This is a genomic window from Legionella longbeachae, from assembly GCF_004283175.1.
Taxonomy (GTDB): domain Bacteria; phylum Pseudomonadota; class Gammaproteobacteria; order Legionellales; family Legionellaceae; genus Legionella; species Legionella longbeachae.
This window is the reverse complement of the sequence record NZ_RXNW01000013.1, coordinates 1-115343: the sequence shown is the minus strand read 5'-3', so window position 1 is coordinate 115343 and position 115343 is coordinate 1. Positions and strand designations below refer to the sequence as shown.

Sequence of the window (115343 nt, the reverse complement as noted above, 5' to 3'; positions counted from 1 at the left end):
GATTTTAATTAAGAAAATATCACTTTGTTAAATTAACAGCTATCTTAATCATCTAATCCTGAAAAATTAGTTTTTAAAGGGTTAGCTCATATCTATAAGATTATTATTTTGATAAAGTTTTCATGATCATCATAATTAATTAAGGATAATATGATGTATGTTTTAAACAAATTGGGTGTTTACTTTGTAGGACTTGTTTATTCTTTTATTTTATTTTTACGCTTTATGGGGCATTTATATTGCAGTCTTATTAATATGCTGATGGGGCGATTACGCCTCTCGTTGCTTAATATTGTGAGGACAATATATTATGCAGGTGTCAAGCTTGTAATTCCTTTTATGTTCATCAGTACTTTCTTAGGTATTTCAATGGTGATGAAAGTTAATAGCATCCTTACTCCCTATAATTTGCAACGTGATGGGCGGCTCATCGCGCAGAATATTTTAACCCATGATTTAGTGCCTTTTATCATTGGAGTATTGTTATGCATACAATGTGCATTAAACTTCATTAATGTGAAAGTAAATGAAGAGGATCTTAATGTACCTCAACAAGTTGTTGTTAACCATATATTGCCAGTACTCATTGGTATTAATATAGCCGGCGGGCTGTTGTATGCTTATGCTATTGCTGCATTTTTTATAAGTATTTATGTTACGTACCAATATTTTTTGTACACGAATCTCTATGTTCCTATGATACGTATACTCACTGCAATAACGCTTTATGACGTGGTCTACTCAATTTTAAAAACCACCCTTTATTGTACCATTGTTAGCTTGACAATAGGGTATTACTATTATGACATGGCTGTTCGAAACCTTTCATTAAGATTAACTGTATCACGGATGATGACGAGAGGCTTTTTATGGCTTACTCTTACAGGGCTTTGTTTGAATTATTTGGAATAGGATGGTTATGCATCAAGAACGATATTATACATTCGTGGGAATTTTTGTTGTAGGTGCACTGTGCTTGATGTTTTTTGCCGCCAGATTTTTATACAAGGAATACTTATTAGCGCGTCATGATACTTATGTCATGTTTTTTCAAGGTTCATTAACAGGTTTAAAAGTTACTTCAAAAGTGACTTACCGTGGGGTTAAAATTGGGGAAGTAAAGCGTATTGAAATTGCAGAAAATAAAGATAAAACGGAAGTTGAAATACCAGTTTACGTTGATTTTTATGTTGCAAGAACCTTTGAAGCTAAATATCATCCCGTTGATATTTTAATAAAAAAAGGGTACGCAGCTACAGTAACCCAGACTAACTTTTTGACTGGAGATGCCGAGATTGCCCTAATTCCATCTACAAAATCTACAGAAACATTTCCTGCTAAAAAAGGTTTTTATAATCAATATCCAATTTTTCCAACGATAGAAAATAAAAAATCAACGTCTTTTTCTGATGCATTAACTTCAGTTAAAATAACGCTAAATACTATTAATAATTTGCTACAATCTAAAGAAGTTGCGCAAATACTTAAGCATACCAGAGCTATGGCCGAGAGTATTGAAAAGTTAGCCAATAATCTTGATCAAAATACGGTACCGGTTATTGCTTATTTTACTCAAGCTTTATCACAATTTTCAAAAGCAGCGAATTCATTTGAAAATTTAACTGATTATTTATCGCGTCACCCCGAATCTTTAATACGGGGTAAATCGTGAAAAATTAAATAGCAATTATGGCAGTATGATTTGTTACCTCATTATGAGGAAATATCATGACTTATCATGAAAAGATCGCACAGTTTTAGCAATATCTTGTGTCAAATGTGTCAGGTTATTGTTCATACTGGAAATAAGATTTTCTATTGTGATGTTGGAAACTTTTAATCGATAATAAATGTCTTTTTTCTTAACAATATTATTTTCGTGATAAAGGATGAATTCAGCGCGCAATATGCTATTACCTTGCATATCGATAGAAAATTGCTCAATGTCAATTTGTAATTGATAGTTTGGTTTGAATTTAGCATTCCAGGGTGAGGTTTCGACAATGGCGCCGGGTAATAAGCTGGCTAAATTGGTTGAAATGACGCTTTTTATGTTTTTATCAAGGGTTCCAGCCCATTGATGGTACTCTTCTAACTCGACCCGGTTGGGCGAATAGGAGATCATGACTTGAGGTTTTTCAAGGTATGCGGGAATGGTAATGTCATCAATGCCCAAATATAAGTTATTATAGTGAGTTATCTGTTTATTTGGCAAAGAGATAGGATTTAATAGATAATACTGCGGTTCCTTGCTCCGAGTACAAGCAACTAAAATAAAGCCTAATACGATGAGACTTATTTTTTTTATCATTGCATATTCCTTGTAATAACAACTTTAGCTATTGTGCTCAATTATCCTAAACCTGGTTGTTGTATTTCTTAATAGGTTCGACTGTTAAATTTAGGATTATATAGATAAACTGTAGGTAAACAAATTCAAAATATATTTCGATAACCCATTTGCTTAGAAGAATGCGAAATAAACTAGATTAGTCTTCTCCAGGAGTTTCATCCTACTCAATGTCCTATTTATAGCATGTTTAATCACTGTACCTATTAAGTTGAAAAATTTTGACTCGATTATAGGTTTTCAACGGAAGATTTCCGCTTAATGCCAATGCATTTTTCATAACGAGATCAAGTATTATCTTTCGCAAATTTGATAAATTACTAGGGTTATCTTCTTTTATTGTCAAGTTAGGCCCTGGCTAATTGACTGTTCCTCTCCATAAGTAAGATAATATCTGCAATAAAGTTCGTGGTAATTGGTTCAGTCAATGTGGCACGATTTTCCTGACGGGATGTGACTTCAATAGCTTACTCGCGAGTTTTGTAATCCATACTCACTTTTAATGTAGGGACACAATATGAAAAAATGCTACTTCATGAATAAGATATTCTTTGTGTTATGGGCTTTTCTCTCTATATCCATAGCGATGGCTGCTACTGCAAGTCCTTTATGGACATTTGAGCCCATAACTGACACTAATTTAACCATCATTGGAAACAGTAAACAAATAGTAAAATATACAGTCACCAACCACTCAAAAAGAACTCATACTTTGATAATGACTCCCATACCAGGCATAAGTCAAATAACAAGCACTGGATATTGTGCCAATGTTTTTACACTAGGCTATAAGCAATCTTGCATTTTAGGTTTGTATGTTGATGGAATGAAGTTGAAAGGTAATATTGTGAGCGGACCACAAGTATGTCAACGAAATAATTCCCATCAATGTTATCAACCAAGTGCGGAAAACTCTCTTAATATAAAAAACATCCAGTCATTATGTGATACGAATTTATGTACAGAGAAACTTTCAGTATTTAGTGGAGAGAAATCAACTTTTGATAATTACTTTACTATCGTCAATGGTTATCATGTTGGGACACAAGAATATCAAGAATACTTGCCCCAAAATGTTGCTTTTATTCCAAAAAACATGGAATCTCCAGCTTACATTAAATTATCAGCGATCCCTTCCGCTGATTTTCCATGCATAGGAAGAGGTTATGTAGATCCAAACAATCGGGCTATAGTATCTACAGGAACATGCACATACACATCAGGAGCTTTTTATTCATATCGTAAAGGTTTTTATGTTAATAAGGACTCTCAAGGAAAAACTATTCATCATGGTGGTATAGAGATTAGACTAAGAATTGATAAAGATGATCCTAATCTAACAATGGACCAGCTTTATCAAAAAGGAGCATGGCCTGCCGTATGGATGATGTCACCTTATATAGATGATACATTTCGCTTTAATTCAGAACCATTTATACCAAAAAATCTTTGGCCATCTGCTATGGAAATTGATATTTTGGAACTAATCAACGGCGGATGGACTGCAACCACCCCTATTATTGGATCAATACATTATGGTTATTTAGCAAATGAAACAGCAACCTCATGGAATTATATTAATAATATAGGTGATTATGACAGACAAATAGTGCCTCTATATCCAGTCGCAGATTCATCTAACTGGCATAACTATGGGTTCACGTGGGAGAGAAAAGAAGGGACCTCAGTTACTAGTTATATTCTCAGTTGGTACTATGATGGCATCAAATACACGTCTCTAACTATAACTCGTAAGAAAAGCGAGACAACAGGTAACATGATTTTTAGTGCAGAAAGAGAAGTTAATGGAGAGCAGCAACTAATATGGTGTACAAGCTCTAGCCCAAGATGTTGTACCGTGGAGTCAAACAGATGCAATCTAGCTTTAAATGTACCTATGCCTTTGACAGAGGCGGAAGTTATGTTCGACTCTTTAACAAATGGGTTTAACAATGGTTATTATTTGAACGTTAATCTTGCTGCAGGTGGCGAAGGGATAGGTGTGTATGACCCAAGTATACCTGGTTTTCCTCCCCCTAGTTTTGGACGGGCAAATATGCAAATTAGCCATATCAATCGTTTTGTAATTGGGTATTGATTATAACGCAAAAGGCTAAGGTTTGGATTAATCTGTAGGCAACTACTAACGATTGATCCGAATTATCTACTGGGACTTCAATTTAATGGAATTTCGCGGGCATCATTTTAGGGTTTAATTAAATTGTAGTTGCTTAGATGAGTTTAATTCTTCTTTTACTGCGCTGTTAAAGAGAGCGGGCATTTGTTCATGGATTTGTTCGATCAGCGCTTCATCTGTTTTTTCATTGTTTTCAAATAATATTATTTCATGGGAAGGTTTCTCAAAAAATTTATCCATCTCCTTGGCATATTGTGGGCTTACTTTACTTTCTTTATTTTGAAATCGACTGTTGATAAAATTTTCTCGTAGTCTTGGTGGGGCATCAATCATTACAAATTTAAGCTCGGGTATAGCATTTAATAATTTAAGTCGGTTTTTATCGAGATACATGGCTTGCGAAATAACAAAACTCTGTGTCGGAGTTTTTTCCTTTTGTGTCTTGATAATATCAATCAAGACATTGACAAATTCATCAATCATTTCTGAAGTCATTTGCTCATCTTCAATTAAACAGTCTAGCATCCTTGGTGTAATGTGTTTATCGCCATCGATATGGAGGATGTTTAGCTGTTCGAGTAGCCTTCCTATGTAACTTTTTCCTGATCCAGTTTTACCAAATAAAAAATAGATGGTCATTGTTTGCAACCGAGTAATAAACATTTTAGCGAGTAACATACATTAAAATAATAAAAATGTGTATTTTATTTTTATTGACCAATCGTTGACTCAGCTATCGTCAGCATTAAGAGTACTGAAAATGAGCGTTTCTCAAAATAATTAGTTGCTTTAATATAAATTAAGTAAATTGATTTTAGGTGACCAATGCCCCCGAAGAAATCGTACAAGTCAACATTATTACTCGATCTTGATGAAACAACATTTATTGCACTGGACGAGCTTGAATTTAAGAAGCATGGGAATACTTATGAGAGTATAAAGATGCTAAAGCGGATCCATTCTCGCCATACGCTTTCAAATTATATTGTAAATAGTGGTTATTATTTTTTTGTTATAAATCCTGATAAGCTCAAAACGATGATTGAAAGTATTTATGATGCAGGCGATGATATCGTTATATTTACTTCAGGATTATGGCTAAGGCCAGTACTTTCTATTATTTCCCAATTATGCAATTTATCAGAGAGAGCAAGTTATCGGTTTAACCAATCCTTATTTCTCAATCCTCAGCATGACAGTGAAAAACTGGGGATACAACAAAAAAATATAGCCACACTTTTAAAGCCTTATCGATTACATGGCCTTTTTCGCCCAGTTCCAGAACTTCGAGATACGCATTTTGTGCTACTTGATAACGATAGAAACCATATAGCTTCTTGTGGGAGCTGTTTTTATCTTGATGGGGTTATTGCTACTACAGATGAAGATGATATGAGTTTTTATGAAAAAGTTCTTGAGAAAATGGAATTAGCTCACAATGAGGGGGCAAGGCGTTCTCCATCATCACCCTGTTATTATTATCCAGAAGTTATTTTAAAAACAATGATTCAATTAGGGATTCAAGAGATGGAAGAGGAAAAAGCCAAAATGGACATCTATTTTCAGCAATCTTAGAGCAGCTTGCTGATTCGACTATTTTTATTAAGTAAATTGACTGATTAACGGAAGTCTGTTTGATATTTTTTACGCTGGTATTTATTGTACAGGAACCATTTGCATAAGGAGTATTAGAGATGAGCGATGCATCTTATTGGGTGTATATGTTGCTTTGTGAAAACAATTCTTATTATACAGGTTATACTAATAATCTTGGAAAACGCTACCAATCTCATGTTGACGGAACCGGTGGATGTAAGTACACGCGTAGTTTTAAACCACTAAAAATTGCTCAGTTTTGGGAAATTAAAGAAGGTAAATTAAAAGCAATGAACGTTGAGCGTTACATTAAAAAATTATCGCGTATAGATAAAGATAAAATTGTTCATAATCCCAATTTACTGGATGTAAATTAAACCAGGCTCTTTTTCAAGAGAGATAATAGGTATTTTTTAAAAAAATTTGGGATACATTCTCTGAGCATAAGTTTAATGTAGCTAGTTTATCGACAATAGATGAGCTGATTTTTATTCTTTTGTCTCACAAAAAGTATACCTCATGCAAAATTGGAATAAGGGTTTAAAAACAGTATTGTGAGCATGAAATGGGTATCAAATTAGTAGGTTTTCATCGATAAAATAGATATGTGAGCATTCTTTTTAAAGTTGTATTTTAAATACATCTTTATTATAATACCTGATATAACTACCGGAAAGGAGCGTATCATGTCAGCAATCCATAAGCCTGCAAAAACCTTCAGTGATAGATTTGCCTATGGTCTTGTGAAGTTTTTTCGATTTTTTGCGGACACATTTTTTCAGAGACGTTATGGAAATCGCGCTATAGTGCTAGAAACAGTAGCTGCGGTTCCTGGCATGGTTGGAGCTGCTTTATTGCATTTACGCTGCTTAAGAAAAATCAAAAATGATGAGGGTTGGATTAAAACTTTATTGGATGAAGCGGAAAATGAACGAATGCATTTGATTACTTTTATGTATATTGCCAAGCCTAATTGGTTTGAACGATTTATTATTTTTATAGCACAAGCTATTTTCGTAATTTTATATTTTTTAATGTATGTTATTTCTTCAAAAACAGCCCATCGCTTTGTTGGTTATCTTGAAGAAGAAGCTGTTATCAGCTATACCCATTATTTACAAGAATTGGATGAAGGGCATATTGAAAATTGTCCAGCACCTGAAATTGCTAAAAGTTATTGGGGATTGTCTTCCAATGCACAATTACGAGACGTCCTATTAGCAGTACGTAAGGATGAGGAGGATCATAGGGATGTAAACCATCAATTGGCCGACAAACTGGCAAACGAGCGCACCCTTTTAATCAACCTTGAATTAGAACTAGCTCCTGATAAAACAAATAGTGAATTAAAAATTATCAATAACAAAAAATAAAAGGCGCATCATGAAATCCGAATACAGTGAGTTAATGTGCTATAAACAGATCGAAATTGACAGCAATGGAAAATTAAAGTTTTTTCTGGAAAAGCACAGTACCAAAGAAGGAACTTGGGGCTGGCTTTCTCTAATAGAGGGAGCCATTGATTTTGTATTCCTAAATGGCCAGGGGCAAGAGTTGTCACGTACCCGAATCGATAAACAGCATCCTCAAATACTGATTCCCCCTGCAGCATGGCATAAAATTATTCCTGTTAGTGAGCCATTTCATGCAAACCTTGAGTTTTATTGTATGCCCCAACGTTATTTTAATAAAAAATATGGATTGGGTGCTGCGCACAGTGATTTGGTATATGTTTATCAGACTTATTTGCGTCATTTACAAGGCTTAACGATTCTTGATGTAGGCTGTGGTTCAGGTAGAAATTTGTTGTATTTAACAAAAATGGGCCATAAGGTTACTGGGATTGATTACAACCAATCGGCATTGCAGACAATTCAAGATATAGTGCAAAAAGAAGTCCTGTCTGGGGTCGATTGTATATTGCATGATTTAAATCACCCCTTAAAGCTTAAACCAGATTGCTTTGATTTCATGATTGCAACAGTCACTTTGCAATTTTTAGAAGCGCAACGCGTTCCTGTATTGTTAGGGGAGCTTCAAGAGATGACCAATAAAAATGGTTATCATTTTTTAGTTTTTCCTATTCAATCAGATCTTTATTCACTCCCGGGTTCCTTCACTTTTTTACCGAAAAAAGAGGAACTTTATCATCTGTATCAAGACTGGGGGTGGTCTATACTTGAATATAAAGAAACAGTAGGCCATCTGCATAAGCAAGATGAACAGGGAAGGCCAATATCTGGTTTGTTTGGTTTTTTGTTCGCGCAAAAACTCTAACCTATAAAAGCAATAAGATTTTTTTTAAGAAGCGTTTTAAATTCGGTGTAGCGATTACCCGCTTCTCGTATCACCTTTAGTTTATGCTCCTTGCGTACTTAATTAGCAAGGGGTTTATCCTGAAACGTAAGTAGAGAACGAGCATTAATCCATTTAAATAATCTTCAAGAATTATGAGTCCATGTTTGTGGTTCCAAAGGAACAACCAGGGTGTATTGAACAACACACCCAAATAAATTTAAAAATAATTTTTCTTGCTGATGGGGCTTTTCAGTCCATCGTAAGTGATGTATTTTATGGACATCATTTTAAAGCAATTAAACGATGTTTCATGGAGTGAAACAATGATTCAAAATAAAAGGGCAATATCAGAATATTCACAATCAGGTAATGATCCAGTCGCTTTAGTTTTAAAATGGATTTTATTGTTCACTGCTCTTGTATGTTTTGTTGTATTGATATGGGGCACTTATAAAACCTACCAACTTGCTCCACCTTTACCTCAACAATTTCAAACCCAATCAGGCCAGGTCATCATGACTGAAGAGGATATTGTTGCAGGCAAAGCTGGATTTCAACGTGCAGATTTGATGGATTATGGAAGTCTTTATGGTATGGGATCTTATTTTGGAGAAGATTATACTGCAAAATATTTACTACGGTTAGGTCGCCTTATTGAAGAAAAAACATCCCAACTGAATTATGGTAGATCTTTTATTGATTTGCCTGAGGAAAAAAAATACTTAGTAAGAAGGAACATGCAGCACGAGTTACAAAATATCCAATTAAATAAACCCATTAGTATTTTTTCTCAGCCTGTTGCAGATTCAGTTCTACAACTCAAACAGGAAATTGCATTTACTTTAATGAATCATGATGCAAAGAAAGGGTGGACTAAAGCGTATAGCCTGAATAATCAAAGTGCTTTGCAAACAGCAGATTTCCTTATTTACTCTTCATTGACTACTATTGCTCATCGACCTGGACAAAACAGCTCCTACACTAATAACTGGCCTTATGAGCCTACTATGGGAAATACCCCAACGCCATCTACTTTTTACTGGACCTGGGTCTCATTCTGTTTCGTCTTTTTGGGTTTTGGTGCTGTTTTATATATTTATCATCGCTATCTTGCTGCTCCTGATAATGCTCCTAAGACACCGCTTTTTATGACTTTTAAACCGTTGACATCAAGTCAACGCAAAGTGGGGCAGTATTTTATGATAGTTGCGCTTGTATTGCTCCTTCAGATTGGTGTAGGAGCTATTATGGCGCATTATTATTCTGAACGTACAGGTTTTTACGGTATTCAGATTAATGATTATTTACCCTTTAATTTTTTACGCGACGTTCATATACAAACGCCTATTGTCTGGATTGCTCTTTCTTGGATCAGCGCTGCAGTATTTATGACGCCAATTATTAGCAAGAAAGAGGCGAAGGGCCAGGGTTTTTTAGTCAGTGCTTTATTTTGGGTTACTCTTTTTATAGTTGGTGGGGCTATTATTGGTGATTACTTAGGGATTATGGGATATATCGATCAGTACTGGTTTTGGCTTGGTAATCAAGGACTTTCTTATTTGCAGCTTGGACGCTTATGGCAAATTGGATTTTGCCTGGGGTTATTTCTTTGGAGTGTTATCGTTTTTCGTGGCATGTGGCCTGGTTATAAAGAGATTAAAGAAGCAACCATACAATTTTGGACTGGGCGTATTCGGTTGGAGCATCTTTTTTGGGCCAGTACGGCTAATGTCGCTGTCTTGTATTGTTTTGGAATGATTCCATTAACAGGCATTGAAAAGTCGTTTACCATTACTGATTTTTGGCGTTGGTGGGTTGTTCATCTTTGGGTTGAGCAATCGTTTGAGTTTTTTGCAGCGTGTGCAACTGCTTATCTTTTGATGGGAACAGGTTTGGTCTCAAGAGTACTTGCGGAGCGAACCATGTACTTTGAAACTATCCTTATTTTTTTAGGAGGGGTTATTGGCACAGGACACCATTGGTACTGGACAGGTACCCCTGATATCTGGGTACCCCTTGGTTCAATGTTTTCCTTTATTGAGGTTTTGCCTTTAGTTCTACTCATTATTGATGCAATTGAGCATCGACAATTGATTAAACGCCAAGGTGATTTTACCTATAATTTGGCCTACCTTTATATCTTGGGAGCTTCTTTTTGGAATTTTGTTGGCGCCGGAGTATTTGGTGGTGGGACACTGAATGCCCCGTTGGTTAATTATTATGAACATGGAACTTTTTTAACGCTTAACCATGCTCATACAGCATTGTTCGGAGCTTTTGGTCTACTTGGTCTTGGCCTAATTTATTTTTGCTTGCGTTATGCCGCTGGTGATCGTATATCGTGGAGTGATCGCTTGGGCACATGGGCATTTTGGCTCTATAACATCGGCCTTTTATTATGGATCGTACTCAATTTTTTCCCTATAGGATGGTCTCAATTAATGGATGTTTATGAGCATGGTTTTGCCCATTCAAGAAGCATCGAATTTTATGACACAACCCTTTTGTGGCAATGGTTACGATTACCTGGAGATGTAGTTTTTGCTCTGGGGGCATTTGTTATGACTTTTGATTTTATTCGTAATTTAGGGCCTTTTTTCCCTAGGATACTAAAAAATCGCTGTAGCAAAGACGCATAATTGTTGTCAAATTAAAGAGAACAAAGTTCGATTGGAAGAAGAAACTTTTTGATAAATCAAAAGTGTCCACAGATAGTTATTTTGGGCTAATTCGAGCTAGCTGTTAGCATATGTTAATAATGCCTTAATGATTTGTGGTTAAAATATGGCCTTAAAATACAGTAATTGACCTGGTTTGATGCCTAGATCATTAAGGATGCAGCGTGAATAAAACTCTAACTTTGTCTCTTTTTATTATTTTTGAATTATTCTGTTTTCAAGCAAACGCGCAAAAAATAATTAAACTCAGCCCTAACGAAACCAAGTTACTCGCAAATAACACTCTTTGGACATTAAATGCTACGTGCGTTGTGCAAAGCATACATCCAAAGAACAGTAAAATTAAAATCAATATACTAAAAAATAGCGGCATTATTAATGGGAAAAAACTCTCTACTGGTCAAGGTACTTTAATTCAAGTTAACAGCAACAGTACTTTATCGGTGAGTGCTGAATCAGGTACACAAATCAACCTTATCAATTTAGGAACGGATGAGTTACAAGCAGTTTGTTCTACATAAATAGGGCTGTAAATAGAAATGCATTCCAGAAGGCCAATGTTAGTTTTATCTATTTAGCGAATAACCGAATTATTGTTTTCGTGCTCAAAACTTTCTGTTTGTTCACGGGCCTTTTTTTGCATTTCTTTAAAAAAGAGTTGATAACCAACACAATCACGTAGTTTCACTAGGCTGTTTTTACTTGCTTTCGCGAGTTTATTGCATTGATCTAAAACTGGATCCAAATTCGCTATGGCTAATTTCTCATAATAGTCATTAATTATCTTGTCATCCATAATACTTAACGCCAGTTTACCAAATTCATTTGCTCTGGCATCGCTAGCCAGTCCTGCGTGATTATCCTCATTTTTTTCATTTAGATCATGTATGGATCGAATAAGAGTCCATTTATTGGTAGGGTACGTAGGAGAACTGGAATGAAAAAAGCCTAGGCTAGTTGGGGTAACAGCTCTTTCATGATCAATTGTAGTAAAAACCAATCGTTCTCCGTCATTGCGGACAATCATATTTGCAAGTTTGGTATCTGATTGTTTGCCAAGAATGTGATCTGTTATGAGTGTCTCCTCGAGTCCTACTACCTTTTTATTTTTTAATTCCCCTGTTTTTCCTTCACGTACAAACTCCTCAACATCTTGGGTATTATCAAATTTACGAGATAAAGTATGGTATTGGAAGCCATTTCTTTTTTTTGTTTGTAAAATTAGGCACTCAGGTTGTTCTTTGCGAATTTCATGAAGTGCATTGGAAATCATTAATTCTTTTACTATATCCTCACGAGAATGGGCTCCTTTTTTGACATATATCATCCCAGTATTTTTATGTTTCACGTAAGCTGATGAAAGCGTTCCATGAGTTGGCTTGCCTATTTCTTCAAATTCGGATGATTCTTTTACGAGATCTTCACAATGAGTTATTTCCACATTAGTTTTGATTTCATGTTCCCTTTGTGTTTCATAGATTAACGTATAAGTTGTATAACCAGCAGTTAGCATAGAGATACTTTTTAGTATTTTACCAAACATTTTATATGCCTTTTTAAATATAAGCCTTATGCAACCCTCATTGTAAATGAACTTGATTGAGTGTCTATCGTTCTATATTAAATAAGGTTCAAAATAGGAGAACATTGATTTTTTTGTATGCTGTATGCTAAGGTAAACAAATGGACAAATATCGCTCGCTTGTCATGTTGTTACTTATGAGTGCTCTCTTTATTGCACCACTCAAGTTGCCAACATGTCCGAAACAAAGTATAGCTTCCCCTGGTTTTCTTTCTTTTGCGGTAACACCTTGTTCCCCACAACAAGTTGTGAGCAGTAGCTGTTTCTCTACGTCTTATTGGCTGCAAGACGAGTCTTATTTGACTTCCAAATTAATACTTCAATGCCTTATTGGACTGTTGAGTTTTTTACTTGTTTTTTCAAAATACAATACTCCATTGGATGAAATTTATCGCCCTCCTATTTGATCCTATTTTATTTTTAAATTTAAAAAATAATTTTAAGGAATCAAAATGAAAAAACTAATTTTGTCTCTATTGATGACATTTTTCTCCTATTCTACTTTTGCTTCGGGTATTGGTATTAACCCTGCAGATACGATGATGTTTATACAAAATCATAGCCCGATTTTTTATCTGGCAATTTTCTTTGGTTTGGGGATCTTACTGGCGTTTACTCCTTGTGTTTTACCTATGGTGCCCATTTTATCCAGCATCATCACTGGCCAAGGTGCTAATACTGGCTCCCAAGCTTTTAAATTGTCCCTAGGGTATGTGCTCGGGATGGCCGTTACCTATGCAATAGCAGGAATGTTGGCAGCATGGCTAGGTTCGACGGTACAAACTCTAATGCAACAGCCAATCATTATCGGAAGTTTCAGTTTGTTATTTATATTGATGGCATTATGGTTGCTGGGTGTTTTTGAGTTTCGACTACCGGCAATTGTGCGGTTTATTCCTCGTCGTTCACGACAACATGGAATGCTCTCCGCAACTTTAATGGGAGTTCTATCCACATTGGTTGTATCACCCTGTGTCACAGCTCCTTTAATTGGGATCTTAACCTATATTGCCCAGGGCAATCATGTTTTCCAAGGTGGTTTACTGTTATTTGTTTTGGCTTTGGGAATGGGACTACCTTTGTTGATTGTAGGTGCTGGATACGGTCGTATTTTGCCGGGTTCAGGTCCTTGGATGGTACGTATCAAACAAGTATTTGCCATCATGATGTTTTCTATGGCTGTTTGGTTATTAAGCCGTGTCGTACCCCAGTTTTGGATTAATTTGTTGTGGATTGTTGTTTTGCTCTTGAATGCTTGGGTTTTGGGTGCTTTTCGTCTGGAGCAAGGAATGGTTGGACGGTTGATGCAAGGTATCGCCCTATTATCTATAATGGGGGCAGGGGCGTTAATGTATCAAACATTTATACCTGCGTCTGTGATTCAATCGGTTTCGCGTTCTCCATTTACCGAGGTTCATACACTTGAAGAAGTAAATGCTAAATTAGCTGAGGCCAAGGCAAATAATGAGCGTGTTTTTATTGAGTTTTATGCTGGATGGTGCAGCGACTGTCAGGCTATGGATAAGTATGTTTTTAATCAAGCCGCAGTTATTAATGCAATGCAAGGTTTTGTAAATCTTCGTGTTGATATCAGTGAAAAGACAGATGAAGTCGCCAAAATTCGTCAAGCGTTTCATATTTATGGCATTCCGACTATGCTTTTTTATGATAAGCAAGGCCAACAGCTTACTGATTTAAGTTCAGTTGGACAGATATCCAAAGAAAAGACATTGCAATTATTCGCCCAATTCCAAAATAAATAATGTGGACTCGGGAATAAGAACGTCAAACATTGGGGCAGTATCATTTGATTTTCACCCTAAATGCCTTCAATATATACCCTATTGATTCAATAGGGTATATATAAATTGAATGTGACATGTTCTTCACGACCGTTAATTGTGATAAGAAAAATCACAGTATTGAATAATGATCTGATTCATAATGCACTTCCAAGAATTGATTATTCTGATGCGTTTTTAGGGGAGCATATAGATAGTTCAAATATTACGATTGAAAGAGTGGCTCAATTATTTTTTAGTTCTTCACCCGCATGGGCGCGCAAGCTTTTAATCATCAGGAATGCCTTGGTAGGATGGATGGGACTTAAAACGCAATCAATTGGTAGAGATAATGAGATTGCCTTTAATCTTGTTATTGGTCAAAAAATAGGTCTTTTTAGACTTTATAATCGAACAGAAAGCGAACTCCTTTTTGGTGAGGATGACAAGCATTTGGATGTTCGCATGATTTTAAAAAAGGGTGATCAGGCCATTACAATTACCACGCTTATCCAATTTAAAAATATATGGGGAAAGTGCTACTTTAAAATGGTTCGTATTTTTCATCAACAAATCATAAAGTCTCAACTTAAAAAAGTACTAAAAAAGCTTAATAGAGATGAACAAATTTAACCCGTATGGAGTTAGGTTAATACGGGTTGTAAAAATACAATTATTTTTTTGTGAAAATCGCAATACGCTACTAAAAGTAATTGCTGCTACTTAATAGGCGTGTGTTTTGTTCGAAAGGATCTGGATCTTCGCCATTTATTTTGACTGCATACATGCCCATTGCCAAGAGTGGGGATGACTCAGAATAGGGGGTCAATAACGAATTGGATTTTTTGATGGAGTAAGAGTAATGTGCTTCATCAGAAACTTCTACCTCCAGGGTAATGTCCCTGTCGTTATTTTTCATTAGAACGGCTCTGATTCCAGAGGATAATAGTTTGTTTTTGAAGGCTTCGTTTTTTAATATAGCAGTTGCAAAACAGTGATAAATATTATTTGAATTCGCTGCACGAGTATTATTTAGAGAGCTTTTAATGTATCTTTCTTCGAGCTTTCCTGTGCAATGTTCGTCGTTATTTCCTTTCTGTTCATATTCTATACAGATATTCTGAACATCTCGTTTTAATATGTCCTTGCAATAAGAAAGATGTCTTGCGCAGTAATCTGCAAAATAAGGATCTATTTTTGTTGTATTGGCATTTATTTTTTTTATTGCTTCTACTTTTTTGGTCGGAATGATAATTATTTCCTTAATATCAAATGTATTTTCTGCGTGAAGGATTTTTTTTAGGTGATTTTTATTGGAAAGAAGGTTTTTCATTTCTTCGAAGTGGTTATTATTTTCTATTTCCTTACTCATAGAACGACAAGAAAAATTAAGCATTAGATTTTGTTTCGTAATAGTGTGTTCTAACTCTTGGAGTTGATACTGACTCTGAAATTCTTTATCAATATAACTCTTCATCCTATCCAGGGAGGTAGATATTAAATCATTCGGATTTAATTTTTTGTTGTTTACAAATACGATAGATATTTTCATGAGTTATATCCTTATTGATTAGTTCTTTTGAAAAACTGGCGCGTGAACTCTTTTAATTCATCGCATGAGAACTTGCACTTTGGCGAAAATTTTTAATTATACTCATTAAACTTTAAATTGCGAGTTATATAGGATCTGATAGTTTTATCGAATGTTGAAATGATCCATGTTGCTGTAGGACCTTGTGAGGCAGAAGGATTTGCCGTTGTCGTCAAAATGAATGGTTATACACCAATCCTTGTTATGAGGTTCATGAAGCGTATGTAGAAGCTGCTCGACGTGAAAAACGTTTCAAAAATTATTGGAGACAATGGAAGTTAAATAGGATTGAGGATCTTAATCAAGAATGGCGAGATCTGGATGAAGAAATCTACCATTGATTCAGATCGCCTGGATGCCACGAACATGTCGCGGCATGTAGGTATTGGGGATGAATTATCAACACGCCTTAATATTGATTTTAATTAAATATTAGATTGACTTGGGTTCATTTGTAGTACATCTTATTCTTATGTTTTTCTATCGAGTCAAAATATGGACATCAAAGAACTGTTTAACTGGCTTCAAGGTGATGAAGCGGCACTTCATTATTCCGATATGGTTTTGTCCCGCGAACTTCTTGATTTGCAGCTAAGCCAAGCAGAAAAATCGTCTCAAACTCTACTTAGAGAGGTGCGTATCGCGAGGTACAGTAAGGGTGCTGTAACTGAGAAAATTAATGAATTAGAAAAAAATGATTTATATGTAAAGTACCTTAAATTCTGTAGTCAACATTCTTCAGAAAAGTCATTATTGTTCATAACATTAAAATACTTGTTGTCGCAAGCTCAAAAAGAACAACCACAAATTCAATTATCAAATAAAGTGTATCAATTGTTTTTGGTTGTACTTCAGGAGGATCAAGAAAGTACGCTTAAATTTTATAATGAAAATAAAGAATTATTTAAAGATTATGATGAAATACAAGAAAAAGTGGATCTAACATTACACCAGAAAAAAATTGATGAAGATGTTCAAAAAGTTAAAAGAAATTTATTGAAATTAAACACGTTTTTATCGCATCAAAAAAATCCCTTGGGACTCGTAGGATTATTCAAAAATTATATAGATGATACAGAACAGTTTGCCGCCTTAATACTCTGGTTATTACACCGCGGAGTTGGCGCTAAAAAAATATTACAAACCTACTTGCTTCATGATTTTCTTAAATATCATTTCTTTACCTTACATGATAAGGATAATGAAGTTGTTCGATTATATACTTTGCTTGGGTGTTTCCCCCAAACGAAAACCCTTTTAGAAACAGTGAAAAAAACAGCTAGTGATGAGCGTGGTCTACAGCAATATTCACTTGATGGTGTATTTCAAAAATATGAACTTTTAACAATTTCCCCCCTCCATAATCCATCCCAATTCTCACAAATATCAGAGAATTTTTTAAGCTTAAATAAAATATTTGGACTTCCATTTTTAATTGAAGCAATAATTAACTCAAATGAATATACTGATTCAAAATGGCAGGAAGCATTAAAAGATGCGCTGAATAAACCGCAATTCGTTATTGAAGAGCTTTCAGGAGTTATTCATTTATTTGCGTCTGAATACTCTCCATCGGTCTTAAAAAATTTGGCGGATTTGATTGATGATAGTACAGTACAAGAACTATTGTCTAATAATGAAGGAACAGTGTTATATTTAATACCCTATAAGCCTAAATTGTTTGATGCAATTAACGAAAAAAATAGTGCGGAGCTTATTCAACAATTTTCTAAAAAACATCCTGATGATTCAGGAATTGTTTACCAATTAACAGCCTTATTCATGGCCTTTTTGAGAAAAAAACATCCCGAAACATCATTAGTATTTCAAGTTCTTATTGATAAGCTGATGCGATACCCACATCTGCTTGAAGATGAAGAGTTACTAAGGCAGTTAAAAAAATTCCCGGATAGCGGACCTTTACTGTTTCAACGTTATGAAGCAATTGCAAGGCAATTTAATGATTGCATTCTTGAACAAACAGCGGAGTCTTCATTTAACAGTCGCAATTACCAGATCATTGAGGATAGCTGGTTTGATGCGACGCGAAAATTTAATGTACTGGGACTTATCAAGCCACAAACAAAATTTACTCTTGGAAATAAATATGCTTTTCAAGCAAAAGTTGCTCAAATCGCATTTCTTCATCATGGAGAAAAGTTTGATTTAGATGCTTTTATTGAGGCTCTGTCGTTGCCTCCTGTAACTTCAGATGCAGTTAGTGAGTACGAACGAATACTAATTGAAATGCTTGCGACCATAGATAATGAATTACTGAGAAAGCAGATTATTGAAAAATTAGAAACTGATCCAGTAGGGCGGTTCGATTGGATGAAAAAAGAATATGAAGGTAAAACTGTTTTTCACAAAGCGGCAATATACGGTAATCTCGGTTTAATTAAGCTTTTTGAAGATGAGCTTGAGCCAGAGTTCTTTAATAAAGCGGTCCTATATGCTGCACAAGAAAATCAATGGAGTACAGTGGATTATCTTTTACAACTCGATACAACCTTTTTAACCGAAAATGAAATAGAGGCGGTTGTGCGTTTTGCTGCTCAGCAAGGACAAGTAAATATTATCCAATTTTTTTATGACAATTATGATTATGCGCCATCTACTAATGAAATAGCTACGATTTTGGAGCAGGCTATAATCAATAACCACTTGAATGTTGTTACCTATTTTTATCAATCTTCTTTTGCTTTGCCTAAGCAATCAGTGATCAATAACTTATTTAATTTGGCAATAGAAGCAGAAGCTATTGACGTTATCTCATTTATTGCTGAAGCTGAAGAAAATAAACCTACGTTATCTGCTGTTGAAAAAGCATTTGAACAAGCAACCCTTCATCAAAAATTAAAAATTATACAAACACTTTGCCATTTATCGTCTAATACTCCACGTCCTGGGGTTATAGGGCGAACTTTTATAAAAGCGTGTCAGTTAGGCCTTTTGGCAGCAGTTCAATACTTTTATGATTCCCCTGAAAAAATAATATCTCAATCTACGTTCCAAAATGCATTTGAACAAGCCATCATTAATGGGCATATGGATTTAGTCATCTACTTCTGTAACTCATTAACTAACCCGCCGACACAATCAGTGATTGAGCAAGGGGTTATAAGTGCAGCAAAATCAGGAAATCTTCATTTAATTGAGTATTTTTGTTCGATGACCTCTTCTAATAAACCAAGTCGGCATGCAATTACTCAGGCTTTATATCAGGCGATTAATCATGATCATACTGAAGTGTTTATATTTTTATGTGGTAATCCAATGAGCCCGCCAAGGAAATCAACTCTAAAGGAATCGTTGCTTCTTGCTGCAAAAAAGGGAAGAAAAGAGATTGTTGAATATCTATGTGTGAATGAAATGGATGCACTTGATCAATCCACTATTAACAACGCACTTATATTAGCGGTTAAATTTCAGGAACCGGAAATTGTTCGATATTTATGTGACATAAATGTTCCAGATAAAAATGCAGTACGCATAGCTCTGAATAAAGCAATTGGAAGTAAGCAAGCGGGGCTTGTTGATTATTTAAGAGATCGTTTAAATGATAAGCATCAAACCATAACGAAATCTGCAAGTGGTGATGATTGTGAGATTGGCGCACCGTTAATCAATCATGGTCTATTTAAAGTAAGTAAATCACCTATCGGTGAGCACCAATCCAATGGCTATAGCTTATTAACTAAATGATTTTTATGATACGCCATACGGCGTATCTTTTTACATATTATTTATGCGATGTTTGCTGTTTTAGGTGCTTCTATATGCTCATCCACAGTATTAAGAGTTTTAACCGTTATTGTATTCATTACGTTTTGAGTTTGCTTCATAAAACCATTACTCGTGAGTTGTTTTATTTCTATAGAACAAATCTCACCTGGTTTATGTCCATGATTGTATTTATCAAGTACAGGCGTATTTTTCTCCGTGACAGGGTTTTCATTCCTGGATTTTATAGGTTTTGGGGAAGATTCTTGCAGTAACTCATCAATGTGGGTAAGCACTTTATCGGAACCATGAATAAGGTCTTGTTGTTCTTTATAATTCGCGTACTGGAGCTCGTAGATAAGCTCTCGCTGTTCTCCAAATACCAAATAGCTTTGCTTTCTGCTTTGATAATGATAAAAGGCAAGAGCTCCAGCCAATATTAATCCCACTCCCAGAGCGGCACTTATTCCTATAGGGCCTGTAGCAACAATAAGAGCAGATAAACTTGTACCCATGATTGTAGCTGCGATACCCAAGCCCAAGCCTGTGATGCCTAATAAGCCGGAGTATGTGCATAAAAAGCTGCCTACGGAACTTAATGCAGCCAGTGTTTTATCTTTTCTGGTTACATAATCAGCAGCACTTTTTTCATCGCCTTTTACAAGTATTGGTTTTTGAATAGAATTCGTTAATTCTTCTTGCATCAATTTTAGCTCTTTCTTGTCATCAGCAGTTAACGATTGTTGTGAAGAAAGATATGCGACCCTTTTTCTAATACTTTGTAAAAAAGCTTGTTCTGCTTGTAGTTCTTCGAGTTCTCCAGCAGCATTTTTTTCAGATTGATTTTTTTTATAGTTTGCATACATGATGGCGCTAAATCCTATGATGGAAATAACGGCAAAGGCAATATTCAATCCTAAGCCCACCGCTGCGCTTGCTCCTGCCAATAATCCAGTATATGCAAACGACTCAGTTAACTCGGCTACAGATGCTGAAGGACAAAAAGTTTCCAAAATTGCTGACCAGAAACTTTTATTTTTCAAGTTTTCTATATGTTTTTGTCGCAGACTTAAAGCTTTATCGATTTGATTTTTTGAATAACCAGGTGCAGACTTAAGAAGTAAGAGCTTCTTATAGATTAAATCATCGTTTAGTCTTGCTGCAATAATAAGGGGGATTTCACCCTCGTTATTAGGGGTGTTGAGCAGGGCCAACGCTTTACTCTGAGAATTTTTAAGTAGAGTTAATTTATCACTGCGATCTTTATCAGTCCATGTAGCTTTTCTTTTTCTATCTTTTGCTGCTGGTGATATTCCAAGCATTTCATGCACAATATTAAAATAACCTTGTCGTACTGCCTGGTGTAAGGCACTGTCGCCGTTCTTATTGAGTAGAGAAATATCTACTCCCTTAGCAAGCAGGTATTTTACGAAACCTAATGAACCTTTCTGTACTGCAATATGTAATAGAGTATTGCCTTGTTCATCAACTTCATTAATTTGTTTTAAGCTACATAGTCCGATTGCTTTTTTAAAACTTTCTTTATTGTTCTCTAAAAGGGCTTTTCTAGCTACTTCAATCATATTGATTTTCCATATTTTGAACAAAGAGGTAAGTTATAGATTATAACAAGTGAAAATTAAGTAAAGATTAGAATCTCATTACTGATTGGAATAGGGTATCTAATAATTTGTAAATGGAGTGGACAAGTATTTCATATTAGGTCTGTTTCATACATTTAATCACTTGAATACTATGATGGAATTTAAATGCCAATGTCATCAAGCTATACTTAAAACAACTAATTGGGTTAATTAATGATGGCACGAATTCTGGTTATACAACATTCTCCCTACGAACCTTTGGGTATTATTATTCATACCTTAAAGAGGATGAAGTTGCGTATCCGTTATGTCAACTTTGCAAGAGATCCACATCAACGAGTGAATATGAGTCGTTATCATGGCATTGTTGTATTGGGAGGCGCCATGCATCCTAATGAGCTGGATTTGTATCCTCACCTAATTCATGAAATTGAATTGTTGCAAGTCGCACTTGCTAAAGAAGTTCCAATACTCGGTATTTGTTTAGGCTCTCAATTGTTGAATATCGCTTTGGGTGGTTTCTGTTATGCTTTAGATAAACCTGAGTTTGGATGGATACAAGTAGATAAATGCGGTGAGCATGAATTATTTGAGTTGTTTGATAAGCCAATCCATGTTTTTCAATGGCATCAATTTGCAAACCAGATTACTTCAGGTGTCGATGTCGTTTTAAAAAATACACAATGCGTGCAAGCATTTAGTTATCGCAATAGTATAGGTCTTCAATTTCATTTGGAAGTTGATGCTCATTTGATGCGGCGGTGGTTAGAACATCCAGACTATTTAGAGCATCTGCGCCGCCATTTACAACCAGAAGATATTCAAGGCATCCATTTAAATAGTAAGAACTATTTACCTAGGTCAATGGTGCTAGCGAAACAATTTTTTACCGATTTCTGTCGCTTATTTAATAAAAAATCCTATGCATTATCCTCACATACAGCAGGAAGGGATTTATTCTAAATTTTTCTTGAAAATATCTGGCGGGGTAAAGATCAGTTAAACCCTAAATTTTGCTACTGGTTTTTTAGTTATTTCTTGGCATTCTTCGGTGTTGTGTTGAATTCTTTTATCCATTTTCAAAAAAAAATTTCAGCTTCAACCTTGAGCTTTTTATATAAATCAGAGTGCGGATCTGCGAGAACATTTAGATTTATTTGTTTTCTATTATACTCATATACTAATTTTCTATATTCCTTCTCTTTCTGTGTTCGTAAATTTTTTAGCTGTTGTATGTGCTCTGCTAGAGCCTGTGTAATTGTTTTATGTGGGGGCATATTGTACACCACTGATACCAGTACTGTTGTACTTTAATTATGGATGATAATAAGTCAAATTCATTGCTTATTGTTTTTTTTAGATTGGGATTGATCTAGTCGTTTAAAATTTAACTAGTCCAAAAAAATCTGTTACATTTATGATTTTCTTATTTAAGCGATAAGTTATTCAGTAGCATTTAGAAAACACGTCTTATCCCAAATAGATACGGACCACATATATAGAGTATGTCGCTCAAAGAGAGGTAACGTTATAGGTAAAGGTCGCCCATGCCTTCCTATAAAATGAGCTAAAGCTCTAATATGAGGTCACATCACGATGTCTTTTTAAGTGAAATAGCTGGGCAAATTGTAAACAGACCTGGATTTTTTTCGATTCTCAAACATTTAAAAACTAAGTGTGTCGACTTATAGCGATAAAAAGTATCTCTGGGTAAATATTACTTTCAAAACCTGAAACGCTCACTCTTTCAAGTGGTTGTTTCAGATTAAGTCGAAACTATTTCAACCCATTAGATTTCATCAATTCTTCTTTATTGTCTTCTGAACAAGGTCTTTGAAAGAATCTAAGCTTCTCGAATTGAGGAATAAATGGTTTTCGGACTAGTTCTTTATGTTGCTGATCATAAGCGCTAATTAATTCGCTTAACTCATAATCATATGTAGCTTTAAAACTATTTACAGGTGATTCAAAAAGAACTGCTATTTTTGCTGCTAATTCAATTGCTTCTTTAGGATTCTCATCTTGATCAATGGGTTGAATTATTACTTTAGGTTGTGCCCCAAATAACCATTTCGAAACGAGACTTGGTTTATAAATTTGTATATTTGCTAACTCCCTTCCTGATTCAGTAGTGAATTTTATTGTACCTTCATATCCAATGAAAGCTTTTAACCAGGCTTTGGGTTTATCAAAAGTCACGGTAATATTATCAGCGATTTCTGGAAAAATTTCTTCAGTAGTGCTAATGGATGACTGAAGCAATAAATCCAATTTTTTAAACATAAGATCATCATCGAGAGTACTGGAGGTGAGTAGATATCCAGGGGTGGTTTTAGCTAAATTAAATTCAAAAGGCTTACATTTAATTTCTTCATATATTTTTTTTAAAAAAGCATCTTCAAAATCTTGGCCATCATTGAGTCCTTTTAGACATATTTTTAGAGCACTTAGGGTCAATTTATCTTTTTGTCGCGAATTTGGATTATGTAAACTGGTATTAAGTATCAGAACTGCATAGGCTAAAGTATAGGCTGCATCTTTGTTGGCAATATGATTCTCATAATTCTGCTGATAATAGGTTTCGCCAAAACTCTGAACTAATCTATCAATTTTTTGTGCTTCTGAAGGTAATTTAATTGTATTTAAAAAAACTCTAAAACCTTCTGTAAAGCTTTGTTCTCTAAAATTAATCTGGCTCGTAAAATTTTGTAAGACTTTCTTGCTTTCCTCATCGGGTTTACTCAAATAATCACTCACTGCATCTAAATCCAATTTATGCTTTTGTCTATGGAAGAAATCGGCAATTTGTTCAGCTGAATCAATACCATGGGTACTGCATATGTTTTTTATTAGTTGAATACCTTTTTTAGGATCAGAATTAAAAGATGTGATGATTTCATTCTGAGCTTTTTCTAATTCTGGATTAATCATGATATACTCTTTATGTTGGTCAAAATGACTTTAATAGTGCCTGTTTGAGTTTAATTTATCACTAATGATCAACAAAGCGCCAATCAAGGTTTTTCATAAGAATTATGAAAACTTTTCATATCTTGAATTAATGAATAGTGGGATTCAATGTGACTCTGATATTGTTCGATTTTTATATGTCATATAGAGGGGTTATGGCCCTACTCTTAAATTGTCTTAAGAACCGTTCGCTATTTAATCTTATTCACTATGTGCTCCAGATACATGGCAGCTTTTTCCAGCTCTTCTTTTTGGTGATAGTAGTGGGGTGAGATTCTAAGATATTGTCCTTCTCTAACTGAAACTGTAATATTTAGAGCATTTAATTCTTGATGAATTCTTTCAGCTTCAGGGTGCTTAAATGTAACTATACCTAGCCGCATCTTTTGTGGAGTGATCCACTGTAATTGCGGAAAGTTATCTAAAAAAAATTGAGTGTTTGTTGTTATCTTTTCTTTAATACGAGTATATCCTATTGATGTTAAATGTTCTAAAGAAGCATTTAACCCCGCAATAGCAATATGATTCATAGTTCCTGTTAGATAACGCTTTGCACTTTCTTGGAACCTTAAGTCGTAATTTAAGAGCTCCCATGGGTTTTCAACACCCAACCAACCTACATAGCTTGGTGTAAGTTTTTCTTGTAGCTCATTGGTCACATAAATAAAACCCAGCCCTTCAGGAGCCATTAGCCATTTATGACTACCGCAGGATAAAAAGTCAATGCCTATTTGTTCCACTTCTAAATCAGTGGCTCCTAGCCCTTGTATCGCGTCTACACAAAATAATGTGCCATTCTGTTTACATATTTTGCCTATTTTGGCGAGATCAATTGCATGTCCATTAAGGAATTGTACCATGCTAATTGACAACAGCCTGGTATTAGGTTTAATTGCATTTTCAATATCTGAACTTTCAATTATGGGTTCTTTATTATCGATATAATCAATTTCAACACCATGCCGTTGACAGTTTAAGAATGGGTAAATGTTTGCAGGAAATTCTTGTTTATTGAGAAGAATCCTATCTCCTTTTTTCCAAGGATAGCCATTTGCCAATATATTTAAACCAGTACTTGTATTTGGCGTAAGACAAATACGTAGAGGATCAGTATGTAATAGCGCAGCAATTTTTTTGTAAACATTTTCTATGATGGGTTGAAATGAAAAATAATTTTCAATATTTTTTATATGCCTTTCTTCAACATAACGTATAATCGCTTCTTTTACACTGAGAGAAAAAGGGCTAACTGCGGCATGATTTAAGTAAATTTGACTTTTAGTGTGGGGAAAGTTATCCATTACTTGGCCTTTAATCTAATAATGACATACATAATAACTAAATGAAGTTGTTCACTAAATCAAGTAGTTCTGCACAATTAAGTACAAACTAGCTAATCTTTTTGTTAAAGAAGTGTTAATTGTACTTTTATGAATTTATTAGAAAATTGATTGTGCTATGTTTGTAAATAATACATGCCTAAATATAAGGAATCTTGCGATGTCGAAAAAGATGGTTACTCTTTATGGGTTTGTTCTCTTGTCGTTTTTTACTAAGATTTATGCCGCTGAGAACATTAAATGTAAAGATTATAACAATAATCCAATCACTATCAAACCAAAGACAATAACGATTTATAATGATTCTGAGACAACCATTTATCCCATCCTGGCAACCAGTAAAAATGCTGTAAATGAGTGGCTTCAAGGATGTTTTCGTACTGTTGAGCCCTATCCAACAAACTATGTTTATAAATTATATGTAAATGAAAATACAGGAATTGCACCAGGATCATCGGTAACGATTACTCTTCCATTATATAGTGAGTTATCGAAAGGGCGCTACATTACCTGGTGGAATGGTGGCCGTGTGGTTTTGGCCGATAAAAATGATAGGCTTCGTAATGAAAAAGATGAGGAATTGTCAACTCCTTCTAGTGTGAATTGTCAGGGACATAATACTGAATGTAAACTGAGCACTTATTCAAGTGACGTCCAGTTTCCAGAAGATATCTATGCGCAGTTATCAGAGTATACTTTTGGCGATTCTATTGTTCCACCGAAACAATCCCTACGCTTATTAAAGCCGGAGAATGTGGGGTACAACATTTCATATGTAGATCATGTTTACATGCCCATTGCTATAGGACCTAAAAATAATCCCTATATTGGATATAGTGGATCAGGTCAGTCTTTGAGTGCTTTTCGAGGACATCTTGATTCATTTCTGAAGACAACTATTGGACAAGGGTGGCCTGTTTATAATTTGAGTGAATTAAAATTACCGGGTGGATATAATATTTTTGCACAACGTTCAGGCACCTTACCTCCTGAAGATAATGTTCCAGTAAGACCAAAAAATGGTTTTCCACCTGTATTAACAGTAGTGGCTTGTATTCAAGGATAATGTACCGAGGAACAAAAAAAGTCACTTCACTTTGGTGAAGCGGTTCAACGGATGCAGAATCTATGGGGTTCTTGTGTTAACTGGGATGAGAACATTAGTAAATACGTGACGCAAAAAATCGATTGCCCACAAGAATTAAAAACAAATCTCCAGGCAGTGCAACAGTTTTTCAGAAAAAACCATCAACAATATTTACAAATGTATGCTAATGGAAAATGTAAACTTAATCCTGGTTCCAAACCAGTGCCGTTTAATTACTGGGAAGCGGTTAATCATATTTATGGCTGGGTACCTTTTAACGAAGGGTGTGGTGCCGCAGCTAATCCATTGGCTGATACTAAAATTCCAGGATGGGATCATGCAAAAATTCAGTCCATGTATATTCATAACTTACAATATAATTATAAAGAAACTAATATTTCTCCAGAACTATTATTCAACCCTTATGTGCAATTGATTCATGATAAAAATTATCTTTCTATGGATGCTTATGGATTCTCGGTTGATGATGCAGTAGGTTTCATGAGTGAGCTAGGTGATGGGTTGATTTTTACAGTAGGTGGAACTCAAGGACTTGAAAATCAACAGCAATTTAATTATGCCGATGGTTTTTCTGTGGCAATAGGAGTACCTTCTTCTATGGTTGATAAAGTAAATACCCCTTTGATCAAGAAGTATGGTGTATGTGTGTTGAATCAAGACGCGGGGGATCCAAATTGTCAGCAAGATAAGCAGGATGTTATTATGCCGACAAATAGCCAGATAGCCGGGTTTAGGGTAGGTACAGTAGCTGATTATCCGATAAAGGTTCGTTTTACAGATTTAAATGGTAATAAATATGCGTTTATCGTCAATGAAAAATTTGCCCCATGCTCAGGGGATCCTGCGCAATGTCCGACTAATAAGGCAGAAATCGTCAATAAACAATCCTGTATCGTAACCAATGGCAAGGGAGTAAAGCATCCTAAATCAGATGACTGGTGCCAAAATGCAAATCCCAATCAACAAAATGAGAAGCAATTAACTAAAAATTATATTAGCTTTCCATCACCTGTTGATTATATGAACTAATATTAAAAAAGGCATGTTCTGTTGCATGGATGCTATGTTCTATCGAAAAATATTGGGAAAATACCCATAACTGGTGTGAGGGAATATAATGATTTTTTTGATAATTTTTTTGATATTTGTTGGCTACATTGTAGTTTCAGGCCTTTACATAGTAAACCAACAAGAGGCTGCGATTATAGAGCGACTAGGGAAATTCAATAGGGTCGCCCATGCTGGACTGAACTTTAAAATTCCGCTTCTTGAATGGATTTCTGGGAAAGTATCCTTGAGAGTGCAGCAGTTGAATGTGAAAATTGACACCAAGACAAAAGACAATGTTATTGTTCAAATTCAGGTTTCAGTACAGTTTCGCATTAAATCGGATGCAATTTATGAAGCATTTTATAAACTTGAAAATCCCGCGCAGCAAATTACTGCCTATGTATTGGATTTAGTGCGTTCTGAAACCCCAAGCATGATCCTTGATGATGTATTTGAAAAGAAAGACAGTATCGCAATTGCTGTGGGTAAAGAGCTGACTCAAACCATGCAGGAATTTGGTTTTGAAATTGTAAAGGCACTAGTGACCAATATAGAATTAGAAGAGAAAGTTAAAAATGCAATGAATGAAATTAACGAACAACAACGCTTACAGGTAGCGGCCCAAGCCAAAGGGGAAGCAGAGAAAATTTTAATGGTTAAAAGAGCTGAGGCCGAGGCAGAAAGTAAAAAATTACAGGGAGAGGGTACTGCGAATCAGCGAAAGGCTATAGTAGATGGTTTATGCCAATCTGTGGAGGGGTTTCAAAAAACAATTTCTGATATCACCGCAACGGATATTATGAATTTAGTATTAGTGACGCAATATTTTGATACGTTAAGAGAAATCGGTGCTCATGATAAATCCAATACTATTTTATTACCTCATTCTCCATCAGGTTTTAAAGATATTGCCGCTCAAATGCAAGAGGGGATAATAACTGGAAATTTGGCCAGTAAAGATACTAAATAAGTATTAATTTCAGAGAGTACTTTATTATTAGGGCAAATTTATTACTCTATATAGTGAGTTTACGTCAATTAATCATGTCCAGCGACATCAGTTATTAATATTTTGTTAATTAACATGAGATATAATTAGCCAAAATTTAGTTTTAGCAAATTACGAAAGAGAATACGATGTCAAAAGATTCACCAGAAATACTTAAAGCAAAAACCACCATTCTTAAAAATAGTATTAAACAAGATCAATTAGCGGTTGCTCAGCAATGGTTAAAAACATTTAAACATAATGGTTCAGATGATACGGCGACTAATATATCTAAATTACTTTTGGCATGTGTTGCTCAAGGAGAGTTTAAAACACGTTCTTCATTAGTTAAAAATAAAGAACTTACTAATCCCAGTGATGTACTTACATCAATTGATTATTTATCACATGCTAGTCGAGTTATCGTCGATTATAAAAATTTATCAACAGAAAATTTGAAAGAGTTTTTAGCGTTTTTTCCCGAAGCAGGCAGTAAAGGAGTCGTCTCACGATCTGCAACTCATGGGGTTATTCGTAAAGGAGAAAAGGTTACGGAACTGAAAGGATTTATGCTCGGTGTTATCGGACAGATACCGACCCTCATTAAAACCCCCTATGATTTTGGTGTAAACATCGCTATGGGTGGAGAGGGTGAACAGAATCTGGTTGGTAAAGTTATCAATAAAAATGGCTTTAGCGGGCATATGTATTTCCATCACTATGCCCCAGATCAGTTAATGATGTTAGGCTTAGAGCAAAGTGCTCCTTCTTCTTCAATTTTAGAGGCTATTTGGGGACATCCTAAAGAGGATGAGAATATACAATCTGATACTGATCAATTCGGTCAGGGGCATTCTCTAATAGGTGCTTCAGATACATTCACCGCAGCAGGATCATTATATTTTAGTGATCCTGTATATCAAGCAAAATTACTTACCGAAACCGGCAATGTGACTCCTGATAAATATGGCGCGATGCAAGTTTCCTTAAGTGATGACAATTGGCCAAAAATTAAAGAATATTTAGAGACTTTAAACTCAAATTTTGATAGGGGTGATGAGTTTGTTTTAGAGCAAATAATGACACCACCGTCTACAGCAGTCAAAAAAGACTTGGAAATAGAAAGTTATATTGCGCTTGATTTTAAAGCATATTTAAAAAATATTCTGCTTCTATTGGAAGAGGTTGATCCATCCGTGCTGGATATTCTTGTTGAAACTCAAATAAAACTACAATCCAAATTATCATTGAATATTGAAATATTAAGTAAAGGCTATACGGTTGAAGCGTATCAAGAGTTTTTGAAAACATTGAAACAAATTTCGGAAGTGGCCAACACCCCTAAAGAATATATTGAAGCGATTTCACGAATTGGTGATTTATTTGAATTACAAAGAACGATTGATCCCAAATTGAAAAAGACACATGAAGATTTAATTATTCAACAACGTTGTAATGAACTCGTTCTTGCAATAAATAACCTAGAGACAAAAGCGAAACTTATCCGCAAACTGCTTTCTTCTGAATCTAATAGTAAAAAGGAAAATGTTTCAGAATACTTGGAGCATTTGTCAATTCATATGAAAAAGCTTGAGGAAACTCTTAAAACAGTAAGCTCCGGATTCTTATCAAATGAACATGAAATAAAAAATGATATGTCCCTTGAAGACAGTTTGATTTTACAAGAGAACATCGAGCAAAGCTGGATAGATCTTGATACATTAAAGTCAAGTGATCTTGACGAATATGAAACATTGATTCAAAAAATTGGGACATTTATACAGGAATGTCCAATAGCAATAGAAGAAATTCTAGACGTACAGGTTCTTGAAGACTATATGGTCACCAACATCGAAGATAAACCCTTTGAGCTTGAACCTATAAAAGATAATATTACTGACTTTATAGAAGCCGTACAAAATTATTACCAGAAGAGAAATGAAAAACCTGAAATCGCGATGTATAACTTCTGGAGTTGGAGTAAACAGGCTAAAAAAATTGCTTCCGAGGTTTTAATTGATATTTTACAAAGTATTAAAGAAGGTAAAACAATTACTGAAGAACAATGCAATAATTTAGCAATTCATAAACGTTGCATTGAAAACGGAGAGTTTGGTGTAGCAGTACAAACCTATCTTAAAAAGTTGGGATTTGAACGACTTGAACAATTAGTGGAAACTAAAGTAGAAGATGATTTATTTGATGTACCTGATATTACTGAAAAAGAACTTGCCACCGTTAAAGGGATGCAGCCATTTGTTAATCAATTCAAATTAGAATTGGGTGACTTAAAAGAAGAGGTCGACGAAACGGAACTTAACCTTCAAGATCAAACAATTAAAGTGACTGTCAAATAAGGTGTAGTAGTTCAAACTTATCCTTCTTTTTAATGTGGGATATGGTGCTTTGTGAAAATATGAATAACTCTGTTTTTGAGAGCTAAAATCAAAGTCCTCACTTAATATTATCAAGTGAGGATTAAGTCATTTTCCTGTCACTGATCACTGATATTGTATAACGATATCATCGTATGGTAATTAGCCCTGCGGTTATTCTTTGTAATCACTGGAAGCTAAATGAATTGCTACTTTCATTAGTATTTGTATTATCGTTTGCGTTTGTATTGTCATTCTCGCTTGTATTTGCGTTTATGAGATCATCATGTGCTTCGCATGCTTTATTTAAATCGTGCGGAGTCGCATTAGCCTGACTTGATGCAAGCTGGCCGAGTTTTGGGCCGTCTGAATCGAGTTGTGTTTGTTGAGGAGCATTAGTGTTTTGTTGCTTTAGATGATTATTTTGCGCCGTGTTACTATTTTGTTCCAATTGATCGGAGTTTTGCGAGTTTGAGGCGGGTTCATTCCAAAGCTTAAACAACATATCCAATAATTCATTAGTAAATGCTATCATATTTTTATAATAATCTCTTTCTTCGCTAATCTTCATTTCTTTCTCCAAAAAAATTTTGTCCTGGTGGTTCGTGGTCCTTGGGTTACTGATAATTGGCAGTTTTTAATTCATCCAAACAGATATCATTGAAGTAAATGTTAATGGGGGCATGATGGTTTTCTCTTTAAAATGCCTTACAGGTTGATTAAATTAAACCATTATTTGTAATATTTGACCAATTTATAATTTTTATATATTATATTAAAATATTAACTATTAGTTTAAATTCAATATCTTATGTTTAGGAATTTGTCGATAATAAACAAAAGCACTCCTGGTGGTGTCTTCATCCAGAGCCAGTGCGAGTAGTTCTTAATTGTGAACGCAAATGGTTAATGCACAGGAAATAAATTTGAATGATGAATCATACTTAGAAATATTTTTAATATAAACTTTACTGTGGGTGATTGTCTCTCTTTGATTAAGTATCGCATTTTATACGCGACATCTGCAGCAAAAGTTGATTATTAAGCTTCATCATCAATTGTAATAACACAGCCATTTAAAAAATTAAGCCCGCCCCCACTTCGCTTTACTAGCTCCTTGCCCCTGGTTTTATGGGCCCTGCATATGAACTTAAAACCACTACTCAAAAAAATCGCATAACACTTACAAATTCTATTTAATTTAGCATGTAGGGAACAAGAAAGAATTTTTTATCTTAAAAGTTACTTTATCATTTATAACTAATTGAAATTAATAACATATTTAACAAACATATATCACATATAAACATAATCAATTGGAATTATTTTGGTCAATTGGATTAAATATCATCATGATGTTTTAAATGTGCTTAGTCAATGACCGCAATTTTATTCTGGCTAAGAGTTAACAAAAATCACTAGAGTAGGGACTTATAATGTTTGAAGAAATAATAAAAATTTTAAGAGATAGAGTAACTGCAAAAAAAAACATTAAGGAAGCAATAGAGTTAAGCAAGCAAATTAGCCACCAAAAAAAATTATCACTTATTTTGGATGTTTTAAATAAAGCACCAGACAACAGTATTGATGTAGTTGTTTGCAATCAATTAATGAATAAGTTCAAAAAAAATTGGGCTTTCGCATGTGCTGTCCATAGTTTATTAATTACAAAAGAAATAATCAATGAAGCTAGCTTTAATAGCTTCATTACAATGGCCGGAAAAAATAGGCAGTTTGGTGCAGCAAAAAATGCCTTTGATTTAGCTAGAAAAATGAATTTAGCCAATGAGATTACTTTTAATAGTTTCATTGTTGCCGCAGGAAAAAATGGGCAATTTGAAGCGGCTCAAAATGCTTTTGAATTATCCAAGGAATTAAAATTAGCGAGTGCAATTACTTTCGCCAGTTTTATTGATGTAGCAGGTAAAAACGGGCACTTTAAAGCAGCACAAAATGCATTTGAATTAGCTAAAAATTGTGGATTGGTTAATGAGGTAACCTTTGCCAGTTTTATTGATGTTGCGGGAAAAAATGGACATTTTGAAACGGCTCAGTATGCATTTGAATTAGCTAGAAATGGGAACTTCGCCAATGAAGTTACCTTTGCGAGCTTTATTGATGCAGCAGGAAAAAACGAAAAGTTTGATGAAGCTCAAAAGGCCTTTGAATTAGCCAAATTTTTGCAATTAGCAAATCAGATTACTTTTAATAGCTTTATTAATGCAGCAGGGAAAAATGGTCAATTTGAAGCAGCACAAGCTGCATTTGAAGTCGCTAAGGAAAGCAGATTAGTAGACAAGATCACATTCGCCATCTTTATAGATTTAGCGGGAAAGAATGGAAAATTTAAAGCAGCGCAAGATGCATTTGAGTTAGCCAAAAAGTGGAAATTGGTCAACGAAGTTACTTTTAACAGTTTCATAAGCATAGCAGGGAAGAATAAGCAGTTTGAATTGGCGCAAAATGCTTTCGAATTGGCCAAAAAATGGGGACTTGCTAATAAAATTACTTTTGCCAGTTTTATTGATGCGGCAGGAAAAAATGGGGAGTTTTGGGCTGCGCAAAATGCTTTCGAGTTAGCCAAAAAATGGAACTTGTGTGATTGTTACACTTTTAATAGCTTTATTGATGTAGCGGGTAAAAATAGTCAATTTGGATCAGCACAAAATGCCTTTAAACAGGCAATAGTTTTGCATTTAGCTGATGAATTAACCTTTACTTGTTTCATTGACGTAGCTGAAAAAAATGGGCAATTTGAAATAGCTCATAATGCCTTTGAGTTAGCTAAAAGATTAAAATTAGCGGAAAAACTCATTCTCCCTGGTTATGTTGCGGCAATGTCAGAATAACACAAAAGCATTAATAACAGACGAAATCACCCCGTATTACTTTTCCTGAGCTAAACTAATTAATACGGGTTCACTGGAATGCAAGTATGAAATTCATTGTTGTTCTTTTTTTGTCGCTAATCAACGTTAGTGTTTGGTCATCTGATACCGCCTGTAGTCCTCAAGGTGCTTTTCGAAATACCAATGGGTGTATGCCTGTGGTATTTGTTATTCGCCATGCTGAGGATACGCCCTCGGGAGAGCATGCGCTAACCGCAGAAGGAAAAAAGCATGCTGAGCTGTATGTTATGTTATTTAAAAATTATGTATGGGGTGATACTCATAGCGTAGGTAAAGACAAAAGTCAGGCTTGTGTCTGTCCTATTGGTAAAATTATAAGTATTAGTAATAAGGGAGGGGATGTTTCTCCACGAAATCCTAATCCTAATCCAAGCCCCAACCCCTATAGTACCGTAGAGAATCTGAGTCAAAGTTTAGGTCTTCCAATTATTACTGATAATGGTGATAGTCAATATTGGAGTAGCTATCAATGGACTGCTGATGCCAAGAAAAAATTGTTTGATTATAGTGGGAATTCAGCTCAATACTCTGTAGTTATAGCCTGGGATAAGCAAGGTCTAAACCCTACAGAAGAGGACTATAAAAAATTGATGGGTTGGCTGAGGCCGCCGGAGTCAAAAATTCCATTTAAAGATTTTACACCGCTACTTAAATATTTTCCTAATAAACTTCCAAATGCAGATTCAATTGCACTGGACCCTCTGAGAACCACTCTATGGGTTTATTCTGATCAAAATGAAGAAGGCAAGTTTATGAATCTACGAGTGTATCAACAAATTTTTTATGCAAAAGATTGTAAAAACAACCAATCATTCGTGCCTACTGTAAGCTCAGAATGCATCATTCCTCAGCAACGCAGTTATTAGATAAGCTTGCAATGGATTTGTTAATTATTTGTAAATGAAAAATAAAAAAAGAACTCTATGTTGTATTTATGATATATTGATTTATCTATTTTGTTGGCTATTTTTTTATGAATCATATCAATAAATACTTTTGGAAAATTGTTATTTCTATTGTGTTATCAAGTATATTGATTGTGGCAAAAGCTAATTCAACGTTAGTTCGTATTCTGCAGGCAAACTTATTTTCCTGGTCTACTATGGATAAAAATAAGAATCCTCCACCAATTATCAGGATGACATCTTACATTAACGAACATAATTTCGATTTTATTGCTACTCAAGAAAATGATTACTTATTGACAGACCGTCTTTATAAGCTTGATCAAAAATACAAAATAGCGGGAATAAGAGAAGATGCTTCTATTTTTTATGACAGCTCTCGTTGGGCTATGGTAGAAAATAGCCAAAAAACGATACCAATGACTCCTGATGGAGGAGGTAAGAGAGTCGCAGTATTTTCTCAATTCAAAAATTTAAAAAGCGGTGAGATTGTTGCTCTTGGGACTACCCATCTTTGCGTTGCCTGGGGCGGGCATGCTGATTGTGTTGGAGGACAAGTAACTGCTCATAATAATGATGCACGAACAATCGGCGAGTTTATTGAAGCGTATTCGGTACACTCAAAAATTCCAACGTTTGTTACAGGTGATTTTAATAATCTGCAAGATAATTTAAATCAAGCACAAATCATGGAGTCAACTTTTGTTAATTATGGTTTGGCTGCTGTGAAGTCTAATGGAACTTATATAGGCCCAACTTTTGGAAATGCTGTAATTGATTTTATATATTTTTGCCAAGCGACATTGAAAAATGCATCCCTTTATAAACAAACACAAGGAAACCCTTCCGATCACTCAGCGATTGATGTCACATTTCAAATTGGGTTATAAATTAATAAGTGTTCACGCAGTGGTTCCCATAGCCCGGATTAAACCCAGTCGTAATCCTGGAATTTTTTACCACATTCCTACTCATTAGGACTACGTTTAATCCGGGCTAAGATATTATAAGTGTGCCACATCAGAGAGTTAGTGAGCAGTAAAAAAAGAGTCATTATTTCTTGGTACCAATCATAAATATCCTTTGGAATGGCAGTAAAACTTTATTGTTTTTTTGCAAACGATATTCTCTTGAAATTTCCTGAATATATTGTGTGCTAAATAATTGGACATCCTTGTCATTCATGCTTGCCAATATGGGTCTTAAGCCTGTGCCTTTGATCCAATCAAATATTGCTTGATAATGTTCCATTTCTTGGTAATAAATTGTTTCCCATAAGTGCAATGGGTAAGATGATGGTGTGTTAAGTAAATCGTAATAGTATGACGAATGATAAAGAGGTTTGCTTAATTCTCCATGAATCAATTGCTTTAAATAGAGTCTCCATTCAGGATGCGTTTGTAACAACTTGATAATGATTTGATGGGTAGCTAAATGAAAGTTATTTGGCATTTGTATCGCTAACATACCACCAGAATTGAGTAATCCTAATAATTTGGGAAGTAAAGAATGATGATCGGATAACCATTGCAATGACGCATTTGCAAAAATGCAATCGATTTTTTCTGGAGGAGAAAAGTGTGCGATATCATCCTGTATGAAAGTAATGTCAGCGTAAGTCGATTGAGCTTCATTCAGCATATCCGCAGAAGAGTCTAACCCTACTATCCTTGCAGAAGGCCAGCGTTGTTTTACTATGTTACTGCTATTTCCTGGGCCGCAACCTAAATCATAGACTATCTTGGGTTGGAACGAAGCGGGAACTGCATTGAGTAAATCCCGAGCTGGGCGTGTTCTTAATTCTAAAAATTGACTGTATATTTTTGCATTCCAAATATCTTCCATTTTTTCTCACTCTTGAACGATTTAAATGAAAAAGGCGCATCTTAAAATCGATGTTATTCTGATTATGAGGAAATATCCTTTTGAGCCTTTTCCGCAGCTAAATAGACACAAACAATGGTTATTAGAGCCATCACGATGAGATAAACGGAAACGGGCCAGGTTTTTCCATTAGTTGAATGGACTATTTCAGTAGCAATCAATGGAGTTAAACCACCTGAGAGCGCTGCGGATAAATGATAGGCAATTGCTGTTCCGCTATAGCGAATACGTGTTTTAAAAAGCTCAGAATAAAATGCACCTTGAGCCCCATGCATTGCTGCGTGGGCAAAGCACATGCCAAATATTACAGCAATAAAAATTAATGTAGGGCTTTTAGTTTGCAATAACCAGAAAAAAGGAAAAGCAAACAATCCCATCAATACAGCACCTGAAATATACACCGGGCGACGCCCAATCCGATCAGACAGCCTCCCAAAAAAAGGAATGCAAAATGTTTCTAAAATAGCGCCCGTCATTACTGCATAGAGTAAAAGGGTTTTTGACAATTGCAGTTGGAGTGTTCCATAACTTAATATAAAAACTGTCAGTACATAAAAAGAAGAACTTTCTATAAAGCGTGCACCTATTGCCAAAATAAAGTTTCTAAGATGAGAACGAAGCATTTCCAAGGCTGGAACCTTGGGTGGACGTTTTTGTTTTGCTGCTTTAGCAAAAACCTGGCTGTCCATAACTTTCAAGCGAAGATAAAAACCAATAAACACCACAAAACAACTCAATAAAAAAGGTATGCGCCAGCCCCAAGATAAAAATTGTTCTTTGGGGAGAGTAGAAAAAATTAGTAATATTATAATTGAAAGTACTAAGCCAAATGGAGCTCCAGAATTTGGCCAACTTGCATAAAACCCTCTTTCTTTTTCCCTGCTTACTTCAGCAGCCATCACAACTGCCCCGGCCCATTCACCTCCGACTGCTATCCCCTGAATAAATCGTAAAAGGACGAGACAAAGAGGTGCGAAGATACCAATTGTGTTATAAGTAGGAAGTAAGCCAATCAAAAATGTAGAGCCGCCCATTAAAGACAGGGTCATAATCAACATCTTCTTACGACCTAATCTATCCCCGTAATGGCCAAAAATAATACCACCCAGCGGTCTGGCAAAGAAACCAACAGCGTAAGTTGCGTATGCGGCCATGATTCCCGCTACGGGACTAAATTTAGGGAAAAAAAGAACATTGAAAAATAAAGCAGAGGCAGTGCCAAATAAATAAAAATCATACCATTCAATTGCTGTACCAATAAAACTTGCAATAGAAACTCTTCTAGATGCTTTTGATTTAGGATCTTGGCGTATGATGGGCATATAATAATCCTAGTATAAACAATAATATTCATCCTATATGAATTTTATTTGAAATGCCAATCATACTATTAAGTCAATGATATTAAATATTATTTTTGACAAGGTGTGCTTTTTATTTGTAATGCCGGAATGAATTGTTACAACAGGTAAGGAGCACAATTTATTTTCAAAATTTGGACATATCATTAAACAATAACTAGAATTTTCATAACATGCGCATAAAAATTTTTAAATGAGTTGTAAGAGATAGGGAAATCGTATGAACTATGTAAACATTATTTTAAAATCATTAGATAAGTTTGCACAAAATTTTGTAGCACTTATTCCCAATATAATTATTGGAGTTTTTTTTGCTGTACTAACTTTTTTTATCGCAAAAATAATAGGAAAAATTGTAAGCTCATTTTTACCTAAAATGGCAATTCGTGCAAATTTAGTAACAATTTCACATAAATTAACTATTATATTAGTTTGGTTTATTGGTGTGTTAATTATTTCAGCTATAGTTTTTCCATCCGTGACAACGGCGAATATTTTAACTACTTTGGGATTAACGTCAGTTGCAGTTGGTCTCGCATTCAAAAATATTTTTGAAAATTTTTTTACAGGCATTTTACTTTTGCTTAGAGAACCATTTAGTATTGGCGACTTTATTGAGGTGGATTCCCAACGAGGCTATGTTCATCGTATCTCAATACAAAACACTCATCTACGTAAAACAGATGGAACACGTGCCTTTATTCCTAACACAAAAATGTTTACGAGCACTGTAGAGGTTCTGACTGATTCAAAACTAAGGCGGAAAAAAATCATTTGTAGTGTTGATTTTGGTACTGACTTGGAAAAGGCACGCACAACCATTAAAAATGCCGTCAAACAATGCGAGAGTGTTTCGAAAGAAAAGTACACTCAAATTTATGTTGTATCTTTTTCCTCTAATGGTATTGATTTTGCAATTTATTGGTGGACAAAACCTGAACCAAGCCACCTGCGATATTCTCTTGATGAAGTCCTTACCAGTATCAAAAAAGCTCTTGATAAAGAAAAAATACCTATGACTTATTCAACACCAGTGAGCTTTATTGAATCAATGACGGTCCACCCAAAGACGCAAAATTCTAAACCAGAAGATGGGAAACAAATCTCAAGTCAGTAGAATTATATGAATATCCTGCCGGCAAAGGCATTCCTGAATTTAATTTTTTAAACAGTCAACAATTTTACCTTCTTTGCTCCAGGACCCTCCCTGACATTGCATTCCGGAATCAATGTTTACATTTTTAAAAATTATGGTACTGCATTTGTTATACTTGCCGCAGAAAATTCGTGCTTCTTTACTGGAATTGATACTGTAAATATTCTGATAGGTTATATCTTTGATAGTTACATAGGATTTACTGCCTGTTTCACTGTATTCCATGTCATATAAAATTGGGTATTTTACATTCTCCATGGTGATATCACTGTAGGTAATGTCTGTTACTGCTCCTTTTTTAGTGTCCGAGCAGTCTTTTTTATCACATCGTGTTTTTATACGCAGGCCATTGGAAGCGTTATGAAAACTGAGATTGTTAACCATGATATCTGATACGGTGTTTTTGACACCACTGCCGATAGAAACTCCGTGTCCATAAAATAAATCGACATTACTGATCTTAATATTTTTGGAGGGTTCATTGATAGCATTAATTGCAATACCGTCATCACCATTTTTTATAATAATATTATTTATCTGCATCTTAGTGATTGAGCCTACGTTAATGCCGTCAGTATTAGGAGAATCTTGCGGAGCATCAATACGCAAATCATGAACTGCAACGTTTTTACCACCTCGGAGCATGATGTGAAAACGTGGTGAATTTTTTAGTTGTAAATGATCGATAGTTAGATTTTCAACATGGTTAAGGTGAAGCAGAAATGGCCTGTTTTGGGAGGTTTTGTATTTCCACCAGCCTTCTCCATTACCGTCAATCACGCTGGTATCAGGATTATCACCACTTAAAGTAAAGTGGTTCACATGAATAAGATTGATTAAACCTCGTTCTTTTTCCCAGCTTTTATCTTTGCGGTCTACAGCAATAAGGGTGACACCAGACTCCAGATGTAGAGAGATGTTGTTATGTTTTTTTATCGTAATTGGTTTTAAAAGATACTCTCCTGGTTGGACAAGTAACGACAAATTATTCTGATATTTATCAAGAGTTTTTTCAAGTTGCTCACTTAGATTGTTACCGGATCCAAAAAAGACACATTCGATGTTATTTGTTGTGTTGGCTGGCATGCTACATCTGACTTGTACTCCCTTGGCTTGAGCAGAACAGATGTAAGTTGCAAGGAGGCTGATCACCCATATTGGTTTTAACTTATTCATATTGTCCCATTGTATAGTTGATTTGAGCAGAGTTTATCATCGGGGGGTAAGTTTATAGAGGGGGAGTAGGTGTTTTTTGCATAATCTTAACTTAATAACCACGAAGCCCCCTTCATTACTTATTGTAGATGTGATTTTGGGTATGGTTTATGAGAGAAGTATCATGTGAGACTGGGATACTTATTAGACGCTATTTCTGGAAATAATGCTTATTTTTTTATCGATAAAATAAGCGTTATCTAGCAAAGAAGCTTAATTTATATAATTTCTTTCATTAAGGCGTGTTGACCATTCATCCTACCACTTTCATGTCGCGACTTGTTCGCGGCATCCAAGCGCTCTGAATCAATGGCAGATTTCTTCATATTAGATTTTCAAAAAAAACAATGAAATTTTTTAATGTTTATTTAGATAGAAAATACTCGCTGATGATCTGCTCTACGCTCGACTAGTCTTTCGATCATCTCAAGCATCATCATATTAGCAATTAAATTATCAATAATTCGTTCCATGTGGGGGCCATAATTGCTGTGTACAAATACATGAGACGGTTGTTGATTTTTTTCCCTGGTAAAGTGTGTGTGATGTTGTGCCCCAAAAGATTTAGTTTTTAAATTTTCAGCATTAATTTTTGCTAATAAAATTTCCAATGGAGAGGGCGTGACATAAAAAAATACGGGGGGATTTCTATAAAAATTGGGCTGTTCAAATCGGACGGCATCTTCATAAGTGTTAAAAAAATAATAAAATGCAGGTTGGGGTTTAAAAAAGAAGTTTTTGCTGTATTGAGGTTTTGGCTGGGGCATTGACCTAAATGAGTTTGATTCATCGGGCTCATGAGTTTTCGATTTTGGCTGGTGACGGAAATTTTGCGCATCAGCGTGTAGTTCATGTCGATGCTGAGGCTTGAACTCTGGTTGAACTTCCTTACCTTGGTCATTTATCAAACCTTGATCATATTTTTTACGCTTTTCTGCGTCACCTAAAATTTCATAAGCTGCGGCCATTTCTTTAAATTTTTCTACAGCATCAGGATTATTAGGGTTTCTATCTGGATGATATTGTAATGCTAATTTTCTATAAGCTTTACGAATTTTCACCTCATCTGCCTGATCATCGATGCCTAAAATCTGATAAAGTTTTTTCGCCATAACTTGCTCCAATAATGCATTAGGCCGGAAGTATAATATACCACTCCTTAACCCATGCTTAAGGATATAGAGTTTTCTTAAATAAATCATAAAACCCTTTTTTCCCTTATGTTCCCTTATGTTTTTATAAAATCTAAAAAGTGTATACCGCCAACATAATTCGAATAACTCCATTAATCCTGTCCTAATTTTTTTATATTTAAATAAAAGGTATGAGCTTTTTGATTTTAGAGGTAGAGAATGGAAGAGTTAAAAAAAGAAATGTTGCAAAACTTAATTGTTTCCGTAGAAATTCTTATTAAGGAGGAAATAAAAAGTCATCCCACCCTCAAAGGACCAGCTTCTTCTGCTTCTAGGATTCTTAATGTGATTAATGAATTTAAAAGTTTAAGCCCAGAAGATCAAGATAATATGGAGGAGCTTAATCGCGTAGTTGCAAAAATAGAAAAACTAGCCATTACCTCCCAGCGTAATCGAGATAATCGATTTGCTCGACTTTTAATGGCTGATTCTTCAGGAGTGTACGATGATATTGTGAATAGTATTGACACTATAAAAAGTAAATTGTTGCAAGATTCAGCGTCAACCCCAGAAGTGCAACAGGAAAATTGGATAGAACCTCAGAGTGAAGAAATTATTGAAAATGCTTTACCTATATCTTCATCTTTACCCTCTTCAAGACCATCTCCAGATTTAAAAGCCTTAGAGGAGGAACAAAAATTATCATTTTCGGCTAAAATTTACGATGATGATGACTGGAAAAGACCTACTCGAAGACCTAAGGCTAAAGCTCCTTTAAAAAGTAAAAAACAGGAAGTGTTTGAGTTTGATGATTTCTCCTCTTTAGCTTCTTCGCCATCTCCGGAATTAAAGGAATTATCATCGTCTGCCAAAGTACAAGATGATGAAGATTGGAAAAAGACACCTCCAAAAAGTGAAATGGGAGACTATTTAAAGAGTAATAACCCTGAAATTCAGTCCAGTAGTTCGCCTATAGCTTCATCGTCGTCACAACCTGTTCCAGAGTTAAGAAGACCGCGGTTGCAACGCGCAGATCGAGCCATATTTCGACAGTCAGTAATAAGGCCGATATTGAACATCAATTTAGAAGATCAAGAAAAAGCTGTCGAAAAACAAGAGGCATCAAAAAAAGGCTCTTCTCCTGGTTTTTCTTTTGTTTCCGAGGCGGCTAATCAGCAAATTATTAAAGTGATTAATACAAATTATGCACCAAACCCAGCGAGTAATTTTGTATCCATTTCGTCACAAAGCAGTCAAGAAATGCTACGTATTTTAGAACAAAATTTAAGAATTACTGAACGCCTAAAACACCCTAATCCTACTTGGGTGTATACCAGAGTTGAACCTGAACATCCTGGAGAGAAGGCAATTATAAAAATTAAACATGATCCAACCACTTCAATAACTGCTCAAGAGTTAGATACCAAAACTAAGTATTCTATTATTACAAGAAAATTAAGTATCATAGGAGGGGTATTAACTCTTCTTGACTCACCTCATTATTTAACATCCAACCCTGAACAAAAACAAGCGATAAGAAATGAACTGGCCAGGCTGAGTAATGAAATCATTGCTTCCAGAAACAACCCAGTGACTCCTGATCCCAAAGAAGAGCTGGATCGTTTTGTGGGAAGTTTAGCTTCTTCGCTTAAATCAATAACAAATCCAGTACCTACTAACATAATACGTGATATTCGTGAAGCAGAACGCTATTTTGTCGCCGAACATAATAAAGATCAGATTTTAATTGTAGAAACCCCTAGTGAAAATGAAACAATTCTGCAAATAGATATTGGGCTCAATCACCAACTTACACCGGAACAAAAACAAGAATACTTGGGTATTCATAATGACGAAGACAAGCAACCTCAATGGTTTCAAGCGTTGAGTGCGGCCCAACGAGCTTGGTATTTGGAAAAAATACCAAGTCCTAACGATCCTGAAGGGATAAAAGAAGATAAATGGAATAATTTCCAGCTTCTTTTTAAATCATCGGCTATGCCGCATGCTCCTGGATTTCCAAATGCGCGCATCAACTATTTAATGTTAAAACGGGATGAAGAGCTTGAAATTGTTAATGCCAGTGTGAAATCTGCTACACCGGTGAGTTATGAAATGCCCTCTGAGGAACAGGAAAAACACTCGAAAGATAATGCCCAACAACTAGTAAACATTACCCAACATTTGGCCTCCATCAATTATGAAAATTTATGGGGAAATTTCTTTGGTGACGATAAACCTCAAATACCAATTTTGATCCAATCGTTATTGAGCGAAAAAGTAGAAAAGATGGGGGTTGAAGTAGCAAAAGCTGATAACCAATTAATTCAAGGCCAACTAAAGGCTATGAAAGATTTGGAGGCAGAAGGATTTCTCCTCATGTATCACAATGATGGGACTAATGCTTTTTCACGCGGGAATAAGATCAGCATGCGTGGCGATCCCGAATTTGAGCAATTAGTGAATGTTGCTGACAATTTTCTTACAGCAGTTTTTGCAAAGCTTGATGATAAAATTGAAAAATCTGAGCATATTGAATCTGCCCTTAAAGATGAGAAAGATTTTTTATTTTGCATAGATAAACGGAACCCAGATGAACAACAGCGGCGTCTCGATAAATTCATAGGAAAGTTAGAATCGAATCCGCATCTAACACAGGAACAAAAGGGAAGTATTATCTTGATAATTCGAGTTTTGGATGAGTTTCATCATGACACTGGGGAAGACCCAAAATTATCACGCAATAAGGCAGAATATATTATTGCTTTAAAAAAGCTGTTAGTTGAAGCAATGGGAGGGGCTGTCAGTAATAATTGTAAAAGTGGAAAAGATAGAACGGGACAAAGTGAACTCTATCAACATGCTCTTACTTTATTTACCATGCTCCATTCAGAATCTGATGCTCTCTTGCGCTATGATGAGAAAGGCGATCGTCGAAATGCATTTTGCCAACTTGCCGCGATGCTTAATGCTTCACAGAAGATCCAGGAGGCTGCTGCATTTAACACACCAGGTTGTGTAGGGACTAAATCCAATACAATCTCGAAAATTATTGATGATGGTATTCTTAACGAGGGACAGTTTAAAGATCTTCACTCAAAAGGCTGTAAATTAGCGAGCATGAATAAACCTAAAGACTTTATTAAGGACGAAAGTTGTAAGGCGATGATGATGGCAGAAGAAAAAACGATGAATAAAACATCGAATATGAGAAATATATTACAGGATTTTAGATTAGGAAATAAAGAAAAGGTTCAAAATAGTGAATATGAATGTGAAAGGGGTATGTCAATGAGTAGCAAGGTTTGATTAAAAACATTCTTTGAAGTTGACGTTAATTCTGGTTTAATGAGGGTAACCTCCTCTTTGTGGATATGGCTCTGGGGTTTGAGATACAGCACGTGTTTTATTCGTCGCTGTTGGGACAGTGCTCACAACACTTAAAAAAAGCCTGCAATCTGAATCACGAAATACTTTAGTGATGGGCTTGGAGCTTAAGCGCTTATTTACAACAGAGCAACATGAAGAAGGTAAGACCAATACGCAGAAAATAGAAGGAAAGTTTCTTACCTTGATGACTTGTACCAAGCGATTGACTAGAAAAACAATTTGTTTTTCAAAATCAGAATTGATGCATGATAGCGTAATTGGACTATTGATAAACAAATTTGAATTTCAACGCGATGTTTAATCAATAAGTTTTACGCCCCCACCTAAGTAGGGAATCAGTTCTGAGTATAAAATTATCCTTTACTGTGAGGGAGGGAAGCGAATTGCTTTTGATGGTGTGTCGAGCAAATCAAAAAGCTCAAGAAGTATTTCATTTGCTTTTGGATTGTGATTGAGCAGTGTCCACTTTTTCTCAGCTAAGTTGGGTTCAGTGCGATAATAAATTGAGAATAAACCATTACCTATGTTTTCTTGCTTGATACGTAAAAGAGCATGTTTTTGAATCAGTGGATGATCAATGCTCACCTTATTTTGACAAAAATCGCCAAACGAAAGAGACATTTTATCTTGATAGTGTTCTAAGTACTCGTTTTTTATTGTTTCGAAAAGGGTGGAATGTCCGCTCCGAAGCTTAGAATCTTCACGTAGTGTGCGTACTATTCTGGAAAGCATATTGTTATATTGCGTAGGGCTTGCTTTTTTTAGGGAGGCTTTTCCTTCCCGCAAGTCGGTTTCATCCAAATGGAGAGAGTCCATTAAGAAATCAATGCATTGCATTGCTTCATTATAATAAATAGTTGTACCATAACTTGCACAGGCAAGTCGGAATGCATATGGGGTAGGTTTTGCTCCCAAATGATAAAGACGCAAAGCCAAATCCTCATGACCTAAACGTAACAAAAATTCAGCGGGAAGCATCGCTTCATAGATAAAATTATCTACATTATCAATAATGGATAATCGCTCTTCATGAGTCATGTTCGTCTCAATATAGCCAATAAAATCATATAATAATTCAATAAGGGCAGGATCATCCAGGCTCGAGACAATTAAGCTTTTGAGTGGGTTATTGCCACTTTTGGGGTGGATCAAATTCAGAAAAGGGGATTGATCAATAGTTGCAAAATTAACTCGCTTTACCATTAATTCTCGAAGCAAAGAAGCCATTTGTGTGGAAGAGAAATTTAATTCATTGGTCGCAATAATATTTGCCAAAGTTGTTCTCATTTGGTTTTCTTGAGCTATAGACTCAGAGCAGCCATAAATCCTCTTTGTTGCGATAGTACTCCAATGGGGGGGCGTATGTCCCTCTTTTTCAATAGTAGCATGATTCTTAACTATAATTTGTTGATTTAAATATTGGGAATCACAACGTTGAATGAACGACTTGAGAAGATTATATTTGGCTTCTGTATCAAATGGGGCATTTAATAGATCTGGTAATTTGCTATCTTTAATGATTGATGGCTCGTTGTTTATCGTTTGAGAGGAACCAGGATTAGCATTATGATAAAAAAAATGCGGAGTTTTTTCTGCCATTTTATCGCGCATATTAATGAACCTATTCAGATAATTGAAAATTGATTGCTAATATAAAAAAAGCGCCGAATCATGTTTTATTCTATAACCACTATCTGATAACCCCGAGTAGTTTTATTTTACCCATGATGACTTTATATTGATTATGTTGTGCATATAAGTCAAGAATAAAATGGATCTGCTTTACGAAAAAAAATATATCCTCTTACACTTTGGCCTCGTGAAATGCACATGTTTTACATGTAAGCATTTCACGAAACGAATTGTTGCATTGAAGGGATTCAGTTTTTTTATAGTGGAATGTCTTTAAAACCTATTGCAGCTACTGGATCTTGGTTTAGGCTTGGTAGCCTGGAACTGTAGGCATTTTGTAAGCAGGAGCCACCTGAGTATAGCGATGGTAATGACCATCCATCTCCGTTACAGGTTTATATGCCTCTTTATCTTGATATTTCATTAATACAGTATGTAATATTTGTTTAAAGTCGTCACTGGAGGTTAAATTCATTTCATCTTTTAAATTTTTTAAAAAGTCCCCTAAACAATCTTTCCCAAATTTTTGTTCTATTTTAGATAATGCTTCAAGTACATCATGTTTTGACAATTCAAAATTCGAATCGATTTCAGGGCTAAAAATTTCAGAAATATGTACCGGTATATTTTCAATAGATAAATACTTGGCCTGGGCATAATATAGGGATGCTCCTATATTGTAGCTTACGATATCAAAAGCGGCTTGCTGCAATGCGCCCATAAGTTGAGTCACTTGCCAATCAGTTTCTATTTCTTCATTTATTTCGCAGGCTCTTTTTAGTTGCATGTAACCAGCTCCTAACCTGGTTAGAGGCTGGTAGCGAGAGAAACTTGCTGTCGCATCCATAATTGCTGATGTAAAATGATTTTTTTCATTAGACCCATAAGCCTTAGCTAAAGGTTCTATGATATTCAAAAAATATTCATCATTCATATTATTGGCATGCGCATAAATATCCAGGCTATTCGCTAAATTGGATCCGCTACTAAGCTCATTTCGTATGATTTGTTCGGCGGTATTTGGAGAAAACTTCGATCGGGTAGAATTCTTATTTTTAAAAAATTGGCCTCTTATCATCCTGGAAGTTGGTGTTTCGCCTTTGCTTTTTCGAGAGCCAGCTTGTTTTTTAATACCCATAATATCAAAATCGTGTGTTCCCTCTGCATATTTAGTGATACCCCATACATAGATCCTGAGTGCAAACATTGAAAAATACTTACCATGAAGTTTGTCATTTTTTAATTCACTGGAAGGGGAGTAATGATATTTTATAAATTTCTCTTTTTCCTGATTAGTCATGAGCCTACATCCTTTAGGACTATCAATCTCTTCAGTCCTTGCAAATAATGATAAATCGGTGGGTATTGGCATTTATATTTTCCTTCGGTAAGTTTAGATCTCTAACATCATGAAAATGATTACAGTGATGTACTCAGGATTGATACTTTATTCAAATTTTTAGCTTTTGGTAAATACTTAGATGTATAAATAAAGCCACAATGGAGCTTTTTGTCACCCAGAGCAATATAAAAGCATCTCTTGATTTGACAAAATTTGAGCATGGTCTATTGTTTAATTAAATACTTATTTAACTGTTAAACTAACTATGCTTACTCATGACCAAATTATTACTTTAAGTGACACGCTGCATTTAATGGGGGAAGCTAATCGTCTAAAACTTCTTATCACTTGCCTTCAAGGTCCAAAGTCAGTTTCTGAATTAGCGGAGCATTTACAACTTTCACTCCCCTTAACCAGTCATCATTTAAGTCTTTTGCGTTCTGCGCGTCTTCTGGTTGCTAGACGTGAAGGGAAGCATATTTATTACAGTATTTTTGATACGCATGTTCGTTGTATTTTGGAAGACATGCTGAAACATTTTACAGAAGAAATGGGGAATTAACATGAGCTTTATAAAGCGTATTTTTGGTAGTTATATCAATAGCCATCAATCCGGATATCGTAACTCCCATCATGGGGGTTACTCTAAATCGCACCATGGTAAAAAGAATTATTATAATGATTTTTCGTTAAGCAATGAGTACCAGGGAGTTCGCTGTTCCAAATGTCAAACCTATAATGCTCCGGATTCTCGTTTTTGCGGTCAATGTGGACAAGTAATACAAAATTCAACATGTTCTTGTGGCGCATTAATAGAGGGGGGCGCTAAGTTTTGTGGCCAATGTGGGAAGTCAATCGGATGATGCCATAATGAAGGGGCATCATGACTATCTATCTGGATATATTATTGACAATAAAATTTGAAATATGATTATAATGCTTAGACGGATTTAATTTTTATCACAAGGAAGGTGTTAGATGAAAAAGATAATTCAATGGTTGACTGTAGTGCTTGATGACATAGTTGGCGTTGCTGAGGAGAAACCTAGCAAACGTTATATGAGTGTTCATGAGGCTCAGAAAAAATTTGATGCTGGTTTGATCAGCATGCGTGAATACAATGAAGCATTAAAACGCAGGGGAATGTGATTAGGCTCAAAGCAATAAAGCATATGAGTTTGAATTTCCAACATGCCGTAGATCAATCATCTAAAATGTGCCGTAGGTGATTGATTTCAAATTAATTATGGTCTACTTCAGCACTTTAACAATTACTTCAGATTTAAAGTTTTAAATCCATTGAGAATCGCGGCTTAAGTTATGCCCTGACTTGCCAATATATATACCCTGCATTTACTTAAGAACGTAACTTTATGTACCAACCTGTTGGGCGTATTGAATTCAGTCTTTTCTCTCTATACAAACAATACTTTTTTTGCGAAATCAATACGATTTACCTAATTCATCAAGGAGTAGGCGGGTGGGGTTATTATTCGAGGAGATAAATTGAAAACAGCTTTATCATTAAACCATTTTATTTTACAGGCACTGAGGCCTTACAAGCATTATGTTTTTATGTTTGTTTTTATTGCGCTTTATTGGGCAATCAATAATGCTCTAGCACCTTACATACTGAAAATTATCATTGATACTGTAGTGGCTCATGAGGGAAGTAGGCCGGAAGTATGGGATGCGGTGCGACCTTATGTCTTGTTTTATATCGCATTATGGATAGGAATTGCATTCGATATGCGTCTATTGGATTGGGTTAAATTACGTTTATTTCCCAGCATACGTCAAGATCTGATGAATAAAATGTTTGATTATTTAACAGGGCATTCCTACCGTTATTTTCAAAACAATTTTGCTGGTAGTTTATCTAATAAAATTGGTGACATGCATTCTGGTGTTATTACTATATTAACAACCCTTGATGATGCTTTTGCTCAATTTTTGGGGTTAATAGTTGCCATCGGGATGATGTTGCTTGTGCATCCTTTATTTGCTGTTATTTTATTGGGTTGGGCTGTTTCCTTTTTATGTATTTCCTATTATTTTTTTCGTCCTATACAAAATCTATCACACATTTTTTCTACTACACGCACCAAAGTATTTGGTCAATGGGTGGACAGTATTAGTAATATTGCTAATATTCGATTATTTTCAAGGAATACTTATGAAAGTCAACGTATCAGAGACTCGGTAGCTGAAGCAGTCAGCCAAGACAGGGCTATGGAGTGGATGATTATCAAGATGCGAATATTCTGGGATATCAGCATCATTGTACTTATTAGTGTGAATATTCTGCTTCTGGTTAATATGTACCAAAATAACCAGGTTTCCATTGGAGACTTTAGTTTTATTATTTCTCTTTCCATCAGTATTTTTTACAACCTTTGGTATTTGGCGAGTCAATTTGTAACATTTGCCGAGGAAGCTGGAAAATGCAAACAAGCTTTAAGTATCATGGAGATGCCTCATGAAATCGTAGATAAAAAAGAGGCAAAACCATTATTAGTCAAAGAGGGGCAAATTGAGTTTCATGATGTGACCTTTCATTATCATGAAGGAGTCCATCTTTTTAAGAATAAAAACATTATAATTCCTGCACGACAAAAAGTAGGTTTAGTGGGATTCTCTGGTAGTGGCAAAAGTACTTTTGTGAATCTTATCTTGCGCCTCTTTGATGTGGAGTCTGGTCAAATTCGCATTGATGGACAAGATATTGCCGCAGTAACCCAAAACTCTTTGCGTGAACAGATTACCATGATTCCTCAGGATACTACTTTATTTCATCGTAGTTTACTGGAAAACATTCGTTACGGTTGTGTGACAGCATCTGATGAAGCAGTCATCACGGCATCTAAAATGGCACATTGTCATGAATTTGTGAGTCAATTAAAAGAGGGGTATGAATCATTGGTTGGAGAGCGGGGTATTAAATTGTCTGGTGGTCAGCGTCAACGCATTGCTGTTGCTCGTGCAATGTTAAAAAATGCACCTATTCTTATTTTAGATGAAGCAACCTCAGCATTAGACTCTGTTACTGAAAAGTACATACAAGATGGACTACATACTTTGATGCAAGATAAAACAACTATCGTTATTGCACATAGGTTGTCAACTCTATCGCAAATGGATCGTATTTTAGTTTTTAATGCGGGATATATTATTGAAGATGGTACCCATGAAGAGCTTATACAGGCCAAAGGTCATTATGCCCATATGTGGCAGATGCAAGCTGGTGGATTTTTACCGGAACAAGAAAACAATGATTCTTGAAGAATGTAACTTCAACTTTAAATAGAAGGTGCTAAAGCGTAGCATATCTTGCTATCCTGACCAGCATCATTAAATAGAAGCAATGTTTAAAATTTCTTACAATCTATTTAGCCAGAGGGTAATACTTATCATGAAAAAAAATAATATTGTCGTTTTGGATTCAAAACCATTAATGAGTGATGGTCTATGCCTCGATAGTCTTAATAAGTTAGGAGAAGTAACTCTCTATGATAGAACACCTGATGATCTGGTTATAGATCGCGCCAGTGAGGCTGAAATTATTATTACTAATAAAGTAAAATTAACCGAACAACATTTTAACAAACTTCCTCGCCTTCGTTATATTGGCGAAACGGCCACAGGTGTTGATAATATCGATATCCGTGCAGCAGCAAAACATCGTATTATTGTAACTAATGTTCCTGATTATAGTACTGACAGTGTTGCACAGCATGTACTTGCTTTATTACTTACTCATACCAATCATGTTGAAGCTCATAACCAATCTATCCAACGTGGAGAGTGGCAAACCCAACCTTATTTTTCGTATTGGTCAAAACCTGTCATTGAATTAGCTGGAATGACTTTAGGGTTAATGGGGTATGGTCGGGTTGCACAAAAAGTTGCTCGGTTGGCTGGTGCTTTGGGAATGAAAATTATTGCTCACAAACCAACAATGTTTACTGATGAGCTGGTTTCGTGGGTAAGTTTTTCTGATCTTCTTAAACAAAGTGATGTATTAAGTTTGCATTGTCCATTGAATGAGTATACAAAAAGTATGATTAACAACGAGACGCTGAAACAAATGAAACCGACAGCTGTTCTTATTAACACTGGACGTGGTGGTTTAATTAATGAATCCGATTTGGCTAATGCGTTAAAGGCAAAGCAAATCACCGCAGCCTACCTTGATGTTCTAAGTGAAGAACCTCCGCGTATTAATAACCGTTTAATTGGTTTAACAAACTGCATCATCACGCCTCATATTGCTTGGGCCTCAGTTGCAGCACGAAAACGTTTGCTAAATACGGTATGCGAAAATATCATTCATTTTCTAAAGGGCCAACCCATTAATGTAATACGTCCTTCATAAATCAATGCTTAAACAATGAAATCGATAACATCAACGAGATTTAAAGTATACCATCAATGGTTGTAACGCTCATTGCTAGCAGTTGAGCCGATAGTTCATCTAATGTGATGGCTCATGATGTTTGTTATTATGTGGTAACCAAAGAGGCAAAGCCTCTTTTAAGCGCTTGCCGCACATCTGATTCAAGTTTGAAGATCAAAAACAAAGTGAACTTAGAAATGCAAACGATATAATGCTTTGGGAAGAGTTAGTCATAAGCATCAACAGATTCCTTGATTTGCCATGGCCTTATTCATACCCACATCCTGGAATCCTCTAAAATGCATTACCTGGCTTCCTTAAAAGTCATCCACAATTTGTTCTCAAAATCATATAGCTTGCATTTCTTAAAAATACCCAGTACGTATCGCAACTTAAAATGATACTCATGAAAATATTCTCCATATTTGGCTTTTAATGCTCTATGCGCTTGCGGTAAGTTATAAAAAGGAATTCTTGGATCTAAATGGTGAGGGATATGTATCATTATATTGTGTAATAATACCCTTGAGATTTTTGAGCAGTGGATAATTGTGCTGCAATACAAAGCCCCCACAGAATGGGACCATTCGCTTTTCAAATCAAAAAAAGGGATGTCGGGATGTGTGTGATGTAGATATACAATTATCGCGATGAAATAATTAAAAACGATAAAAGGTAAAATGACCGCAGCAAAAATACCGATAATACCTCCTGCAAAAACATATCCAAAAATTGACATCATGAGCGCATAAAACAGAACTACAAGTTTACCATGTCGATAATATTGGCATTGTTTTTTATCTGTACCTGGATTAAAACATACCATTTGTTCCCACCAAACTCTGCGTAAATAATGGAAAGCACAAGTGAAAAAACATCGTTCTATTCGATAGAGTGAGCGCTGGAACTTAGAAAGTGATTGGTACTCAGAACAAGTAAGTGGCCGCCAAATCCAATCTATTGGAGAAAAAGAGACAAATCCATGATGAACCTTATTATGGCCAAAGGACCACATACGATAAATATTTAATGAGGGGAGCATGGCTATGGTTCCGAGCATCTCGGAAATTTTGTTGTCTTTGAAAAGAGCCCCATGTGCTGCATCATGTGCCCAAACAAACATCATGGCTGTAGCTAATCCAGCAATTAAACCGCCTAGTAGCTGTAATTCCACATTAAAATTTAAAACAACCAGGGAAATTCCTAACAAAAACAACATAAGATCAAAAAAATACCAGAATAAAGTCTTCCTGTGTGATTGCTTATAACACTCATTGGGAATGCTTGAACGAGCTACAGATGACTTAATTTCCTTTATGTGTTTCCATAATTTATCTGATTTGGTGGATTTCATAAGACGTTACCTCTAATACAGCTGGCGAAAGTTATTGGAATTTATAATTCAATAGTTACCTGAAAATACGATTATTGTTAATGAAATAATGCAACCTATAATTTCATTTATTAGTTATTTTAATGAGTTTCTTATGAAAGACATTGATCTAGATCATGGAAACGTAAAATGAGGTAAAAACTTAAATAACACTTTAGTTGTGGCTTAAGGACTGGTAGGGAAATTAGAAAGTCTTGATCTAAATTTTTTGTCATAAGTGTCATTCGTGCCCGCAATGCGTTTTAATTTCTCTGGTTGCAGAAATTGAATGTTTTTATGATCGATTGCAATAATTTTATTTTCTTTAAATTGAGATAAAAGACGGCTGATAGTTTCTGCCGTGAGTTTTAAATAATTCCCCATATCTTGACGAGACATTGGTAGAATAAAGTTTGTTTGGATGTCTGATGGATGCAATCGGAATGATAAGTCAATAAGAAAAGCAGCAAGGCGTTGTTCTGCTGTAATTGAAAACAAATAATTTCCCATATTTAACTGTTGGCTCATTATATATAAAATATGTTTTTGTAGCTCGGGGTGTAATTCCAGTAATTCCAGGAAATTATCATAAGGAATTTCACAAATAACACTATCAGATAATGCCCTTGCTGAAAAAAGGTAATGTCCTGTGTAAATTGCCTCAAAACCAAGGACTTCACCACTAAAATAAAATCCTTGAATTAATTCATTTCCAGCCGCATCAACTTGATAAGTTTTTAAATTCCCATATTGAATAGCGTAGATGTTTCGAAACATATTTCGAGAAAGATATAATGCTTCATGCTTTTTTAAATAATGGTGTTGCTTTACTGCGCGGTTAATTTGATGCAACCATCGTGAATTTTTCCCTTCTATAATACAAAAAGGAGAGAAACTACAACGCTCACATGTTAAATGATAATTATTAATGTCTATCATATTTGAATCATCATGCAGGCTGAAAGCTGGGTTATTTATTATAAATTGCAAATACATTTTATAATACAAATTTATTTCATGGTGTAGATCAAAGTGGTTTATCAGCGCATTTTATATTAATTTTATAAAGTCATATTTGCGTGATTAGGTTAACTTAATCCTAGGGTATTGTTGGTTCGATGCCCAGTTCATTGCGTGGAAAAGTTGGCTTGTCACCTCTATGATTGAAAAATCCGTTCTGTTTTAATGCAATCATCGTTTCAGAAGTCAGTGGATTTTGTTCTAACCAAGAAATCATGTTGTCTGCTGAAGTCGGATGGATATTTTGGGTTAATCCTAAGAGTTTAGTGCAAGCTGTTAAATCCAATACCATCCCGACCCCATAATTTCCATACACATAGAGCGCATAATAAAGGTACTCCCAGGGATCAGTACTATTGGGAGCCAAGTTAAATAAATTAGGGTGTGCGGCAAGACTTGCAGCGGCATTTTTAAGCGCCAAAGCAGTGAGCGCGCAACAGCCTGTGATCAACAGTGTTTTGAGTAGATCAACGGGTTTTTGTTTGACGTGGGTAAAAACATGTCCAACAATATGGTCAGGAAATTCATATCCTGACATAAAAGCCACTATAGCCGCAGTGATCCCGGGAGTAATGGCAATGGTTAATTTAGCCACATAATGAAGCTCATCCATAGGGCAATTATCTAACAAGAGTTGACAGATCAATTTAAATCCATCATAGCCCGCCTGGCTGCAAAAAATAAAAAATGCTGCGCTTAACCAGGATCCAGTACCTGTGGTGGTTAGAAAAGTTACATATTCATTTCCACCAATCGGTTCCCAGCGATGCAGGCGTCTTTGTCAATACATAGGGTAAAAAGGGGAGTGTGGTTGCAAAGGCAGCAGTGCCATAAGCCAAAGTCGACCAGGAAGGCAAATAGCGTGTCAGTGAGGATGGTGATGGTAGGTATCGAGTCAGCCAGGTAGAGAGGGTAGCAGGAGCAATATCAAACATGGCTGTATTTGCTGGATGACACGGTTCAAAAGTATGGTAATTGGGTAGATGGGGGATACTCCATTCCTGTCCTTTTTCTGAATGAGTCCCGCTTGGGATTTCTTGCATTTCTAAAATAACATTACCATTTTCATGTCCCACTTTCATAGATCCATCTCATGCAACAGCTTTGATTGAAAACTATCAAATCAGCGCTAACTGTGCAAGGAATTATAATTTTTTATTCAAACGCGTTGAAACTCCATAAATGAATGGTAGTAGCTCCAAACCTATTCACTGCGGGGGAGCTCTAATTTACAAGGTTCATGATTACTTCCAAATAGTAAATAATGTTATCAATTTTTATTTATTGTTTGCTATTTTGTAAATAATTATACTTATTCTTATTCTTATTCATGAATTTTGGAGTGGTTATGCGCATCCTAGTTATCGGTGGAACAGGAACTTTAGGTCAGGCGGTGGTCAAGGAATTATCATCACGACATGAAGTCGTAATTGCAGCCAGGCAAGATGGTGATGTCTTTGTCGATATAACAAAGCTACATTCGATAGAAAACATGTATAAAACTCTGGGGCGACTCGATTCAGTTATTTTAACGACCGGAACTGTTCATTTTGGTGCTTTGGATGAAATGACAGAATCACAATATTGCATCGGTTTAAATAATAAGCTTATGGGACAAGTTAATACGGTATTGCTTGGACTGCCTTATGTAAATAATGGTGGCTCATTTACACTAACTAGCGGTATATTAAACCGAGATCCTATTCGCTATGGTTCATCAGCAGCCATGGTCAATGGCGCCTTGGATGGTTTTGTTAAAGGTGCTGCAATTGAAATGTCGAGAGGCTTGCGTATTAACGTAGTTAGTCCAACCGTTTTAGAAGAATCGATGACTGATTACGCTGACTATTTTCATGGGTTTATGCCGGTATCTGCTGCTCGTGCAGCAATGGCATATTCCAAAAGCGTAGAAGGTAACCAAACCGGTCAATTGTATTGTGTGTGAAAATTAAAAAGCAGACTTAAAGTGCTCTCTTTAAGGATGCGAACCTCAAAACTTCTGGTTCGCAACCATATAAATCAACTAAATTTTAAATAAAATTATCTTCTTGCAATGTAATGAACAATTACTGCATTTTTCTGACAAATCAGTTTCACACTAATTTTCTAATAAATCCGGTATGGGACCTTTTTACTATTATTTTAAAGAAAAAAATGACTCAAGTTTTTGTGGGTCATTTTCCAATTCCTCTTCTGCAATCTTGGAAATTGCCGATGTAGTTGTTGTTATGGAGGCAGGCTTTGGAGCCATTAATCCAAAAAAATTCAAGTTTGCTGTGGATGTTTTCTCACTTTGATTTACTTGAGATAATTGATTTTCTTGCAGTTGGAAGTTATTTTCTAAAACTGGAATATTTTGATAAGCATTATCATTTTCTTTTGATGTATCCTCCTTCAGTTGGATATTTTGATGATGAGTCTCCGCTGCTGCTTCAATTACCGGTATTGGCCGATCTTTAGGATTTTCTATCCTTATCGTATAAGAAATATTTACAGTTTCTTTTTTTCTATTTTCAAAGTCTTTCCTTTCCTGAGTCGGCCTGAATCCATTGAATTCAACTTCTATTTTATCCAGTTTTTCTTCGGTTTTAACAAGTACGGTATTTGCCCCTGTTAAATCAGGAACACCTAAAAATTCTTTCGATGAATAACAATGAAAACACCCCATCAAGGCAAACCACTTTCCCGGATGTTCATTCATTTCTTTCTCTATGATTTTAGTGGCTGTGTAATTCATACTTTGAATACGGAAAGAGTCCCTGGTTATTCCTGTAACCAATCCATAAGCATATATCATATGATCCTTTTCATATTGTTCCGAATAGGTATATTCCGTATCGATTCCAACGATACGTATACCATATAGTTTGGCTGCTTTTACTAATTCTAAAAAATTATTTCCTGCCCGATAATTACATTCTTGGCACTCACAGTGTTTATCATGATTTACAATCTGTTCTGGCGAAATAAGAAATCCTCGATCTAAAGTTTCCAGACAAGTTTCAATTTTTTGATTTGAGGCAGTTGCAACATTAGGATCATATTCGTCCATTTCTTGTTGATCATCATAATATAAATGCTCTAGAAACATGGTGGTATATCCAGCTTCCTTTAGTCTTTTCATATTTTGAATTAAAAAATTTTTAGGTGCGCGATCTTCATGAAATTCACCTACAACAAAATTTGTTTTCAACAAATCTGAAAGCGTGTTTACCGTTGCATGATTTATTGGTTTACAATTCAGATAAAAGGCTCTTAATTTCTCCTCAAGAGAAGTAAGTGTTTTGGTTGGGGAAGTTCTTTTATAGAAAAATGAAGTTCGATTCTTGTTTTCTGGGGAGCCTGTAATTTCCAGAACAGCTTGTTTGTATTTGTTATCTTTCGTTTGATCGAAAGAGGGCCTGCAATGTTTGTTAAGTTTATATACCATAATTCACTTAGCCTTTAGAAGTTGTTTGTTTAAACAGTAGCAAAAAATAATGAGGGGAAGATTAGCTAAATATGAAATAAAAGATTGGGTCAGTAACTTTTGGAATAGGTAGTGTTATTCCCTGATTTAGCTGGATTTTAAGTTCCAAAGTTGGGCATCCAGCTATCTCATTTTTTGAATTAGGGCTCTTTGATGCATCGTAAGTTTCTCTTGCTATCCTTGGTTTAAGTCTTGACTGTTAGAATTTTACTTATTAAATAATAGAGTCTCTTTTTCAACTTCTTCCTTGTTCTCGATATTCTTTATACTGACATACCGGTCTTTGAAATGGTTGATGCTTTGACTCGACTTTAGGGGAGCAGTATTCCCTTCTTTAATGAGATAATCATTCCAAATTTTCCCATAATGAGGGGATGCAATAGAGTTTCTCTGAGTTTTGAGGCTCTCTAAATTACTGGGGTTTTTAATAGACAGACTCAATTGGTAAGCTTTATCCTCAACGCCAACTACTTTGGCCTTTTCTGTGACATCTTCACAGATTTTATGTTTATCTACTAGTTTGTTGTTCCTCTCGGATATTTCTCTCCAATATCCCGCCATGTTGATTAAATCACGGAAGGTGGGTGGTTTTTGATGTATAGCTAAAGCATTTTGGTATTTTTTGTTCCATTGTTGACCTAGGATTTCGGCTTCTTCCTTTGTGATGTTTTTGGTTTGAAGAATTTGCGCTAATTCAGAAACAGGATATTCTGGCATGTGAATGGTTTGTAAGCGTCGATTAAGCGCTTCACTGGCTTGGCGACGCCCGGATAGAGTTGCTGGATTTTGAGTGCCTAGAAGTATAAATCCTGGTTGCCTAGGGTGCTCTCCCGCATCATCTTTACCCATTAGAAGGTGATTTAAAAACTGTTCCATCATCGGTGAGCTATTGATTTCATCCATAATTACCACAGCACCCTCATGAAAGGCCTTCCTTAGGAGATCTTTCTTCTGTTTGATGGAGTACTCAGCTGGAATACGATAGAAATGGTTGCTGGGTTCATCCTGTGTGTCCAGCGATTCTTTATGACTCAGAGAGCATTCTTTTAATCCCCATGATCTGAGTAGATGTATGAGGAATTCGCTTTTTCCCACGCCCGGATTGCCTTCAAGTACAAGCCCTCCTAAACCGCCATAAAGCTGCGCAGGATTTGCTGAAAGGACTTCTTTGCGGCGTTGTTGACGTAATAAAAACAGCTGGTTTATTGATTGTTCAATAGGTAACCTGGACGCGGTGATGCAAAAGGAGGAGTGGCTAGAAGGCTCACTCGGTTTAATCAGCTGCTTTAGAGTTGTAAGTGGTTTAAAGTTCTGTTTAAAATCCTGTTGATGCTCTTGAGGTACTAACGGCAGTGCCAATTTATAGGCAAAATGCTTTACTGCTTCTTTAGGGTTTGCATTTTGATCAGTTTTTTCTTGATGTTCACAATAACTTCGGGTCAGCAAAGCCATCATCTGTAATTCTCTGGGTGAAATGAGAATTTTGGTATCAGAATAACGACATAAGGTATTGTATACCTCAAGGAGGTGTTGTTGAATGGACTCAATTACTTCTTTTTCTAAAGAAGAGCCCTCAAAAATTGGATTTAAGATACGCTCTTTAATCACCGAGTTAGGTAAAGGGGTAAATACAACAGCATTACCATGTTCTTGAAAAAGAGAGGGGAGAGTGCGTCCTTCCCCATAACTTAAAGGGTTTCCAGCAAATACGACTTTATGCTGTGGGCTTAGAACATGTACATTTCCCTTGTACAATAATGAGGGTGGTGTATTAAATAAGTCCTGGAACTCACTAAAATCACGTTGACCTATGTTCGCCTCATCAATAAAGAGAATCTGGTAGTGTTCGTTTGAACTGGAGTCATTGGCTTTCAACCATTCTTCTAGTGTGAAATGAAGTTTATGTTTGTCTCTACCGCAAAATTCTGATTCTATAAACGAGGTTTTACCTACTCCAGACAGTCCACTTAAAAAAACATAGGGGTTGTTTTTTAAGACCGAATTACAAGCATCAATTCGGTCTTGCATGAATGTTTGTGCACTAATTTGCTTGGGGGGACTGTTGCTTAAGGTGTGAAAATCACTTAAGTCAGATTTTGGATTTAAAGTAGTTGGCATCACAATAAGGTTACCTGTTGCATTAGGCTCGTTTCGTCGCTCATGGAGTAAAGCGTGTAATTCATCCATTAATGGAGCTGGTATTTGACCTTTTAGAATAACGACTTGCTTTTCTTTCAATGCCTTGATTAAAGCCCCTTCTTCCTCTTGAAACACTAGAGAACCTGTTTTAGTGTCTTTCAAAGTCAAGCGTTTGATTAAATCAGAAGCCTGCGCTTCAGAGACGTCAATGACGAGCGGATTATTGAACTGCTTGATCTGCTTGATCTGCTTTTGTGTTTCTTCTTTAGAGTGTGATACAGGATAAAACCTATCTCGAGCATCAACTACAGGCGTTTCTTCTATGTTGTGAATAGGGATTAAGAGTTTCTCGGGAAGCCTCACACCCTCCGCCAAATAGACCGTGAGTTTCAGTTTGGCTTCATCAGCTTGTGTTAGTAATTTTGCCCATTGATCCTCGCTAAGTGCTCTGCTGATGTTTAGCGTTAATTCTTTTCCCGGACGTTGAGCCGCCTCTTCAATCAAACCTTTCTGTTCAATTAATTGTTCGTTATCGCAAATATAGCGCTTAAAAAGATTATTAAATCGGGATGGATTTATCACTTCACCGGATCCTTGACCGCTATAGCATGTCAAGGAAGTTTCACTCAGTTTATTCCAGTTATAACCTGTTTGGTGGAGCAGCTTCAGGTTGCCAGGCAAAACAATGTTTTTTCCTTGGTGTTGGATAGATCCTAACACTAAGGCTTTTTGCCAAAAGGCTTGGTATTCAGCATTAGATTCTAATCCATTGTTTATTACCAACGTTTGCGGTATGGGGGTGGATTTTAACACTTTTTCTAAAAGTCCCTCTTTAAAACGAAAACCATCTCCATCAGGAACCCATTGTCCCAGAAGCTCTGTTTTCCAATAAGGGGAATGAAACAGATTTATGACGGCCTTGTTACCCACATCATGGTCAAGGTTGTGTTCTAATTGGGGTACAGGAGGAATGTCTTTGAACGCAGAGAGTTTATTCTGCATGCGTGAAGTAAAATCCGATTCATTATAACAATCTGGATTGGCACTGTTTCTAAAGCCTATGACTCGAAATTGAGTTTTACCTTGCTCCAAAGTATTAGGGACGGAATCCTTAAAGAGGTGGCGAAAAACGACACCATCTATGGTGGGATCTGGGTCTAATAAGCTATTAAACCGTACAAAATCACTATCTTTAAATCGATCATAATTAATAAGTAAGGTTGGATTTCTGTCTTTATTTTCCTTAAGAAAGTGATACAAAGGGCCACCAGGTCCTTTTTGTAGTTTTCCATTCTCATCGATGTAATCCACACTGCAAAGAAGATCTTCTGGTGAGTCGATAAGATAGACAGGATGTCCGCTGACTTTTGCTTTTTGAAAGACCTCAAGTTGCAACATCTGTGTTTTTGTATCCGTATTGCAAGAAATTAAAGTATTATTTTTTGCAGATAATACCTCCTTACAATACTGAGTTAAGTCTTCGTACTCTTGGGTCGGAGTACTTTGAGATTGTAGATAATCGACGCACCATTGTTCCAATTGTTTTTGGCTTTGGGTCTGTGTCTTAATGTGCTTTGAACGATTATCTTCTGTCGCTTTGTCAGGTGTTGAATCAGAAACCAACTGAGCAATCCAATTAGTGGCACTCGGACTCCTCTTTATCTTATGCATTTGTTCCGGGCTCAGATGTTCAATGCTTTTCTTCAGGGATTCTTCAAAGCTTAAGTTATCTCCATTGCAATAAGATTGTTTGTATTCTTTTAAAAGCTGTTTCGTAAAAATCCTTAACTCTGGAGAATGATGATTGATTCCCCAAAACCATGCAGGGATTCCATTTGTATCACGTAAGAAGAGGCCATCGGATAATTCGTCGGCAGAGAATTGAACATTTTTGCACTGAGATAATATATTATCCCTGTTCTGTACCTCACATAGAGTCAATAGTCCTCCTGTACTGAGAAAATGCTTAGATAGAGACAGTGGACTATTAGGTTTCATCACATGTGATTCAACCGTTAGATTAGCAGATCCTAAAGCAAGTTTAATTGTCTTTTTCAGGTCTTTATCAGACACATTTTTAGGTCCATTAATATAATTAGGGTCATAGACCGTCCAGGTGGTTTTTAAAGGAGGGGTGGGAGGTTCTAGTGCAATCGCATGCCAGGGATTATGAAGTACTATGGGTTGTTTCACTTGTTCAATCAGTGATTCTACCCATTTCTTCCCAAGATATATGGATGTTCGATGCTGCTTAAGTTGAACCCTATTGACGTAGTCTATGAGCTGATTAAAATCATTCTCAAGTTCTTTGGGTGGATTGGGGGTGTTTATAGGATCCCACTTTACAATTCGCTCAAAGAAGCCATTAAAATCCGAGAGATTTTGAATAAAATACGTAGATAAAGCAACGCACATTCCGTCTTGAATAGCCTGGACTAAAGTCTTATGTTGGTTAGGAGCTTTATTCATTAAATACTGCGAGAATTTTGCAACAATCATTCCTTGGTGATTGCCTGAAAAAGAAGTAGGGAAGGAGAATTCTTCTGATTTTTTAGGTATGAATGTTAAGAATTCTTTGACATTAAAATGAGAGTCTTCTGGAGAGGTTGCCCTATCTGAATTGTCTGAACAGTCCGAAAGAAACTTTTCGCTGCCGTTAGGATCAGCCTCTAGATACAAAATTTTTACATCTTCAAGTTCAATATTTGGAGCAATTCTTACTAGTTGTTCAAAGTGCTCTTCTGTAAAGCGATCATCTACAGAAAAAGATTTAAGATTAGTCAATCCTGATTGAATTGATAATAGATTGGTCAGATCTAATTTTTCAAACATGAATAAATCAAGTTTTTCAAGATTTGGTGCTGCACGCACTAGTTCGTGAAGTTCTTCTTTGCTTATAAAACTGTATCTTAAAATAAGTGACTTAAGCTTACCCAAACACTCTGGTTGGGATGACAATGAACCAGTCAGTTGTAATTTACCTGACCAGGATAAATTAAGTGTTTCAAGATTTGGAGCTGCGAATAGTAGCTCTTGTTTTGCGGTGACATAACTTTCCTCTAAATTCAGAGATTTAAGTTTAGCCAAGCATTGGGGGGGGAGAGAAAGTTGCGTTTTAGCACCAATAATTCGACACTTAGATAAATTAATGGTCTCAATATTTGGCGCTGCAAGTAATAATTGGCTAAGTTGTGCTGCGGTGATAGAAGTTCCACTTAAATCAATAGACCTAATATTTATTAAAGATTTTGGTAAAAGTGATGAAAAATCATCAGCTTCTCCAAGCTTGTTACAGTTCTTTATAACAAGAGTTTCAACATGGGGTGTTTTGGAAAGTAATTGACTTAATTGTGTTCCGGTTATAAGACTTCCAGTGAAATTAAGAGATCTTACTTGATCTGAAAAACTTAGTATAGGTGATAAAAACTCATTACATCGCCTCGCGAAATTCACGTCTATTTTTTTTGCAAGCATGTCATTGCTAATGGTTTCTAAGTTATTTTCCCCAGCTTGGATCGTAATGATTTTATATCGCTTCACACGTTTTAGATCCATCTGAACTGGTGGTATAACCTCACCATCCTCAGGGAAAATGTCATCAATAAACTGTGTTAATTTGGGGGAGGATTTCGTAAGTATTTCTAAGGCTTCTATCTTCGATGAATCATCTAGTTTTTTCCATATACTGGCATATATAGCTCGTTCTTGAGGTTTCTTATTATTCTCTAGAAGTTGGGAGACCCAATAATCATCCAGTAGCAATATCGAATTTTTAGTAAGACGATGATTTTGAACTGCAAGTTTGATAATACTGTCTGGATAGGCTTGAGTGATTGATTCTATAATTTCATTATTATCCAATTGCGATAGATTATCTTGATTCAGTGGGACAAGGCTTCCTTTTTGCCATAAGAATATAGGAAATTTTTGGTTTATAAGTTCGCTTAGTATGTTTTTCAGTTGTTCTACTTCATTTTTGGAGCGATAACTCAAGAAAATATCATTAATAATTAGATTCTTAGGTATAGATTTTTCATTTAAACTTCGAGATACCCAAAATTTTGGATCTTTTTGTCGAAGTTTATCACTATCAATCTCACCTCCTGATGGGATGGTTGAGTACGTTTGTTGCTCATCACTGTATTGGTAATAAAAGCATTTCCGCATAGTTTTGTCTATGAGGAGTTCAATTTTAGATGTACTCATTCTTTGCTCCTTAAACTGTATATTATTCAGTTTAACAAGCGGTAATTACTGCAATATGATATATGTATGAACATGTGAATGCTATTATTCCAGTTTGGAATAATAAGGCGGAAATCTAACCCAAATAAGGAGAAATTATAATTAAGTTAGTCTAGATTAAGCCTTTGATTTTGAAGTCAAAAAAAGATTAAAACACTATAAGAAGCATTATAAAGTAGTATAAAAAATGACAGACGGGTTTGTAACTGGAATGTGTCCCTGATGCCTTCGGAATAAACCTGATGTCCTTATTGGTAATCCCGATATTATTCATCTGGGCTGTATGGCTCATGCCAGACGTCCTTTTGCTGAATTGGCCAAACTTGCTAAAACAACAGGCAAATCTCATCAGGCCATGGCCTATTTTCAAAAATTATATGCCATTGAAAAAAGGGTAGTGCGTCAAAATTGTTGATCATACATTTCTGCCAAACTCAAATCGATTGATAAATAAACCAATAACGGTATCACGCATGAATTCAGATTTAGAAAAGCAAATTGTTTTTCTAGCTCATCTTTTGATACGAGTACGGGAAGTTAAAATTTTACGCTCTATTTTTTAGTATTACGTTTTCCCTCTTAGTGTTGCTTAAAAGGTAATAATTGTTGATAGGCACCTAGTCCATCAGTAAAATATTGAGTTATGTTGAATAGTTCCAGTTGGTGTTGTAATTGCTTGCAGGTCTTATCTGTTCGATCTCCAAATGTATAAGCAAGTATTTCGCTAGTGTAATGATTCAAAGCAAGCCACAATCACCGTTGATTTGACTTACCTCGTACGAAAGACCATTGCTTATCAAGTTCTAGGGCAATAGGCAATAGGCAATAGGCAATAGGTAATAGGTAATAGGTAATAGGTAATAGGTAATAGGTAATAGGTAATAGGTAAGTGTAAAATAGGTTGTTGCTCTAACTCAGCTTTTGAGGATAATAACTTTTTCCAATTTACCTTGAGCAAATTGCATGCTTTTTTTAAGTGTCGTAATCTCAGTGCCGATTGCTACTGATAATACCCTGGCTGTATCACGAATTCCTGAGCCATTTAGAGCTATATCTACTATTCGCTCTTTAACTCTTTGATCACAGGCCTTGTAACGATGCATTAATTGAAATGTCTTCCTGCAATCAGCTGTTCGGCAAAGATAGCGTTGTTCCCCCTGTTCCTGATTTCCTATACTTAACTACGCTCACCCCAGGGCGTTTTCATGACTTTTATTTGAGCAATAAATTTGTATAATTGCTCTTTTTAAAGAAGAGATGTTGAAATAGGATGTTAGCTGTAATCGAATATTTATCTACGATAGAAGACCCTCGTGATCAAGAAAAAATTGAATACCCGCTAAGTAGTCTAATATTTATTTCACTATGCGCGATATTCTGTGGTGCCGAGGGTTGGGATGATATTGTACTTTTTGCAGATAGTCGAAAAAAATGGCTATCAAATTATATCGATATGAGTAATGGGATGAATCTCATGGACGTTGTGTGCGTCGTCGTTATTTTGCATACCGTCTGCCAAAAACAATAAATACAGGCTCCCTTGTAGGAATAAAAAGCATCATCGCCACCGAAACCATTTCGTCAAAAACTAATGAAACAGCTATTTCTGCTGAGTGGCGTTATTATGTCACAAGTCATGAGACGGAGAAGTCTGATTTGCATCTCTATGTCAGAAATCATTGGTCTATAGAAAATGAGCTGCACTGGCATTTAGATGTTCATTTGAATGATGATGCAGATAAAAAGCGTGATGACACTACTGCTATCAATTTTTCCAGCATCAAGAGAATGCTATTAAGTCTCGTCAAAACAAAACTACCTCCAGGAAAAAAGAGAAGTGTACGTTCCAGGCTTAAGCAAGTAGGATGGGATACGGAATATCTGGTATCACTGTTATCAGCTTGAAACCTACAATCAGATGAATGTTACAGGCCTTCTAATTATACGCAGGGGATGGTCTATTTAGCTAAACTGCTTCAGATAGACCATTATTTTTTAGTTTTTTGATTTCAACGCAAATCATCAGCTTTTTCTGATTGACCATGGCCTTTTTTTTTCACTTAATTGTTGTTTTATTTTTAATCATGAAAACGCCCTGACTAAGCAACAAAGCCTAAATGTATCACTAGATGGTAAATATAATGAAGGGTGCCACTTTAATTTAAAATACTTAATGTATCAGCTATTGATAAATTAAAGGCTTATCAATAAACTGCCATCCATACTTAATGGAGTGAATAGAATATGGCTAATAAAAAACGTAAAGTATCGCTGGATGATTATGCATCCTGTTATCACTATTTTGAACGTGCCATTCAAGACAATCGATTCATGAGTGAAGAGACAAACAGTTATTTGAGGATAAAGGCATCTATTTAGTTAATGAGAACCATAAAAATTAAACTCACTCATCAATAAAATGAAGCCGGGAGTTATCTTACTTATGCAAGCCAAACATGAATTCATACTTAATGATGGTTTAGAAGGATTAAGAATTTATACTGTTATTTCTCTAGTGGCAGAACATGATGTCGAAAAAAAGTATAGTTTTTATCGTTCTACCGGAAGAAATTCTAAATACACTGACACCTGGTTCCCCTTTGCTGAAAAAGAGCCAATGCATATCAAGAAACCAAATGAAATACCAGGTTATCGGGTTATAGATAATTACCCACAAAGTTTTTTAGAGTTTACCAAGCAAGCATTTGACAGCCATACCTTAGCTTTTGAAAATGGTTACGATGAATTGTTACACCGATTTGGAAATTTTGAATGCTTGTGTGTTTCTTACCTCTTAAATGGAGGATATTGGGTTCATGATGATTCCAGAATACTCCGTGAATACCTTAGCCAAAATTATTCTCGGGAACTAGAAATTTTAACTACTAGTATTAAGAATTTTGATAGTTTTAAAAATCCCAGTGGTACAAGCGTTACTGGCCGCGAATTATACTGGAACTATCGACATAGATTTCATGATGAAAATTTAAATTATTCCCGGCAATTGTTTCATTATCCTGAAATACAGAGGAGTTTGATAAGTGGCAACAGCAATAATTCTCTACCTGTAGAGCTAGGTGAATCTATCAACAGTGATCCAATAAATTTAAATAGTTCTGCGGGTCATGACTCCTTTTTACCAATAAACCTAAGTATGCAAATTTTGGGAGGCTTTATCGCTGTACTTGGTGTGGCTGCAATAGCAACAGCACTCATTGTTTTAAGTGGAGTAACAGTGGGTATAGTTGCTGACGTGGGGATTGCCTCTGCGTTGATAGGAGCAGGACTATTTTCCATTGGAACTTTAAAACTCATTGAGCCAGGTGTAGATCAGGATTCAGTTACTAATAGAGAGTGTCGCATTTAAAATCGACTAAACGGCAGCTATTCTCGGTCAGTGGCTTCTTATAGCGTCTTTTTTTAAGGAGCTCATTTTGCGAATAAAAATTGCCCATTTTTAAACGAAAGATTTTGCTTTTTGCAGAAAAAGTCAAAGTATATATTTTGCGGTGTCCATGATGAACGGAGTGAGGCGGATACGATGAGATGCAATGGGATGAGCCAATCATTCAAGTAATCTTGTTAAAATCTGGTAACTAATTGATTTAATTGGCGTCCCGGAGAGGATTTGAACCTCCGACCTGCCCCTTAGGAGGGGGCTGCGCTATCCAGCTGTGCCACCGGGACTTAAGAAATTGTAAGTCTACCTTTATCACTGATAAATGACAACTTCCATTTCAATTTTTAGAAAAATGCTGAAAATGAAATCGCATTTGGTTGATTAAAAATTGATATTAATGGGCGTATGATGGACTTGCTATGATATACTGTGAGGATTTTTCATGTCGAGTAGCTTAAATGGATACATCCGATCTAAAATCCCCATTCCATTCAGCCTGGCATTTTGTATGGCAGGTAATTAAGCCTTATCGGTGGTGGTATGTTCTGATGCTCCAAGCTCCGGTGCTCACTGCTTTTTACATTTTTGCAAATAATTATTCCTTTAAGCTCATTGTTGACGCTTTCTCCAATGAAACAATTATCTCATATCATCAACTACTATTTCCTATTTTGTTGTTTATTATAGCGCAAATCACTTTGGATATAGTCTGGAGAATCAGTGATTTTGCGGAATGGAAGGCCGAGCCTTATGCAAGACAAAGGTTGTTAGCTTCTGCCTATAATTATGTGCAATATCATTCTTATAGTTACTTTCAAAATACACCCAGTGGAACTGTAATCAGTAAGCTAAAAGGGCTTTTGGATGGCTATGACAATGTTTTTGCGAATATTCATCATATTGTAGGTAAACATTTTTTTGTCGTTATTGTTTCAGTTTTTGTGCTTTTAGTGGTTAATTTAAGTGTATTTTGCTTCATGCTTGCTTGGTGTGTTTTAGTTATGGCAATCATGTTGCCCATGGCGTTTAAATTAAATCAACTATCTAATAAGACTGCGGAAAGTAAGCATCAAGTCATAGGGGCTCTTTCGGATAATATTACCAATATATTTTCTTTATTTTATTTTGCAAAACGTCGATTTGAACATCAGCGCGTGAGGCAGCTGATGTCTGATGATTTTGTACCAAGCCAAATTGCACTTTATCGATATGATTTTAAGTTTAATATGATCGGATCAGTGCTTTATTGGTTCATGTTAATTACTGTTTATTTATTCATGATATATTTACGTACACATGGGGAGATTTCAACAGGTGACTTCCTGTTTGTTATGCTGACAGCGATTACAATCTCTTTTGATTTATGGACACTTATGAGTAGCCTTTGTACTTTTTTAAAAGAAATTGGTGATTTTAAATCTTCTTTTAACATCTTATCTATGCCTCATGAATCTGTTGATGAGGCTCATGCACAAGATTTCCAAATAAGTGCAGGAAAAATTGATTTTCATCAATTATCTTTTGTCTATAATGAGGGAAAACCTGTATTTGCAAACCTTAATTTACGCATCAAACCTGGAGAGAAAATTGGTTTAGTGGGTCATTCTGGAGCCGGAAAATCTACTTTGATTTCGTTGTTATTGAAAAATTTCAAGCCTACTTCAGGTCAAATTTTAATTGATGATAAGCCGATTTCAAGCATTACATCCGATTCCTTACGGCAACAAATTGCGCTCATCCCTCAAGATATAATGCTTTTTCATCGCACAATTGGTGAGAATATAGGTTATGCAAAAGATAATGCCACACTTCAAGATATAAAAAAGGCGGCTGCCATGGCGAATATGGATGATTTTATTGAGTCTTTGCCGGAAAAATATAATACTCTTGTTGGTGAGCGGGGAGTGAAGCTTTCTGGTGGCCAACGCCAAAGAATTGCAATTGCAAGAGCTTTTTTAAAAAATGCATCCATTGTTATTCTGGATGAGGCAACTTCAAGCCTCGACAGTATTTCGGAGCAGGAAATTCAACAGTCAATTAATGATATGCTGGATCAAAACAAAGCAACAGTTATCGCAATTGCTCATCGTTTGTCAACTATTCGTCATATGGATAGAATTGTTGTGATGGAGGATGGCAAGATCATCGAAGAGGGTTCTTTTGATGAACTGGTCAATAATCAAAATAGTTATTTTAAAAAACTTTGGGATAGTCAAGTAAATGGCATGGTTTTATAAAATTAATAGGAAAATTAAGTCATGTGAAGCAGAACAGGAGAAATTCTGCTTCACTCTAAACAAATATAATTGTAAGTCACTCTAATTTATTCTTCGGGATAGCAATATATATCACCTCCACCAGTGGCGCTCGAATGATATATAATTACATTGCCACCAACAACTTCTACTTTTTCCTTGAGGCATCGATATCCCGAGTACGTATAATAATAATCGCCTTGCGGTATAGGACCTTCAACTGTAGTATAAGTTTGGGTTTCTGGATCAACTGTAATAGGAACGCTTTTCCATGTTTTGGTTTCTGTGATTATAGTGGTATCAGCAAAAACAGCTGTAGCAATTACAAATTGTAATGCGATAAGTAACATTTTTTTCATTTGCATCCTCCCTGCGAATATATTCTAAAATTACCAGTATCCTTAATTAGGGATGCTATGATTAAATATAGCACTGTTTGATCATTAAGTGAATGAGGTGATCTTTGGGTTTAATAAGCAGGGATAGTTAATTTTATATCATTATAAGTATTTTTTAATCTTCTCCCTGTTGAGGGAGAAGATTGAGTTTTAACGGTGACCGTGTACATGTCCACCATCGCTGCGCCCATGTGTATGACTATCGTGTCCATGTACGTGGCTATCATGTCCATGTACGTGGGCGCTAGTGTAAACAGATCCTGTATCCTGATGTCCATGATGGTGAGAGTCCGTATAGACTGATGCAGTAGAATAACTGGGCGAGTAAAAACCAAAATTATCATAACCTGTAGTAACGGTGCGGCTTGGTGTATAAGTAGTGTTGCGGCTAAATAAAAAAGGTAATACACAAACAAGGCCAATCAGGATAAGCGCAATTGGAAATACCGGGGTAAAAGCTGATGCAAATGCCATTTGAGCAGCTATTGTGGTCGTGGTTGCTGCAGCGGACTTGAGACTAACCGCTGCACATATTCCTGCGGTAGTTACGGCAGCTGCAGTGAAGGCAACCATACATTTAAGCATAAAATTGTAATTAGTTTTGTTTTCCTGTTTTGTCTGTTGTGTTTTCATTGGTTACTCCTTTATGTTTCTGCTCGATTAATAATTATCAGTAAAAGTTAATTTTTACCGTGGCTACATCTTTATGAATGTCACTCTCAAGAAAGCGAAAGTGCAGGCACAGGTACAACAAATATCTTGATTAAATCATTATGATCTCGTAAATACGTTATATTTTTTACGTGTTATTCATAATAGAGAGGTACATCACTGAATAATCTGATATATAGATCCTCCGCTTTTGCGGAGGATTGCTAAAATTAAAGAGATATTGACATATTCAACATGATGCACACCAATTTTTATTTGAGTTTTAAAGAGTATTTTTGTGAGATGAGTTTCCAGAATGATGAATTGTCCATTTCAACGATATCAGAAGCTGCATAGTCTAAAAACGTGAATATTCCTTCAATAAAATCTTGTGTCTCTTTATCTCGGGCAAGGAAATGTTCTAGTACTTCTTTTAATCCCATTTCGTCTTTTTGAAATCCGGAGTATTCTGGATTGCTTACTACAAAGCCATCTATAGAAAACCCTGTTTTTAGATTCAAAGTGATTGAGATAAAGACATCAGTAGCTATCACTTCAGAACGAGAAAGATCTTCTGGAAGTTTATCGAGATCAATTTTTGCGGAAAGTAATGCAGTTAACCCCGTATAATTGTTATCATCATCTTTGGTTGTTGATGTGAGTACTCCTTTGATAAAAATGGCATCGCCATATTCTTCAGTATACTCTCTAACTGTTTCTTGCAAGACTTCAATTGCATCAGGGATGATTTTATTACTTTCTTCACGTGTTAAAAACTTTGTGAGATCAAGTCCCAGAGAACCTTTAAAAACAGTGGTTGGATATTTACCATCGCCATAGTCATAGCTCAGATTATCAACTTTTACTGCAAAACTATTTTTTGAGCCTGTTTTTTTATAAAGCCCGTTTAATGCGATTTTTTCGGCACGTTCACTATTGAGTTCTACAGCATCAAATTTTAGTTTCGCAACAGTGTCTTGATTTTGAAATGGCGCCAGAATATTTGTAATTTCTGAATTTAAAAGATCAAGCGCATTGTCACTTGCGAATACACTGGATACAAGACAAAAACTTAAGCCAATAGAACAAAAAAATTTTTTCATATGAAACATCCTGTTTTATTTAAGTTTATTTGGATTTGACAGCTTTATGTTTTATTACAAAAACGAAATTCAAAACCATCAGATGATTTTGCAAAAACTGTGGATCTGTATTATGCCATTTTTTAGTAGTAAAAAAAAATATTTATACGCAGTTTTAAGGGTATGAAATTATTTTTTCGGTTTTTAACCATTTTACAACGTGCATAAACCAATGCCCCGTATTAAGGCGAGGGCATTGGCTGATTTTAATTTTTACTCGTCATCCCAGCTTAAAGTACCGCCTGCTTGATATTCAATGACGCGAGTTTCAAAGAAATTTTTCTCTTTTTTCAAATCCATCATTTCACTCATCCAGGGGAAGGGATTTACAGCCCCTGGGTATTGTTCCGCCAAACCAATTTGAGTGAGGCGGCGATTTGCAATGAAGTGTAAGTACTCTTCAAACATTTCTGCATTCATTCCAAGGATTCCTTGTGGCATGGTATCTTTGGCATATTGATATTCCAAATCTACTCCTTGGCGAATGAGCTGGATTATTTCCTCTTTAAATTCAGAGGTCCATAAATGTGGATTTTCAATTTTAATCTGATTAATCACATCAATACCAAAATTCATATGCATGGATTCATCGCGCAAAATGTATTGGAATTGTTCTGAGGTTCCTACCATTTTATTTCTACGCCCCATGGATAGAATTTGCGTAAAGCCAACATAGAAGAATATTCCTTCAAATACGACATAAAAAGCAATCAAATCGCGTAATAATCGTTGGTCATTTTCTACAGTACCGGTATGGAATGTTTCATCGGCCAAACTTTGAGTGTAAGGTAATGCCCAAGCTGCTTTAGTAGCTACTGATGGGATTTCGCGATACATATTGAATACTTCTGCTTCATCAAGCCCCAAACTTTCAATCACATACTGATAAGCATGAGTATGCAGGGCTTCTTCAAAGGCTTGTCGCAATAGATATTGCCTGCATTCTGGATTGGTTATATGTCTATAAACAGCCAGAACCAGATTATTGGCAACTAAAGAATCAGCTGTTGAGAAAAATCCTAAGTTGCGTTTAATGATTAAACGTTCCGCTTCTGTAAGGCCATTAGGATCTTTCCAGAGTGCTACGTCAGCACTCATACTGATTTCATTGGGCATCCAATGATTTGCACAAGCGGTTAAATATTTATCCCAAGCCCATTTATATTTAAAGGGAACGAGTTGGTTTAAATCGGCGCGGCAATTGATGATGCGCTTATCATCCACATGAATGCGTGCAGCTCCCATTTCAAGAGATTCATAGCCTGTAGCACCTGTAAGAATGATGTCTTGTTGTTGTATGATATTTTCTGACATTTAAGTTCTCCCTAATTATTGGCACGCTTCACAGTCTGGGTCGAGTATGGAACATGCTTTTGGTGCTTCGGTCATTATTTTAACTGCATTAAGTGCGCTATCAGTCACTGTAGATTTCTCCGCATTTGATGCACCCATGCTACGCAAGTAATATGTTGTTTTTAACCCTCGTATCCATGCATGCATGTAAAGTTGATCCAGCTTTTTTCCAGAAGGTTCAGCCATATAAATGTTGAGTGATTGGGCTTGATCAATCCATTTTTGGCGACGAGAAGCTGCATCCACTAGCCAAATCGGATCAATTTCAAAGGAAGTCGCATAACGTTTTTTCAAGTCAGCTGGAATACGACTGATTGGTTGTACGCTGCCATTAAAATATTTCAAGTCATTTACCATCACTTCATCCCAAAGCTCCAGGGCTTTCAAATCTGCAACCAGATAGGGATTGATCACTGTGAACTCGCCTGACAAATTGGATTTGACATATAAGTTTTGATAAGTAGGCTCAATGGATTGTGCTACACCGCAAATATTAGAGATAGTAGCTGTTGGTGCAATAGCCATCACGTTTGAGTTACGCATTCCTTGGGTGCGTACTTTGATGCGTAAGCTTTCCCAATCCAGACGTTGTGAACGATCTTGTTCCAAGTATTTATTGCGTGCTTGTTGTAATAAATTAATAGAGTCAATTGGCAATATACCTTTACTCCATAAGGAACCTTCGTAACTGGAGTAGCTGCCTCTTTCTTTAGCTAAATCACAAGAAGCTTCGATTGCATAATAGCTAATTAACTCCATAGATGAATCAGCAAATTCGACAGCTTCTTCAGAAGCATAATCAATTTTTAACTCATACAATGCATCCTGGAAGCCCATTAAACCAAGCCCAACAGGTCTGTGTTTTAAATTGGAATTACGTGCTTGAGGTACAGAATAATAATTAATATCAATCACGTTATCCAGCATACGAACAGCTGTCTTAATAGTTTGTTTTAGTTTCTCAATATCGAGTTTACCATTTTTGATGTGTGCAGGAAGATTGATACTGCCTAAATTACATACAGCAATTTCTTCTTCTGAAGTATTGAGCGTAATTTCAGTACATAAGTTAGAGCTGTGAACTACGCCACAATGTTGTTGTGGTGAGCGTAAGTTACACGGATCTTTAAACGTCATCCATGGATGGCCAGTTTCAAAAAGCATGGATAACATTTTACGCCACAGTTTGACTGCAGACACCGTTTTTACATTTTTCATAAGACCTTGGTGGGCTTTTTCCTCATATTTATTATATAAAGCTTCAAAGGCCTTACCGAATTGATCATGTAACTCAGGAACTTCATCAGGCGAAAATAAAGTCCAATCAGCATCTTCGCGTACACGCATCATAAATAAATCAGGGATCCATAACGCAGTATTCATGTCATGGGTACGTCGTCGATCATCTCCAGTATTTTTTCTTAATTCTAAAAATTCTTCCACGTCTTTATGCCAACACTCCAAATAAGCACAAACCGCACCTTTACGTTTTCCTCCTTGGTTTACGGCAACTGCTGTGGCATCAGCAACATTTAGAAAAGGAACTACTCCTTGCGATTTTCCATTAGTTCCTTTGATGTGGGATCCCATTGCACGTACGGGTGTCCAGTCATTACCTAAACCCCCTGCATATTTAGAAAGCAAGGCATTATCTTTGATGGCACTGTATATACCATCTAAATGATCAGGGACTGTAGTCAAATAGCAGCTGGAGAGCTGTGGTCTAATCGTCCCAGAATTAAATAGGGTTGGTGTAGAGGACATGTAATCAAAAGAAGACAATAATTGATAAAACTCAATTGCTTTTTCATTTTTATCTTTCTCACGTATTGCCAGGCCCATAGCAACGCGCATGAAAAAAGCCTGGGGTAATTCGTAACGTATTCCTTGGTCATGAATAAAATAACGATCATATAAAGTCTGCAAGCTTAGATAGGTAAATTTCATGTCACGCTCAGGTAATAGCGCTTTACCCAATTTTTCTAAATCAAAATCAGCCATCTTTTCATCAAGCATTCCTTGTTTGATACCATGGGCAACATAGATTTTAAAGTAGGCAGGGTAGAGTTGACTCATTTCATCAAAGGTTGCGTCTGCTTCAATACCTAGTTTGTGCAGTGCTTCTATTCGTAAACAGTCTAAAAGCAAGCGTGCGCTGACATAAGTATAGTTGGGTTCTTTTTCAACTAAAGTACGTGCCGCCATAATTAATGCTTTATGTACATCGGCGAATTTTGCTTCATTGTAAAGGTTACGCAGAGCATCTTTAATCACCGGTTCCGCATCAACATGTTCTAGATTGCGACATGCTTCATGAACAATTGTATCCATACGTTCTGTGTCTAATGGTTTTAATTCTCCATCAGGCATAGTAATCAACAGAAGCTTCTGGTCGCTCGCTTGCTTTTTCAATTCATTTTCGCGTGCTTTACGATGCTCTTCGCGGTATAACACATAGGCTCTGGCTACTTTATAGTGGCCGCTACGCATAAGCGCTAGCTCGACTTGATCCTGGATGTCTTCTATATGAACTGCACCACCACTGGGTAAACGGCGTTTAAAGACTTGCGTGATTTGACGAGTAAGTTCTTCAATTTGCTGATGGATGCGATCCGATGTAGACGCTGTGCCTCCTTCGTCAGCAATAAAGGCTTTGGTAATTGCTATTTTAATTTTTGTATCATCGTAATTTACTACTTTACCATTGCGCTTAATGGTTTTTAATAAACCAGGGGCATTAGCGGTCAATTCCAATTGACTGATTTGCGGCACATCATTTACCGGATCAAGAGTTGCAGACATTTTTCCTCCACTCGGTTTTTATTTTTATTTGAGATAGATATAGTTACAGTATAGTAATAAAAAATCAATATATTGTGTAATTTTTTAATTAAAGTAACAATATAATGTGTTTTTTAAAGAACAAAGTGTTTTTGTCAAGAGAATAATATGGGGGTATTTTGTGGATAAGTTGTGATTCATTCCACAATTATTTTTATTGAGGAATGACATACTGTGGAGATTATGGGCACGTTATTTTCTTTCTCTGAAATTAGGGTCTTATTTTTTTCACGATAATTGCATCACTAACATTAGAAAATCCATGGACATTGAGCAAAAAAGAACCAATATGGGCATACAATTGGCTTGAGCTGCCACCATCGAGGTTGATAGCATCCATGCAGGATAAAGGCGGTGAGCGAAGCAAATGAGCGAGTTTATTGGTAGTCATTGCGGCATTGGTGGTGACTAAGAGAATAATTTTACCGTCAGCAGTGATTCCTAAAGCAGAACGCTCCGCAATGCCGGGTTTTAGTGATGGTATTTTCCGATTAACTAATAATCGGGGACCACTTTGAATGGCAAAATCAATATCATTATCATATTGAAACTGACGAAGACTTGAAATATAAGCCTTGTTATTTTTGATAAAGAACACCCCCCACCAACTAATTCTCTTTAAAGGATTTTCTAATTTTCCATTTGTGATTCTTAGTCCTAGAGGGTTAAATTTATGATCAAAAAAACCGCCATTGATGCTTAAAAGTGCTTTGCTGTGCTCTGCAAATTGATTAACAGATGCATATTTTAAGGACAAATTTTTTGCATTGACTAAACCTAACTTGTTTTTTTTGAGATCGACTCGGAAAACATAGACATGCGACCAAGGAGCAAGTATACCTCCAGCTAGATCTTGATACTCAATCCCAGGGCTTAATTTCTGCCAATTTCCTTCAGCGTGAGATTGAAATGGAACAAAAAAAATAATTATAAAAAACAAGAAAAGGAACAAATATAATTTGTTTGCATGATAAACATTGGTTTGCGAAGACATGTTATTGTATCCTTATGTACATCATTCAACACCACGGAATCTCTTATGCAAATTAAACCGCAACATAACAATAGTGAAGTACATAAGTCAACTACAGATTTAACTCGATTGATGAATGAGGTACTCGAACTTGCCCGCAAAGAGGGTGCAACAGACGCTATGGTCGCTGTGACTAATGACAAGGGTTTTTCAGTCGATGTACGTATGAGAGAGGTGGAAACTGTTGCTTTTAGTGAAGATAAAGGTATTGGATTGACTGTTTATATCGGCAAACGAAAAGGGGGGGCAAGCAGTACGGATACTTCCCCTGCCGCACTGGAAACAATGGTTAAAGCCGCCTGCGATATAGCAAGGGTAAGTGCTGAAGATCCTTGTTTTGGATTAGCAGATAAGGAGTTAATGACGACCAATTATCCTGATCTTGATTTATATCATCCATGGGATATAAATCCTCAGCAAGCAATTGATTTAGCTTTAAAATGTGAAAATTATGCCTTGTCACTGGATAAACGAATTACAAATTCAGATGGGGTCAATGTGTCTACACATGAATCCCACCATGGATTTGCGAATACACATGGGGGCTGTGGCTTCATTCATAGTACACGCCATAGTTTAAGCTGTTCGTTGATTGCGAAAGAAGGTGAAGATATGCAACGTGATTACGATTATACCACCGTTCGTCATGCGAAGGATTTGGTGGATAGTCATTTAGTTGCAAAAAATGCAGTAGAGCGAGCTGTCAGCCGGTTGGGAGCACAACAGATTGCTACACAAACAATCCCTATTATTTTTTCGTCGCGAATTTCTAGTAGCCTATTTTCAAGCTTTATTAATGCAATTAGTGGTTCGAATCTTTATAGAAAAAATACATTTTTACTGGATTCCATAGGACAACAAGTGTTTCCTGAATTTATTCGTATTTATGAGCAACCTCATTTGTTGGGCGCTTTAGGGAGTTCGCCATTTGATAGTGAGGGCGTTCCAACCCGGCCTAATCTCATAGTAGAAAAAGGACGTGTGATGCAATATGTATTAGGAAGTTATTCCGCTCGTAAGCTTGGGTTAAAGACGACGGCAAATAGTGATGGAGTACATAATTTAACAATTGACCCAACAGCAGGGGATCTGGCTGATTTATTAAAAATAATGGGTAAGGGACTGTTAGTTACTGAATTAATGGGCCAAGGAATAAATGGGGTTACAGGAGATTACTCACGAGGAGCTAGTGGTTATTGGGTCGAAAATGGAATGATTCAGTATCCTGTTGATGAAGTGACCATTGCAGGCAATTTAAAAGATATATTTAAAGGGATTCTTGCGGTGGGAAGTGATATCAATCCTAATATTGCTACACGATGTGGTTCTATGCTCATTAACAAGATGATGGTGGCAGGAAAGTAATTTAAGGTAAGTTCGATGTAAAGGCACTTTTATGCGACCTTTACATCGGCTAAACCACATGAATTAAGGCAATGTGATGAATCTACTCATCGTATTAAATTGAGAAAAAACTTGCTTACAAATAAAATCCAGTCCATCTGTTACCTAAGCGGAAGGCCTAAGATCTCCAGGTGGTCACCTGAAATAGATATAATTCTTCTTTAAATAGAGACAATTACTTGCTTTGTTGATTCTATATTCTACGCTTTAGATAAGAGGATTCAATTGGAGACAGCATGCGCAGCTTTATTTTAGCAGCATTGCTGGTTGTCAATACTGCTTTTGCTGATGGAGAGGTTGTCGGTTTTGCAGCATTTGAAAATGGAGATTATACAACTGCTTATCCTTATTTGATGCAAGCAGCCAGAGATGGCAATATTGAGGCCATGTATTTACTGGGTCGTATGTTCCAATATGGACAAGGTGTATCAAAAAATCATGAAGAAGCGCTCAAGTGGTATCAAAAATCTGCAGAAAAAAATTATCCTTTAGCACAATTAAGCCTAGGTTTTATGTATGATCTGGGTGAAGGGGTAAAACAAAATTTTCCTGAGGCGTTTAAATGGTATATGAAGTCGGCACAACAAGGAAATGCTATCGCGCAAAGAAATATTGCTTTGATGTATAGTACCGGGGATGGTGTCCAAGCCAATAAAAAAATGGCATTTGATTGGTTCGAAAAATCAGCAAAACAAGGGTACAGTAAAGCACAGGTGAATCTCGCTTATGATTATATTATGGGGGAGGGAACCAAAAAAGATGTGAATAAGGCCTTCTACTGGTATCAAAAGGCAGCAGAACAAGGTGATGCAAAGGCAGAATACAGTTTAGGGCTATTATATACTGGGCAGCAGCCTGGTGTTGGTCAAGATGATCAAGCTGCTTTTTACTGGTTTTCACAAGCAGCAAATCAAGGTCATCCCAGGGCACAAACTTATTTAGCTTATTACTATCTAAAAGGTTATGGAGTTGAGGCGGATCCCCAAAAAGCAGCATATTGGTATCAGGTCGCTGCCCAAAATGGACAATCCGAAGCCCAGGTTGAAATAGGTCAATTGCTTCTCACAGGAACAGGGGTAGATAAAGATTATGCACAATCTTTCTATTGGTTTACCAAAGCGGCAGCACAGGGAAACACTTTGGGACAGGCTAAATTAGGTTATATGTATCTTGCAGGATTAGGAGTCGATAAAGATTGGATTAAAGCGTATGCTTTATTTAAAATCGCAGCGAAAAATAAAAATCAGGAAGCAGCAAAGGAGCTAAAAATACTCCAAAAAAAATTATCTGCGGATGAGATAAAAGAAGCTGAAGAGCTGACTAAAGAAATAGCACAGAATATGAAACAAGAATCACAAGATAATTAGAAAATATTCAAACTCTCTCTAAGAAGCGTAACCGTTATTTTTCCATTTTTATCACGATTTCTTTTAAATAAAGAGTATACGGTCAAGTTTATATTATCACTGGTAGCAGAGGCTACATTGAGAAAGTAACTACTTTCAAGAGTGATCTGGTCACTAGCAATATCAAGTTTTTGGAGTAATTCAGCGATTTTTTTTAAGTCTTTAATTCCATTTTCTTTTCTCTGATTCAAAAGCTCATTAAGTTGGGTCTCTTTTATCGTGCTGCTGAGTGACTTTAGTACTTGTTTTGGTGCGGTATTGATATTAATAGGCGTGGTCTCAGGTAATGCACATACGAAGGGCTCTAAAGATAAATAAACAGGGGCACTTACATCTTTAACCAATCGTAATTCTGATTGGCTACTCATGAGTTGATGACTTGGGTAATAAGGGGGTTTTTGGCTTGTATAATAAGAGAGGTAGTTATCTTTGCCCCGAGCAAGATCATAGGATGTGAGCCAATCACTAACTGCAAGAGTTAATTGCGTTTTTTCTGCTTCAGTGATTTGTGGTATAGTCGCGCCAATTAGATTGACAAACCCCATCATTGCTTTTTTATTTGTCAAATTATTTAGGTTATATCGAGATTGTAAATCATATATTGCGCCACTTAATACAACTGTTTTCTCAATGTGTTCCATGTTGGGAGGATATTGACCTACTATTCCCTGAGCGCTGGCTTTAATAAATTTATTTTTCGGATTACTTAATTCTCCCATTGCCCAATAAGTTTCTGCTTGGGCAGCAAGATAAAGTTTATCATGAGAGACAATCAATTTTGTACGGTAAATATCTAACTGGATTTTAGAGCTCATTGCTGTAGCTACTATTGCAACCAGGGTCATGATAAAAAGAGCAGTAAGCAGCGCGCTACCTTTATTTAATCTCTTATGGAATGCAGGCTTAATCGTCTTAGCTTTGGGCATAAAGGGCGCCTGGTAGGGTGAATAATAAATTGATCTCTCCTTGATCATGCAAGGTCAGATTCACTTGTATGGCTTTGGGAAATGGCTCTTTGTGTTGATTTAAGCCCACTGCCTGTTCTCTCCATTCAGGGAGTATTTGTAAGTTTTGATTTAAGTAACCAAAATGGCAGTCAGTAAGTTGTGACAATAAAGGTTTATCATCATAAGCATTTCGATTTAAGCTATCAAGGGTATTCCATGAACGACGAATTAAAGTTCCTTCTTGACAAATATAAGCTACTCGTTTTAGTGTGCTTCGTTTCTCAATACTACCTGGATTTACCACTCCATCACGAGTAAATTCCAGATAATTTGTCTGTCCTATAAAAGCTGAAAATAGCCGCATTTCATTGCCTCTTATAGCTCGTTCTATTACTTGGCTCGTATCTTGTTGAATTAGACTTATTGCGAGTTGCAATTCATTTAAACGGGTGCTTTGTTCATTAACTCGAGAGCGCGTTGTAAAGGCATTATATAAAACGGATGTGGTGATTGTAGCAAGAATGGCAAATACGGCCAGCGCGATTAAAATTTCAATTAGAGTAAAGCCCCTAATTTTATTTTGTTTTTTTAAGGTTTTTTTCATGGCACATACCTGAATGCCTGCAGCTCTTCCCTAAAAGGACCTGCTTTTTCGGTGCTTACCAAAATAATTATTTTTTGAATACTTTTGTGCGAAGTTGAGCTAATTTTTGCTCGCCAATACCAATGTTCATTAAGCATCGTTGTATCCTGGGTTGTTTCTTGGCTTGAGCTCACCTGCAGTAAGTTAAGCTGAATCATGGCTACCCCTTGCATAGCAACCCAGTGGCTTACTGTTTTTTCTTTAATACGCCGTGCGGTTTCAACATTTTGTGAAATTGCTTTGAGTAAAGCCGTTAGTGCAATAGCAATAACAGAAAGGGCTAATAATACTTCAATTAGTGTAAATCCTGCTTTTTTATCTTGTTTTATCATTATTAACCACATTAAATTTCAAACTTCCATTTGATTTGCCTACAATTAAGGCCATATTGTGCTCTTGTTCTGTGCCGAAATACAAAGAAAATGGGGTCATATCTCCAGATGAGGTCAAAATGATAGAAGGCCCTCCAGACAGAGTACGGTGGTTGGTTTTTAGGCTGATATAGGTGTCTTGGGGAAAATAGGTGATTTTGAACACTCCTTTATTAGAAATGGGCTTCCATTGCGAATTATTATGCAGCTGAAGAATTTGATAGCTATCGTTATTAATGCGCAGACCAAGTGTACTGGTCTCTAAAATAGCTTGCTGTTGTGCTAACTGGAGTGTATTTAGTAGTTGCTCGGCGGCAAACAGGATACGTCGACTTTCCCCAAAATCACCAAAGCTAATTAAGGCAAAACCAAAAGTTATGCCTATAATCACTAAAACGATTAAAATTTCAATTAAAGTAAAACCTAGATTATCTTTTCTCATCCCAATTACCGATCTCGGCATTAATCCCTGTACCTCCAGGTTGCCCTTCCGCCCCATAGGTAAACACATCCACATCACCATGTTGTCCAGGATTTAAATAAAGATAGTCTCTTCCCCATGGATCAGTTGGTAATGATTTTAAATATTGTTTCCAATTGTTAGGAGTTGGGTTGGAAGTAGGTTTCTCGACAAGTGCCGCTAATCCTTGATCCGTAGTCGGATAAATACCGTTATCAAGTTTATATAAGTCAAGGGCATTTTGGATTGCAAGTACATCTTGTTTTGCTTTGACTTTTCGTGCCTCGTCGGGGCGACCCATAATTTTAGGAACCACTATAGAGGCAAGAATACCCAATATAACGACCACAACCATGATTTCAATTAATGAGAAACCTTTTTGTCTATTCATCTTTACTCCGTCTAAATATAACCCAGGTAATGGAGGCACCTGCCATAAAGCAAACCCCAGGAAATCCATATTATACCCCATTTGGGGTTTTATTTATTGTGCTATTGTACCATATCAAGTAATTAATTGTTCCATTGAGAAAATTGGAAGCAAGGTAGCTAAAACAATAAATAAAACGATTGCTCCCATCAACAAAATGACCAAAGGTTCTAATAAGGTAAGTGATGTATCAATTAAACGTTTTACCTCATTATCGAGATGCAATGCGGCACGTTCCATCATATTTGCTAATTGACCGCTTTTTTCGCCACTGGCAATTAAATGGATTGCCATAGGGCTGATATAGCCTGTTTCCTTTAGGGCTTCATTAATTCCACATCCTTCCCTTACTTTTATTGCCGTCGTATCAAAAGACTGACGCATGATAACATTGGTCACCAAACTTGCTGCAACGCGCATTGTTTCAAGAACGTTTACACCTGCAGCGAAAAGTATACCAAAAGTATGAATATAACGTGAGACATTAATCGTTTTTACCAGATAAGACACTATAGGAAGTTTTAGCAGAAGGCGATGCCAGAAGGTTTTAATTTTAATGTTAGCTAAGCTTTTTTTAAACGCAATCAACAGGAGAAGAAGTCCAAGTAAGGTATAGAGGCCATAATTTTTAATGAAATTGCTCAAACTGATTAGAAGCACAGTCATTTCAGGCAGAGTTTGTCCGCTGCTTGTGAATACTTCGATGATTTTGGGGACCACGAAGCTCAATAAAAAGGATATAATGCCAATTGATACGATGATCATAATGATTGGATAGATCAAAGCCTGCTGAACTTTTTGTTTTGTTTGTTGTTGATTTTCGGTGTAATCTGCCAATTTTTCTAAAACGACATCCAAACGACCAGTTTGTTCACCTGACCCGACCGTTGCCCGATATAATTCAGGAAATGCATGAGGGTATTGAGCCATAGCTTGCGCCAAACCATAGCCCTCAAGCACTTTTGAGCGAACACCGATAATTAACTCTCTAACTTTGTCTTTTTCTGTTTGTTCACTAACACCGCGTAATGATTCTTCTACAGGAATCCCAGCCGCCAATAATGTGGCTAATTGGCGAGTGAATAAAGCCAGATCTGCTGCATAAATTTTACTTTTGGCGTGATTGCCTGAGCGTTGTTGTGTTAGAATGCGAATCTGTGTGGGGATCAGTCCTCGATCACGTAAAAGTTGGCGCGCATGGCGTTCGGAGTCCGCTTCGAGCACTCCTTTAGTCGTATTGCCATTTTTTTGTAGTGCCTGATATTGATACGCACCCATAGTTTTATTATTGTTATGAAGTAAAACATACAGTTTAATCTATTAGGTTTAAGAAGTCACTTAAGGTACACTATACAACCAGATTATCCTGGAGACCTATAATGAGCAAAAATACCATACTTGAGGCAATTAAAGAGCACGAGGCAAAATTAATTGACTTACGATTTACTGATATACGCGGGAAGGAACAACATATTACTATTCCAGTTTCTGCTGTAGATAATGATTTTGTTGAAAATGGGAAAATGATCGATGGATCTTCTTTTAAAGGATGGCAAAAAATTCACCAGTCAGATTTGGCTTTGATACCTGATTTAGAAACAATCAAGCTTGACCCTTTTTTTCAAGACAATACCTTATTTATCCGTTGCAACGTTGTTGATCCTAAAACCATGATGGGATATGAGCGCTGCCCTCGATCTCTTGCTTTACGAGCCGAAGCTTATTTACAATCCACAGGAATAGCTGATACTGCGTTTTTTGGTCCTGAACCCGAATTTTTCATTTTTGATAGCGTCCAATGGGAAACTAATATTGGTGGCGCTTTTTATAAAATTGATTCGGAAGAGGCTCAATGGTACTCAGGAAAGGAGCTGGAGGGAGGAAATATTGGCCATCGTCCAGGAATAAAAGGTGGTTATTTTCCGGTACCTCCAGTAGATTCTTCGCATGATATACGGTCAGCAATGTGTTTGACTTTAGAATCATTAGGAACAATCGTCGAGGCGCATCATCATGAGGTCGCTACAGCAAATCAGTGTGAAATTGCAACTCGTTTTAATACCTTGACCAAAAAAGCAGATGAGTTACAAATCTTAAAATACGTGGTACATAATGTTGCACATAATTACGGCAAAACAGCTACTTTTATGCCTAAGCCATTAGTGGGAGACAATGGAAGTGGGATGCATTGCCACCAATCCTTATCTAAAGATGGTGTTAATCTGTTTTCTGGGGATCAGTATGCGGGACTTTCAGAAACTGCATTGTATTACATCGGAGGCATTATAAAACATGCTCGTGCTTTAAATGCATTTACGAATCCAGCAACAAATAGTTATAAGCGTTTAGTTCCAGGCTTTGAAGCTCCCGTTCTATTAGCTTATTCTGCAAGAAATCGATCAGCGGCTATTCGTATTCCTCATGTAAATAACCCCAAAGCACGTCGTATTGAAATACGATTCCCTGATCCTACAGCAAATCCTTACCTTGCGTTTTCAGCAATGATGATGGCCGGTTTAGATGGTATTCAAAGAAAAATTCATCCAGGGCAGGCAATGGATAAAGATCTTTATGATTTACCACCAGAGGAACTTGTTGATATACCTACAGTATGTTCTTCATTAGAACAATCAATGGAACATCTGAAGATGGATCATGAATTCTTATTACAAGGTGATGTATTTAGTAAAGACTTTATTATGAATTACATCAACATGAAAGAAGAAGAAACAAGTAGAATTAGAAGTCTGACTCATCCTTATGAGTTTGAGTTATATTACAGCCTTTAGGACTAGGGTGATGAAAGTTTTTGTCTTTCTATTATTAATGATGAATTTTTGCGCATCTAATGCGCAAATTTATAAATGGGTTGACAGTCAGGGAGGTGTTCATTTTAGTGATACACCTCATGCAGGAGCTCAAATCATTACTCTTCCTGATGAAAATAACTCTTCGTCACCATCTTCTACATCCTCTAAAATATATACCGAACCAAATGAATCACAAGATCAAAGTACTGTAAAATTAAAACATTCTTATACTAAAATTGAGATTGTTCAGCCTGAAAGTGGAGCGACAATTCGGAATAATCAAGGTTTTGTGACAGTAACAGCACAAACAGAACCGGATCTTTTTCCAGGCGACAAATTGCAATTGCTTTACGATAATGCTGTCCTTGGGGCGCCACAAAAAAATCCTGTCTTTGAAATAAATGGAATGTATCGGGGATCTCATACTTTAGCTGTTCAAGTTATGGATGAGGATGGCAATGTGATTGATAGTAGCGATCCCATAACGATTTATGTTTTCAGACCAAGAGTGGGAATGGTTCCTGGTACTAAACCACATTAAAGATATATGGAAATGATACATGCTTACTATATTATCACCAGCTAAAAAATTATTAGAGATTTCTAAGCCATACGAAGCGAACACATCTAAGCCTGCATTTATGGATAAAACTCGCATTCTTGTTAAGTTGATGCAAACTAAATCTGTAGAGGAAATTGCAGCGCTCATGGATTTGTCGAAAGATCTGGCTGAATTAAATTATCATCGTTACCAAATATTTCATATGGATGATAAAACCTTACTTCATTCATACCCAGCTTTATTTTTATTTCAAGGTGATGTCTATCAAGGCTTACAAGCAAAAAACTGGACTCAACAAGAGGTACTGTATTCTCAAGAGCATCTAAGAATCTTGTCGGGACTATATGGATTATTGAATCCTCTAGATGCCATACAACCATATAGACTCGAAATGGGTGTTCGCTTAGAAAATTCTGCCGGTAAGAATTTATATGATTTTTGGCAGGATACAATAACTCATGCACTTAACCAACAGTTGGCAGCCCAAGAAAACCCTGTATTAATTAATCTTGCTTCTGTTGAATATTTTAAGGTAATTGATGAAAAAAAATTAAACTATCCAATTATTACTATTAATTTCTATGAAAAAAAGAATGGGCAACTAAAAATGATTGGAATTCATGCTAAAAAAGCTCGTGGAGCCATGGCAAGGTTTCTCATGCAAAATCAATTTGATGATTTGTCACAACTCAAAGAATTTAGTGATCTTGGGTATAAGTTTAATGAACCCACATCTTCAGAACGACATTTAGATTTTGTTAGAAGCTCTCCGGCGTGAATTATTACACCTAACCTGGTAGGTAAGAACTTAAAAATCCAATCGAATATCATGTGGAATTTATCCAGCAGAGTACATCTTTTAAATCACTTTCCTGAAGACGGCGTAGTTTGTTATGTCAAAAGGGATGATGAGTTAAGTTGCGGTATTAGCGGTTCAAAATTACGCAAATACGCCAGTTTGTTTCCTTTTTTGATAGAGCAGAAAATACGTCATTTAATTATTATTGCCGGCCCTCAATCTAATAATTTACTTTCCGTATTACAGCTCGCACGAGAGTTTCAATTCAAAGTGACCGCTTTTTTGATTCAGCCTTGGAAATTAGAGTTACAAGGAAATTATAAATTAAGCCGCCTTTTTCTTGAAGAAGAAGATATTGTATGGGTTAGTCGTGATAGTTGGACTCAAGTAAATGAACTCGCTATTAATTATCTAAAGACGCTTAATGAACCAGGTTTTGTATTATTCGAAGGGGCCAGCGTTTCTGAAGCAATGCCGGGTGCGGCTACTTTAGCGGAAGATATTATTTTCAATGAACGCACCTTAAAATTAATATTTCAGCATATTTTTATAGATGCTGGAACGGGATTTTCTGCGTCCGCCCTCATTAGCAGGCTCGCTGAATTAAACCATCAGGCGCAAATTCATGTACTTTTATTGGCTGATGATGAAGAACTATTTTACAGCAAATTAAATCAATGGATTGGATTAATTCCTAAAAATTTCAATTGTTTTTATCCAACAACGGCCAAAGCATTTGGATCTGTGAATCAAACGATCAAGAATGAAGTACTGCGTTTAGCAAAAGAGGAGGGGATTTTGGCGGATCCTATTTATGCGGCTAAATTATTTTATGAGTCAAGAAAACGTATCCAAATAAAACGATTAAAAGGAAATGTATTGATTATTCATTCCGGAGGAACCTTGAGTATGCCCGCATTTGATTATATTTAAGTAACGGAGATAACAACTCTTATATCCCCGTTTTCTATTTTAGTAAACTTTTTGATACTTTATGTATTAACGCTGGGATGCGAATTCTGTCCTACTACATTCTCCACCGATTTTTTGAATATTAAGACGTTCTTTAATATTTGATGTGGAATTGCTCAGCGTCTGCGGCTGCATTGCACAAATATGGGCTGAGTTATTCCTTATTTCATCTTTCTTATCTGGGTTTTCTTTTATCAATTCCTTAGATCTTTGAATTATAAACTTCTCTATAGTACATAATTTTGGTTCATTATAGATACCTGATTTGATCCAATGAATTTTCTCACACGTTTTAGGTAATTGATTATTATTTTTATTATAAATAGCCCATATTTTGTTGAAATAATTTCCATTTTTTAATGCATCGTCTATTGCAATTTGTAGCTCCATCAATGCAGCAATTTTCATTAAATCTTTCCCTTGTTCTTTCACGAAATGTGCAATTTTATTGAATATTGGATCAAGATATAATTGATTGTCAGATGCTCCTAAACTTTCAGTAGATGTTCTTATGCTTTCAGCAGATCCTCCTAGAGTTTTAGTAGATGTGCTTGTGCTTTTTTGAAGTGCTCTGGTGTTTTCTGTAATTACTTCCGGACAAATTGCATCCAGAGATGCTCTAACATGATCTAAACCCTTTATATCATTGTTATTACCCATATCTTCTATAAGTTCTAGAAAATATTTCTTTGAGGTCTCAATTCCTTGTTGCACTTTTGTATCAAAATCCTTACTCATTGCTTGCAACGCCGACACCATTTCGCTGCATAAGATTAAATCAGGATAATCTCGCCATAATTTAGATGGAGCCCCCAGAATGCCTCCAACTTCTGATCGATTAAAAAAATCTAAAATTGGATACTTGGTGTCTCGAACTCTACCTCCATTCACTTGAGAGCATTTTAATAAATCATTGAATGCATGACCAAAGTCTATTCGTGCAATACGTTGTTTTCCCTCATGTTTAAAAACCATCATGTTTCCGGGGTTAATATCATGATCACCTATAACTGCAGATAACACTATTGCGGTACAAAGATCTTTCTTTAGTTCGCTATCCAAACTAATTTCACCCTTTTTAAATATTGCCTCTTTCTTAGAAATAACACGGACATGAGCACCTGAAAGGGTTACACCAAAATTCTTAGCAAATTTATCTAAAGTAATGGCTGGATTCTTTTTATCTCCCAAGTATTTGGAGGCCACATAAACACCATCTCTACTTGAACCATAGACCGGAAATACATCTGGAACTAAAGACTCTTCTAATAGCTTACGACCAATTTGTGCTGCAATGACCTCCCCAAAATTTTCTCGATCAAGGCCAGCCGCTTTAAGACGTCGTTTTACACTTGCATTAGAAATAGAGCGTTTCATTTGGTGTAAGTGATTATGGTTTGTATCTTGCGCTTGATAGCTTCCTGTCTGTCCCGCAGTTTTTTTATTGGTAGGCTGAAAATCATCTGGATGTCGAGTCTTTTTATTCACAGCCTTATCTTCAATGTGTATCTGGTGTTTATTTTCGTGCTTATTCTCTGCATCAGTTTTTTTAGTGTGCTTAAACAAAGAATGCCCAAAAAATTTCATAATTTTCTCCAACTAATAACTTGTATCGAATCAAAACGTAAGTGTATAAATAGAAGTTCACTACTTGTGATTTAAATATTATCGACATGGATTAAATATAATCAAATTGATTAAATTTATATGTTATATTAAATATGTAAATAACATAATATTTCCAATCAATTACATTAAGGTTTACAGTAATCGACTCGGTTGATCGTATGGAATTATTTGTAACCAAAAAGAAGATAATGAAGTTTTATGGCATTATCTTATTATTAATATTGATAACGCTGGTTTAGTATTCATTGGCTATACTAAGAGTGATAATTCTTCTAATTTTTCATCGTACAGCCCTTGAAATTTCGCAACTGATCCCTATATCCATTAAATCATTAGAAATTGCGTAAACAGGAGACTAGATAAAAATGTCAAGCAAGCAACAAACTATGGGCTTTCAAACAGAAGTAAAACAAATGTTGCATTTAGTAGTGCATTCGCTTTATAGCAATAAGGAGATATTTTTACGTGAGTTAATTTCTAACGCCTCGGATGCTTTAGATAAATTAAGATTTTTAGCTTTATCAAATAGTGCACTTTATGAAAATGATTCGGATTTGAAAATCAGTATTGATTTTAATGAAAAATTAAAAACGATCACCATCAGTGATAATGGGATCGGTTTAAGTTGGGATGAGGCCGTTGAGAATTTAGGTACCATTGCTAAATCGGGTACTAAAGAATTTATGAGTCAATTGACTGGTGAAAGTGCAAAAGACTCACAGTTAATTGGTCAATTTGGCGTTGGTTTTTATTCAGCTTTTATTGTTGCAGACAAGGTCACCGTTAAAAGCCGTCGTGCTGGTTTAAAACCTGAAGAAGGAATTGTTTGGGAGTCGAATGGAGAAGGTGAGTTTACTATAGACTATGAAAAAAAGGCATCCCGAGGTACAGAAGTTATCCTGCATATTCGAGATGATAATGATGAGTTTTTGAGTAGTTGGCGTCTTAGAAGCATCATAAGTAAATATTCTGATCATATTTGCTGGCCTATAGTGATGAAAAAAACATCAACTGAGGATAAAGAAACCAATGAATATGAAACGGTAAATAAAGCAACCGCTCTGTGGACGATGCAAAAATCAGACATTACCGATGAAGATTATAAATTGCTTTATAAGCATATCTCTCATGATTATCAAGATCCGCTTACATGGTCGCATAATCATGTAGAAGGGAAACATGATTATATTTCCTTGCTTTATATTCCGTCACATGCTCCTTTTGATTTATGGCAGCAAGAAACAAAACATGGTTTAAAACTGTATGTAAAGCGCGTATTTATTATGGATGATGCAACTCAGTTTTTACCGCGTTATTTACGATTTGTGAAAGGTATTGTTGATGCAAGTGATTTGCCATTAAATGTATCGCGAGAGATTTTACAAGATAACAAACAAGTAGAGAGCATCCGTGCTGCATGTACAAAACGTGTTTTATCCATGCTGGAGAAAATCAGTAACCAAGATAAAGAAACTTATCAAAAGTTTTGGAATGAATTTGGTTTAGTATTAAAAGAAGGTCCTATTGAAGATTTTGCTAATAAAGAAGCGATTGCTAAATTACTGCGATTTGCTACTACGGCTACTGAATCAGAGAAGCAAGAAGCGACTTTGGATGACTATATAAGTCGTATGAAAGAAGGGCAGGATAAGATCTACTATATTACAGCATCCAGCTATAATGCGGCTAAGAATAGCCCTCATTTAGAAATTTTTAAGAAAAAGGGAATTGAAGTATTATTACTAAGTGACAAAGTTGATGAGTGGCTGGTAGGTTATTTAAGTGAATATGCTGGTAAGAAATTGCAGTCGATTTCTAAAGGAAAAGTTGAATTTGATGATGAATCTACAGATCAAATAAAAGAACAAGAAAAAACACTGGAACCAATCCTCAATCATATTAAGACTGTTTTAGAAAGCAAAGTTAAGGATGTTGTTATTACTAATCGTTTAACTGATTCCCCTGCATGCATTGTTGCTGATGAACAAGATATGGGTTTGGAAATGCAACGAATTTTACAGGCAGCGGGTCAACAAGTTCCGATGACAAAACCTGTATTTGAAATTAATCCTGAACATGTTTTAATTAAACGTCTGCATGATATTCAAGATGATAATTTGTTTGAGTTATGGGTCACCATGTTATTTGAGCAGGCCGTTTTAGCAGAAGGCGGTCAATTAGATAATCCTGCGGATTTTGTAAGTAGAGTTAATAAGCTATTGGCATCATCTACGGTTTAAGTCTAGTCCGGACAATACACGGCAAAATACTGTTTTCCAATAACAAAATTTTGCCGTGTTTATCTTTTTTTATGAGTCCAAGTTAAAAGGAACCGCTTTACGATTTGGGCATCTACTTCCTAACAAAATTTTCATCATGCTTCACTGCTTTTACTTGAGACGAAGTGTTGTATTAGATTTTGAAATTTAGGAAAATTGAGTCATCAGCTGCGAAAGCGTATAATCTTCTTAAATTGAGAGCAAAATAGGTTAGACCAAACCTGTATTAGACCAAGATCGTTGATGTAATGAGGTGAAAAAGCGCAGATGCTATCAGGGGTCGTGTGAATTTATATAACTCATTAAAAACCGAATATATGACTGCATCTCAACCTAAATTTGTTAAAAATTTAAATTACTTCTTGCCGTGCCCGGCAGGGGCCATATATGGTCAAATAGATCTGTTCACTCCAGTTAAGAGATAATGCAGTTAACTGGGGAAAGTAATGACGCTGAGAAATAAATACCCCAAAAAAATAAACTTGATGCCATTGCTTGGTATTAGAACAAAGTTATGGTGTAAAGGACATCAGCTAAAGGCTCAGAAAATGCGTTTAACGATGCTTTTTTTGATCCCTTCTTCCACTTTCCGGGGAATGGTGGGATCAAAAAGACTCAATCATCCACAATCTATATTGAGCTGCCAATATAAGTACGACCAGAGCCAGAGTACTTCAATCCACCAGATTCTTTTTCTAAAGCCGGGGATAAGCTAATTGTTAATTTTCCATCTTGAATATCTTTTAATGTATCATCCGAAGCATGCTTAATATTTTTTTCGAACTGTTCGATTATTTGTTTAATAACTTTTTCGCGATTCATCTTACACCTCAATCTTCTTTAGAAGGAAAAAAATTAACCTTCTGTAGAAGTATAGACCATGGAGATCAAATTAAACCAATAAAAACATTTGCATTTTTTTGGACGTAATTACCAATCAATTGTTTCAAAAAAAACTTAATCATCGTAATTATATTCAAAATGATTTTTTTATCTGATCTATGATAAGCCGTGACTTTGCAAAAAAAATTGATTCATTATTTTTAGCACAACCTATTGATTTCATTACGACTTCTAGCTAATCTTGCTGCTCTTAAGAGGAGCAATGTTGCTAATGACTCCAGCAAAAGAATTACCCATTGTCATTGAAAAATGACAGGAAGAAGTTTATCAGATCGTTGCATTGGTGCCCTCATCAAACTTACCTGAGGGCACTGATCGAGCATAAAATAATTGTATCGAATTTAAAGCGGCTTCTCTATGGCAAGACTACTAAACAACAAGACAAATTTCTAAAGGTAGAACAAAATAACACTGCCGCAGAAGAACTTGCGCCTAGCCAATCACATGAAGAGCGCCTTGCGCCCAAAGAACCCAAAGGAAAATTCCTATCCGCGGACGTAACACCTAGTTGTTTTATAAAACCGAATAAGGGGCAATAGTAGGAGGTGTACTCACGAGTATTATTTATACCTGTGAGTTAGCAGGAACCAACCTCTTTGCATAGTTGGTTGCACTGCCAATAACAACCGATGTTGTGGGGTAATTTGAAGCATGATTACCCCAGAAAAGCTGGCATTTGCTTTGATACCTTATTCATCGGTACCGCATTGATTTTCTGTATGCTGCCACAGAGACACTACAAAGCACATCGCTATTCGATAGAAACTCTGAATCAAGCCTCGTAGGTTTTCCTTTTACCTCAACAAAATGCAAACCAGTTTTCTGGACAGGGAATAATTTTTTCCTGATTTGGATTGGACTAATCCCTAAATGACTGCCGATTTTCCAAGGAGTATCATCACCCAATAATCCCTTGAGTTACTCGCATAACTTGTCAGAAATTTGCTCCCGCTTTGTTCGCGTGTGGCTCACCAGCGTCTAAAGGCTTGTTTGACCTTGTACCATTTATCATTAAATCACCTCCTAAAATCATTGAGACTATAGGCTAAATAACAGACTTGTCTTTAGTCACTCACGCTTGCCGAAAACTCAGTAAGCCTCAGCATAAAAAAACATTGACCATAGGGTTTAAAGGTTATGCTGCATAGCGAAGTGCCTCACATGATTTATGGCTTTATAGATCTTCACTTGTGCGGACAGTAGCGTTTAGGAGGGGACCTCACTTTGCGAACCAAGAAATTTCCGTGAGGTTGGTTTTCAGGTTGAGAGGAGAATAATGCGCAGTTTGGAAGCCTTCGAGAAGGGCATGTTGTCCCTTCTCAGGCCGAACGGTTTTAAATCAGGAAGTTGGAACATCCCTCCATTTGCTAACAAGAAAGGATGTTTCTTTGAATTTGTTCTAATTCTGGTGCTGTTGGCTTAACTGTTGATTGAATTATCGTTTCACCGTCAAAGAAGGTTATATTCATTGCATGGGTTACTACAACTTGTTTTGCCTGATGAAGTAGAGACTCTTCTTGTTGCTGCAAATTATTAATTTTCCTATGAAGTACATTGTAATTCTTTTCTGCTTCACTGATTTTTTCTTTTAGTGAAGGAAGTATTTCTTGTTCAAGAGTGATGATTTCTCCAGATTGTTTCGAAATGGCAGTTATATTTTGCTTAATTATTTTTTTGTTATTTTCCAGCTCATTGTGATCACTATTGTTTTTAAGAGTATATGCCAAAGTGGCAAGAAAAATACCAGCAGTAATCAAACTTATTACTGCCGCCGGGGCAAAGCATAGGGAGACTAAAGCCATAGGCATCATATACATACCTATAAATCCTCCTCCAATAGCGATTCCTGATCCCAGGAGACTATATAATCCAACTTTTAATAGATAATCTCTGTAAATGCCTCTTTCTTTTATGGTATGTTCTAGCTGGTGATTTTCTACTTCAAGAGTTTTATTTTGAGCATGAAGTTGGGGATTTGCTTTTTTTAATTGATCTACCCTGCTTTCTTTTTGGTGTAAATCCTGTTGAAGTGTCTCTTTTTCAAGATAAACTGAATGACGGATTGAAATTTGTTTATATTTTTCAGTTTGAGTTAAAAGATAATTTTCCATATTACTAATAATTTGTTTTAACGCTTCTTTTTCCTGATAGTTTAAGGTTAGTGATTGTAATAGTGGAGGAAGACGGGTTAAAAATGTTTGATAGCTCATTTCTGTGGCTTTTTGTACTAATTGATGCTCCATTTTTTGAAGTTTTTCATGGGAATCAACAATAGATTGTTGCAAAGAACGAAAATTTGGGGGGGACAATTGGTTTTCGGTAGCTTCATCGTATATACGAGCTTGTTCTCGTGTTGTGCGTGCTTTGGCACGATCATTTCTTTGTCTTTGTTTTTCAGGTAGTTCTAAAGTTAATCTGCTTGTTATTTCTTCTATGCGTTTTTGTTGTTCCTGAGCAAGAATACGTTTGTTTCTTAATGTTCCTTCCAGTTGTTTCAATTGCTGAGAAAGAGTATTTTTCTGAAACTCTAAAGATTCGCTCTCGTGTACATGGTGATGTACAGTGTCTGTTTGGTTGTGATTTGCATTAAGATGATGGGCTGTTGAGTGCGTATGCGTATGTTGGTTTGATTCCGGATGGGTATGCGTATTTTGGGTTGACTCCGGATGGGTATGTGTATGTTGAGTTGATTCCGGATGAGTATGCGTATGTTGGGTTGATTCCGGATGGGTATGCGTATGTTGGGTTGATTCTGGTTGAGAGGCTAGTGCAATTTGTCTTGAGATCTCTTTGATGTATGACTCATGTTGAAATATATCTGCTTCAATTTCATGAATCTCATTACCAATCAATCGTTTTTGTATTTGGGTCTTGAGCAATTCATTTTCCAATTGAGCGACTAATTCCAAATCTCTTTGGCTTTGTTGATGATCTACTTCTTTTTCTTTTAAATCTTGTTGGATTTGTTTTTTGCATGCATCTAATGTTAATTGAGTGGCAGCATTTAGTTTATCTATAGCGAGAAACTCGCTAAGTTGTTTTTGAATTTCAGCTGTTACAGCAGATATAGGTGATAATTGAACACATGAATTACGTAAAGTGGAATAATCCGAATGAGCTATGTACCTGTCTGTTATTTGTTCCAGTAAGTTATTAATATCAAGGGTTGATAATGACATACTGAGTTCCTCCATGCAAATTTTTTGCCCATTTTATAGAAGGATACTAAAGAGTCAACCATTAAACATTAAATTTAAAAAGATCCTGAAAAAAGATCTCTTACTTTTTTCAGGAGTGATTACTAAGAAAGGATTATGCATAAGGAAGAACTAGTACGGTTGTCCCTACATCAATAAAGTTTTCATTGAGCCATTTTGCGGCACCTGGGAGGACACGAATACAACCATGGCTGGTATTGTATTTAGGAACCTCATAGGCCGCGTGGATTGCATAGCCATCATGAAAATGCATGCAATAAGGCATTTTGGCACCACCGGCTACATGGCCATCACGGGCAAGAGGATATTCATTTGATTTGCAATCAGCCCCTTTTTTATTAAACACAGCGAAAGTTCCAACCACAGTTCGACACGATTGGTCAGAATCCGGGCACTTGTCTCTTCCTCCAGAAGCACTGCCGGTCATCACTCGATTACCTTGAGCATCATAGGCCGCCCATGCATCAGCATTAGGATCAAAAACAAAAAGTTTTTTACCTTTTACATTCCAGGTTGCAGGGAATACATTTTGACCTCGTGTATCATCTTGGTAGGGTGTGGTGTAATGCAATTGACCTGCATCATCAGCAATAACATCAGGTTTGTCAGTGACACACGATGTTGCAAGAAGACCGATTAGGGGGGCTAGATACATAAATTTTTTCATCTAATAAATCCTTAAAACATACTGTAAAAAAAAGGCTCGATTCATCGAGCCTTTTTATTCTAATCGGAAATCATTCCAAATTAAAACTATTCATCAGTTAAGCGAAAATATTTTGTTCCAAAATATCTTTGAAGTTTCTTCCTAATTGTGCCGCGACTAATGCCAAGCATTTTGGCAGCTTGTAGTTGATTGCCACGTCGTTTTTCCATTACTGCTTGCAGCAACGGAGGTTCAACCTCAGATAATATCATGTCATATAGATCATCAATGCTTTTATTTTTATTTTCGGCAAGAAAACGAGAGACTAAATTATAGACTAGATCTTGTAGACCTTGGTCTTGTTTAATGATACTTTGGGTTGTTTCAGGTGTTTCAATGACAGTCATCTTAACTTCCTTATTAATAATTAAATCATACATTCCAGTTGCTTACATTCAAAATGAAAGCAAAATTAATTGTACATGAAGGACAATTGATATTCTATATTTTTAAGATAAAACTATGCATTTTTTTTGTACAATTCATTCACCACAAGATCAAACAATGAGCGATCAGATTTTTCCGCGGACAATGACTGCTTCACCTTAGTTAATTGGGTGAGCATTTGATGAGGCTGTTCAGGATCGTTATAAAAACGATCAATATAGCGAGTCAATTCATAAGCATTGCAATCATATTGCAAGAACTCAGGAACAATCATTCTGTTTGCTAAAAGATTGCATAAGCCTAAAAATTTTACTTTGATAAACTTCATTGCTAAAACATAATTGAGCAAAGATGATTTATAAATAATACACATAGGTTTTTCTAATAAGGCACATTCAAGAGATGCAGTCCCTGAGGACACAATCACAAAATCTGCTGCGGCCATGCAATTTAATGCTTGTCCCTCTATAAAACTTATTGGTAAATGAGTGTCGGAAAAATAATGTTTAATTTTTTCGGGATTAATTGTATTCGCAATAGGAATCACAAAATATAGGTTAGGATGGCGTTTTTGAAGAAGCAGTGCTGTATCGCGTAAAATTGGCATATGATGCTCAATCTCATTATTACGGCTTCCTGGAAGAAGTGCAATAACTCGACTGTCCGTGGGCAGCTTAAGTCTTTCACGCTGAATTTTAGTATCGCTGGCGGCGAAAGATATTTTTTCTACCAAGGGATGGCCAACAAAATTTACCGGAACCTTTACTTTTTCATATAAAGGTTTTTCAAATGGTAAAATAACTGCCATTTGGTCAACGCATTGCTTTATAAGATGAATACGCTTAGCTTTCCATGCCCAAATTTGGGGACTTATATAGTAAAGGATTTTAATGCCCAGTTTTCGCTTTGCATATTTTGCTAATCTTAAATTAAATCCAGGGTAGTCAACCAGAATGAGTAGATCTGGTTTTTGTTGAGATAAATGTTTCTTTACAGAAATAAATGCCTCACGAATTACTTTCAGGTGACTAATGACTGCTGTGAGGCCTGTTACACCAAAGCGTGCGAGATCGGAAATTAATTCTGCACCTGCTTCTTGCATATGCTGACCACCTATTCCACTAATTTTTATATTGGGGTAGGCGTTTTTTAACTGGCGAATCAAAACTGATGCATGAACATCCCCTGATTCTTCACCCGCAACAATGACAATCTGTTTAGATTCTTGCATGGCGTTCTATCAAGTTAGCATTGATTAGTGAGGTAATTTTTTCTGCTGTTTCTAGTGCCCGCAGACCGTCTTCTCCGGTAACCAGCGGGATACTATCTTCCTCAATGCATTTGATAAAAGCTTTGATTTCTTCAAACAAGGCATCTCCTTTGGCAAATTCTTTTTGTTCGTGGGTGATATCAGGAATTCCCGGGAATAATTCACCATTGCCTTTTTTAAAGACTGCAAATTTTTTATTCTGATAGTCTATTGAAAGATAAGTATTTTGTTGAAAAATCCGTGTCGTGCGTTCTGTTTTAAAACTAATACGGCTTGCTGTAAGATTGGCAACACAATGGTTGGCAAAAGTAATGCGGGCATTAGCAATATCGATTGAGTTTGTAAGTACAGGAGCTCCTTGAGCAGAAATTGAAATAATAGGGCTATTCACCATGTTTTGAATTAAATCAATATCATGAATCATTACATCAAGTATCACATTGACATCAGCGCCACGCGGGTTGTAAGGCGCTAAACGTTGTGAGTCTATAAATAGGGGATTTTCCAGGTACTCATCCAAGGCTAGTCGTGCTGAATTGAAACGTTCTAAATGCCCAACTTGCAGTTTAGCATGGTGCTTTTTTGCAAGTTGTATTAATTCTGCGGCCTGTGATATTGTTTCAGTAATAGGCTTTTCAATTAGGGTGTGTATTCCTCGTTCTAAAAAGGATTTCGCAATTTCATAATGCTTATTAGTTGTTGCTGAAATACTTACCGCATCAACCTTGTCAAATAAATCATGATAATTAGTATAACCAGGAACTTGTAATTCGCTCGATACCGTTTCTAATGTTTTTTGATCCAGGTCGCACACAGCAACTAATTCTGCATTAGAAAAAAGTTGATATTTTTGAGCGTGAAATCTACCTAAATATCCGACACCAATTACTGCACAACGAATTTTACTCATTCTGTCTATCTGTTAATTATTTGTGCGCATGATCGCATTTCTTTGATGATAAATCAATTTTAAAAGGATATTATTAGCCTTTAATAAAAAGAATCATGGATAAAATAATGCTTATAGCTGGTGTAGATGAAGTAGGACGAGGACCTTTGGCTGGAGCTGTTGTAACTGCTGCTGTAATTTTAAAAAGCCCCATAGAGGGGCTTGCGGATTCAAAAAAATTAAGCGCAAAAAAACGTGAATTACTCTCATTACTTATTAAAGAACAAGCTCTAGCCTATGCTTATGGTCGAGCGGAAGTAGATGAAATCGATGCGCTTAATATTCATCATGCTACTTTATTGGCGATGCAACGAGCCGTAGAGGCTTTACCGGTTAAGCCTGATCAGGTATTAGTAGATGGCATACATATTCCTAAGTTAAATATTCCATGTAAGGCAATCGTTCAAGGTGATGATTTGATTCCCGAAATTAGTGCTGCCTCTATTCTTGCTAAAGTGTTTCGTGATGCAGAAATGGAAGCACTTGATGCAATTTATCCGGGATATGGTTTTGCTGGACATAAAGGATATCCGACAGTTGCACACCGAGAAGCATTAAAACGACTTGGACCAAGTCAAATTCATCGAAAAAGTTTTGCGCTAATTGGGAGTTTAATTTAATTTAAACTGTTAAATAAAATCTTATGCGAACTAATAGACATCAAGATACCAAAGCTTGCTAAAAAAGTAACCATTGCTGTTCCTCCATAACTCACTAACGGTAATGGAATACCGACAACAGGTATGATTCCCATGACCATGCCGATATTAACAAACCCGGACATGAAGAACGACATTGCAAGACTTGCTGCTAATAAGCGGGTAAATGTAGTTTGGGCGTTAGATGCAATATGGAGACTACGCAAAGCAATCATGACAATAAGAGCAATAATAGCAAATCCACCAGCAAAGCCAAACTCTTCACTACTCACAGCAAAAATAAAATCAGTGGCATGTTCTGGTAAAAAATTAAGATGGGATTGGCTTCCCTCTAACCAGCCTTTTCCTGCAAGCCCACCTGAACCAATAGCAATTTTTGATTGAATTATATGGTAGCCTGCACCAAGAGGATCTTGTTCCGGATCAAGCAGGGTATAAACTCGTTGTTTTTGATAATCGTGCATCACATGCCAAATGACGGGAATAGCAGAACCTACCATAAGTATAAGTAATAGGATTACTTTAAAGCGAATTCCTGCTAAAAACACAACACATAATCCCGCAGCTGATACCATAATTGCAGTACCCAAATCGGGCTGTTTGGCAATTAATAATGCGGGGACACAGATTATCAGTCCTGCGACAGCAATCGCTTTAAAACTACTCGGGCGAGCTTGACGGTCAAAATACCAGGCAGCCATCATGGGTACGGCTAATTTCATGATTTCCGACGGTTGAAATCGGAATAAACCTAATTCGAGCCAGCGTTGAGCTCCTTTACCGATTTTACCCATGAGCATTACTGCAATCAATAAAGTTAATCCTACACTATATATCCATGGGGTCCATATTTTGTATTTATGTGGTGGAATAAAACCAAGAACAAGCATGATGAACGATGCAAAAATAAGTCTCATTGATTGGCGTAAGACCATTCCCGTGTTTGCGTTAGAGGCACTATACAAAATCAAAAGACCAAAACTAATCAGTACAAGTAATAAACCTAATAAAGGGAAGTCCAGGTGTAATGATTTCGCAGTAAAGCGATAAACGGGTTTACTATTGAGTCTGTTCATTTTTCTTTTTCATTGGATAAAGTTTATAATAAGTATCAAGAATCTTGCGAGCAACCATTGAGGCCGCAACATCATTTTCTACAACCACAGCAATTGCGATTTCTGGTTTTTCAACTGGAGTAAAAGCAATAAATAAAGAGTTATCACGTAACGCTTCAGGGATATCTTCATATTTAGTTTTTTCATATTGTCTCCCACTAAAGACTTGGGCTGTTCCGGTTTTTCCTGCAACTGGATAGGGTGGATTGCGACCAAAACGATAACCTGTACCTTCATTACTGATTAAAACATTATGCATAGCATCCGCAACTATGTCCCAGTTTGCTTCATCTTTCAAATAAATAGGGTATTCTTCTATGGGTTTATATCGTTTTACCTCACCACTGTCACTATTTACGGTTTTTGTTAATAAATGAGGTCTGAATCGACGGCCATGTTGACTTAAAGATGCTGTTGCGTTCGCCATCTGTAATGGTGTAGCTAACATAAATCCTTGTCCTATGGACGTAATTAAGGTATCACCAGGATACCAGGGCACACCTTTAGTTTGTTTTTTCCAACGAAGACTTGGAACGATACCAGAAGCTTCTTCATGGAGATCGATTTGGCTTAAATGGCCTAAACCAAATTTGACAAGCATATCTTCAATATTGGAGATACCCATTTTATTGCCTAACTGGTAAAAATAGGTATCACAGGAAACGGTAATTGCTCTTTTAAAATTGATCATTCCATGTCCGGTTTTTTTCCAATCTCTATAGATATGGCTCGAGTTAGGTAGTTTATATTTTCCAGGATCATATATTGTTGTCGCTGTAGTTATAAAGCCTTTTTCCAAACCAGCCAAACCAACAAAAGGTTTAATTGTTGATGCTGGGGGATATACACCCCGAACAGCACGATTAAACAGCGGCCTTTGTAAGGTATTAGACAGTTTTTTATATTCTTTAGAGCTTACTCCAGCTACAAAAATATTGGGATCAAAACTAGGGGAGCTTACCATAGCTAGAACCTCACCATTTTTAGTGTTTATAGCTACAGCTGCTCCGCGCTTATCTTTTAATGCCTCATAAGCTGCTTGTTGCAGTCTGACATCGAGGCTCAAGTAAAGTTTTGATCCGGAATGGGGGTTGATTTTATCAATAGTTCTTAGAGTACGACCACTAACATCTGTTTCTACCATTTGATATCCGACTTTGCCGTGGAGAATGTCTTCATAGTATTTTTCAATACCAGCTTTACCAATAAAGTTTGTAGCGCGATAATTGGTAGGATCTACTGATTTTAATTCCTGGATATTGATTCTACCTACATAACCAAGAACATGTGCTGTTATTTCACCTAAAGGGTAGTGACGCATCAGACGAGCTTTGATGCTCACACCTGGAAAATGATATTGATTAATAGCAAAAATGGCGACTTCTTCCTGAGTTAACTTTAATTTGATGGGTATGGGAACAAATGAACGATTTTGTTTGCGAGTGCGCTTGAAATTTTCGATATCTTCGTCAGAAATTGAAGGAATTAGCTTTTGTAATTCAGCTAACGTTTGATCCATATTTTTAACATGCTCAGGAATGATTTCTAACACATATACAGGTATATTTTCTGCAAGTAATACTCCATTTCTGTCAAGAATAACTCCTCTTGGTGGCGCAATTGGAATAATACTCATTTGATTTTTTAGTGAAAGCGTTTGGTATTTTTTAAATTCAGAAATTTGTAGAAACGCAAGCCTTAAAACCAGGATTAAAGATAAAATGATCAGGAAAGCAACCAGCAAGTTAATTCTGAAAAGTTGATGCCGAGATTCGATTCGATAATTTTTAAATGATTGATTTCGACTCATAACCTACAGTCAATTAAGATGGATACAAAAAATCGCATGGTAACTTAAAATGGGGCTGTTTACTATAGATTTACTTACTTATGATATGGATGATTGTTAATAATAGACCAAGCTCTATACAATGTTTCTAGTAAAATAATTCGTACTAATGGATGGGGAAGAGTGAGTTTTGATAATGACCATCGTTCATCACAACGCTTGAGGGTTTCTTGGGAAAGACCCTCTGGTCCGCCTATTAAAAAACAGAGGTGGCTATCTGTATGTTGTAATTGTGAAATTTTAACGACCAACTCCTCACTGCTAAATGATTTTCCATCAATTTCTAAAGCGATAATTCGTGAATTATGCGGCAATGCATCTTGAATCAGCGCCGATTCCTTTTCGAGTATTTTGATTAAATCAGAAGACTTAGTCCGACGAATTAAAGGAATTTCGATGATTTTAAGTTGAATGCCGTCATTAAGGCGTTTTGCATATTCTTGACAACCTTGGACGACCCAAGCGGGCATTTTGTTGCCTAAAGTGATGATGGTAACTTTTAGCATAATATTTTTTAATGCAGCTCGCCCCAAAGACCCTCAAGATTATAGTATTGTCTGTATTCAGGTTGCATAACATGGACAATAACATCACTAAAGTCAATCAACACCCAATCGCCAGTTTCTAAGCCTGTACAATTCATTGCAGGCATCCCGGAGGATTTCATTTCCTCCATTATCTTCTGTGAGATTGCTTTAACATGGCGCGATGAACGACCTGAAGCAATAATCATATAGTCGGTAATAGTTGTTTGTTTGCGAACGTCGATTACTTTAACATCAATGGCTTGATTGTCATCAAGGAGATGCAATAATTTGTCTAACATTGGGTTTTGTTCTGACATATTTTTAGGTATTTATTATAAAAAAGCGCTGAATGATAGCAGTATTTTCTCTATATAAAAAGAGTTATGAGAATAAACTCGCTAGACTAGTAATATAAAAAACTTCTTAATCTCAATTATTCAGTCAAATGGACATGCGTTAATAAAAATTTAATGACTGCAAATAAAACCAGGCAACATAAAGAGGCAAGAAAAAGAATGCCTAATTGTTGTGTAAATGCGGCAGCATAAAGTGTCTTTAATACAGCAATATTAGTTTCCCCAGAAGGAATTGCAGTTAATGCTGCGAGTTTGCCTGATAAAAATCCTCCAATTCCCAGGGAAACAAAAAAGATTCCCATCATGGTACTGACTTTATTTTTATCGGCTAAAAGGGTGATTGCAGCTAAACCCACAGGTGATAATAATAGCTCTGCTAATGAAAACATTAAATATGCAGGAATAATTAAGAGTGGAGTGAGTAAAGAGTTTTTATCGGTAAAATTACTGACCAGAGCGATGACGCCATAAGCTAAGGTAGTAATAAAAATTGCAAGCAAGAATTTTTTCCCAATGCTTAAACCACGCTCAATTAAATTAAGTTTGAGATTCCTTCGTGACAGGACAAAGCCAATAACGAGCATGCCCAAGCTTTGGATGGTAACGTAATAGGGTGGAGGAAATAAAATGCCGCAAAATGTGGGTTCCACAACTCGTGAAATAAACAGGGTCAGCGACATAAACATTTGAAAATAGAATGCCCAAAAAACTACCGAAATGATGCATAATAATCCAATAACTAATGTTTGTCGTGATTGATTGGCGTTTTCTTTACTGACTGAATATAAGATGTACGCTGCAGAAAATAAAACAACAAGTCCAAATATAAGGTTAGCTAATTTGGGCGAATTTAAAATATAAAATGATAACGACCAAAGAAATATCATGAGAGCAATTGCTGTTATGATTTTTTTATATTGAAAAACAAAAGGGTTGTAGTCCTTTATTCTATATTTTCTGATCCCATATAAAAAGACAATAAAAGCAATGATCATTCCAATTGCTGCACTTGTAAAAGAAGCCATCCAGCCAAAATGGTCATGTAAGATACTGGGTAAAGTAGTACCTAAGATAATGCCAGTGGTTATTCCCATATAAAAGATGGTAAAGCCGCTTTCCCGACGTGCGCAACCCGAAAGATATTCATTACCTAAAAGGGAGGAAATGTTGGGTTTTAACAAACCAGTTCCTACTGCAATAGCCGCCAGTGATGCAGTAAGGACTGAAGGGTCATCTACCAGAGATAGTAGGCAATAACTTACAAATAAAACAACAGCTCCAAGTAAAACCGCTCTTTTTTGACCAATTAATTTGTCGGCTATCCAACCACCAACTACTGGTGAAAGATAGGTTAAAGCAGTAAACGAGCCAACTAAGGCATAAACTTGTTTATCCGGCCATTTAAAATACAATGCTAAATAAAGTGCTAGTAGTGATTGAACTACATAAAAGCCGTAACGCTCCCACATTTCAGTTGCGAAAAAGATGCGTAGTGATTTTGGATGTTTTTCGTTTTGCACTTTAATAATACACTTGATTGGATAATTTAATTATATAACATATCATTTTTTATGTTATATACAAAGTGATATTTTATATTACATCTTGTAGTTTAGATAATACAATTATTTGACATTTTAAAATAAAATAGCGGGTCACATTAAGACATAGTCTCCTCCATCCCGATTAAAGTCCTCTTATGTTTTTAAAATTGAAATTTATTACCTTATAACATATAGATATCTATGCTCTGAAATTTGTCTGGTGTATGATGCTTCTATTTGATTCTCTACAGGGGAGGATTTGTATGAACGGACACACTCAAAATCGAATAATTAGAGCTAATCGTGGGACTGAAAAACAAGCTAAAACCTGGTTGACAGAGGCAGCACTTCGTATGCTCTGCAATAATCTTGATCCAGATGTAGCAGAAGATCCTGATTCTTTAATTGTTTATGGAGGCTTGGGAAAAGCGGCACGCAATTGGAATTGCTTTGACAAGATTGTAGAAGTTCTTAAATCCTTAGAGGAACAACAAACTTTATTAATCCAATCAGGGAAACCAGTCGGTGTATTTACTACCCATGAAGATGCACCGCGAGTGCTTATTGCCAACTCTAATTTAGTTCCTCATTGGGCTACTTGGGAACACTTTAATGAGCTCGATAAAAAAGGGTTGATGATGTATGGACAAATGACCGCAGGCAGTTGGATCTACATTGGTTCTCAAGGAATTGTACAAGGAACTTATGAAACTTTTGTTGCCGCGGCTCGCAAACATTATGAAGGGGATTTAAAAGGGCGCTGGATTTTAACGGGTGGTTTAGGAGGTATGGGTGGAGCACAAACTCTCGCTGGCACAATGGCAGGAGCCAGTGTTTTGGCTGTTGAATGTGATTTATCAAGAATTGAAAAGCGCCTTAAAACTAAATACTTAGATCGTTATACTAAAAACTTAGATGAAGCTTTGTATTGGATAAATGAATCTTGTGAGAACAAAACTCCATTATCCGTCGCTGTTTTAGGTAATGCCGCAGAAATCTTTCCTAAGCTTGTTGAACGAGGAGTTTCCCCCGCTTTAGTTACAGATCAAACAAGTGCCCATGATCCATTAAATGGCTATCTTCCCGCGGGTTGGACTTTAGAACATGCAGCTGAATTACGAAAAACTGCTCCTGAAGAAGTTGTGGCGGCAGCTAAAAAATCGATGGCAGTTCAAGTTCATGCAATGTTGCAATTTCAAAAAAGAGGTATCCCTGTTTTCGATTATGGCAATAACATAAGGCAAATGGCTTTTGAAGCGGGGGAAAAAAATGCCTTCGCATTTGAAGGTTTTGTTCCGGCTTATATTCGACCCCTATTTTGTGAGGGGATAGGACCTTTTAGGTGGGTGGCTTTATCAGGAGATCCTGAGGATATTTATGCTACTGATGCAATGGTAAAAAAACTTATTCCGAATAATCCTCATCTGCATCAATGGTTGGATATGGCAAAAGAGAAAATATCATTTCAAGGGTTACCAGCCCGAATTTGTTGGGTTGGCTTAAAAGACCGTGCACGCTTAGCATTAACATTTAATTCCATGGTTCGCAGTGGAGAACTTAAAGCGCCTATTGTGATTGGGCGTGATCATTTGGATTCAGGCTCTGTGGCAAGCCCAAATCGCGAAACAGAAAGCATGATGGATGGTAGCGATGCAGTTTCTGATTGGCCCTTACTCAATGCGTTACTCAATTGTGCCAGCGGTGCAACTTGGGTCAGCATTCACCATGGCGGGGGGGTTGGTATGGGATTTTCACAACATGCTGGAGTTGTTATTGTGGCTGACGGAACAGAAAAAGCCGCGCTGAGAATATCGCGAGTTCTGCGTAATGATCCTGCTACTGGGGTAATGCGTCATGCCGATGCAGGTTATGAGATTGCAAAAAAATGCGCTGAAGAAAATTCACTTTGGCTACCTATGGAAGTGTAGAAATATTGTCTGAGTCCAAGATTGTTCCCAGCTCCAAGTGAAAATGTTAGATTTGTGAGCATGGATTCTAGTGGACAGGTAGGTGACTCAGGGGGCAGCGAAACGAACCCCAATGTTTATAGCACGATTTCCCGGGTTTCGCTTCGCTGCACCCAGGCTATATGTTTTAAAATAGCAAGGAGTTAATTGAATGGCTGAATATTTTATTCTTCAACCTGGGGCATTGACTTTACAGTCAATTAAGCACGTTTTAAATCAACAGCTAAAGTGTAGCCTGGCAGAAGATGCATTGACGCAAATTAATGCATCACATCAAACTGTTAAAAAAGTAATTCTTGATAAAAAAACAGTATATGGCATCAATACAGGATTTGGATCCTTAGCGAATCAAACCATATCTTCAGATAATTTAAAACAATTACAAAAAAACATTGTGCTCTCTCATGCTTGTGGTACGGGTGAACTACTCTCCGATGAAATCGTTGCTTTGATATTATTGCTTAAAATAAATAACTTGGCACAAGGTTATTCCGGGGTTCGTTTGGAACTTATTGAAACTCTAATTTCTTTATACAATCATAGGATTTACCCTTGTATTCCTTCTAAAGGTTCTGTTGGTGCCTCGGGTGATTTAGCGCCTTTAGCTCATATGTCATTACCTTTACTTGGTGTAGGGGATGTGCATTATCAAGGAAAAAAAATAAGTGCTCTAGAAGGTTTAAAAGTCGCTGGTCTAAAACCAATTGAATTAGAGGCTAAAGAGGGGCTGGCCCTTCTAAATGGATTGCAAGTTTCAACAGCAATTGCCTTAACCGCTTTGTTTGCTACAGAAAATCTGTTTGAAACAGCATTGATTACAGGCGCCTTATCCGTCGATGCAGCAAATGGTAGTGATGTTCCTTTTGATGATCGAATCCAAAAAGTTCGAGGCCATGAAGCTCAGCGAAGTGTGGCCGCATGTTATAGAGAGTTATTGGCAGGAAGTCAGATCAGAGAGTCACATCTTGATTGTGCTCGTGTACAAGATCCCTATTCGTTACGATGCCAACCTCAGATTATGGGAGCGGTACTTCATCAAATTCAATTTGTAAAGGAAACCTTGCAGGTGGAAGTGAATGCTATTTCGGATAATCCACTCGTTTTTAGTGAGCAAGAACAAATTATTTCGGGAGGTAATTTTCATGGTGAAATTGTTGCTATGGCAGCTGATAATCTTGCTTTAGCAATAGCTGAAATTGGCTCTAATGCAGAACGCCGAATTGCATTACTTATTGATAAAAATTTTAGTAATTTACCGGCTTTTCTAATTAAAGAAAGTGGTTTAAATTCAGGCTTTATGATTGCCCATGTGACTGCTGCTGCGTGTGCGAGCGAAAACAAAGCCCTCGCTCATCCGCATTCTGTGGATAGTTTACCTACCTCAGCAAATCAAGAAGACCATGTTTCCATGGCAACAAGTGCAGCAAGAAGATTACATGCCATGAATGATAATACTGCAACTATTTTGGCAATCGAATTATTAGCAGCAAGCCAGGGAGTAGAATTTCATAAACCGCTAAAATCATCGCAACTATTGGAAGAAGTGCACCAACGTCTACGATCCTACGTACAACCCTATGATAGTGATCGTTTCTTTGCGCCCGATATTGATCTCGTTAAAGAAAAAATTCTGGCAGGAGAGTTCACCACTCCTTATTTTCACCTGTGGGATATTAAGTAGGATCCGATGTGATTGTTGAAATTTATACTGATGGGGCATGTAAAGGGAACCCGGGACCTGGAGGATGGGGTGTGTTACTCCGTTGCAAAGGACAGGAAAAGACTTTACACGGTGGAGAAGCACATACTACAAATAATCGAATGGAGCTTATGGCCGCAATTAAAGGTTTGGAGGCTCTAAAACGTTCTTGTATTGTAGATCTATATACTGATTCCCAATATCTAAGACAAGGAATGCTCGACTGGTTACCCAATTGGAAAATGAAAGGATGGCGAAACTCTAAAAAAGAGCCTGTAAAAAATGCCGATCTTTGGATGATGCTTGATGAATTGGCTTCTCGCCACCAAATAAATTGGCACTGGGTTAAAGGCCATTCAGGTCATTTGGAAAATGAGCTCGTTGATGCTTTGGCTAACCAAGCAATTGAAGAATTAAGAGAGTAACGCATGCGACAAGTTGTTTTAGATACAGAAACTACAGGTATTGGGCATGAGCACGGACATCGTGTCATAGAAATTGGTTGTGTGGAATTAATTGATAGAAAATTAACCGGAAATCATTTTCATGTTTATCTCAATCCACAGCGTCTTGTTGATGAAGGAGCATTCCGTGTTCACGGAATTAGTAATGAATTCTTACAGGATAAACCTTTATTTGCAGATGTAGCTGAGAAATTTTGGCGGTTTATTAGTGGTGCAGAATTAATTATTCACAATGCACCTTTTGATGTAGGTTTTTTAAATTCAGAATTACAACTTATTAACTGGAATAAGAAGCTTGAGGTTTATTGTAAAATTACCGATACCTTGGTTTTAGCAAGAGAAAAATATCCAGGACAACGTAATAGCTTGGATGCCTTATGTAAGCGGTATGGAATTGACCATTTTAATCGAGAGTTACATGGGGCTTTACTAGATGCCGAGATTCTGGCATTTGTCTATTTAGCAATGACGGGTGGGCAAACTAGCTTATTTGCAGAAGTAGAAGAAACCTCCCTTCATGTTAATTCTAAAAGCCAAGAAACTGTTGCACTTCACTTGGAAAATTCTGTGGTTTTGCCAGCAAGCGCCGAAGAGCTAGAATCACATCAATTATTTATTGATTTTTTGCATAAAAAATCTGGAGTGAATTACTGGGAAGAGAACTGATATTTTTATTCTATTCCCAGAATACAATTTGCGAAGAATGCACCAGGAATTCCTGCGCTGTTTTCTGTTGCACTCTCTGATTTAAAATTATTAAATAATACAATGTACGTGTTCATCTACTTGAGCTTGCTGCGTTTTTTCTTCTAAATTTACTTCTAATAAGTTTGTTGATGAACTTGGATTTAAAGAGCGGTCTTCTTCTGTCTTTACTTCGCAATATTTTTGATCGGTTGTTTGTTCTGGGCGTTTAACGATTTTTGAACTTGTGTTTAAAGAGTGAGATATTCCTCTGTAACTTTCATGTGGGAGTACCGTATCATTAATTACCTCGGATTGTGAAGTAAATTTTGTCGTAGCGAATCCGAAAGCTCCGCTCATTAATGCCAAGCCTGCCCCTGTTGTGGCAGCAAAAGCGACTATACCCAATATGCCAACACCAAAAGGAGCAAGTACTCCAGTAGCACATAGACCCGCTCCAATACCAGCTCCAAGCAACAAACCTGCCGCTGCAAATAACCCAATAATTTTTTGTTGTTGATGATGTGACGGTAGTTCTTTATTAGCCTTATTACTAGGCACTTTATGTTCATATTTTTGTTGATGCTGACTGGATATCTTTTCTTGTGGATTAGGTATCTCGGGTTGTGAACTAGGTATCTCTGGTTGTGAACTAGATATCTCTGGTTGAGGATTGGATATTTTTTGTTGTTCCGAATGACTCTTAATTTTTTTATTATTGGAAATTTGATTTGTCTCATCATTTTGAGTAAGTATTTTTATATTGTTATTGTTAAGTAGGTCTAACAGTTTGAGAGTACAGTAATTGCTCGTATTAGTTAAACAATGATGCTCTCTCAAGTGAACAACGGGTATTTGATCATTCATTTGAACGCCAAGTAAAAAATCATCTATTTGATTTTTGTTCATTTTTAACTCTTCAGAGCAATGATCTATTAAATCATGTAAATTTTGAATTTTTTGCTCCAGCATTAGTATCAATTCTTGATAAGTAACTAGATCTAAATAGTGACGTTGCGGGCTTTGGTTATTTAATTCTTTTAATTTGAGATTAGGTAGTTCATTAATTGTTTGTTTATAACGCGCAATATCAGAACGTGCATTCTTTATCTTCGAGTTATATTTATCTATCAGAGTGACAAGAGCAGAGTTATATTCATTTAATGAAATAAATTTTTGATAAGCCATCTGCTTATCTTCGATGCTCTCTTTAAATTGGACTATATTATGACCCAATAGAAAGTGAAATAGCGTCGTAGCATCGTCATTAACGGCATCAATAGTGATCGAGTTATGGAACTCTTCAATTTTATCGGGATAATCATTTATATCTAATTTGTTTTGATTAAAATTTTTCATTTTCATAGCTCAATAAGATGCCGTTACTTGATTGTTAAAATTTAATCAAAATGAGACATATAATACCAATTAATTGTTTTAATATGTCATATAATTTTTACAAATAATGTATAAATTTAATTGGAATATTTTCAAATTTTTTAATTAAAATTAGGATCTTAGGTAATAGATATAACATACTGTAAGCAGATATCATTTCTTCGGTGTATGTGTTACCAAATCTGAATGTCTTTCCTGATTTCAGAATTAGTAAGCGGTTAAAGGTAAACAGTAAGTCAATTTGATGAATTAATAGTTTATGTAAATCAACAATGCTATGCATTGTGAATAATGGGCTCAGGAAATAATAATTATTCATATCCCGAGCTCACTTTGACGTAATGGAGATATTCCCAGATACTTTTCATACTTTGTTCTTTTGATTTATCATTTTGTTAACTTTTTGGAATCAAGTATTTAATCGCAAAATCTTTGCCAATGCATTCTCCAAGCGCTTTTCCCCAGTTAGCTGCTGTCTCATCTGTGAGTTTATCGGGAATCTTTGCATAGAGTTCTTGTTGACATTTACTGACACTTTCAGGAATTGCACTCAGGCATTGTTCGTGAGTCATTTTGATATCATCAAGTCGTTTTTTCAACTGAGCATCATTTTCAAATCCTTTGCAAATAAGATCAGGAAGTAAAGGAGTAATTGATTTGAACCATTCATCTTTTGTAATACTTGGAGAAGTACTTGATGAACTTGTGCCTGTAGTGTCAGTGCTTGTAGTGCTGGCAGTGCTAGGACTATCAGCTTGTGCCGCGTAGGGTAATAAAGTGCAACTCATAAAAATTGCTGTTACTGCAGGTATCAGTCTACTCATGATTCAATCCTTTTAAAGGGTACTCAATTATTATAGTAGAACAATTATTGATTGATTGTACAAAAAAATATTGTAATGATTAAAAATTAATCTAAAATATAAAGTGAAGATGAATAATAATTAGGGAATAATTATGGAAAAACAAAATCCTATTTTATCGTCGCTAGCTTATATCTTATTCCTTCCGCTATTGTATTTGTTTTGTTTGTCTCCAGCTTACGCGAATACTTTTGTTTTCAATCCAAATACGCTTTCGTGGAAAGCTATTAACTCACAAGGAAAGGTAGTTCGCACTGGAAGAGCTTCGGGAGGCAGGAAATACTGTCCAGATATACATAGAAGCTGTAAAACTCCTTCTGGTGTTTTCTCTGTTTGGAGTAAAGGTGGCCCAGGATGTGTTTCCAGTCGATATCCCGTAGGTAAGGGTGGGGCTCCTATGCCTTATTGCATGTATTTTTCTAAGAATTATGCCATACATGGCTCCTATGAGGTACCTCATTACAACGCCAGTCACGGATGTATACGTTTGATCCCCAGTGATGCTAAGTGGCTAAGTCATAATTTTATTAAAATAGGAACCAAGGTAATTGTTTATCCTTATTGATCGGAATCTTGTTTTAGAAAACAGAATTTAATTTTCTGTTTTCTAAAGATGTTAACACGCCTTAGGCAAGTTTTCTTTTATTCTTCATCATCAATGCTAAATGAGGAACCACACCCGCAAGTAGTTTTAGCATTCGGATTGCGGATAACAAATTGTTCGCCTTGAATCCCTTGAGTATAGTCAATTTCAGCATCATGCAAATATTGATAACTCATTGAGTCAATGAGAAGTTTAACAGAGGATACTCCATCTGAGCATTGTTGAACTATTACGGTATCATCTTCATTAATCTCTTCATCGAAACTAAACCCATATTGAAATCCTGAGCAGCCACCGCCTGTAATAGAAATACGAAGATTCAAGTTGAAATTATTTTCTTCTTTAATCAGCTCAGCCACCTTATCTGCTGCACTAACAGAAAATCGGATATCACTGGTGGTAGGGGATATATCTATAGCAGCCATTTTAACTCCCGTTGTATTCATATAATTATAATCTAACTGTCCTAAATGCAATTCTGAATTTAAGACTATCTAATAATGTGTTCAATAGTAGCGCCACCCAGGCACTGGTTTTTATCATAAAAAACAATATATTGTCCTGGGGTAACTGCGCGTTGCGGATTTGAAAACATTACATAATGTTGATTTCCATCCTCAGGAGAAATCATGCAGCCTTGTTCTGCTTGTCTATATCTTGTTTTTGCATAACAAGTAAGTGGTAACCTATCCTTACAATCGGCTAACCAATGAATTGGGCCGCATACAAGACCATGTGCATAAAGCATCGGATGTTGGCTGCCTTGAGCCACATACAAAGTATTAGTGCTTATATCTTTATCGACAACATACCATGGGTCGTCCGACGTGTTTTGTAGGCCACCAATACCTAGCCCTTGTCTTTGTCCTATAGTATAAAACATTAATCCGTCATGTTTCCCTAATACCTTTCCTTCGGTATTTTTGATTTCTCCTGGTCGAGCCAAAATGAACTCTTGTAAGAAAGACTTAAAGCGTTTTTCACCAATAAAACAAATACCCGTCGAATCTTTCTTGGCGTGGGTGACTAATCCTAATTTTTGGGCAAATTCCCTGATTTCAGTTTTTGTGTAATCTCCAATGGGAAATAAGGTTTTTCCCAAAGCTTTAGGATCTACTGCGTGTAGAAAGTAAGTTTGATCTTTATCTCTATCTTTTGCTTTAAATAAAAAACCGGTATCTCCATCGATTACATTTTTTGCATAATGACCAGTAGCAATATAATCTGCACCAAGGGTTAACGCATGGTCTAAAAAAGCTTTGAATTTTATTTCTTTATTACAGAGTACATCAGGGTTTGGAGTTCTTCCTTTTTCATATTCACTCAAAAAATAGGTAAATACATTTTGCCAATATTCTTTAGAAAAATTGGTAGTGTGTAGAGGGATTCGCAATTGATTACATACTGCTTGAGCATCAGCAAGATCTTGTGCTGCAGGACAAAATCCATCTTTGTCATCCTGCTCCCAATTTTTCATAAACAAGCCCTCGACTTGATAGCCTGTTTCTTGCAATAACCATGCTGCAACTGAGGAATCAACTCCTCCCGACATTCCAATAATAACTTTAGCTTTCATAAAATTGAGATACCGCTTAATATTAAAAAGTGAAAAAATATAATTTTAATAAATTTATATTTATAAAATAGAGTTTAACTG

General features: G+C 36.2%; 98 protein-coding genes, 1 tRNA gene and 2 pseudogenes. 50 read left to right on the top strand and 51 right to left on the bottom strand.

Annotation, left to right across the window (positions count from 1 at the left end; genetic code table 11):
• Positions 1 to 150 precede the first annotated feature (150 nt).
• Both EKG34_RS13815 and EKG34_RS13810 read left to right on the top strand, forming a co-directional pair.
• Positions 151 to 912, top strand: coding sequence for an ABC transporter permease family protein (locus EKG34_RS13815; RefSeq protein ID WP_223800013.1), 762 nt, complete (start codon positions 151 to 153; stop codon positions 910 to 912).
• A gap of 7 nt (positions 913 to 919) precedes the next feature.
• Entirely contained in the window at positions 920 to 1672 is a 753-nt protein-coding gene (locus EKG34_RS13810; protein ID WP_223800014.1) for an MlaD family protein, read from the top strand.
• Between the two features lie 54 nt (positions 1673 to 1726).
• Here EKG34_RS13810 and EKG34_RS13805 read toward each other — a convergent pair whose 3' ends face one another.
• A complete protein-coding gene (locus EKG34_RS13805; protein WP_003631869.1) occupies positions 1727 to 2311 on the bottom strand; it encodes a PqiC family protein in 585 nt (194 codons plus the stop codon).
• Between the two features lie 574 nt (positions 2312 to 2885).
• Here EKG34_RS13805 and EKG34_RS13800 point away from each other — a divergent pair.
• Positions 2886 to 4448 (top strand): glycoside hydrolase family 16 protein, encoded by a 1563-nt coding sequence (locus EKG34_RS13800; protein WP_125461275.1) that lies wholly within the window; start codon positions 2886 to 2888, stop codon positions 4446 to 4448.
• A 114-nt stretch (positions 4449 to 4562) separates the two neighbouring features.
• Here the strand turns inward: EKG34_RS13800 and EKG34_RS13795 are convergent, their stop codons facing one another.
• Positions 4563 to 5126: a hypothetical protein gene (locus EKG34_RS13795; protein ID WP_012979041.1), complete on the bottom strand. Its 564-nt coding sequence runs from the start codon at positions 5124 to 5126 to the stop codon at positions 4563 to 4565.
• Between the two features lie 186 nt (positions 5127 to 5312).
• Here EKG34_RS13795 and EKG34_RS13790 point away from each other — a divergent pair, with 186 nt between their 5' ends.
• The 6 genes from EKG34_RS13790 (at position 5313) to EKG34_RS13765 (ending at position 11580) form a co-directional block, all read left to right on the top strand.
• Positions 5313 to 6062: a hypothetical protein gene (locus EKG34_RS13790; RefSeq protein WP_003631866.1), complete on the top strand. Its 750-nt coding sequence runs from the start codon at positions 5313 to 5315 to the stop codon at positions 6060 to 6062.
• 119 nt (positions 6063 to 6181) lie between these two features.
• Positions 6182 to 6460, top strand: a complete 279-nt coding sequence (locus EKG34_RS13785; RefSeq protein ID WP_003631865.1) for a GIY-YIG nuclease family protein — start codon at positions 6182 to 6184, stop codon at positions 6458 to 6460.
• Positions 6461 to 6769: 309 nt separating this feature from the next.
• Complete coding sequence (locus EKG34_RS13780) at positions 6770 to 7456, top strand: alternative oxidase (protein WP_012979042.1); 687 nt, start codon at positions 6770 to 6772, stop codon at positions 7454 to 7456.
• Between the two features lie 10 nt (positions 7457 to 7466).
• On the top strand, positions 7467 to 8360 hold the full coding sequence (gene tehB, locus EKG34_RS13775; RefSeq protein ID WP_080619792.1) for an SAM-dependent methyltransferase TehB: 894 nt from the start codon (positions 7467 to 7469) through the stop codon (positions 8358 to 8360).
• A gap of 344 nt (positions 8361 to 8704) precedes the next feature.
• Positions 8705 to 11020, top strand: a complete 2316-nt coding sequence (locus EKG34_RS13770; RefSeq protein WP_003631861.1) for a nitric-oxide reductase large subunit — start codon at positions 8705 to 8707, stop codon at positions 11018 to 11020.
• Between the two features lie 203 nt (positions 11021 to 11223).
• The gene (locus EKG34_RS13765; protein WP_003631860.1) at positions 11224 to 11580 is read left to right on the top strand and encodes a hypothetical protein; all 357 of its coding nucleotides are present in this window, start codon (positions 11224 to 11226) and stop codon (positions 11578 to 11580) included.
• A gap of 53 nt (positions 11581 to 11633) precedes the next feature.
• Here the strand turns inward: EKG34_RS13765 and EKG34_RS13760 are convergent, their stop codons facing one another.
• On the bottom strand, positions 11634 to 12602 hold the full coding sequence (locus EKG34_RS13760) for a hypothetical protein (RefSeq protein ID WP_003631859.1): 969 nt from the start codon (positions 12600 to 12602) through the stop codon (positions 11634 to 11636).
• A gap of 140 nt (positions 12603 to 12742) precedes the next feature.
• Here EKG34_RS13760 and EKG34_RS13755 point away from each other — a divergent pair, with 140 nt between their 5' ends.
• The 3 genes from EKG34_RS13755 to EKG34_RS13745 all read left to right on the top strand — a co-directional run bounded on the left by EKG34_RS13755 (position 12743) and on the right by EKG34_RS13745 (position 15055).
• The gene (locus EKG34_RS13755) at positions 12743 to 13048 is read left to right on the top strand and encodes a hypothetical protein (RefSeq protein ID WP_003631858.1); all 306 of its coding nucleotides are present in this window, start codon (positions 12743 to 12745) and stop codon (positions 13046 to 13048) included.
• A gap of 45 nt (positions 13049 to 13093) precedes the next feature.
• Positions 13094 to 14404, top strand: coding sequence for a protein-disulfide reductase DsbD family protein (locus tag EKG34_RS13750; protein ID WP_003631857.1), 1311 nt, complete (start codon positions 13094 to 13096; stop codon positions 14402 to 14404).
• A gap of 138 nt (positions 14405 to 14542) precedes the next feature.
• A complete protein-coding gene (locus EKG34_RS13745) occupies positions 14543 to 15055 on the top strand; it encodes a DUF2867 domain-containing protein (RefSeq protein ID WP_158304177.1) in 513 nt (170 codons plus the stop codon).
• A 70-nt stretch (positions 15056 to 15125) separates the two neighbouring features.
• Here the strand turns inward: EKG34_RS13745 and EKG34_RS13740 are convergent, their stop codons facing one another.
• The gene (locus EKG34_RS13740; protein ID WP_003631855.1) at positions 15126 to 15974 is read right to left on the bottom strand and encodes a hypothetical protein; all 849 of its coding nucleotides are present in this window, start codon (positions 15972 to 15974) and stop codon (positions 15126 to 15128) included.
• Between the two features lie 242 nt (positions 15975 to 16216).
• On the opposite strand from EKG34_RS13740, the pseudogene EKG34_RS19090 reads away from it, so the two are divergent.
• Both EKG34_RS19090 and EKG34_RS13730 read left to right on the top strand, forming a co-directional pair.
• A pseudogene (locus EKG34_RS19090) lies at positions 16217 to 16354 on the top strand (GIY-YIG nuclease family protein); the annotation flags it as partial.
• Positions 16355 to 16508: 154 nt separating this feature from the next.
• The gene (locus EKG34_RS13730) at positions 16509 to 19718 is read left to right on the top strand and encodes an ankyrin repeat domain-containing protein (protein WP_003631853.1); all 3210 of its coding nucleotides are present in this window, start codon (positions 16509 to 16511) and stop codon (positions 19716 to 19718) included.
• 41 nt (positions 19719 to 19759) lie between these two features.
• On the opposite strand, the gene EKG34_RS13725 is transcribed toward EKG34_RS13730, so the two are convergent.
• Positions 19760 to 21319, bottom strand: a complete 1560-nt coding sequence (locus EKG34_RS13725) for an ankyrin repeat domain-containing protein (protein ID WP_003631852.1) — start codon at positions 21317 to 21319, stop codon at positions 19760 to 19762.
• A 234-nt stretch (positions 21320 to 21553) separates the two neighbouring features.
• Between EKG34_RS13725 and EKG34_RS13720 the strand changes: the two genes are divergently transcribed.
• Positions 21554 to 22303 (top strand): type 1 glutamine amidotransferase, encoded by a 750-nt coding sequence (locus EKG34_RS13720; protein ID WP_003631851.1) that lies wholly within the window; start codon positions 21554 to 21556, stop codon positions 22301 to 22303.
• 813 nt (positions 22304 to 23116) lie between these two features.
• Here EKG34_RS13720 and ralF read toward each other — a convergent pair.
• Both ralF and EKG34_RS13705 read right to left on the bottom strand, forming a co-directional pair.
• The gene (gene ralF / locus EKG34_RS13710) at positions 23117 to 24271 is read right to left on the bottom strand and encodes a T4SS guanine nucleotide exchange effector RalF (RefSeq protein WP_003631848.1); all 1155 of its coding nucleotides are present in this window, start codon (positions 24269 to 24271) and stop codon (positions 23117 to 23119) included.
• Between the two features lie 230 nt (positions 24272 to 24501).
• Positions 24502 to 25611 carry an aminotransferase class V-fold PLP-dependent enzyme gene (locus EKG34_RS13705; RefSeq protein ID WP_003631846.1) on the bottom strand — a complete coding sequence of 370 codons (1110 nt, stop codon included), beginning with the start codon at positions 25609 to 25611 and terminating at the stop codon, positions 24502 to 24504.
• A gap of 199 nt (positions 25612 to 25810) precedes the next feature.
• Between EKG34_RS13705 and EKG34_RS18660 the strand changes: the two genes are divergently transcribed.
• The 4 genes from EKG34_RS18660 to EKG34_RS13690 all read left to right on the top strand — a co-directional run bounded on the left by EKG34_RS18660 (position 25811) and on the right by EKG34_RS13690 (position 31153).
• The gene (locus EKG34_RS18660; protein ID WP_012979045.1) at positions 25811 to 26716 is read left to right on the top strand and encodes a hypothetical protein; all 906 of its coding nucleotides are present in this window, start codon (positions 25811 to 25813) and stop codon (positions 26714 to 26716) included.
• Positions 26717 to 26767: 51 nt separating this feature from the next.
• Positions 26768 to 27787, top strand: a complete 1020-nt coding sequence (locus EKG34_RS18655; RefSeq protein WP_012979046.1) for a hypothetical protein — start codon at positions 26768 to 26770, stop codon at positions 27785 to 27787.
• 88 nt (positions 27788 to 27875) lie between these two features.
• Positions 27876 to 28778 (top strand): SPFH domain-containing protein, encoded by a 903-nt coding sequence (locus EKG34_RS13695; protein ID WP_003631844.1) that lies wholly within the window; start codon positions 27876 to 27878, stop codon positions 28776 to 28778.
• A 167-nt stretch (positions 28779 to 28945) separates the two neighbouring features.
• Positions 28946 to 31153, top strand: a complete 2208-nt coding sequence (locus tag EKG34_RS13690; protein ID WP_003631843.1) for a hypothetical protein — start codon at positions 28946 to 28948, stop codon at positions 31151 to 31153.
• Between the two features lie 205 nt (positions 31154 to 31358).
• Here the strand turns inward: EKG34_RS13690 and EKG34_RS13685 are convergent, their stop codons facing one another.
• Entirely contained in the window at positions 31359 to 31742 is a 384-nt protein-coding gene (locus EKG34_RS13685) for a hypothetical protein (RefSeq protein ID WP_003631842.1), read from the bottom strand.
• A gap of 865 nt (positions 31743 to 32607) precedes the next feature.
• Between EKG34_RS13685 and EKG34_RS13680 the strand changes: the two genes are divergently transcribed.
• From EKG34_RS13680 to EKG34_RS13670, 3 genes are all read left to right on the top strand, one after another.
• The gene (locus EKG34_RS13680) at positions 32608 to 34020 is read left to right on the top strand and encodes a pentatricopeptide repeat-containing protein (protein ID WP_012979047.1); all 1413 of its coding nucleotides are present in this window, start codon (positions 32608 to 32610) and stop codon (positions 34018 to 34020) included.
• An 86-nt stretch (positions 34021 to 34106) separates the two neighbouring features.
• Entirely contained in the window at positions 34107 to 34946 is an 840-nt protein-coding gene (locus tag EKG34_RS13675) for a hypothetical protein (RefSeq protein ID WP_003631838.1), read from the top strand.
• Between the two features lie 107 nt (positions 34947 to 35053).
• Positions 35054 to 35875: an endonuclease/exonuclease/phosphatase family protein gene (locus tag EKG34_RS13670; RefSeq protein WP_003631836.1), complete on the top strand. Its 822-nt coding sequence runs from the start codon at positions 35054 to 35056 to the stop codon at positions 35873 to 35875.
• A gap of 163 nt (positions 35876 to 36038) precedes the next feature.
• Here the strand turns inward: EKG34_RS13670 and EKG34_RS13665 are convergent, their stop codons facing one another.
• The gene (locus EKG34_RS13665) at positions 36039 to 36830 is read right to left on the bottom strand and encodes a methyltransferase domain-containing protein (protein WP_003631835.1); all 792 of its coding nucleotides are present in this window, start codon (positions 36828 to 36830) and stop codon (positions 36039 to 36041) included.
• 62 nt (positions 36831 to 36892) lie between these two features.
• Positions 36893 to 38191: an MFS transporter gene (locus EKG34_RS13660; protein ID WP_003631834.1), complete on the bottom strand. Its 1299-nt coding sequence runs from the start codon at positions 38189 to 38191 to the stop codon at positions 36893 to 36895.
• Between the two features lie 259 nt (positions 38192 to 38450).
• Between EKG34_RS13660 and EKG34_RS13655 the strand changes: the two genes are divergently transcribed.
• Positions 38451 to 39347, top strand: coding sequence for a mechanosensitive ion channel family protein (locus EKG34_RS13655; protein WP_003631833.1), 897 nt, complete (start codon positions 38451 to 38453; stop codon positions 39345 to 39347).
• A gap of 39 nt (positions 39348 to 39386) precedes the next feature.
• Here the strand turns inward: EKG34_RS13655 and EKG34_RS13650 are convergent, their stop codons facing one another.
• Complete coding sequence (locus tag EKG34_RS13650) at positions 39387 to 40562, bottom strand: glycoside hydrolase family 28 protein (protein WP_003631832.1); 1176 nt, start codon at positions 40560 to 40562, stop codon at positions 39387 to 39389.
• Between the two features lie 407 nt (positions 40563 to 40969).
• On the bottom strand, positions 40970 to 41713 hold the full coding sequence (locus EKG34_RS13645; RefSeq protein ID WP_003631831.1) for a DnaJ domain-containing protein: 744 nt from the start codon (positions 41711 to 41713) through the stop codon (positions 40970 to 40972).
• A gap of 240 nt (positions 41714 to 41953) precedes the next feature.
• Here EKG34_RS13645 and EKG34_RS13640 point away from each other — a divergent pair, with 240 nt between their 5' ends.
• Both EKG34_RS13640 and EKG34_RS18650 read left to right on the top strand, forming a co-directional pair.
• Positions 41954 to 45043, top strand: coding sequence for a hypothetical protein (locus EKG34_RS13640; RefSeq protein WP_003631830.1), 3090 nt, complete (start codon positions 41954 to 41956; stop codon positions 45041 to 45043).
• Between the two features lie 172 nt (positions 45044 to 45215).
• A complete protein-coding gene (locus tag EKG34_RS18650; RefSeq protein ID WP_003631829.1) occupies positions 45216 to 45425 on the top strand; it encodes an IS1 family transposase in 210 nt (69 codons plus the stop codon).
• A 59-nt stretch (positions 45426 to 45484) separates the two neighbouring features.
• On the opposite strand, the gene EKG34_RS13630 is transcribed toward EKG34_RS18650, so the two are convergent.
• Both EKG34_RS13630 and EKG34_RS13625 read right to left on the bottom strand, forming a co-directional pair.
• Positions 45485 to 46735 carry a hypothetical protein gene (locus EKG34_RS13630; protein ID WP_012979051.1) on the bottom strand — a complete coding sequence of 417 codons (1251 nt, stop codon included), beginning with the start codon at positions 46733 to 46735 and terminating at the stop codon, positions 45485 to 45487.
• Positions 46736 to 47060: 325 nt separating this feature from the next.
• Positions 47061 to 48128, bottom strand: coding sequence for a hypothetical protein (locus EKG34_RS13625; protein WP_003631826.1), 1068 nt, complete (start codon positions 48126 to 48128; stop codon positions 47061 to 47063).
• Between the two features lie 235 nt (positions 48129 to 48363).
• Here EKG34_RS13625 and EKG34_RS13620 point away from each other — a divergent pair, with 235 nt between their 5' ends.
• The 5 genes from EKG34_RS13620 to EKG34_RS13605 all read left to right on the top strand — a co-directional run bounded on the left by EKG34_RS13620 (position 48364) and on the right by EKG34_RS13605 (position 52473).
• Positions 48364 to 48660, top strand: a complete 297-nt coding sequence (locus EKG34_RS13620; RefSeq protein ID WP_003631825.1) for an ArsR/SmtB family transcription factor — start codon at positions 48364 to 48366, stop codon at positions 48658 to 48660.
• Position 48661: 1 nt separating this feature from the next.
• On the top strand, positions 48662 to 48961 hold the full coding sequence (locus EKG34_RS13615) for a zinc ribbon domain-containing protein (protein ID WP_012979052.1): 300 nt from the start codon (positions 48662 to 48664) through the stop codon (positions 48959 to 48961).
• A 115-nt stretch (positions 48962 to 49076) separates the two neighbouring features.
• Positions 49077 to 49247, top strand: coding sequence for a hypothetical protein (locus EKG34_RS18275; RefSeq protein WP_003631823.1), 171 nt, complete (start codon positions 49077 to 49079; stop codon positions 49245 to 49247).
• Positions 49248 to 49604: 357 nt separating this feature from the next.
• Positions 49605 to 51380 (top strand): ABC transporter ATP-binding protein, encoded by a 1776-nt coding sequence (locus EKG34_RS13610; protein WP_003631822.1) that lies wholly within the window; start codon positions 49605 to 49607, stop codon positions 51378 to 51380.
• Between the two features lie 130 nt (positions 51381 to 51510).
• Positions 51511 to 52473: a D-2-hydroxyacid dehydrogenase gene (locus EKG34_RS13605; protein WP_012979053.1), complete on the top strand. Its 963-nt coding sequence runs from the start codon at positions 51511 to 51513 to the stop codon at positions 52471 to 52473.
• A 325-nt stretch (positions 52474 to 52798) separates the two neighbouring features.
• On the opposite strand, the gene EKG34_RS13600 is transcribed toward EKG34_RS13605, so the two are convergent.
• The 4 genes from EKG34_RS13600 to EKG34_RS13585 all read right to left on the bottom strand — a co-directional run bounded on the left by EKG34_RS13600 (position 52799) and on the right by EKG34_RS13585 (position 55968).
• Positions 52799 to 53848 carry a fatty acid desaturase gene (locus tag EKG34_RS13600; RefSeq protein ID WP_003631820.1) on the bottom strand — a complete coding sequence of 350 codons (1050 nt, stop codon included), beginning with the start codon at positions 53846 to 53848 and terminating at the stop codon, positions 52799 to 52801.
• A 204-nt stretch (positions 53849 to 54052) separates the two neighbouring features.
• Entirely contained in the window at positions 54053 to 54805 is a 753-nt protein-coding gene (locus tag EKG34_RS13595; RefSeq protein ID WP_003631819.1) for a helix-turn-helix domain-containing protein, read from the bottom strand.
• Between the two features lie 160 nt (positions 54806 to 54965).
• Positions 54966 to 55532, bottom strand: a complete 567-nt coding sequence (locus EKG34_RS13590; RefSeq protein ID WP_223800015.1) for a hypothetical protein — start codon at positions 55530 to 55532, stop codon at positions 54966 to 54968.
• Positions 55533 to 55626: 94 nt separating this feature from the next.
• A complete protein-coding gene (locus EKG34_RS13585) occupies positions 55627 to 55968 on the bottom strand; it encodes a hypothetical protein (RefSeq protein ID WP_003631817.1) in 342 nt (113 codons plus the stop codon).
• A 266-nt stretch (positions 55969 to 56234) separates the two neighbouring features.
• On the opposite strand from EKG34_RS13585, the gene EKG34_RS13580 reads away from it, so the two are divergent.
• Entirely contained in the window at positions 56235 to 56831 is a 597-nt protein-coding gene (locus EKG34_RS13580) for a short chain dehydrogenase (protein ID WP_003631815.1), read from the top strand.
• A gap of 192 nt (positions 56832 to 57023) precedes the next feature.
• Here EKG34_RS13580 and EKG34_RS13575 read toward each other — a convergent pair whose 3' ends face one another.
• Positions 57024 to 58316: a membrane-targeted effector domain-containing toxin gene (locus EKG34_RS13575; protein ID WP_003631814.1), complete on the bottom strand. Its 1293-nt coding sequence runs from the start codon at positions 58314 to 58316 to the stop codon at positions 57024 to 57026.
• A 246-nt stretch (positions 58317 to 58562) separates the two neighbouring features.
• A complete protein-coding gene (locus tag EKG34_RS13570) occupies positions 58563 to 64700 on the bottom strand; it encodes a hypothetical protein (RefSeq protein ID WP_012979054.1) in 6138 nt (2045 codons plus the stop codon).
• Positions 64701 to 64989: 289 nt separating this feature from the next.
• On the opposite strand from EKG34_RS13570, the gene EKG34_RS13565 reads away from it, so the two are divergent.
• The gene (locus EKG34_RS13565; RefSeq protein ID WP_412755506.1) at positions 64990 to 65154 is read left to right on the top strand and encodes an IS66 family transposase; all 165 of its coding nucleotides are present in this window, start codon (positions 64990 to 64992) and stop codon (positions 65152 to 65154) included.
• Positions 65155 to 65318: 164 nt separating this feature from the next.
• On the opposite strand, the gene EKG34_RS19000 is transcribed toward EKG34_RS13565, so the two are convergent.
• The gene (locus tag EKG34_RS19000; protein WP_158304178.1) at positions 65319 to 65480 is read right to left on the bottom strand and encodes an IS1 family transposase; all 162 of its coding nucleotides are present in this window, start codon (positions 65478 to 65480) and stop codon (positions 65319 to 65321) included.
• Between the two features lie 173 nt (positions 65481 to 65653).
• Positions 65654 to 65842: an IS1-like element transposase gene (locus EKG34_RS13555; RefSeq protein ID WP_049774975.1), complete on the bottom strand. Its 189-nt coding sequence runs from the start codon at positions 65840 to 65842 to the stop codon at positions 65654 to 65656.
• 167 nt (positions 65843 to 66009) lie between these two features.
• On the opposite strand from EKG34_RS13555, the gene EKG34_RS18995 reads away from it, so the two are divergent.
• From EKG34_RS18995 to EKG34_RS13540, 4 genes and pseudogenes are all read left to right on the top strand, one after another.
• A complete protein-coding gene (locus EKG34_RS18995) occupies positions 66010 to 66267 on the top strand; it encodes a transposase family protein (RefSeq protein ID WP_080619790.1) in 258 nt (85 codons plus the stop codon).
• Positions 66216 to 66644: pseudogene (locus EKG34_RS13545) on the top strand (ISAs1 family transposase); the annotation flags it as partial. The gene EKG34_RS18995 and the pseudogene EKG34_RS13545, both read left to right, overlap by 52 nt.
• 339 nt (positions 66645 to 66983) lie before the next feature.
• Complete coding sequence (locus EKG34_RS18860; RefSeq protein WP_003631807.1) at positions 66984 to 67118, top strand: hypothetical protein; 135 nt, start codon at positions 66984 to 66986, stop codon at positions 67116 to 67118.
• 64 nt (positions 67119 to 67182) lie between these two features.
• Positions 67183 to 68106 (top strand): hypothetical protein, encoded by a 924-nt coding sequence (locus tag EKG34_RS13540; RefSeq protein ID WP_003631806.1) that lies wholly within the window; start codon positions 67183 to 67185, stop codon positions 68104 to 68106.
• Between the two features lie 243 nt (positions 68107 to 68349).
• On the opposite strand, the gene EKG34_RS13535 is transcribed toward EKG34_RS13540, so the two are convergent.
• Positions 68350 to 68426: transfer RNA gene (locus EKG34_RS13535), tRNA-Arg, on the bottom strand.
• Positions 68427 to 68597: 171 nt separating this feature from the next.
• Between EKG34_RS13535 and EKG34_RS13530 the strand changes: the two genes are divergently transcribed.
• Positions 68598 to 70376: an ABC transporter ATP-binding protein gene (locus EKG34_RS13530; protein WP_012979056.1), complete on the top strand. Its 1779-nt coding sequence runs from the start codon at positions 68598 to 68600 to the stop codon at positions 70374 to 70376.
• Positions 70377 to 70462: 86 nt separating this feature from the next.
• Here the strand turns inward: EKG34_RS13530 and EKG34_RS13525 are convergent, their stop codons facing one another.
• From EKG34_RS13525 to EKG34_RS13500, 6 genes are all read right to left on the bottom strand, one after another.
• Complete coding sequence (locus tag EKG34_RS13525) at positions 70463 to 70753, bottom strand: hypothetical protein (RefSeq protein WP_003631804.1); 291 nt, start codon at positions 70751 to 70753, stop codon at positions 70463 to 70465.
• Between the two features lie 189 nt (positions 70754 to 70942).
• On the bottom strand, positions 70943 to 71425 hold the full coding sequence (locus tag EKG34_RS13520) for an urease accessory protein UreE (protein WP_003631801.1): 483 nt from the start codon (positions 71423 to 71425) through the stop codon (positions 70943 to 70945).
• A 290-nt stretch (positions 71426 to 71715) separates the two neighbouring features.
• On the bottom strand, positions 71716 to 72546 hold the full coding sequence (locus EKG34_RS13515) for a hypothetical protein (protein ID WP_003631800.1): 831 nt from the start codon (positions 72544 to 72546) through the stop codon (positions 71716 to 71718).
• A 252-nt stretch (positions 72547 to 72798) separates the two neighbouring features.
• A complete protein-coding gene (locus tag EKG34_RS13510) occupies positions 72799 to 73899 on the bottom strand; it encodes a ribonucleotide-diphosphate reductase subunit beta (protein WP_003631799.1) in 1101 nt (366 codons plus the stop codon).
• A 15-nt stretch (positions 73900 to 73914) separates the two neighbouring features.
• Positions 73915 to 76740, bottom strand: coding sequence for a ribonucleoside-diphosphate reductase subunit alpha (locus EKG34_RS13505; RefSeq protein ID WP_003631798.1), 2826 nt, complete (start codon positions 76738 to 76740; stop codon positions 73915 to 73917).
• 250 nt (positions 76741 to 76990) lie between these two features.
• Positions 76991 to 77773 carry a phosphodiester glycosidase family protein gene (locus EKG34_RS13500; RefSeq protein WP_003631797.1) on the bottom strand — a complete coding sequence of 261 codons (783 nt, stop codon included), beginning with the start codon at positions 77771 to 77773 and terminating at the stop codon, positions 76991 to 76993.
• A 45-nt stretch (positions 77774 to 77818) separates the two neighbouring features.
• On the opposite strand from EKG34_RS13500, the gene pmbA reads away from it, so the two are divergent.
• Together pmbA and EKG34_RS13490 are read left to right on the top strand one after the other, a co-directional pair.
• Positions 77819 to 79177 carry a metalloprotease PmbA gene (gene pmbA / locus EKG34_RS13495; protein WP_003631796.1) on the top strand — a complete coding sequence of 453 codons (1359 nt, stop codon included), beginning with the start codon at positions 77819 to 77821 and terminating at the stop codon, positions 79175 to 79177.
• A gap of 275 nt (positions 79178 to 79452) precedes the next feature.
• On the top strand, positions 79453 to 80583 hold the full coding sequence (locus tag EKG34_RS13490; protein ID WP_003631795.1) for a tetratricopeptide repeat protein: 1131 nt from the start codon (positions 79453 to 79455) through the stop codon (positions 80581 to 80583).
• On the opposite strand, the gene gspK is transcribed toward EKG34_RS13490, so the two are convergent.
• From gspK to lspF, 6 genes are all read right to left on the bottom strand, one after another.
• Complete coding sequence (gspK, locus tag EKG34_RS13485) at positions 80580 to 81548, bottom strand: type II secretion system minor pseudopilin GspK (RefSeq protein ID WP_003631794.1); 969 nt, start codon at positions 81546 to 81548, stop codon at positions 80580 to 80582. The genes EKG34_RS13490 and gspK overlap by 4 nt on opposite strands.
• Positions 81535 to 82173 carry a GspJ family T2SS minor pseudopilin variant LspJ gene (gene lspJ, locus EKG34_RS13480; RefSeq protein ID WP_003631793.1) on the bottom strand — a complete coding sequence of 213 codons (639 nt, stop codon included), beginning with the start codon at positions 82171 to 82173 and terminating at the stop codon, positions 81535 to 81537. Before lspJ ends, gspK begins: the two co-directional genes overlap by 14 nt.
• The gene (gene lspI, locus EKG34_RS13475; RefSeq protein WP_003631792.1) at positions 82170 to 82544 is read right to left on the bottom strand and encodes a GspI family T2SS minor pseudopilin variant LspI; all 375 of its coding nucleotides are present in this window, start codon (positions 82542 to 82544) and stop codon (positions 82170 to 82172) included. The genes lspJ and lspI overlap by 4 nt, the downstream gene beginning before the upstream one ends.
• Positions 82528 to 83025 carry a type II secretion system minor pseudopilin GspH gene (gene gspH, locus EKG34_RS13470; protein WP_012979060.1) on the bottom strand — a complete coding sequence of 166 codons (498 nt, stop codon included), beginning with the start codon at positions 83023 to 83025 and terminating at the stop codon, positions 82528 to 82530. Before gspH ends, lspI begins: the two co-directional genes overlap by 17 nt.
• Positions 83012 to 83434, bottom strand: a complete 423-nt coding sequence (lspG, locus tag EKG34_RS13465) for a GspG family T2SS major pseudopilin variant LspG (protein ID WP_012979061.1) — start codon at positions 83432 to 83434, stop codon at positions 83012 to 83014. The genes gspH and lspG overlap by 14 nt, the downstream gene beginning before the upstream one ends.
• Positions 83435 to 83548: 114 nt before the next feature.
• Entirely contained in the window at positions 83549 to 84751 is a 1203-nt protein-coding gene (lspF, locus tag EKG34_RS13460) for a GspF family T2SS innner membrane protein variant LspF (RefSeq protein ID WP_003631788.1), read from the bottom strand.
• A gap of 101 nt (positions 84752 to 84852) precedes the next feature.
• On the opposite strand from lspF, the gene glnA reads away from it, so the two are divergent.
• Genes glnA through EKG34_RS13440 form a run of 4 tightly spaced genes read left to right on the top strand, consistent with a single transcriptional unit; the run spans position 84853 to position 88577 of the window.
• Positions 84853 to 86262, top strand: a complete 1410-nt coding sequence (gene glnA / locus EKG34_RS13455; protein ID WP_003631787.1) for a type I glutamate--ammonia ligase — start codon at positions 84853 to 84855, stop codon at positions 86260 to 86262.
• 7 nt (positions 86263 to 86269) lie between these two features.
• On the top strand, positions 86270 to 86824 hold the full coding sequence (locus EKG34_RS13450) for a DUF4124 domain-containing protein (RefSeq protein WP_003631786.1): 555 nt from the start codon (positions 86270 to 86272) through the stop codon (positions 86822 to 86824).
• A gap of 19 nt (positions 86825 to 86843) precedes the next feature.
• On the top strand, positions 86844 to 87623 hold the full coding sequence (yaaA, locus tag EKG34_RS13445) for a peroxide stress protein YaaA (RefSeq protein ID WP_003631785.1): 780 nt from the start codon (positions 86844 to 86846) through the stop codon (positions 87621 to 87623).
• A gap of 51 nt (positions 87624 to 87674) precedes the next feature.
• The gene (locus EKG34_RS13440; protein WP_003631784.1) at positions 87675 to 88577 is read left to right on the top strand and encodes a pyridoxal-phosphate dependent enzyme; all 903 of its coding nucleotides are present in this window, start codon (positions 87675 to 87677) and stop codon (positions 88575 to 88577) included.
• A 66-nt stretch (positions 88578 to 88643) separates the two neighbouring features.
• Here the strand turns inward: EKG34_RS13440 and EKG34_RS13435 are convergent, their stop codons facing one another.
• The gene (locus EKG34_RS13435) at positions 88644 to 90203 is read right to left on the bottom strand and encodes a hypothetical protein (protein WP_003631783.1); all 1560 of its coding nucleotides are present in this window, start codon (positions 90201 to 90203) and stop codon (positions 88644 to 88646) included.
• Positions 90204 to 90610: 407 nt separating this feature from the next.
• Here EKG34_RS13435 and htpG point away from each other — a divergent pair, with 407 nt between their 5' ends.
• Positions 90611 to 92485, top strand: a complete 1875-nt coding sequence (htpG, locus tag EKG34_RS13430; RefSeq protein ID WP_003631782.1) for a molecular chaperone HtpG — start codon at positions 90611 to 90613, stop codon at positions 92483 to 92485.
• 669 nt (positions 92486 to 93154) lie between these two features.
• Here htpG and EKG34_RS13425 read toward each other — a convergent pair.
• The 6 genes from EKG34_RS13425 to EKG34_RS13395 all read right to left on the bottom strand — a co-directional run bounded on the left by EKG34_RS13425 (position 93155) and on the right by EKG34_RS13395 (position 99918).
• Positions 93155 to 93346, bottom strand: a complete 192-nt coding sequence (locus EKG34_RS13425) for a hypothetical protein (protein ID WP_003631781.1) — start codon at positions 93344 to 93346, stop codon at positions 93155 to 93157.
• Positions 93347 to 94794: 1448 nt separating this feature from the next.
• Entirely contained in the window at positions 94795 to 96606 is a 1812-nt protein-coding gene (locus EKG34_RS13415) for a hypothetical protein (RefSeq protein WP_003631779.1), read from the bottom strand.
• A 133-nt stretch (positions 96607 to 96739) separates the two neighbouring features.
• Positions 96740 to 97312: a L,D-transpeptidase gene (locus tag EKG34_RS13410; protein WP_003631778.1), complete on the bottom strand. Its 573-nt coding sequence runs from the start codon at positions 97310 to 97312 to the stop codon at positions 96740 to 96742.
• A gap of 86 nt (positions 97313 to 97398) precedes the next feature.
• A complete protein-coding gene (locus EKG34_RS13405; RefSeq protein ID WP_003631777.1) occupies positions 97399 to 97698 on the bottom strand; it encodes a helix-turn-helix domain-containing protein in 300 nt (99 codons plus the stop codon).
• A gap of 113 nt (positions 97699 to 97811) precedes the next feature.
• The gene (gene lpxB, locus EKG34_RS13400) at positions 97812 to 98969 is read right to left on the bottom strand and encodes a lipid-A-disaccharide synthase (RefSeq protein WP_003631775.1); all 1158 of its coding nucleotides are present in this window, start codon (positions 98967 to 98969) and stop codon (positions 97812 to 97814) included.
• A complete protein-coding gene (locus EKG34_RS13395; protein WP_003631774.1) occupies positions 98956 to 99918 on the bottom strand; it encodes a Gfo/Idh/MocA family protein in 963 nt (320 codons plus the stop codon). The genes lpxB and EKG34_RS13395 overlap by 14 nt, the downstream gene beginning before the upstream one ends.
• Positions 99919 to 100025: 107 nt before the next feature.
• On the opposite strand from EKG34_RS13395, the gene rnhB reads away from it, so the two are divergent.
• The gene (gene rnhB, locus EKG34_RS13390; RefSeq protein ID WP_003631773.1) at positions 100026 to 100577 is read left to right on the top strand and encodes a ribonuclease HII; all 552 of its coding nucleotides are present in this window, start codon (positions 100026 to 100028) and stop codon (positions 100575 to 100577) included.
• Here rnhB and rodA read toward each other — a convergent pair.
• The 5 genes from rodA to EKG34_RS13365 form a co-directional block, all read right to left on the bottom strand.
• On the bottom strand, positions 100574 to 101692 hold the full coding sequence (rodA, locus tag EKG34_RS13385) for a rod shape-determining protein RodA (protein ID WP_003631772.1): 1119 nt from the start codon (positions 101690 to 101692) through the stop codon (positions 100574 to 100576). The genes rnhB and rodA overlap by 4 nt on opposite strands.
• A complete protein-coding gene (gene mrdA, locus EKG34_RS13380; RefSeq protein WP_012979065.1) occupies positions 101676 to 103541 on the bottom strand; it encodes a penicillin-binding protein 2 in 1866 nt (621 codons plus the stop codon). Before mrdA ends, rodA begins: the two co-directional genes overlap by 17 nt.
• A 74-nt stretch (positions 103542 to 103615) precedes the next feature.
• On the bottom strand, positions 103616 to 104086 hold the full coding sequence (gene rlmH / locus EKG34_RS13375) for a 23S rRNA (pseudouridine(1915)-N(3))-methyltransferase RlmH (protein WP_003631771.1): 471 nt from the start codon (positions 104084 to 104086) through the stop codon (positions 103616 to 103618).
• A gap of 8 nt (positions 104087 to 104094) precedes the next feature.
• Positions 104095 to 104424, bottom strand: coding sequence for a ribosome silencing factor (gene rsfS / locus EKG34_RS13370; protein WP_003631770.1), 330 nt, complete (start codon positions 104422 to 104424; stop codon positions 104095 to 104097).
• A gap of 116 nt (positions 104425 to 104540) precedes the next feature.
• On the bottom strand, positions 104541 to 105983 hold the full coding sequence (locus tag EKG34_RS13365; protein ID WP_003631769.1) for a peptide MFS transporter: 1443 nt from the start codon (positions 105981 to 105983) through the stop codon (positions 104541 to 104543).
• 287 nt (positions 105984 to 106270) lie between these two features.
• On the opposite strand from EKG34_RS13365, the gene hutU reads away from it, so the two are divergent.
• From hutU to dnaQ, 4 genes are all read left to right on the top strand, one after another.
• On the top strand, positions 106271 to 107935 hold the full coding sequence (hutU, locus tag EKG34_RS13360) for a urocanate hydratase (RefSeq protein WP_003631768.1): 1665 nt from the start codon (positions 106271 to 106273) through the stop codon (positions 107933 to 107935).
• Positions 107936 to 108125: 190 nt separating this feature from the next.
• Positions 108126 to 109655: a histidine ammonia-lyase gene (gene hutH / locus EKG34_RS13355; protein ID WP_012979066.1), complete on the top strand. Its 1530-nt coding sequence runs from the start codon at positions 108126 to 108128 to the stop codon at positions 109653 to 109655.
• 8 nt (positions 109656 to 109663) lie between these two features.
• A complete protein-coding gene (rnhA, locus tag EKG34_RS13350) occupies positions 109664 to 110098 on the top strand; it encodes a ribonuclease HI (protein WP_003631765.1) in 435 nt (144 codons plus the stop codon).
• Positions 110099 to 110101: 3 nt separating this feature from the next.
• Positions 110102 to 110803 (top strand): DNA polymerase III subunit epsilon, encoded by a 702-nt coding sequence (gene dnaQ, locus EKG34_RS13345; protein ID WP_003631764.1) that lies wholly within the window; start codon positions 110102 to 110104, stop codon positions 110801 to 110803.
• Between the two features lie 90 nt (positions 110804 to 110893).
• Here the strand turns inward: dnaQ and EKG34_RS13340 are convergent, their stop codons facing one another.
• On the bottom strand, positions 110894 to 112180 hold the full coding sequence (locus EKG34_RS13340; protein ID WP_003631763.1) for a hypothetical protein: 1287 nt from the start codon (positions 112178 to 112180) through the stop codon (positions 110894 to 110896).
• A 434-nt stretch (positions 112181 to 112614) separates the two neighbouring features.
• Positions 112615 to 113043 (bottom strand): hypothetical protein, encoded by a 429-nt coding sequence (locus tag EKG34_RS13335; protein WP_003631762.1) that lies wholly within the window; start codon positions 113041 to 113043, stop codon positions 112615 to 112617.
• Between the two features lie 133 nt (positions 113044 to 113176).
• Here EKG34_RS13335 and EKG34_RS13330 point away from each other — a divergent pair, with 133 nt between their 5' ends.
• The gene (locus EKG34_RS13330; RefSeq protein ID WP_003631761.1) at positions 113177 to 113647 is read left to right on the top strand and encodes a L,D-transpeptidase; all 471 of its coding nucleotides are present in this window, start codon (positions 113177 to 113179) and stop codon (positions 113645 to 113647) included.
• Positions 113648 to 113724: 77 nt separating this feature from the next.
• Here the strand turns inward: EKG34_RS13330 and erpA are convergent, their stop codons facing one another.
• Both erpA and mnmA read right to left on the bottom strand, forming a co-directional pair.
• A complete protein-coding gene (gene erpA / locus EKG34_RS13325; RefSeq protein WP_003631760.1) occupies positions 113725 to 114111 on the bottom strand; it encodes an iron-sulfur cluster insertion protein ErpA in 387 nt (128 codons plus the stop codon).
• A gap of 65 nt (positions 114112 to 114176) precedes the next feature.
• Positions 114177 to 115262, bottom strand: a complete 1086-nt coding sequence (gene mnmA / locus EKG34_RS13320; RefSeq protein WP_003631759.1) for a tRNA 2-thiouridine(34) synthase MnmA — start codon at positions 115260 to 115262, stop codon at positions 114177 to 114179.
• Positions 115263 to 115343 lie beyond the last annotated feature (81 nt).

Bases quoted from the DNA above. Each gene is read 5' to 3' on its own strand.
- lspF (WP_003631788.1), bottom strand. From the start codon at position 84,751: ATGGGTGCGTATCAATATCAGGCACTACAAAAAAATGGCAATACGACT.
- EKG34_RS18995 (WP_080619790.1), top strand. From the start codon at position 66,010: ATGTTAGCTGTAATCGAATATTTATCTACGATAGAAGACCCTCGTGAT.
- EKG34_RS13580 (WP_003631815.1), top strand. From the start codon at position 56,235: ATGCGCATCCTAGTTATCGGTGGAACAGGAACTTTAGGTCAGGCGGTG.
- EKG34_RS13730 (WP_003631853.1), top strand. From the start codon at position 16,509: ATGGACATCAAAGAACTGTTTAACTGGCTTCAAGGTGATGAAGCGGCA.
- EKG34_RS13690 (WP_003631843.1), top strand. From the start codon at position 28,946: ATGTCAAAAGATTCACCAGAAATACTTAAAGCAAAAACCACCATTCTT.
- ralF (WP_003631848.1), bottom strand. From the start codon at position 24,271: ATGATTAATCCAGAATTAGAAAAAGCTCAGAATGAAATCATCACATCT.
- EKG34_RS13605 (WP_012979053.1), top strand. From the start codon at position 51,511: ATGAAAAAAAATAATATTGTCGTTTTGGATTCAAAACCATTAATGAGT.
- EKG34_RS13655 (WP_003631833.1), top strand. From the start codon at position 38,451: ATGAACTATGTAAACATTATTTTAAAATCATTAGATAAGTTTGCACAA.
- EKG34_RS13680 (WP_012979047.1), top strand. From the start codon at position 32,608: ATGTTTGAAGAAATAATAAAAATTTTAAGAGATAGAGTAACTGCAAAA.
- hutH (WP_012979066.1), top strand. From the start codon at position 108,126: ATGGCTGAATATTTTATTCTTCAACCTGGGGCATTGACTTTACAGTCA.
- EKG34_RS13410 (WP_003631778.1), bottom strand. From the start codon at position 97,312: ATGAAAAAATTTATGTATCTAGCCCCCCTAATCGGTCTTCTTGCAACA.
- EKG34_RS18275 (WP_003631823.1), top strand. From the start codon at position 49,077: ATGAAAAAGATAATTCAATGGTTGACTGTAGTGCTTGATGACATAGTT.
- gspK (WP_003631794.1), bottom strand. From the start codon at position 81,548: ATGCCCAAAGCTAAGACGATTAAGCCTGCATTCCATAAGAGATTAAAT.
- EKG34_RS13405 (WP_003631777.1), bottom strand. From the start codon at position 97,698: ATGACTGTCATTGAAACACCTGAAACAACCCAAAGTATCATTAAACAA.
- EKG34_RS13540 (WP_003631806.1), top strand. From the start codon at position 67,183: ATGCAAGCCAAACATGAATTCATACTTAATGATGGTTTAGAAGGATTA.
- EKG34_RS13555 (WP_049774975.1), bottom strand. From the start codon at position 65,842: ATGCATCGTTACAAGGCCTGTGATCAAAGAGTTAAAGAGCGAATAGTA.
- rsfS (WP_003631770.1), bottom strand. From the start codon at position 104,424: ATGTCAGAACAAAACCCAATGTTAGACAAATTATTGCATCTCCTTGAT.
- EKG34_RS13530 (WP_012979056.1), top strand. From the start codon at position 68,598: ATGGATACATCCGATCTAAAATCCCCATTCCATTCAGCCTGGCATTTT.
- EKG34_RS13500 (WP_003631797.1), bottom strand. From the start codon at position 77,773: ATGTCTTCGCAAACCAATGTTTATCATGCAAACAAATTATATTTGTTC.
- EKG34_RS13525 (WP_003631804.1), bottom strand. From the start codon at position 70,753: ATGAAAAAAATGTTACTTATCGCATTACAATTTGTAATTGCTACAGCT.
- EKG34_RS13620 (WP_003631825.1), top strand. From the start codon at position 48,364: ATGCTTACTCATGACCAAATTATTACTTTAAGTGACACGCTGCATTTA.
- EKG34_RS18860 (WP_003631807.1), top strand. From the start codon at position 66,984: ATGGCTAATAAAAAACGTAAAGTATCGCTGGATGATTATGCATCCTGT.
- rlmH (WP_003631771.1), bottom strand. From the start codon at position 104,086: ATGCTAAAAGTTACCATCATCACTTTAGGCAACAAAATGCCCGCTTGG.
- EKG34_RS13645 (WP_003631831.1), bottom strand. From the start codon at position 41,713: ATGGCGAAAAAACTTTATCAGATTTTAGGCATCGATGATCAGGCAGAT.
- EKG34_RS13415 (WP_003631779.1), bottom strand. From the start codon at position 96,606: ATGTCATTATCAACCCTTGATATTAATAACTTACTGGAACAAATAACA.
- EKG34_RS13725 (WP_003631852.1), bottom strand. From the start codon at position 21,319: ATGATTGAAGTAGCTAGAAAAGCCCTTTTAGAGAACAATAAAGAAAGT.
- EKG34_RS13815 (WP_223800013.1), top strand. From the start codon at position 151: ATGATGTATGTTTTAAACAAATTGGGTGTTTACTTTGTAGGACTTGTT.
- lspJ (WP_003631793.1), bottom strand. From the start codon at position 82,173: ATGAAAAAAACCTTAAAAAAACAAAATAAAATTAGGGGCTTTACTCTA.
- EKG34_RS13810 (WP_223800014.1), top strand. From the start codon at position 920: ATGCATCAAGAACGATATTATACATTCGTGGGAATTTTTGTTGTAGGT.
- EKG34_RS13425 (WP_003631781.1), bottom strand. From the start codon at position 93,346: ATGAATCGCGAAAAAGTTATTAAACAAATAATCGAACAGTTCGAAAAA.
- mnmA (WP_003631759.1), bottom strand. From the start codon at position 115,262: ATGAAAGCTAAAGTTATTATTGGAATGTCGGGAGGAGTTGATTCCTCA.
- EKG34_RS13675 (WP_003631838.1), top strand. From the start codon at position 34,107: ATGAAATTCATTGTTGTTCTTTTTTTGTCGCTAATCAACGTTAGTGTT.
- EKG34_RS13760 (WP_003631859.1), bottom strand. From the start codon at position 12,602: ATGTTTGGTAAAATACTAAAAAGTATCTCTATGCTAACTGCTGGTTAT.
- EKG34_RS13720 (WP_003631851.1), top strand. From the start codon at position 21,554: ATGATGGCACGAATTCTGGTTATACAACATTCTCCCTACGAACCTTTG.
- EKG34_RS13640 (WP_003631830.1), top strand. From the start codon at position 41,954: ATGGAAGAGTTAAAAAAAGAAATGTTGCAAAACTTAATTGTTTCCGTA.
- EKG34_RS13340 (WP_003631763.1), bottom strand. From the start codon at position 112,180: ATGAAAAATTTTAATCAAAACAAATTAGATATAAATGATTATCCCGAT.
- EKG34_RS13630 (WP_012979051.1), bottom strand. From the start codon at position 46,735: ATGCGCGATAAAATGGCAGAAAAAACTCCGCATTTTTTTTATCATAAT.
- mrdA (WP_012979065.1), bottom strand. From the start codon at position 103,541: ATGAGTCGAAATCAATCATTTAAAAATTATCGAATCGAATCTCGGCAT.
- EKG34_RS13665 (WP_003631835.1), bottom strand. From the start codon at position 36,830: ATGGAAGATATTTGGAATGCAAAAATATACAGTCAATTTTTAGAATTA.
- EKG34_RS13595 (WP_003631819.1), bottom strand. From the start codon at position 54,805: ATGATAGACATTAATAATTATCATTTAACATGTGAGCGTTGTAGTTTC.
- EKG34_RS13750 (WP_003631857.1), top strand. From the start codon at position 13,094: ATGAAAAAACTAATTTTGTCTCTATTGATGACATTTTTCTCCTATTCT.
- EKG34_RS13490 (WP_003631795.1), top strand. From the start codon at position 79,453: ATGCGCAGCTTTATTTTAGCAGCATTGCTGGTTGTCAATACTGCTTTT.
- EKG34_RS13670 (WP_003631836.1), top strand. From the start codon at position 35,054: ATGAATCATATCAATAAATACTTTTGGAAAATTGTTATTTCTATTGTG.
- EKG34_RS13770 (WP_003631861.1), top strand. From the start codon at position 8,705: ATGATTCAAAATAAAAGGGCAATATCAGAATATTCACAATCAGGTAAT.
- gspH (WP_012979060.1), bottom strand. From the start codon at position 83,025: ATGAGAAAAGATAATCTAGGTTTTACTTTAATTGAAATTTTAATCGTT.
- EKG34_RS13330 (WP_003631761.1), top strand. From the start codon at position 113,177: ATGGAAAAACAAAATCCTATTTTATCGTCGCTAGCTTATATCTTATTC.
- lspI (WP_003631792.1), bottom strand. From the start codon at position 82,544: ATGATAAAACAAGATAAAAAAGCAGGATTTACACTAATTGAAGTATTA.
- EKG34_RS13650 (WP_003631832.1), bottom strand. From the start codon at position 40,562: ATGAATAAGTTAAAACCAATATGGGTGATCAGCCTCCTTGCAACTTAC.
- hutU (WP_003631768.1), top strand. From the start codon at position 106,271: ATGAACGGACACACTCAAAATCGAATAATTAGAGCTAATCGTGGGACT.
- EKG34_RS18660 (WP_012979045.1), top strand. From the start codon at position 25,811: ATGTCGAAAAAGATGGTTACTCTTTATGGGTTTGTTCTCTTGTCGTTT.
- EKG34_RS13705 (WP_003631846.1), bottom strand. From the start codon at position 25,611: ATGGATAACTTTCCCCACACTAAAAGTCAAATTTACTTAAATCATGCC.
- rnhB (WP_003631773.1), top strand. From the start codon at position 100,026: ATGCTTATAGCTGGTGTAGATGAAGTAGGACGAGGACCTTTGGCTGGA.
- EKG34_RS18650 (WP_003631829.1), top strand. From the start codon at position 45,216: ATGGGCTTGGAGCTTAAGCGCTTATTTACAACAGAGCAACATGAAGAA.
- erpA (WP_003631760.1), bottom strand. From the start codon at position 114,111: ATGGCTGCTATAGATATATCCCCTACCACCAGTGATATCCGATTTTCT.
- htpG (WP_003631782.1), top strand. From the start codon at position 90,611: ATGTCAAGCAAGCAACAAACTATGGGCTTTCAAACAGAAGTAAAACAA.
- EKG34_RS13435 (WP_003631783.1), bottom strand. From the start codon at position 90,203: ATGAAATTTTTTGGGCATTCTTTGTTTAAGCACACTAAAAAAACTGAT.
- EKG34_RS13520 (WP_003631801.1), bottom strand. From the start codon at position 71,425: ATGAAAACACAACAGACAAAACAGGAAAACAAAACTAATTACAATTTT.
- EKG34_RS18655 (WP_012979046.1), top strand. From the start codon at position 26,768: ATGCAGAATCTATGGGGTTCTTGTGTTAACTGGGATGAGAACATTAGT.
- lspG (WP_012979061.1), bottom strand. From the start codon at position 83,434: ATGAATAGACAAAAAGGTTTCTCATTAATTGAAATCATGGTTGTGGTC.
- tehB (WP_080619792.1), top strand. From the start codon at position 7,467: ATGAAATCCGAATACAGTGAGTTAATGTGCTATAAACAGATCGAAATT.
- EKG34_RS13570 (WP_012979054.1), bottom strand. From the start codon at position 64,700: ATGAGTACATCTAAAATTGAACTCCTCATAGACAAAACTATGCGGAAA.
- EKG34_RS13505 (WP_003631798.1), bottom strand. From the start codon at position 76,740: ATGTCTGCAACTCTTGATCCGGTAAATGATGTGCCGCAAATCAGTCAA.
- EKG34_RS13395 (WP_003631774.1), bottom strand. From the start codon at position 99,918: ATGAGTAAAATTCGTTGTGCAGTAATTGGTGTCGGATATTTAGGTAGA.
- EKG34_RS13795 (WP_012979041.1), bottom strand. From the start codon at position 5,126: ATGACCATCTATTTTTTATTTGGTAAAACTGGATCAGGAAAAAGTTAC.
- dnaQ (WP_003631764.1), top strand. From the start codon at position 110,102: ATGCGACAAGTTGTTTTAGATACAGAAACTACAGGTATTGGGCATGAG.
- lpxB (WP_003631775.1), bottom strand. From the start codon at position 98,969: ATGCAAGAATCTAAACAGATTGTCATTGTTGCGGGTGAAGAATCAGGG.
- EKG34_RS13685 (WP_003631842.1), bottom strand. From the start codon at position 31,742: ATGAAGATTAGCGAAGAAAGAGATTATTATAAAAATATGATAGCATTT.
- EKG34_RS13515 (WP_003631800.1), bottom strand. From the start codon at position 72,546: ATGAAAAAATTTTTTTGTTCTATTGGCTTAAGTTTTTGTCTTGTATCC.
- EKG34_RS13805 (WP_003631869.1), bottom strand. From the start codon at position 2,311: ATGATAAAAAAAATAAGTCTCATCGTATTAGGCTTTATTTTAGTTGCT.
- EKG34_RS13790 (WP_003631866.1), top strand. From the start codon at position 5,313: ATGCCCCCGAAGAAATCGTACAAGTCAACATTATTACTCGATCTTGAT.
- EKG34_RS13780 (WP_012979042.1), top strand. From the start codon at position 6,770: ATGTCAGCAATCCATAAGCCTGCAAAAACCTTCAGTGATAGATTTGCC.
- EKG34_RS13695 (WP_003631844.1), top strand. From the start codon at position 27,876: ATGATTTTTTTGATAATTTTTTTGATATTTGTTGGCTACATTGTAGTT.
- pmbA (WP_003631796.1), top strand. From the start codon at position 77,819: ATGCAAATTAAACCGCAACATAACAATAGTGAAGTACATAAGTCAACT.
- EKG34_RS13575 (WP_003631814.1), bottom strand. From the start codon at position 58,316: ATGGTATATAAACTTAACAAACATTGCAGGCCCTCTTTCGATCAAACG.
- EKG34_RS13740 (WP_003631855.1), bottom strand. From the start codon at position 15,974: ATGAAAATATCTATCGTATTTGTAAACAACAAAAAATTAAATCCGAAT.
- EKG34_RS13335 (WP_003631762.1), bottom strand. From the start codon at position 113,043: ATGAGTAGACTGATACCTGCAGTAACAGCAATTTTTATGAGTTGCACT.
- glnA (WP_003631787.1), top strand. From the start codon at position 84,853: ATGAGCAAAAATACCATACTTGAGGCAATTAAAGAGCACGAGGCAAAA.
- EKG34_RS13800 (WP_125461275.1), top strand. From the start codon at position 2,886: ATGAATAAGATATTCTTTGTGTTATGGGCTTTTCTCTCTATATCCATA.
- EKG34_RS13615 (WP_012979052.1), top strand. From the start codon at position 48,662: ATGAGCTTTATAAAGCGTATTTTTGGTAGTTATATCAATAGCCATCAA.
- EKG34_RS13600 (WP_003631820.1), bottom strand. From the start codon at position 53,848: ATGAAATCCACCAAATCAGATAAATTATGGAAACACATAAAGGAAATT.
- EKG34_RS13660 (WP_003631834.1), bottom strand. From the start codon at position 38,191: ATGCCCATCATACGCCAAGATCCTAAATCAAAAGCATCTAGAAGAGTT.
- EKG34_RS13625 (WP_003631826.1), bottom strand. From the start codon at position 48,128: ATGCCAATACCCACCGATTTATCATTATTTGCAAGGACTGAAGAGATT.
- EKG34_RS13585 (WP_003631817.1), bottom strand. From the start codon at position 55,968: ATGAAAGTGGGACATGAAAATGGTAATGTTATTTTAGAAATGCAAGAA.
- EKG34_RS13510 (WP_003631799.1), bottom strand. From the start codon at position 73,899: ATGTCAGAAAATATCATACAACAACAAGACATCATTCTTACAGGTGCT.
- yaaA (WP_003631785.1), top strand. From the start codon at position 86,844: ATGCTTACTATATTATCACCAGCTAAAAAATTATTAGAGATTTCTAAG.
- rodA (WP_003631772.1), bottom strand. From the start codon at position 101,692: ATGAACAGACTCAATAGTAAACCCGTTTATCGCTTTACTGCGAAATCA.
- EKG34_RS13755 (WP_003631858.1), top strand. From the start codon at position 12,743: ATGGACAAATATCGCTCGCTTGTCATGTTGTTACTTATGAGTGCTCTC.
- EKG34_RS13785 (WP_003631865.1), top strand. From the start codon at position 6,182: ATGAGCGATGCATCTTATTGGGTGTATATGTTGCTTTGTGAAAACAAT.
- EKG34_RS13440 (WP_003631784.1), top strand. From the start codon at position 87,675: ATGTGGAATTTATCCAGCAGAGTACATCTTTTAAATCACTTTCCTGAA.